115 protein-coding genes, 1 other RNA gene, 2 pseudogenes, 3 riboswitches and 1 other annotated feature (2 of these 122 running past the window's edge) are annotated in these 115343 nt (G+C 49.5%); of the genes and pseudogenes, 87 read left to right on the top strand and 31 right to left on the bottom strand.

The genetic code is table 11. From position 1 onward, the window contains the following. Both EDC32_RS12890 and EDC32_RS12885 read right to left on the bottom strand, forming a co-directional pair. Nucleotides 1–362, bottom strand: the 5' portion of a protein-coding gene (locus EDC32_RS12890; protein WP_132222753.1) for a 3'-5' exoribonuclease YhaM family protein. 616 nt of this gene lie to the left of the window's left edge; the window shows 362 of its 978 coding nt (coding positions 1–362); it begins with the start codon at nt 360–362; its stop codon lies off the left edge, out of view. A gap of 202 nt (nt 363–564) precedes the next feature. Continuing rightward, nucleotides 565–2109 carry a recombinase family protein gene (locus tag EDC32_RS12885; protein WP_132222751.1) on the bottom strand — a complete coding sequence of 515 codons (1545 nt, stop codon included), beginning with the start codon at nt 2107–2109 and terminating at the stop codon, nt 565–567. Between the two features lie 235 nt (nt 2110–2344). Here EDC32_RS12885 and EDC32_RS16415 point away from each other — a divergent pair, with 235 nt between their 5' ends. After that, nucleotides 2345–2488 carry a hypothetical protein gene (locus tag EDC32_RS16415; RefSeq protein ID WP_022736805.1) on the top strand — a complete coding sequence of 48 codons (144 nt, stop codon included), beginning with the start codon at nt 2345–2347 and terminating at the stop codon, nt 2486–2488. Nucleotides 2489–2616: 128 nt separating this feature from the next. On the opposite strand, the gene EDC32_RS12880 is transcribed toward EDC32_RS16415, so the two are convergent. Continuing rightward, nucleotides 2617–3564 (bottom strand): alpha/beta hydrolase, encoded by a 948-nt coding sequence (locus EDC32_RS12880; RefSeq protein ID WP_132222749.1) that lies wholly within the window; start codon nt 3562–3564, stop codon nt 2617–2619. 213 nt (nt 3565–3777) lie between these two features. On the opposite strand from EDC32_RS12880, the gene EDC32_RS12875 reads away from it, so the two are divergent. From EDC32_RS12875 to EDC32_RS12860, 4 genes are all read left to right on the top strand, one after another. Further along, the gene (locus tag EDC32_RS12875; protein WP_158283370.1) at nt 3778–4203 is read left to right on the top strand and encodes an RrF2 family transcriptional regulator; all 426 of its coding nucleotides are present in this window, start codon (nt 3778–3780) and stop codon (nt 4201–4203) included. A 526-nt stretch (nt 4204–4729) separates the two neighbouring features. Then, nucleotides 4730–5314 carry a hypothetical protein gene (locus tag EDC32_RS12870; RefSeq protein ID WP_132222745.1) on the top strand — a complete coding sequence of 195 codons (585 nt, stop codon included), beginning with the start codon at nt 4730–4732 and terminating at the stop codon, nt 5312–5314. Between the two features lie 15 nt (nt 5315–5329). Further along, nucleotides 5330–6208 (top strand): nucleotidyl transferase AbiEii/AbiGii toxin family protein, encoded by an 879-nt coding sequence (locus EDC32_RS12865; RefSeq protein WP_132222743.1) that lies wholly within the window; start codon nt 5330–5332, stop codon nt 6206–6208. 32 nt (nt 6209–6240) lie between these two features. Further along, on the top strand, nt 6241–6855 hold the full coding sequence (locus tag EDC32_RS12860) for a CHAT domain-containing protein (RefSeq protein WP_132222741.1): 615 nt from the start codon (nt 6241–6243) through the stop codon (nt 6853–6855). 156 nt (nt 6856–7011) lie between these two features. On the opposite strand, the pseudogene EDC32_RS12855 reads toward EDC32_RS12860, so the two are convergent. The 3 genes and pseudogenes from EDC32_RS12855 to EDC32_RS12845 form a co-directional block, all read right to left on the bottom strand. Continuing rightward, nucleotides 7012–7242 (bottom strand): annotated as a pseudogene (locus EDC32_RS12855) (manganese catalase family protein); the annotation flags it as partial. A 12-nt stretch (nt 7243–7254) separates the two neighbouring features. Further along, nucleotides 7255–7512, bottom strand: coding sequence for a spore coat protein CotJB (locus EDC32_RS12850; protein ID WP_029071875.1), 258 nt, complete (start codon nt 7510–7512; stop codon nt 7255–7257). Continuing rightward, nucleotides 7509–7766, bottom strand: a complete 258-nt coding sequence (locus EDC32_RS12845; RefSeq protein ID WP_246026944.1) for a spore coat associated protein CotJA — start codon at nt 7764–7766, stop codon at nt 7509–7511. The genes EDC32_RS12850 and EDC32_RS12845 overlap by 4 nt, the downstream gene beginning before the upstream one ends. 344 nt (nt 7767–8110) lie before the next feature. On the opposite strand from EDC32_RS12845, the gene EDC32_RS12840 reads away from it, so the two are divergent. The 9 genes from EDC32_RS12840 to EDC32_RS12800 all read left to right on the top strand — a co-directional run bounded on the left by EDC32_RS12840 (nt 8111) and on the right by EDC32_RS12800 (nt 16341). Further along, complete coding sequence (locus tag EDC32_RS12840; protein ID WP_132222737.1) at nt 8111–9052, top strand: DNA-binding transcriptional repressor DeoR; 942 nt, start codon at nt 8111–8113, stop codon at nt 9050–9052. A gap of 309 nt (nt 9053–9361) precedes the next feature. After that, the gene (deoC, locus tag EDC32_RS12835) at nt 9362–10027 is read left to right on the top strand and encodes a deoxyribose-phosphate aldolase (RefSeq protein ID WP_132222735.1); all 666 of its coding nucleotides are present in this window, start codon (nt 9362–9364) and stop codon (nt 10025–10027) included. A gap of 29 nt (nt 10028–10056) precedes the next feature. Next, on the top strand, nt 10057–10452 hold the full coding sequence (locus tag EDC32_RS12830) for a cytidine deaminase (protein WP_158283393.1): 396 nt from the start codon (nt 10057–10059) through the stop codon (nt 10450–10452). A 78-nt stretch (nt 10453–10530) separates the two neighbouring features. Then, complete coding sequence (locus tag EDC32_RS12825; protein WP_132222731.1) at nt 10531–11709, top strand: NupC/NupG family nucleoside CNT transporter; 1179 nt, start codon at nt 10531–10533, stop codon at nt 11707–11709. A gap of 185 nt (nt 11710–11894) precedes the next feature. Further along, a complete protein-coding gene (locus EDC32_RS12820) occupies nt 11895–13196 on the top strand; it encodes a pyrimidine-nucleoside phosphorylase (RefSeq protein WP_132222729.1) in 1302 nt (433 codons plus the stop codon). Nucleotides 13197–13372: 176 nt separating this feature from the next. Then, nucleotides 13373–13582 carry an alpha/beta-type small acid-soluble spore protein gene (locus EDC32_RS12815; RefSeq protein WP_132222727.1) on the top strand — a complete coding sequence of 70 codons (210 nt, stop codon included), beginning with the start codon at nt 13373–13375 and terminating at the stop codon, nt 13580–13582. Between the two features lie 137 nt (nt 13583–13719). After that, the gene (locus tag EDC32_RS12810; RefSeq protein WP_132222725.1) at nt 13720–15285 is read left to right on the top strand and encodes an acetate--CoA ligase; all 1566 of its coding nucleotides are present in this window, start codon (nt 13720–13722) and stop codon (nt 15283–15285) included. 65 nt (nt 15286–15350) lie between these two features. Further along, nucleotides 15351–15887, top strand: a complete 537-nt coding sequence (locus EDC32_RS12805) for a hypothetical protein (protein WP_132222723.1) — start codon at nt 15351–15353, stop codon at nt 15885–15887. 124 nt (nt 15888–16011) lie between these two features. Next, on the top strand, nt 16012–16341 hold the full coding sequence (locus EDC32_RS12800; protein ID WP_132222721.1) for a hypothetical protein: 330 nt from the start codon (nt 16012–16014) through the stop codon (nt 16339–16341). On the opposite strand, the gene EDC32_RS12795 is transcribed toward EDC32_RS12800, so the two are convergent. After that, the gene (locus EDC32_RS12795; protein WP_132222719.1) at nt 16342–16716 is read right to left on the bottom strand and encodes a hypothetical protein; all 375 of its coding nucleotides are present in this window, start codon (nt 16714–16716) and stop codon (nt 16342–16344) included. Nucleotides 16717–16793: 77 nt separating this feature from the next. Here EDC32_RS12795 and EDC32_RS12790 point away from each other — a divergent pair, with 77 nt between their 5' ends. The 3 genes from EDC32_RS12790 to EDC32_RS12780 all read left to right on the top strand — a co-directional run bounded on the left by EDC32_RS12790 (nt 16794) and on the right by EDC32_RS12780 (nt 20705). Continuing rightward, entirely contained in the window at nt 16794–17921 is a 1128-nt protein-coding gene (locus EDC32_RS12790) for a S8 family peptidase (protein WP_158283369.1), read from the top strand. 199 nt (nt 17922–18120) lie between these two features. Next, the gene (locus tag EDC32_RS12785) at nt 18121–20094 is read left to right on the top strand and encodes a peptidoglycan D,D-transpeptidase FtsI family protein (protein ID WP_132222715.1); all 1974 of its coding nucleotides are present in this window, start codon (nt 18121–18123) and stop codon (nt 20092–20094) included. Nucleotides 20095–20105: 11 nt separating this feature from the next. Next, nucleotides 20106–20705, top strand: coding sequence for a DUF502 domain-containing protein (locus EDC32_RS12780; RefSeq protein ID WP_022736783.1), 600 nt, complete (start codon nt 20106–20108; stop codon nt 20703–20705). A gap of 43 nt (nt 20706–20748) precedes the next feature. On the opposite strand, the gene EDC32_RS12775 is transcribed toward EDC32_RS12780, so the two are convergent. Further along, entirely contained in the window at nt 20749–21039 is a 291-nt protein-coding gene (locus EDC32_RS12775; protein WP_132222713.1) for a gamma-type small acid-soluble spore protein, read from the bottom strand. An 82-nt stretch (nt 21040–21121) separates the two neighbouring features. Between EDC32_RS12775 and asd the strand changes: the two genes are divergently transcribed. From asd to EDC32_RS12750, 5 genes are all read left to right on the top strand, one after another. Further along, nucleotides 21122–22000: an archaetidylserine decarboxylase gene (asd, locus tag EDC32_RS12770; RefSeq protein ID WP_132222711.1), complete on the top strand. Its 879-nt coding sequence runs from the start codon at nt 21122–21124 to the stop codon at nt 21998–22000. Next, the gene (locus EDC32_RS12765; protein WP_132222709.1) at nt 21982–22593 is read left to right on the top strand and encodes a rhomboid family intramembrane serine protease; all 612 of its coding nucleotides are present in this window, start codon (nt 21982–21984) and stop codon (nt 22591–22593) included. The genes asd and EDC32_RS12765 overlap by 19 nt, the downstream gene beginning before the upstream one ends. Nucleotides 22594–22663: 70 nt before the next feature. After that, on the top strand, nt 22664–23923 hold the full coding sequence (locus EDC32_RS12760; RefSeq protein WP_132222707.1) for an MFS transporter: 1260 nt from the start codon (nt 22664–22666) through the stop codon (nt 23921–23923). A 134-nt stretch (nt 23924–24057) separates the two neighbouring features. Beyond that, nucleotides 24058–24534 (top strand): gamma-glutamylcyclotransferase family protein, encoded by a 477-nt coding sequence (locus tag EDC32_RS12755; protein WP_158283368.1) that lies wholly within the window; start codon nt 24058–24060, stop codon nt 24532–24534. A 76-nt stretch (nt 24535–24610) separates the two neighbouring features. After that, nucleotides 24611–25978 carry an aldehyde dehydrogenase gene (locus tag EDC32_RS12750; protein ID WP_132222703.1) on the top strand — a complete coding sequence of 456 codons (1368 nt, stop codon included), beginning with the start codon at nt 24611–24613 and terminating at the stop codon, nt 25976–25978. A gap of 47 nt (nt 25979–26025) precedes the next feature. On the opposite strand, the gene EDC32_RS12745 is transcribed toward EDC32_RS12750, so the two are convergent. From EDC32_RS12745 to EDC32_RS12730, 4 genes are all read right to left on the bottom strand, one after another. Continuing rightward, the gene (locus EDC32_RS12745; RefSeq protein ID WP_132222701.1) at nt 26026–26862 is read right to left on the bottom strand and encodes a sulfurtransferase; all 837 of its coding nucleotides are present in this window, start codon (nt 26860–26862) and stop codon (nt 26026–26028) included. Nucleotides 26863–26980: 118 nt separating this feature from the next. Continuing rightward, nucleotides 26981–27853, bottom strand: coding sequence for a metal-dependent hydrolase (locus EDC32_RS12740; RefSeq protein WP_132222699.1), 873 nt, complete (start codon nt 27851–27853; stop codon nt 26981–26983). 163 nt (nt 27854–28016) lie between these two features. Beyond that, on the bottom strand, nt 28017–28403 hold the full coding sequence (locus EDC32_RS12735) for a DoxX family protein (RefSeq protein WP_158283367.1): 387 nt from the start codon (nt 28401–28403) through the stop codon (nt 28017–28019). Between the two features lie 168 nt (nt 28404–28571). Further along, nucleotides 28572–29615 carry an oxidoreductase gene (locus EDC32_RS12730; RefSeq protein ID WP_211341932.1) on the bottom strand — a complete coding sequence of 348 codons (1044 nt, stop codon included), beginning with the start codon at nt 29613–29615 and terminating at the stop codon, nt 28572–28574. Nucleotides 29616–30068: 453 nt separating this feature from the next. Between EDC32_RS12730 and EDC32_RS12725 the strand changes: the two genes are divergently transcribed. After that, on the top strand, nt 30069–31022 hold the full coding sequence (locus EDC32_RS12725; protein ID WP_132222693.1) for a 2-hydroxyacid dehydrogenase: 954 nt from the start codon (nt 30069–30071) through the stop codon (nt 31020–31022). A 242-nt stretch (nt 31023–31264) separates the two neighbouring features. After that, complete coding sequence (greA, locus tag EDC32_RS12720) at nt 31265–31741, top strand: transcription elongation factor GreA (protein ID WP_022736771.1); 477 nt, start codon at nt 31265–31267, stop codon at nt 31739–31741. Nucleotides 31742–32028: 287 nt separating this feature from the next. On the opposite strand, the gene EDC32_RS12715 is transcribed toward greA, so the two are convergent. Both EDC32_RS12715 and EDC32_RS16410 read right to left on the bottom strand, forming a co-directional pair. Beyond that, nucleotides 32029–32403 (bottom strand): group I truncated hemoglobin, encoded by a 375-nt coding sequence (locus EDC32_RS12715; RefSeq protein ID WP_132222691.1) that lies wholly within the window; start codon nt 32401–32403, stop codon nt 32029–32031. A 369-nt stretch (nt 32404–32772) separates the two neighbouring features. After that, nucleotides 32773–32928 carry a hypothetical protein gene (locus tag EDC32_RS16410; RefSeq protein ID WP_022736769.1) on the bottom strand — a complete coding sequence of 52 codons (156 nt, stop codon included), beginning with the start codon at nt 32926–32928 and terminating at the stop codon, nt 32773–32775. 179 nt (nt 32929–33107) lie between these two features. Between EDC32_RS16410 and EDC32_RS12710 the strand changes: the two genes are divergently transcribed. The 5 genes from EDC32_RS12710 (at nt 33108) to EDC32_RS16405 (ending at nt 38584) form a co-directional block, all read left to right on the top strand. Then, complete coding sequence (locus EDC32_RS12710) at nt 33108–33464, top strand: hypothetical protein (RefSeq protein ID WP_022736768.1); 357 nt, start codon at nt 33108–33110, stop codon at nt 33462–33464. A 166-nt stretch (nt 33465–33630) separates the two neighbouring features. Then, nucleotides 33631–35787, top strand: coding sequence for a RelA/SpoT family protein (locus EDC32_RS12705; RefSeq protein WP_132222689.1), 2157 nt, complete (start codon nt 33631–33633; stop codon nt 35785–35787). Nucleotides 35788–35799: 12 nt separating this feature from the next. After that, nucleotides 35800–36243 carry a D-aminoacyl-tRNA deacylase gene (dtd, locus tag EDC32_RS12700; protein ID WP_132222687.1) on the top strand — a complete coding sequence of 148 codons (444 nt, stop codon included), beginning with the start codon at nt 35800–35802 and terminating at the stop codon, nt 36241–36243. A 68-nt stretch (nt 36244–36311) separates the two neighbouring features. Beyond that, nucleotides 36312–38318 (top strand): transketolase, encoded by a 2007-nt coding sequence (gene tkt, locus EDC32_RS12695; protein ID WP_132222686.1) that lies wholly within the window; start codon nt 36312–36314, stop codon nt 38316–38318. A gap of 107 nt (nt 38319–38425) precedes the next feature. Further along, complete coding sequence (locus EDC32_RS16405) at nt 38426–38584, top strand: hypothetical protein (RefSeq protein WP_158283366.1); 159 nt, start codon at nt 38426–38428, stop codon at nt 38582–38584. A gap of 52 nt (nt 38585–38636) precedes the next feature. On the opposite strand, the gene EDC32_RS12690 is transcribed toward EDC32_RS16405, so the two are convergent. Then, entirely contained in the window at nt 38637–39011 is a 375-nt protein-coding gene (locus tag EDC32_RS12690) for a DUF423 domain-containing protein (protein WP_132222684.1), read from the bottom strand. Between the two features lie 474 nt (nt 39012–39485). On the opposite strand from EDC32_RS12690, the gene hisS reads away from it, so the two are divergent. The 4 genes from hisS (at nt 39486) to EDC32_RS12670 (ending at nt 43494) form a co-directional block, all read left to right on the top strand. After that, the gene (hisS, locus tag EDC32_RS12685) at nt 39486–40799 is read left to right on the top strand and encodes a histidine--tRNA ligase (RefSeq protein ID WP_132222682.1); all 1314 of its coding nucleotides are present in this window, start codon (nt 39486–39488) and stop codon (nt 40797–40799) included. Between the two features lie 13 nt (nt 40800–40812). Next, nucleotides 40813–42585 carry an aspartate--tRNA ligase gene (gene aspS, locus EDC32_RS12680; protein ID WP_132222680.1) on the top strand — a complete coding sequence of 591 codons (1773 nt, stop codon included), beginning with the start codon at nt 40813–40815 and terminating at the stop codon, nt 42583–42585. 70 nt (nt 42586–42655) lie between these two features. Further along, nucleotides 42656–42836, top strand: a non-coding RNA gene (gene ssrS / locus EDC32_RS12675) — 6S RNA. Between the two features lie 79 nt (nt 42837–42915). Then, the gene (locus EDC32_RS12670) at nt 42916–43494 is read left to right on the top strand and encodes a 5' nucleotidase, NT5C type (protein WP_132222678.1); all 579 of its coding nucleotides are present in this window, start codon (nt 42916–42918) and stop codon (nt 43492–43494) included. A gap of 110 nt (nt 43495–43604) precedes the next feature. Here EDC32_RS12670 and EDC32_RS12665 read toward each other — a convergent pair whose 3' ends face one another. Together EDC32_RS12665 and EDC32_RS12660 are read right to left on the bottom strand one after the other, a co-directional pair. Further along, nucleotides 43605–44234 (bottom strand): spore coat protein, encoded by a 630-nt coding sequence (locus EDC32_RS12665; RefSeq protein WP_375163205.1) that lies wholly within the window; start codon nt 44232–44234, stop codon nt 43605–43607. 109 nt (nt 44235–44343) lie between these two features. Beyond that, nucleotides 44344–45678: an AAA family ATPase gene (locus tag EDC32_RS12660; RefSeq protein WP_132223014.1), complete on the bottom strand. Its 1335-nt coding sequence runs from the start codon at nt 45676–45678 to the stop codon at nt 44344–44346. Nucleotides 45679–45860: 182 nt separating this feature from the next. Between EDC32_RS12660 and EDC32_RS12655 the strand changes: the two genes are divergently transcribed. The 16 genes from EDC32_RS12655 (at nt 45861) to mltG (EDC32_RS12580) (ending at nt 60299) form a co-directional block, all read left to right on the top strand. After that, nucleotides 45861–46550 carry a YczE/YyaS/YitT family protein gene (locus tag EDC32_RS12655; RefSeq protein WP_132222676.1) on the top strand — a complete coding sequence of 230 codons (690 nt, stop codon included), beginning with the start codon at nt 45861–45863 and terminating at the stop codon, nt 46548–46550. After that, the gene (cymR, locus tag EDC32_RS12650) at nt 46492–46911 is read left to right on the top strand and encodes a cysteine metabolism transcriptional regulator CymR (protein WP_022736758.1); all 420 of its coding nucleotides are present in this window, start codon (nt 46492–46494) and stop codon (nt 46909–46911) included. Before EDC32_RS12655 ends, cymR begins: the two co-directional genes overlap by 59 nt. A 10-nt stretch (nt 46912–46921) precedes the next feature. Further along, on the top strand, nt 46922–48076 hold the full coding sequence (locus EDC32_RS12645) for a cysteine desulfurase family protein (RefSeq protein ID WP_132222674.1): 1155 nt from the start codon (nt 46922–46924) through the stop codon (nt 48074–48076). 13 nt (nt 48077–48089) lie between these two features. After that, nucleotides 48090–48596 (top strand): hypothetical protein, encoded by a 507-nt coding sequence (locus tag EDC32_RS12640; RefSeq protein WP_132222672.1) that lies wholly within the window; start codon nt 48090–48092, stop codon nt 48594–48596. Nucleotides 48597–48924: 328 nt separating this feature from the next. After that, nucleotides 48925–51183 (top strand): SF1B family DNA helicase RecD2, encoded by a 2259-nt coding sequence (recD2, locus tag EDC32_RS12635; RefSeq protein WP_246026943.1) that lies wholly within the window; start codon nt 48925–48927, stop codon nt 51181–51183. Nucleotides 51184–51315: 132 nt separating this feature from the next. After that, nucleotides 51316–51816 carry a PRC-barrel domain-containing protein gene (locus tag EDC32_RS12630; RefSeq protein ID WP_158283365.1) on the top strand — a complete coding sequence of 167 codons (501 nt, stop codon included), beginning with the start codon at nt 51316–51318 and terminating at the stop codon, nt 51814–51816. Nucleotides 51817–51836: 20 nt separating this feature from the next. After that, nucleotides 51837–52037 (top strand): hypothetical protein, encoded by a 201-nt coding sequence (locus EDC32_RS12625; RefSeq protein ID WP_022736753.1) that lies wholly within the window; start codon nt 51837–51839, stop codon nt 52035–52037. 35 nt (nt 52038–52072) lie between these two features. Beyond that, nucleotides 52073–52255 (top strand): hypothetical protein, encoded by a 183-nt coding sequence (locus EDC32_RS12620; protein ID WP_022736752.1) that lies wholly within the window; start codon nt 52073–52075, stop codon nt 52253–52255. A gap of 145 nt (nt 52256–52400) precedes the next feature. Further along, nucleotides 52401–53474, top strand: a complete 1074-nt coding sequence (locus EDC32_RS12615; RefSeq protein ID WP_132222666.1) for an AI-2E family transporter — start codon at nt 52401–52403, stop codon at nt 53472–53474. Nucleotides 53475–53808: 334 nt separating this feature from the next. Beyond that, nucleotides 53809–56433: an alanine--tRNA ligase gene (gene alaS / locus EDC32_RS12610; RefSeq protein WP_132222664.1), complete on the top strand. Its 2625-nt coding sequence runs from the start codon at nt 53809–53811 to the stop codon at nt 56431–56433. Nucleotides 56434–56511: 78 nt separating this feature from the next. After that, nucleotides 56512–56763: an IreB family regulatory phosphoprotein gene (locus tag EDC32_RS12605; protein WP_022736749.1), complete on the top strand. Its 252-nt coding sequence runs from the start codon at nt 56512–56514 to the stop codon at nt 56761–56763. A 42-nt stretch (nt 56764–56805) separates the two neighbouring features. Continuing rightward, entirely contained in the window at nt 56806–57234 is a 429-nt protein-coding gene (gene ruvX / locus EDC32_RS12600) for a Holliday junction resolvase RuvX (protein WP_029071864.1), read from the top strand. Between the two features lie 2 nt (nt 57235–57236). Continuing rightward, nucleotides 57237–57554 carry a DUF1292 domain-containing protein gene (locus tag EDC32_RS12595; RefSeq protein ID WP_022736747.1) on the top strand — a complete coding sequence of 106 codons (318 nt, stop codon included), beginning with the start codon at nt 57237–57239 and terminating at the stop codon, nt 57552–57554. A gap of 16 nt (nt 57555–57570) precedes the next feature. Further along, on the top strand, nt 57571–57843 hold the full coding sequence (locus EDC32_RS12590; RefSeq protein WP_132222662.1) for a DUF1292 domain-containing protein: 273 nt from the start codon (nt 57571–57573) through the stop codon (nt 57841–57843). 111 nt (nt 57844–57954) lie between these two features. Beyond that, complete coding sequence (gene mltG, locus EDC32_RS12585; RefSeq protein WP_132222660.1) at nt 57955–59031, top strand: endolytic transglycosylase MltG; 1077 nt, start codon at nt 57955–57957, stop codon at nt 59029–59031. Between the two features lie 197 nt (nt 59032–59228). Then, nucleotides 59229–60299 carry an endolytic transglycosylase MltG gene (gene mltG / locus EDC32_RS12580; protein WP_132222658.1) on the top strand — a complete coding sequence of 357 codons (1071 nt, stop codon included), beginning with the start codon at nt 59229–59231 and terminating at the stop codon, nt 60297–60299. 70 nt (nt 60300–60369) lie between these two features. Here the strand turns inward: mltG (EDC32_RS12580) and EDC32_RS12575 are convergent, their stop codons facing one another. Together EDC32_RS12575 and EDC32_RS12570 are read right to left on the bottom strand one after the other, a co-directional pair. Further along, nucleotides 60370–60927, bottom strand: a complete 558-nt coding sequence (locus EDC32_RS12575; protein WP_132222656.1) for a hypothetical protein — start codon at nt 60925–60927, stop codon at nt 60370–60372. A 49-nt stretch (nt 60928–60976) separates the two neighbouring features. After that, nucleotides 60977–61483, bottom strand: coding sequence for a M57 family metalloprotease (locus tag EDC32_RS12570; RefSeq protein WP_132222654.1), 507 nt, complete (start codon nt 61481–61483; stop codon nt 60977–60979). A 477-nt stretch (nt 61484–61960) separates the two neighbouring features. Between EDC32_RS12570 and EDC32_RS12565 the strand changes: the two genes are divergently transcribed. The 6 genes from EDC32_RS12565 (at nt 61961) to EDC32_RS12540 (ending at nt 69990) form a co-directional block, all read left to right on the top strand. Then, nucleotides 61961–63547, top strand: a complete 1587-nt coding sequence (locus EDC32_RS12565) for a PhoX family protein (RefSeq protein ID WP_132222652.1) — start codon at nt 61961–61963, stop codon at nt 63545–63547. A gap of 80 nt (nt 63548–63627) precedes the next feature. Further along, complete coding sequence (locus tag EDC32_RS12560; protein WP_158283364.1) at nt 63628–65457, top strand: peptidoglycan D,D-transpeptidase FtsI family protein; 1830 nt, start codon at nt 63628–63630, stop codon at nt 65455–65457. 108 nt (nt 65458–65565) lie between these two features. Then, nucleotides 65566–65901, top strand: coding sequence for a hypothetical protein (locus EDC32_RS12555; protein WP_022736738.1), 336 nt, complete (start codon nt 65566–65568; stop codon nt 65899–65901). A gap of 319 nt (nt 65902–66220) precedes the next feature. Then, complete coding sequence (locus EDC32_RS12550) at nt 66221–67051, top strand: hypothetical protein (RefSeq protein ID WP_132222648.1); 831 nt, start codon at nt 66221–66223, stop codon at nt 67049–67051. 289 nt (nt 67052–67340) lie between these two features. Beyond that, entirely contained in the window at nt 67341–68162 is an 822-nt protein-coding gene (locus tag EDC32_RS12545; RefSeq protein WP_132222646.1) for a MerR family transcriptional regulator, read from the top strand. Nucleotides 68163–68229: 67 nt separating this feature from the next. Beyond that, nucleotides 68230–69990, top strand: coding sequence for a CocE/NonD family hydrolase (locus EDC32_RS12540; protein WP_132222644.1), 1761 nt, complete (start codon nt 68230–68232; stop codon nt 69988–69990). A 166-nt stretch (nt 69991–70156) separates the two neighbouring features. Here EDC32_RS12540 and EDC32_RS12535 read toward each other — a convergent pair whose 3' ends face one another. Further along, nucleotides 70157–70456, bottom strand: coding sequence for a MerR family transcriptional regulator (locus tag EDC32_RS12535; protein ID WP_054095956.1), 300 nt, complete (start codon nt 70454–70456; stop codon nt 70157–70159). A 250-nt stretch (nt 70457–70706) separates the two neighbouring features. Between EDC32_RS12535 and EDC32_RS12530 the strand changes: the two genes are divergently transcribed. The 3 genes from EDC32_RS12530 (at nt 70707) to sigK (ending at nt 72858) form a co-directional block, all read left to right on the top strand. After that, a complete protein-coding gene (locus tag EDC32_RS12530) occupies nt 70707–71054 on the top strand; it encodes an HPr family phosphocarrier protein (protein WP_158283363.1) in 348 nt (115 codons plus the stop codon). 463 nt (nt 71055–71517) lie between these two features. Next, nucleotides 71518–71817 carry a hypothetical protein gene (locus tag EDC32_RS12525; RefSeq protein WP_132222640.1) on the top strand — a complete coding sequence of 100 codons (300 nt, stop codon included), beginning with the start codon at nt 71518–71520 and terminating at the stop codon, nt 71815–71817. Nucleotides 71818–72150: 333 nt separating this feature from the next. Then, nucleotides 72151–72858 carry an RNA polymerase sporulation sigma factor SigK gene (gene sigK / locus EDC32_RS12520; RefSeq protein ID WP_022736728.1) on the top strand — a complete coding sequence of 236 codons (708 nt, stop codon included), beginning with the start codon at nt 72151–72153 and terminating at the stop codon, nt 72856–72858. Between the two features lie 214 nt (nt 72859–73072). Here the strand turns inward: sigK and EDC32_RS12515 are convergent, their stop codons facing one another. Further along, nucleotides 73073–74575: a malate:quinone oxidoreductase gene (locus EDC32_RS12515; protein WP_132222638.1), complete on the bottom strand. Its 1503-nt coding sequence runs from the start codon at nt 74573–74575 to the stop codon at nt 73073–73075. A gap of 506 nt (nt 74576–75081) precedes the next feature. On the opposite strand from EDC32_RS12515, the pseudogene EDC32_RS12510 reads away from it, so the two are divergent. The 3 genes and pseudogenes from EDC32_RS12510 to EDC32_RS12500 form a co-directional block, all read left to right on the top strand. After that, a pseudogene (locus EDC32_RS12510) lies at nt 75082–75219 on the top strand (DUF2975 domain-containing protein); the annotation flags it as partial. A gap of 9 nt (nt 75220–75228) precedes the next feature. Further along, the gene (locus EDC32_RS12505) at nt 75229–75444 is read left to right on the top strand and encodes a helix-turn-helix domain-containing protein (RefSeq protein WP_132222636.1); all 216 of its coding nucleotides are present in this window, start codon (nt 75229–75231) and stop codon (nt 75442–75444) included. A 107-nt stretch (nt 75445–75551) separates the two neighbouring features. Beyond that, the gene (locus tag EDC32_RS12500) at nt 75552–76730 is read left to right on the top strand and encodes a NupC/NupG family nucleoside CNT transporter (RefSeq protein ID WP_132222634.1); all 1179 of its coding nucleotides are present in this window, start codon (nt 75552–75554) and stop codon (nt 76728–76730) included. A 121-nt stretch (nt 76731–76851) separates the two neighbouring features. Here the strand turns inward: EDC32_RS12500 and EDC32_RS12495 are convergent, their stop codons facing one another. The 5 genes from EDC32_RS12495 to EDC32_RS12475 form a co-directional block, all read right to left on the bottom strand. After that, nucleotides 76852–78243, bottom strand: coding sequence for a peptide MFS transporter (locus tag EDC32_RS12495; protein ID WP_132222632.1), 1392 nt, complete (start codon nt 78241–78243; stop codon nt 76852–76854). Between the two features lie 669 nt (nt 78244–78912). Then, entirely contained in the window at nt 78913–79209 is a 297-nt protein-coding gene (locus tag EDC32_RS12490) for a hypothetical protein (RefSeq protein WP_132222630.1), read from the bottom strand. 89 nt (nt 79210–79298) lie between these two features. After that, nucleotides 79299–80792 carry a protein kinase domain-containing protein gene (locus EDC32_RS12485; RefSeq protein WP_158283362.1) on the bottom strand — a complete coding sequence of 498 codons (1494 nt, stop codon included), beginning with the start codon at nt 80790–80792 and terminating at the stop codon, nt 79299–79301. A 336-nt stretch (nt 80793–81128) separates the two neighbouring features. Beyond that, nucleotides 81129–82586, bottom strand: coding sequence for a hypothetical protein (locus EDC32_RS12480; protein WP_132222626.1), 1458 nt, complete (start codon nt 82584–82586; stop codon nt 81129–81131). Nucleotides 82587–82705: 119 nt separating this feature from the next. Continuing rightward, nucleotides 82706–84436 carry an aromatic amino acid hydroxylase gene (locus tag EDC32_RS12475; RefSeq protein ID WP_132222624.1) on the bottom strand — a complete coding sequence of 577 codons (1731 nt, stop codon included), beginning with the start codon at nt 84434–84436 and terminating at the stop codon, nt 82706–82708. 224 nt (nt 84437–84660) lie between these two features. Here EDC32_RS12475 and EDC32_RS12470 point away from each other — a divergent pair, with 224 nt between their 5' ends. Together EDC32_RS12470 and EDC32_RS12465 are read left to right on the top strand one after the other, a co-directional pair. Further along, entirely contained in the window at nt 84661–85488 is an 828-nt protein-coding gene (locus EDC32_RS12470) for an aldo/keto reductase (RefSeq protein WP_132222622.1), read from the top strand. Nucleotides 85489–85536: 48 nt separating this feature from the next. Then, the gene (locus tag EDC32_RS12465; RefSeq protein ID WP_132222620.1) at nt 85537–86367 is read left to right on the top strand and encodes a TatD family hydrolase; all 831 of its coding nucleotides are present in this window, start codon (nt 85537–85539) and stop codon (nt 86365–86367) included. A 56-nt stretch (nt 86368–86423) separates the two neighbouring features. On the opposite strand, the gene mtnA is transcribed toward EDC32_RS12465, so the two are convergent. The 3 genes from mtnA to EDC32_RS12450 all read right to left on the bottom strand — a co-directional run bounded on the left by mtnA (nt 86424) and on the right by EDC32_RS12450 (nt 89853). Then, entirely contained in the window at nt 86424–87470 is a 1047-nt protein-coding gene (gene mtnA / locus EDC32_RS12460) for an S-methyl-5-thioribose-1-phosphate isomerase (RefSeq protein WP_132222618.1), read from the bottom strand. After that, on the bottom strand, nt 87463–88683 hold the full coding sequence (gene mtnK, locus EDC32_RS12455) for an S-methyl-5-thioribose kinase (protein WP_132222616.1): 1221 nt from the start codon (nt 88681–88683) through the stop codon (nt 87463–87465). The genes mtnA and mtnK overlap by 8 nt, the downstream gene beginning before the upstream one ends. Before the next feature lie 69 nt (nt 88684–88752). Further along, a riboswitch (SAM riboswitch) is annotated at nt 88753–88915 on the bottom strand. A gap of 155 nt (nt 88916–89070) precedes the next feature. Then, a complete protein-coding gene (locus EDC32_RS12450; protein ID WP_132222614.1) occupies nt 89071–89853 on the bottom strand; it encodes a carbon-nitrogen family hydrolase in 783 nt (260 codons plus the stop codon). A gap of 105 nt (nt 89854–89958) precedes the next feature. Here EDC32_RS12450 and EDC32_RS12445 point away from each other — a divergent pair, with 105 nt between their 5' ends. The 5 genes from EDC32_RS12445 (at nt 89959) to EDC32_RS12425 (ending at nt 94479) form a co-directional block, all read left to right on the top strand. Next, nucleotides 89959–91146, top strand: a complete 1188-nt coding sequence (locus EDC32_RS12445; protein WP_132222612.1) for a pyridoxal phosphate-dependent aminotransferase — start codon at nt 89959–89961, stop codon at nt 91144–91146. 60 nt (nt 91147–91206) lie between these two features. Then, nucleotides 91207–91365, top strand: a riboswitch (SAM riboswitch). A 65-nt stretch (nt 91366–91430) separates the two neighbouring features. Continuing rightward, a complete protein-coding gene (locus EDC32_RS12440) occupies nt 91431–92648 on the top strand; it encodes a 2,3-diketo-5-methylthiopentyl-1-phosphate enolase (protein WP_132222610.1) in 1218 nt (405 codons plus the stop codon). After that, nucleotides 92645–93307, top strand: a complete 663-nt coding sequence (locus EDC32_RS12435; protein ID WP_132222608.1) for a 2-hydroxy-3-keto-5-methylthiopentenyl-1-phosphate phosphatase — start codon at nt 92645–92647, stop codon at nt 93305–93307. Before EDC32_RS12440 ends, EDC32_RS12435 begins: the two co-directional genes overlap by 4 nt. Beyond that, nucleotides 93304–93954 carry a methylthioribulose 1-phosphate dehydratase gene (locus EDC32_RS12430; protein WP_132222606.1) on the top strand — a complete coding sequence of 217 codons (651 nt, stop codon included), beginning with the start codon at nt 93304–93306 and terminating at the stop codon, nt 93952–93954. Before EDC32_RS12435 ends, EDC32_RS12430 begins: the two co-directional genes overlap by 4 nt. A gap of 12 nt (nt 93955–93966) precedes the next feature. Next, complete coding sequence (locus EDC32_RS12425; RefSeq protein ID WP_132222604.1) at nt 93967–94479, top strand: 1,2-dihydroxy-3-keto-5-methylthiopentene dioxygenase; 513 nt, start codon at nt 93967–93969, stop codon at nt 94477–94479. Nucleotides 94480–94527: 48 nt separating this feature from the next. Here EDC32_RS12425 and EDC32_RS12420 read toward each other — a convergent pair whose 3' ends face one another. Beyond that, nucleotides 94528–94716 carry a hypothetical protein gene (locus EDC32_RS12420; RefSeq protein WP_132222602.1) on the bottom strand — a complete coding sequence of 63 codons (189 nt, stop codon included), beginning with the start codon at nt 94714–94716 and terminating at the stop codon, nt 94528–94530. Between the two features lie 261 nt (nt 94717–94977). Here EDC32_RS12420 and EDC32_RS12415 point away from each other — a divergent pair, with 261 nt between their 5' ends. From EDC32_RS12415 to EDC32_RS12360, 12 genes are all read left to right on the top strand, one after another. After that, nucleotides 94978–96078 (top strand): M24 family metallopeptidase, encoded by a 1101-nt coding sequence (locus EDC32_RS12415; RefSeq protein WP_132222600.1) that lies wholly within the window; start codon nt 94978–94980, stop codon nt 96076–96078. Nucleotides 96079–96249: 171 nt separating this feature from the next. Next, nucleotides 96250–96699 carry a riboflavin biosynthesis intermediates N-glycosidase gene (locus tag EDC32_RS12410; protein ID WP_246026942.1) on the top strand — a complete coding sequence of 150 codons (450 nt, stop codon included), beginning with the start codon at nt 96250–96252 and terminating at the stop codon, nt 96697–96699. A 367-nt stretch (nt 96700–97066) separates the two neighbouring features. Next, nucleotides 97067–97657, top strand: a complete 591-nt coding sequence (locus EDC32_RS12405) for a DedA family protein (RefSeq protein WP_132222599.1) — start codon at nt 97067–97069, stop codon at nt 97655–97657. Nucleotides 97658–97884: 227 nt separating this feature from the next. After that, entirely contained in the window at nt 97885–98064 is a 180-nt protein-coding gene (locus EDC32_RS12400; RefSeq protein WP_022736705.1) for a hypothetical protein, read from the top strand. A gap of 292 nt (nt 98065–98356) precedes the next feature. Then, nucleotides 98357–98881, top strand: a complete 525-nt coding sequence (locus tag EDC32_RS12395) for a YqeG family HAD IIIA-type phosphatase (RefSeq protein WP_132223010.1) — start codon at nt 98357–98359, stop codon at nt 98879–98881. A 29-nt stretch (nt 98882–98910) separates the two neighbouring features. Continuing rightward, a complete protein-coding gene (gene yqeH / locus EDC32_RS12390) occupies nt 98911–100011 on the top strand; it encodes a ribosome biogenesis GTPase YqeH (RefSeq protein ID WP_211341935.1) in 1101 nt (366 codons plus the stop codon). A 53-nt stretch (nt 100012–100064) separates the two neighbouring features. Continuing rightward, nucleotides 100065–100934: a shikimate dehydrogenase gene (locus tag EDC32_RS12385; protein ID WP_132222597.1), complete on the top strand. Its 870-nt coding sequence runs from the start codon at nt 100065–100067 to the stop codon at nt 100932–100934. Between the two features lie 6 nt (nt 100935–100940). After that, nucleotides 100941–101525, top strand: coding sequence for a nicotinate-nucleotide adenylyltransferase (locus tag EDC32_RS12380; protein WP_022736701.1), 585 nt, complete (start codon nt 100941–100943; stop codon nt 101523–101525). Beyond that, nucleotides 101515–102111, top strand: coding sequence for a bis(5'-nucleosyl)-tetraphosphatase (symmetrical) YqeK (gene yqeK / locus EDC32_RS12375; RefSeq protein ID WP_132222595.1), 597 nt, complete (start codon nt 101515–101517; stop codon nt 102109–102111). The genes EDC32_RS12380 and yqeK overlap by 11 nt, the downstream gene beginning before the upstream one ends. Continuing rightward, on the top strand, nt 102108–102449 hold the full coding sequence (rsfS, locus tag EDC32_RS12370) for a ribosome silencing factor (protein WP_022736699.1): 342 nt from the start codon (nt 102108–102110) through the stop codon (nt 102447–102449). The genes yqeK and rsfS overlap by 4 nt, the downstream gene beginning before the upstream one ends. 51 nt (nt 102450–102500) lie before the next feature. After that, nucleotides 102501–102730: a binding site (T-box leader), on the top strand. Nucleotides 102731–102783: 53 nt separating this feature from the next. Next, nucleotides 102784–105252: a leucine--tRNA ligase gene (gene leuS, locus EDC32_RS12365; RefSeq protein WP_132222593.1), complete on the top strand. Its 2469-nt coding sequence runs from the start codon at nt 102784–102786 to the stop codon at nt 105250–105252. A 158-nt stretch (nt 105253–105410) separates the two neighbouring features. Beyond that, the gene (locus tag EDC32_RS12360; protein WP_132222591.1) at nt 105411–106043 is read left to right on the top strand and encodes a helix-hairpin-helix domain-containing protein; all 633 of its coding nucleotides are present in this window, start codon (nt 105411–105413) and stop codon (nt 106041–106043) included. A 47-nt stretch (nt 106044–106090) separates the two neighbouring features. On the opposite strand, the gene EDC32_RS12355 is transcribed toward EDC32_RS12360, so the two are convergent. Next, nucleotides 106091–107284, bottom strand: a complete 1194-nt coding sequence (locus EDC32_RS12355) for an ornithine--oxo-acid transaminase (protein WP_132222589.1) — start codon at nt 107282–107284, stop codon at nt 106091–106093. Between the two features lie 184 nt (nt 107285–107468). Next, a riboswitch (SAM riboswitch) is annotated at nt 107469–107581 on the top strand. 92 nt (nt 107582–107673) lie between these two features. On the opposite strand from EDC32_RS12355, the gene EDC32_RS12350 reads away from it, so the two are divergent. From EDC32_RS12350 to holA, 7 genes are all read left to right on the top strand, one after another. Beyond that, nucleotides 107674–108807 carry a PLP-dependent transferase gene (locus EDC32_RS12350; RefSeq protein WP_132222587.1) on the top strand — a complete coding sequence of 378 codons (1134 nt, stop codon included), beginning with the start codon at nt 107674–107676 and terminating at the stop codon, nt 108805–108807. Between the two features lie 81 nt (nt 108808–108888). Then, entirely contained in the window at nt 108889–110049 is a 1161-nt protein-coding gene (locus EDC32_RS12345; protein WP_132222585.1) for an aminotransferase class I/II-fold pyridoxal phosphate-dependent enzyme, read from the top strand. A gap of 179 nt (nt 110050–110228) precedes the next feature. Continuing rightward, nucleotides 110229–110786: a dCTP deaminase gene (gene dcd, locus EDC32_RS12340; RefSeq protein WP_132222583.1), complete on the top strand. Its 558-nt coding sequence runs from the start codon at nt 110229–110231 to the stop codon at nt 110784–110786. Between the two features lie 149 nt (nt 110787–110935). Further along, nucleotides 110936–113341: a DNA internalization-related competence protein ComEC/Rec2 gene (locus tag EDC32_RS12335; protein WP_158283361.1), complete on the top strand. Its 2406-nt coding sequence runs from the start codon at nt 110936–110938 to the stop codon at nt 113339–113341. 114 nt (nt 113342–113455) lie between these two features. Then, complete coding sequence (locus tag EDC32_RS12330) at nt 113456–114007, top strand: RNA polymerase sigma factor (RefSeq protein WP_022736691.1); 552 nt, start codon at nt 113456–113458, stop codon at nt 114005–114007. Continuing rightward, nucleotides 113997–114701: an anti-sigma factor family protein gene (locus EDC32_RS12325; RefSeq protein WP_132222579.1), complete on the top strand. Its 705-nt coding sequence runs from the start codon at nt 113997–113999 to the stop codon at nt 114699–114701. Before EDC32_RS12330 ends, EDC32_RS12325 begins: the two co-directional genes overlap by 11 nt. An 18-nt stretch (nt 114702–114719) precedes the next feature. Beyond that, on the top strand, nt 114720–115343 hold the 5' portion of the coding sequence (gene holA, locus EDC32_RS12320; RefSeq protein ID WP_158283360.1) for a DNA polymerase III subunit delta. 399 nt of this gene lie beyond the right edge of the window; the window shows 624 of its 1023 coding nt (coding positions 1–624); it begins with the start codon at nt 114720–114722; its stop codon lies beyond the right edge, outside the window.

Genomic DNA, 115343 nt, shown 5'->3' with positions numbered 1-115343 from the left:
ACCATACCATGCAACCGTTGCTTGAGGCGGTCGGCTGATTGTTTGGGACGCGGCAATAATTGGTCGACCCAGGTGGCTTTGTCTTCGTCCCGCCATTCAAGGTGATCGACGCGGATTTGTATTTGTTTTTGATATTCGCTGGCTTCCCCTGTGATGTGAATAACATCGCCTTGCTGAATCTCACGCTCATACATTTTGATTTTTTCCTGCCAATCCCAAATCCGCCCGGGAAAGCTTTCACCGGATTGCGCAAACATAACTAGATCTACATACTTCCGTTGTTCAGAGTTTTTATAAGTACGCACTTGCACAGCTTTCACAAAGAAGGGTTGATTGACGGAATCGCCGTGTTTAAATGTCAATGAGAATCACCTTTCTATGGTTGGTGTAGAATTCTTATGTTAATTCGGCTAAACAAACAAATGTTCCTCTTTTTTGGTGGAAAGTACAGGGGCATTAGGGTGTTAAACAAAAGAATGGGAGAAACATGAATGAAGGGATTCTTATAACTAAAAGAATCCCTTTTAACAATGAGAAGGTGATAAGGAGTGGATATGCGGTCAATTATTTTAGCCGCGGATACAACTGTAGCTCGAATTCATCATTTTTCTGATGTTTCTCTTTGAGATAAACACATTTGTCTAGAATCAGCTTGAGCAATTGATTTTGTTGGTACGTCTTCGCGGCAGGGTAGACATCCAGTACGTGTTGGATTTCGCTGACCTTAGGTTGGAGGCATGCCGATGCACTTTGCTCCTGCCTTATGTCCGCTTCGACTTGTTTTAGCGCGGCCTCTGCTGCTTGCAGACGGTTGGTAATGCTTTGTGACCGTTTTAGAAACGTGGTTTCATCATAGATGCCTCTTTCCAACAGGTCATGAAGTTTTTCTTGCTGTGTTTGTAAGTGGGAGATTTCTTGGCGCAGGTTTTTTTCGAGCAATAAGTAAGTTTCCACTTTTTGTCTCTTTTCCGCGTTCGCAATCTCCGAAGGTTCGATTGTCATTTTGCAATGGGTTAGCCATTGACGAAGCTGATTCAATATATGTTCTTCGACCAAGTCCAGGCGACTGCTTTTATTTGTACAGCCGGCTCCATTGCGATCGCAGACCAGGTATTGGTGCCGATTTTTGGTTCTCCCGCATTTCATCACCATAGCGGACCCGCACTTGCCGCAGATGATGAGTCCGGCCAAAGGGTTTTTCAAGGCTGTGCCAAGTTTCCAATGGGGATGAATTTTGTTTTTGCGAATGGCCTCAGCTCTGAAAAAGACGTCTTCAGGAATGAGCGGGGGGTGTTTGCCGTCGACAATGATGGCTTCCTCTTCGTTTCTCCGTTTTGCGGTCACGTTTTTTCCCGGTTCTTTGGATTTTTTTCGTTCAATGTGTCTCCAGCGGATTTTACCGATATAGACTGGATTGCGCAAGATTTGCAGGACAACATTATTCGTCCAATCTTTTCCGTTTGCCGAGGGTACACCCATGTCGTTTAATTTTTTGGCAATCTTGAGTGAGCCCAACCCGTCGTGGATATACCAGTCAAAGATCATCCTCACTATAGCCGCCTGTTCTTCGTTGATCGTTAAGGTATGGTCTTTGCCTACTTTTGTTTTATTGTAACCATAGGGCGCGCGAGCCCCGATGTAATTGCCATCCTTGACGGAGCGGATACGCCCTTGGTGCAGGCGCCGTTTGATGATTTTGAACTCTTTTCGGGCCATGAACGCTTCAAACTCCGAATACTCTTCATCAAATTCATCATCTAAGTTGTATGTTTTTCTTGGGGTAATAATGGCTGTTTTTGCCTGTTTAAATGTTTCCAATATGATACCTTGATCTTGCATGTTGCCCCGCCCCAGGCGGTCAATGTCCATGACCAAGACGGCATCGTAGTGACCAGATTCTACTTCTTGCAAAAGAGCCACCATCTCGGGGCGGTGTTGTATGCTTTCTCCTGAAGCGATTTCCTCCCTGACTTTGACTACATGGAGGTTTCTTTCCCGAGCCACATCGAACAGCACTTTCCGGTGTTTGGACAGTGTTTCACCTTCTCCGCGCTCCTCAGCTTCTTGGTCGGCGCGGGACTTCCTCAGATAGATGCACACCCGCTCCATCCGCTTCACTCCTTGCCTTTCTCTGGAGAATTTCCCACGACTGATGAGTTAGCTTGCCAGATCTTTCTATGCCATTTCTATTCTGCGTTTGGACACTTTATCGCTAAGATGTTATACGCTATGTGACCATTTACTTGATGGCATGGGACAAGTTGCTGAAAAATAAATTGAACTAAGCGCTTTTGCCAAGCGGAAAAGCTATTCTATCCATGTGATTGTGGGGGAGTGATGCGCGATGATTGAGAAGCAGATTGGCAAGACCAAAATCGTGATAATTCCGCCCAACATTTCAGATGAAGAGAATGAGCAACGCTGGAGTGACGTAAGAAGCTTGGTGGTTTCCATTTTGCAATCAAACCTGAAAAAAGAAGCCGGCTAGTAATAAATATGCTGGGCGGTGGAGAAGCCCAAATGGTAAAACGATAGATCCAAGATTTCGCATGCACAAAGACAGGCTACCCCATATGAGAGGTAGCCTGTTCGTATTCATCTGTTTCGCTGTTCCAATCATTCGGAAGCTGGAGCGGGATGCAATGCTCTTTTTAACGCGTTCATATATTCCATTCCGGCTCGTTTGCTAACCTCTGCTTCCGGTGCAAATACCTCAAAGCCGTGGAAACAACCTGGATATAAATGGAATTCTACATCGACACCAGCTTCAACGAGTCGGGAAACATATTCGATGGTTTCATCACGGAAGGGATCTAATTGTCCTACACAGGTATAAGTGGGTGGAAGTCCTTTGAAATTATCGGCATGGATCGGTGCGGCATAAGGAGAAACTTCGCCTGAAGCATGTTCGCCCAAATACATTTTCCAGGCGGCGATGTTGTGGTCACGGTTCCAGACAGCTTTGGGTGATGTGATTTCCCGGCTGGAAGGAGAGGTGTTGCGGTTGTCAATCATGGGATATAACGGCATTTGGAAACAAATCGCAGGGCCTCCTTTATCACGGGCCATCAGTGTAACAGCGGCAGTCAATCCGCCTCCTGCGCTCCCTCCGCCAACAGCAATGCGTTTCTTATCTATGCTCAATTCCGCTGCAGAGTCTGCCATCCATTTCAAAGCGGCATAACAATCCTCAATTGCCGCAGGATAAGGATGTTCTGGAGCGAGACGATAATCGACGGACACAACGACACAATTGACTTCCAAAACTGTAATTTCGCAGTTGATATCATCTCGATCCGGATGACCGAGAACATAACCGCCACCGTGAATGTACAATAACCCAGGCAAAGGGGTGTCTGGCCGGTTTGCTGGTTCGTATACCTTCACCATTATCTCGCCAACCGGCCCGGCGATCATGCGTGTAGTCGTAATCACATGAGGGGACTTTTCATATTCGGGAATAGGGGCGTTACACATCTTTTGGAGGTCCTCAGGTAACTTCATTTGCGGGAGAAGCGCTAAAACGGGTCTCAGTTCGGGCAAGACTCTGCTTTCAAAATCCATATGAATCATCCTCCATGGACATGGCCCTAATTTTTAAATTGTGACTACATTTGTCACAGTTGAATTATCAATTACCGGGGGAAAGTTGTCAAGACTTTTTCCTGATGTGATATAGTGAATGTAATTAGGGCTTGTCTAAGTATTGCTTTTGCCACTTGGCGTAACTGCCAGGCATGCCCTAAACGATCATCAACTGACATAGAGGTGGATAAGTTGCAGTTACTTATTCAATCTGGTGATCTGGGCCCGAGCTGGTTTCATGTGTCCCTTCGCGCGTTGGTGCTGCTATCCAAATCAGATTCGCTTATGAAAAGCCACGTCATTGCGGAAGCCTTGGGCGTGGATACTACATACATCAGGAAGATCTTGGCTTCGTTGTCCAAGGCCCAATTAGTGACGACAGTCAGCGGGCGGTACGGTGGATACGCTTTGTCCAAGAAAGCTTCAGATATCACTGTGGGAGACGTGTACCGTGCTCCTGGCAAGGGACAAACAACCCCCTATTGGTCGGTTCCGAAAACCGGTACGGAAAAAATGATTTCCATGATTCTCGCAAAAGCGGAAGAGCAATTTCAATCTGTGTTAAACAGCTATACGATTGAGGATGTCGCCCAACAAGCGCACCTGTTTGGGTCCTGATTGTGGATTATGGATATTTTTCATGTGGAAAATGCTCATACAGGATAGATGAATGATGAACGGAGGTGGAAAGCGGGCAGTGAAGCGAGAGCGACAACGAATATGATGATTGCCCGCGCCGCCTTTCAGGAAAGAAGCGGTTTTCAAATGGTTGGTTGTTTTATGGTGAGGAGAAGGTAATTTTTTGAAAGGGATATTTAACTTGAAAATTTATTAGCACTCGTTTTATTTTTCTTCTATTTATATTTTTTTGATTTTTTATAAACACATATTAACTAAGTATGCAAGCTGGCAATGTCGTTTCTTTAATCAGTATACCCAGCTTATTTTTTATTTCTCTATTTTTGGCTTTATTTGTCAGAGATCTGCTTGATCATTAGCATTTCATTGACAGTAAAAGACGGCATGGTATCAGGATTTATTTCAATATATGAAAAAGAATGCTAGAATGAAATGATAAACGAACATTCAGTGAGTTATGAGCAATATTGCTTGCTGAATGACAGAAAGTCTTGGGAGTGGGAGCATGGAATTTGAATTTCACATCACCGTGAATGATTTAACACTTGCTGAAAAAGATGCCTTTGTAGAGTTATGCAAATCGGAACAGGTGAAACCGCTGATGATTGTCCTGGATAAAGGAAATTACATCAATCAACCGATGTGTACGGGTGTGATTAAGCGCCCTGATTTCCATTTAGCGAAAAAAGAAATTGACCGCATCGCAAACGTGTTTCAAGAGCACGGGTTTACCGTCATGAGAACGAAAGTGGAAACATCTCCCAATGAAGAAACGTATTTTCACCAACCGCTGACCAAACACACCAAGCCTTATTTTGAGTGGCATGGCAAGGTGGAAGTGGAGGATGTTGCGATGGTGAAGCGTTTATGTGAGGGGTTGGGGGGGCACATTTCCCGGAACTCTTTAAATGCCAATGGCAAAGTGAGATTTATCACTGTCAGAGAATACGAAAGTAAAGAAATATTTTATGATAGAGTCAAGAAGATTCATGCTATTTTGCAAGCGAATGAGATTTCGTTATTAAAAGAGCAATATGAATTATGTATCTATGACAGTAGAGAAGAGTTAGATAGTGGATGGCTTTCATGATATGGGGGAATAGCTGTGATTAAACGAGAAGATATAAAAAAGATGGATTATGATGATAGAGAACTAGTTGTGTTAGAGGCGCTGTTGCGAAGAATTGCGTTGGTGAACGAGCCATTTGTGTTAAAAGGCAGCCTGCTGACGAGGCAATACTTGGAGGATCCAGGCATTCGATATGTAGAAGATATCGACTTTTTATATCTGGGCAAAATCAAAGATACCAACCATGCGAATGAAACATTTACCAACTGGATGATTCAAGTGACGGAAATGGATTTGAACGACGGAATCAAGTTCACCAGCTTTCGGGAGAATGCGTTTTGGAGATACATAGATTATGCCATGGCGGATGACTTTCCGACGATCAATACCGATCTCACTTATGTGTTCACCGATGAGCCGGATGAGTATCATGAGTTGTACCTGGATATCTCGTTTAATTTAGAGATGGACTTAGAGCCCGTTCCGTTGGAGTATCGTCCCGTCTTCGGTGACTCTTTTATTGTTCCGTATTCTGTGCCGCTCTCTATCCAAGTCGCTTGGAAGCTACATCAAACGATTGTGAGACCGCGGTTCAAAGATCTTTATGATTTGAAATATTTGTTATCCCATCCATCGTATGACGACCAGGCGTTGCGAGTTACCTTGCAAACGCTCGTCAACGAATGCAGTATGGATGCTTCCATCACCAAAGCAGACATCAAAAAAGTCCTAGTGGATGATTTACGCGGTTTGTACCCTTCACTATCCAAGGATTATTTCTTGAGTAAATATGCCGCGGGTGAGAACCAAGAAGATTATTTCAACGCATTTGTAGCTGAGTTGCGGAAAATCATGGATCTTGCCGGCATTAGCCAGAAGGCGTTTGATCAATTGCCAGAGCCAACATGTAAATAATGGTGGCTGAAGGCTTAAAGGAGAGCATGGTTATGTGGAACCCTGTGGATACCCGTTTTTACGCCAAAAAGCTTCCCGTGGCCATCGCCGCCATCGATGATGGTTCGGAAGCCAATTTTATACGCACATTGCTTGAACAGCTGAACATCGTCACGCTGTTGCATACGATCGGTACGCCGAACGACTTTTTGCAAGTGATCGGTCAGGAAGGAGAGGCGCCTCCGTTTTTGGTCATCAGCGCACACGGTGACCAAGGGGGATTGATTTTTGGCGAATATATCGATGAGATTGATGTGTCTAGCCTACAGAACGGGGTCATGTATCCTTCGACCATTGCTGAGGCGATTCGCCTGCCAGGTACGGTAGTGATTAATACGGCTTGTTCGGCTGGCGTGAAAGAAGCTGGCGAAGCGTTTATGAAAGGAGAAATTCAGGCGTACATTGCGGCGGATGAGGATGTGACCGGGGAAACGACCGCATTGTTCCTTATGCATTTTTTTCATAAGTTGGTAAAAGGGCGCTCGGTAGAAGAAGCGTGGGAACATGCCGCGGCCTATGATGAGGAGAGTCGTTTATACCGGTTGTATCTGCGAGATGGGATTTATAAAGTAGGGGATGACGGGAAAAAGATACGTATTGAAGGATAATAAAGCCAATGCCAACAAGTAATATCTATCGCATATAAGATATACCAAAAAAAGCCGGAGGGTAAAACCTCTGGCTTTTTTTATAACCACATATGGCAAGGCCAACAAGCGCATGCTTTGCTTTTTCGAGTGAAATCTCCATGATGCGACAATTGATTTGTAAACCATGGTGGCGATCATTTCCAAATGGGCAAGCTCCTCCGTGCCGATGTCGGTAAGGAGGCCTTTGACTTTGGCGGGTAGGGTGTACCGTTGATTCAGGTAACGCAAGGCCGCGGCGAGTTCACCGTCGGCTCCGCCGTATTGTTCGATAAGGTATTTGGCCAAGGTGGGGTTGCATTTGCCCACTCTGACCGGGTATTGTAGTTTCTTTTCATAAATCCACATTGTTTCACACCTCTAAATTTCCCAAGGCCAAGGACTTTCATCCCAGCCGCACGGGTATTGGTTGAGACTGTGACCGAAATTGGTCAGGGGGCCGTATTGCTGCTCGTAGGCGGCCGCCAGTTTGGCCCTCTCTTGCGCATACCAATTGAACTGTTGCAAGGCGTTCATGTCGCCTGGGTGGGTGTCGAGATAAAGATTAAGCTCAACTAAGACAAAATCGATTTCTTGCAACTGTTTTAGCTGTTCAAATTGTTGTTTGCGGTCCATCATTGATCACCTTTATGGCGTTTGGATTTTTTACGGTAAGGACTGTAGAAAATCGGCCACAATGTGCCCCGTTTTAAGGCTTCGTTGGGGGGGAATTGCGGCAGGTCGGGTGGCTGAAAGCCGAGAAATAGGTTGGGTGGCACAACATATGTTTTTTTGCACAGGGGCGGGCAAGGGTCAAACGGGCTGACATAGGGATACCATGTGCGCTCTTGGTTGACAAAAGGATTGGGCTGGTGCCTGTGTGAACGTTCCAAGTGGATCATCCTTTCGCGGTTGCAGAATTCGATGAAGTCTTGGTTTCACTATATGACTGGGCGGTAAGAATATGCTTGTTCAACAGAAAATATTAGGGAGACGTGATGGTTTTTTGTTCCTGGACAAAGGGATCTTCTTGAGAGTGGATGATGAGCAGATGTGGTATCCACTAGCTGTTAACGCACAGCGGCGTGGCTTCATCAATGGATGGCAATCGTGGTAAACTGTGATTGGCAAGTGACAGCAAGCTGGGGTGCGTGGCCGATTTTGTACGTATAGCCGGTGGCACCGGATTGTGGGGAACAGGACAGAGACAGATCAAGTCGCAGGAGGGGGTGAGCTGATGGATCGTGAAAAACAACGGCTAAGCATCGAGGCGGCGAGACTCTATTATTTGTCTGATTACAGCCAGCAGGAAATTGCGGCCAGACTGGGGGTCTCCCGTCCGACGGTTTCCCGGTTGCTTCAGTACGCGAAAGCCCGGGGTTATGTGCGTATCGATATTGTTGATCCGCTGGAGGATTTGGCTTCCCTGGGAAAGGACCTGAAGAAAAAGTACAAGTTGGACGAGGTGTTCATCAGCTATTCGCCGGTGAATGAGTACAAGGAGATCCAGAAGCACATCAGCCGCAAGGCGGCAGAGTATCTTCATGAAACGGTGCAAGATGGGGACATTATCGGGGTGACATGGGGAACGACGATGTACTCCGTCGCACGCAATCTGCAACCGAAGCCGGTTAAAGGAGTAGAGGTTGTCCAGCTAAAAGGGGGAGTTAGTCACTCCCACATCAATACGTATGCCGCGGAGACGGTATATCTGTTCGCTGAGGCGTTTCACACGGTGGCCCGGTATCTTCCGTTGCCCGTCATTTTTGATAGCATTGAGTTAAAGCAATTGGTGGAGAAAGACCGGCACATCCAGCGGATCATCGAGCTGGGCAGACAAGCCAACATTGCTGTGTTCACGGTTGGTACGGTCAAGGAGGATGCGCTGTTGTTCCGTCTCGATTATTTTAGTAAAGAGGAACAGGAATTGTTGCAGCAGATCGGTGCCGGAGATATCTGTTCGCGGTTTTTTGATGCAGAAGGAAAGATCTGCATTGAGGAAATGGACAACCGCACGGTGGGAGTCAATCTCTCTGATTTGCGCAAGAAAGAAAAAGCGATTTTGGTGGCTGGTGGACAAAATAAGTTTGAAGCGATTCACGCTGCCCTGATCGGTAGATACGCCAATATCTTGGTGACAGACCAGTTCACGGCCAAAGCCTTGTTGGAGCATGGATAAAAACCTATATGGGATCACAAAACCTGTCGTAGACTTACGGCAGGTTTTTTATGGTGTGTGCCATGAGTTTTTGTATACAGGTAAAGTGAACCAAATTTCATAAGGTGTTTCACATTTGTTCAAAACGTGCTATGATAGCCATGAACTTAAAAACCAGCTAATAAAATCAGACAAAAATCAATTGGAATGAGAGCGTTCCGACTAAATATGATAGCGGCTTCAAAAGAGATTCTACACATTTGCCAACGGAGCACTGTTTTTTTGCCGCCTGCGCTTAGCCGGATGCGCTCATATAAAGGAGAGATTCAGATGAATTTAGCCGGCAAGATTGACCACACCTTGTTGAAAGCGGATGCGACCCAAGCAGAAATTGCCAAATTGATCGATGAAGCTAAGAAATACCAATTTGCATCGGTCTGTGTTAATCCGACTTGGGTATCTTATGCTGCGGAACAGCTTGCGGGCACACCGGTAAAAGTGTGCACTGTCATCGGGTTTCCACTTGGAGCGACCACTTCGGAAACCAAAGCGTTTGAAGCCAAAGACGCGGTTGCCAAAGGGGCTTCTGAGGTGGACATGGTGATTAACATCGGCGCGTTGAAAGACGGGGATGACAACCGGGTGATGCAAGATATCAAAGCGGTAGTTGACGCTGTCTCGGGCAAAGCGTTGGTGAAAGTGATCATCGAGACGTGTCTTTTGACTGATGAGGAAAAAGTGCGCGCTTGTGAACTGGCAGCGAAAGCGGGCGCAGACTTCGTAAAAACGTCGACCGGATTTTCCACGGGTGGTGCGACGGTAGAAGATGTTGCGTTGATGCGCAAAACGGTTGGTGAACAGTTGGGCGTAAAAGCTTCTGGTGGTGTACGTAGCTTGGACGACATGAAGAAAATGATGGAGGCTGGCGCTACCCGGATCGGAACGAGCTCCGGTGCTAAGATTTTGGAAGGCGGTCAAGCCACTTCTTCTTATTAAACCTTCGTGCCAAGGAGGAACCGACCATGTTGAAACAGCAGCTGATCAAAGAGGCGATTGAGGCTCGCAAGCAGGCCTACACCCCATATTCACATTTTCCGGTGGGCGCCGCGGTGTTGGCTGGCGGCAAGATTTATCGGGGATGCAATATCGAAAACGCTTCTTTTGGTTTGACTAATTGCGCGGAACGCACAGCCTTGTTTAAAGCGATTTCAGATGGCGAGCGCACCATTGAAGCAATCGCCATCGTGGCTGATACTGATGGCCCGGTGTCTCCGTGCGGAGCTTGCCGGCAAGTGTTAGCCGAGTTTTGCGATAAAAACACCAAAATCTATTTAACCAACCTTCACGGCGACACCGAGGAATGGATCATATCTCAGCTGCTTCCGGGCGCTTTTCAGGCCGGAGACATGGAGAGGGATTAATCCGCTGAGCGGTTCCTTCTCTGAAGGAGTTGAAAGCGCTTCAGACTCGGTTGCCCAATCATAGGAGAGGATTTAGTCATGAAATATATTATTGCCATTTTGGGCGTGCTTGTTGTGTTTATCTTGACATATGCGGTAAGTAACAATAGAAAAGAGATCCGTTATAAGCCGCTCTTTATCATGATTGCTTTGCAGATGTTATTCGCTTTTGCCTTGTTGAACACTGGCGCCGGCGAATTCCTCATCAGAGGGTTTGCGTCGGTATTTGAGAAGTTGTTGGCCTATGCGGCTGAAGGGGTTAATTTCGTATTCGGTGGCATGGCTAATGAAGGGCAAATGCCGTTCTTCTTGTCCGTCTTGTTGCCAATCGTATTCATTTCGGCACTGATCGGGATTTTGCAGTATACTAAAATTTTGCCGTTTGTCATCAAGTATATTGGCTTGGTGTTAAGCAAAGTGAACGGAATGGGCAAACTGGAGTCATATAACGCAGTTGCTTCCGCGATTTTGGGGCAGTCTGAAGTGTTCATTTCCGTCAAAAAACAAATCGGGATGTTGCCGAAGCACCGCTTGTATACCATGTGCGCCTCGGCTATGTCCACGGTATCGATGTCGATTGTCGGCGCCTACATGCAAATCATCGATCCAAAGTATGTTGTGACAGCACTTATTCTCAACCTGTTCGGCGGTTTCATCATCGCTTCCATCCTCAATCCATATGCGGTTGCCAAGGAAGAGGATATCCTCGAAGTACAAGATGAAGAAAGACAATCGTTTTTTGAAATGCTCGGGGAATATATTATGGACGGGTTTAAGGTGGCTTTCACTGTTGCGGCGATGCTGATCGGGTTTGTGGCGATCATTGCCATGGTCAATGGGATCTTCATGGGTATTGTTGGGATTTCGTTCCAAGAACTATTGGGGTATGTGTTCGCGCCGATTGCGTTCGTGATGGGCGTGCCATGGCATGAAGCAGTGACTGCAGGGAGCATCATGGCGACGAAGCTGGTGTCCAATGAATTTGTAGCAATGCTTGACCTTAGTAAACAGACGGCGCTATCTGCGCGGACAGTCGGCATTGTGTCTGTGTTCTTGGTTTCATTTGCCAATTTCTCGTCGATTGGTATTATTGCCGGCGCTGTAAAAGGGCTACATGAAAAACAAGGAAACGTGGTTGCCCGCTTCGGCCTGAAATTGCTGTACGGAGCGACGATGGTTAGTGTTTTGTCTGCAACGGTGGCCGGGTTGTTCCTGTGATTTTTGAACTGAGGTAAGACGTCTGACTTAGTGATGGCTTATCACCTGCGGGGGTGTGTCCAGCAAACTTTGTATTGTTTGTATAGACATACCCCGGTTTCCGTGATTTGGTGACAAATCACTTGTGGCGTGGCCGGGTTGGCTTAAAGCGGTTTAAACTGTCTAAAGCGAGGAGAGAAATAAAGATGAGAATGGTCGATTTGATTGAGAAAAAACGCGATGGTGGAGAGTTGACCACCGAAGAGATCAATTTCTTTGTCCAAGGGTACACCAGAGGCGAAATACCCGATTATCAAGTTAGTGCCTTAGCTATGGCCATCTATTTCAGAGACATGACAGATCGGGAACGGGCCGATTTGACCATGGCTATGGTACGTTCGGGTGAAACCATCGATCTGTCGGCGATTGAAGGGATCAAGGTGGACAAACATTCCACCGGCGGTGTAGGCGACACAACCACGCTGGTTTTGGCTCCGCTTGTTGCCGCGCTGGACATTCCAGTGGCGAAGATGTCTGGTCGGGGACTGGGTCATACCGGTGGCACGATCGATAAGTTGGAAGCAGTGGAAGGGTTCCATGTTGAGATTAGCAAGGAACAATTCGTGGAGTTGGTGAACAAGCACAAAATCGCGGTGATCGGACAAACCGGCGATTTGACTCCGGCAGACAAGAAGTTATACGCCCTGCGCGATGTGACAGGCACGGTGAGTTCCATCCCCCTTATCGCCAGTTCGATCATGAGCAAAAAAATTGCGGCGGGTGCCGATGCCATTGTGCTTGACGTGAAGACGGGGGCCGGGGCATTTATGAAGACGGTGGAAGACGCCAAAAAATTGGCCCAAGCGATGGTGCGGATCGGTAACAATGTGGGCCGCAAGACGATGGCTGTAATCTCCGACATGAGCCAGCCACTGGGACGAGCTATCGGTAATGCGCTGGAAGTGAAGGAAGCGATTGATACATTGCGTGGGAAAGGGCCTAAGGATTTGGAAGAGCTTTGCTTAGCGCTCGGGCGGCAAATGGTATTTTTAGCCGGCAAAGCCGAATCGCTGGAAGAGGCGGAAGAGTTGATCAGAGGTGTCATACAAAACGGTAAGGCCTTGGAGAAATTTAAAGAGTTTCTTGCCAATCAAGGGGGTGACCCTTCCGTTGTGGATCATCCGGAAAAATTGCCGCAAGCGGCTTATCAAATTGAAGTGCCGGCTAAAACAGACGGCGTAGTCGCGGAGATGATTGCGGATGAGATCGGTACAGCCGCAATGTGGCTTGGAGCAGGCCGGGCAACCAAAGAATCTGAAATCGACTTGGCGGTCGGCCTGGTAATGAACAAAAAAATTGGCGATCCGGTAAAGGCCGGAGAATCCTTGGTGACCATCCATGCCAATCGGGAAAATGTGGATGATGTGATCGAGAAGCTTTATGCCAGCATCCGCATCGATAAGCAAGCGGAAGCGCCGGTATTGATTCGTGACATTGTGACGGAATAACACGCACAGCAAACGGCGACGCAAATTATATGGATGAAAGGGTTGCAGCTGACCGCAACCCTTTTTCTTATGCCTTAAGAACAAGCCTTTGCGGCAGTTTATCCATAATTTCCTAGCATGCATTCGGGGCAAACGACGCAATATAAGACCAACAAGAGATAAGGAGGTGAAAACACATGGCACAACAAGGACGCAGCCGTAGCTCCAACCAACTGCTGGTAGCTGGTGCAGCCCAAGCGATTGATCAAATGAAATTTGAGATCGCACAAGAATTTGGTGTAACTCTGGGTGCTGACACCACTTCCCGCGCAAACGGTTCGGTTGGGGGAGAAATCACCAAACGTCTGGTTTCTTTGGCTCAACAACAACTGGGTGGTAGCTTCTAATAATTGAATAACTGGTTCCCGGTAGCGACCCGCGAGGGTCGCTACTTATTATTCATTAAAAAGGATTTACCACTCATTTGAAAGAATATTTCTATAGATACCTTTTCTTTGATCTGATCTTTGGGGAGGGGAATGGGATGACAACGCGTTATAATATTGCTCAGGATATCGACCGACATGCTACTGTAACTGGAAAGGTCGCGATTCATTGGCGAAATGAGGCAGGGGAAGAAAAACAAATTACATATGCGGAATTAAAGGAAAAATCTGATTCCTTGGCCCGGGGATTGGTTGCTTTGGGGCTCGCCAAAGGGGAGCGGGTGATGATTTTGTTGCCGCGCGTGCCGGAAGCGTATATTGCCTATCTGGCTTGCTTAAAAGCGGGATTGGTGTTGTTGCCGGGGTCAGAAATGTTGCGATCCGGTGACATCGCCTACCGCATCCGACATGCTGAGGCGAAAGCGGTGATCGCTGACGCAACCTTGACGGCAGGGGTAGATGAGGCTTTGCGCGAAATTGGAAGCGCTGCCATCCGAATCGTCCGCGGCCAAGCACAGGAAGGATGGTTGGCGCTGGATGAATGTACAGGGGATGCCAGCATTGCCTTGCCGGAAACAACAGCGGATGACCCTGCGTTTATCTCATACACTTCCGGGACCACAGGGGGACCCAAAGGAGTGGTTCACCATCACAGCTGGGCAGTTGCCCACCAACAGACGGCTACACAAGCGTGGCTTGGCATTCAAAATGGGGACAAAGTGTGGGCCACGGCGGGACCAGGTTGGGCCAAATGGATTTGGAGCCCGTTTGTTTCCACTCTGGGGGCAGGTGCGACAGCATTTGTTTACCAAGGTTCGTTTCATCCGGAAACCTATCTTCGCTTGCTAGAAGAACAAAAAATCAATGTCTTGTGCTGTACGCCGACGGAATACCGGTTAATGGCCAAGTGCGAGAAGCTCTTGGAGTATCGTCTTCCGGCTCTGCGTAGCGCGGTCAGCGCCGGAGAACCGCTGAACAGGGAAGTGATCGATACTTTTCTCAACGCGTTTGGAGTGCAAGTGCGTGATGGCTATGGACAGACTGAGAACACCCTCCTGATTGCCAACTTGACTGGAATGCCGGTGAAGCTGGGCTCGATGGGCAAACCGACTCCCGGCAATCGGATTGCGGTGGTTGATGACGAGGGACAAGAAGTGAAGCAAGGGGAGGTGGGTCATATCGCTGTCCACCGCTCTTCTCCCGCTCTATTTAAAGGATATTATCAAGATCCGGAGCGTACCCAAGCGGCGTTTCGCGGGGATTGGTATCTCACCGGAGACAGAGCCAGAGTGGATGAAGAGGGATACTTTTGGTTTGAGGGGCGGGCTGATGACATAATTATCAGCTCAGGGTATACAATCGGCCCCTTTGAAGTGGAGGACGCCCTCGTCAAACATCCGGCGGTAAAAGAATGTGCGGTAGTAGCCAGCCCTGACCCCATCAGGGGAACCATTGTCAAAGCATTTGTCGTGTTAAGGGAAAGCGTCATCCCTACAGCGGAACTTATTCCCGAATTGCAAGACCATGTCAAGACGTTGACTGCTCCATATAAGTATCCGCGCGAGGTGGAATTTGTCACTTCCCTACCGAAAACGGCCAGTGGGAAGATTCGGCGAGTGGAATTGCGGGAGTTGGAAAGAAAACGAAAAGGAACGGCTTCTTGAAAAGCGTTTTTTCTCTTCGATATAATAGATGCGATGTGCACGGTTGATCAAAGGAGCTAATGTTGATGAAATCATTTACTCATGGGATGTTGTTCAACTTTCAAGAAGCGGCCAGGGAGATGTTTGCCCGGGACATCAATCGCAAAGTGAACGACTATCTGGCCGCATATCCCCAAAGTTTGTTTGGTACGATTGATTTGGATAGTGAATCGATCTATGTGTACGGCCATCTACGCCAAGCTTCGTTTGATGAGGAGGCAGACCGCTGCGAGTTTGATTATGTAGCGGTCGAGGGGGAGCAGGGAGTGGAATCCTGCTCTTACGAAGAATTACTCATCACCCACGAGGCCGGTTTTGATATTATCGAAGAGGAAGATGGGTCTCCACTTTATTACGACGTGCTGTATGTGACGTTTATGGATGACGCGACCGGGAAAGAAACAACTTATTTCATCGCCGACGAAAAACGGGTGAAGCAACCCTTGGCATATGTGGGCGAGTATTGGCGGCAAGTCTCGGAAGTGGGACGCGACATCGATTTCCAGATGTCTGGATGTAGCAAAGTCGATCTCGGCAAGGGCCCATGCGGCGGTGGAAAGTAAATGAAAAGGCAGAAGCTAACAGGCTTCTGCCTTTTTTTGTGGCCTATGGGTGTTTATCGTGCGAATGTGCAGGCGAATTTCATATTACTAAGATAAACGCTGGCGGTTGGTTAGGGGGGAGTGCGTGATGCAGCATACGCAAGCGCTGAAAGCTTTTGCCGATTGGATGAATCAATTAGTGGGAAAGCCGTTCATGGATGAGAGTCAATTGGAGCAGTTCATGTTCAAAGCGATGGAACGTTATCAGAAGCATGGAATACCCGGCTTTATTGAATATATAAGCCAAGTCGTCCATATGCCCATATCGCAAGAAGCGATGATGGGATTGATGAAACAAATGATGACACCAGAAGGCATGCGTGAGATATTGGGCCAATTGAACATGACGCCACCGGCACAGGTCAATGAGCTGATGTTGAAAAGAAAACAGAAGCAACCCCGCCGAGACCGATAATCACCAATGACGCTTTCTCTGTTTTAACACCGTCTGCACGATGTCGCGCATCGCTGGTGAGTTGAACATGTCCATCAAGCTGTTGCCAGTTTGGAGTGTTTCTTGTGCGGCTTTGGAGTCGTCTGCTTTCGTTTTCTTTTGCGCCTGAATTTTGTTTAGTTTGGCCAAAGAAGTGATGATTTCTTTTAAAGTTTCTTTGTCCTTGGCGGCAAGATGCAGGGATTGCAGTGCATGGGCAAGATCATCAAGGTGGTTGGTTGTCTTTGAGAGCCGGTTGGTCCATTTTTGGATTGTCGACCAATGGTCTATTGCATTGTCGTCGCTGAGGGACAGTCGCAGTGAATCGTCAGATTGGGGTGGTTTCGCTTTGCTCATTCGTTATCACCCGCTTTGTTTTTTGTATGTACCATATTCAAGGTTTGGGCATTGAGTGCAGATGGGAGTGTGAGATCATGAATGATTCTGATTGGAGGCTCCCTTTCCCATGCAACCAAGCGTCATGCAAGAAGCGGATACGCAAGATCTACTATTTGCGAGATGGCATCCAGTTGGAGCGTTGTTTGAATAATCTGCGCCGTTTGGGTGTGCGGCCGATCCGCTATCTGTCCCAATTGGGCATGGTTATCGGGGAATATCAAGCTCCCGTCGTCCCCACAGAGTCGGTGCCTGATGTAGCTTACACGGAGCCGGATATTCGGCTGACAATCACGGAACCATATGTAGGCACCATGCTGTCGGTCAAGGAGCAAAATTTGCCGTGGGGCGTGCAGATGATTGAAGCGCCCAAAGTTTGGCCCGTCAGCCAGGGGCGAGGAGTGAAAGTAGCGGTCATCGACACGGGGATTTCAGCGGATCATCCGGCGATAAAAGACAATTATCGGGGCGGGGTGAACATTTTGTCCCCTTATTTCGCCCCTCAGGATTACAATGGGCACGGCACCCATGTAGCGGGGATCATCGCTGGCAACGGGGCGGGCTTGGGCATCATCGGGACGGCGCCAAAAACGGAAGTATATGCGGTAAAAGCATTTAACCGCAAGGGTAGCGCCAATTTGTCCGATTTATTGAGCGCCATCAATTGGTGCATTGAAAACGGCATGCAAGTGATCAACATGAGTTTCGGCATGGAAAAATTGAGCGAATCGTTGCGGCAAGCGATTCAGATCGCCCACCGCCGGGGTATTGTGATGGTGGCGGCCACAGGGAACCGGGGCCTCCCGTCAAGCATTGATTTTCCAGCTCGTTACCCAGAGACGATCGCCGTGGCTTCTGTTTCGCGTGAAGGTGTCTTATCTCAATTTAGCAATATGGGCAAAGGCGTGGATCTCGCCGCACCGGGGGAGAGAATTCCGTCGGCGTGGTTAAACGGGGCCAAGCGGGAAATGAGTGGCACTTCCATGGCCGTGCCGCATGTATCCGGCACGATCGCCCTCTTGCTCCAACTAAACCCTTATCTGAATCCTGAGCAAATTCGGTACATTTTGTTGCAGTCGGCGCTGAAGACATCGCGGTTGGAACGGGTGAGCGTGTTGAATTCATACCAAGCGGTGGAGTTTTATCGCAGGTTTTGGAATCGTTAAAAAATGAAAGGGCGGAGCTTTCTCCTGACGGGAAGAGCTCTGCCTGCTCTTCAACCCACTTATTTGGACAAGCCTGTACACTCCGCACAAAATTGTCGCTGGTTGGATGTGGGAATCCCCTCCCTCTTTTTCCTTGTGATGTGATACACTAATAACGAGTTGGAAATGCACTATAGGTTGCAAAGGATTGAGTGGTGGCATGTTTCAAGGCAGACGCAAAACTAGCTCAGCCGGGCTGCTCTCCGGAAGGTTGCACGGATTGTGGCTCATTGTCATCCTGTTGTTCGTTGTATTGATTCTACGCCTTAGCTCGATTCAGCTGGGGGCTGGAGCTGAATACAACCAGTTGGCGGTGGAAAATAATTTTAAGCAAGTGCCGCTGGTTGCATCGCGGGGAAAGATCTATGATCGGAACGGCAACATATTGGTTGAGAACCGTTCTCTGTTCACTGCGATTTACCTCGAACCGGACAGCGATAAAAAGAAAAAACTAGCAACGGCTAAGGAATTGGCCAATGTGTTAAAGATGCCGCTGAAAGATGTGCTGGAAGCGATGGATATCGGCTTGGATGCCAAGGGGAAACCCACCATGCGAAAACAGCCGCCTTACTATCCTAAAAAACTGAAGGACCGCTTGTCCGATGAAGAGATCGTGAAGATTTCGGAAAATCCGGATCGGTTTCCGGGCGTCAACATTTTTTCCGAACCGTTGCGCCAGTATCGGAAGGATAGCATCGCCGTCCAAACGATTGGTTATGTGCGTCCATACGCCGGGGCAAAAACCTCGATGAAGAAGTACAAAGCCTTGGCAGCGCAACCGAATCAAGCGGGTTACTTGGATTGGGAACAAGTGGGGATGGACGGCATCGAATACAGTTATCAAGATGAATTACGAGGAAAAAATGGTTACCGCTTAGTGCGGGTGAACTCGCAAGGGAAATTGGTTGAGGTATTGAAAGAAGTCTCCCCTAAACCGGGCAATGACCTGATAACAACCCTTGACCAGGATATGCAGTTAGAAGCGGAGGCATTTGTAGAGCAACACCTGGCTCGCTTACGCACACAAGCGGGGAACAAACGTGCCCCATATGCCCGCAACGCCTATGCGGTGGCAATGGAAGTAAAAACGGGGAGAATCAGGTCGATGGTTAGTTATCCTGATTACGACCCCAACATCTGGAACGGAAAAGTGGGAAGCGAAGATTATCGGAACCTCAGCTTTGTTATCAATAACGGCACGATCCGAGAGGCGCCATATGATGCCCGGGGATCTGCCTCTCCTCAATCGGAAGTGAAGCGCCACCCATTTTCCGTCTTACCGTCAGGCTCCACTTTTAAACCGTTGACGGTGCTGATGGGCATGATGGAAGGAGTAATTAAACCGACCACCTATTGGCGCGATCCAGGCGCTTTTTATTACGCCAAAGCGACCCCACCAATACGTAACTCAGGTCGTCACAATTACGGCCTGCTTGATCCTGTCAAAGCGATTCAAAAATCGTCTAACACGTTTATGGCTTGGTTGGGAACCAAGTGGTATCGCAGAGACAAGTTGGAAGCCGTCGAAAAGTTTGAGCAGTTGGCCCATGCCTTTGGACTGGGTATCAAGACCGGTGTTCCCTTGCCACGCGAACAAGATGGTTTGGAAGACTACAAGATCATCGCTAAGCGAAATTCGGGTATGGGGGCCATGGCGCTGGCTTCGTTTGGGCAAGCGCAGCGGTATACGGCATTACAGTTAGCGCAGTATATGCAAACGTTGGGAAACAAAGGAACGCGCTTACGTCCGCAATTGGTTGAAAAAGTGGTGAATCCCACCACCGGGAAGACGAAAGAAATCAAACCGGAAGTGATGCAACGCACCCCGATTAAAGAGAACTACTACCAAACGGTAGTTCGCGGCATGGTACAAGTGACCAAGCCGGGGGGGACCGCGGCGGAACTGTTCAACCATTTGCCGTTTGATGTAGCGGCCAAAACGGGAACATCAGAACAGGACATCCCAGGTCGCGGACGAGTGGAAAATTCGGTGTTCGTCGCTTTCGCCCCTGCGAATGATCCGCAAATCGCCGTGGCCGTGATTGTGCCCGAAGGGGGTTATGGTGCGGTGGCGGCAGGCCCCATCGCCGACCACTTGATTACTTCTTACTATGAGAAGTTCATGAAGAAATGAGGTGGTTGTTTTTGCGGCGAAATGGTTTGATCAAACGCCTCAGCATCTATTTCCTAAATGGATTGCTTGTGTTTTTGCCGATTGCCCTCACTGTTTACCTCGTTCGTTACATTTACCAGCTTCTTAACAACTTAGGCATGAATTGGGCAGAAAAGGTGCTACCTTGGTCCTTTCCAGGGATGGGGTTGCTCTTTGTCATCGCTTTAATTTTGGTTATCGGTTTTTTGACCAAATTGTGGCTAACCAAAAAACTCTTTGATATGATTGAGGCGATATTAGATAAAATCCCCCTGGTCAGAGATTTGTACGGAACGCTCAAAGATACCATCCATTCGTTTATCGGTGAAAAGAAATCGTTTGACACCGTTGTATTTGTTCACCTGGGCGGTTCGCGCAAGCTTGGCTTTTTGACGGTGAAAGCGCCGGTATTTCGTACGGCGGACGGCAAAGAGTACGTGGGGGTTTATTTCCCGCAAAGCTATCAATTTTCAGGGGATTTACATTGGTATGAGCGGGAACAAGTGGAAGAATTGGATATGTCGGTGGATGATGCCTTGCGGCTCATCATTTCCGGCGGCGTCACACACAACCATAAATCCCATCTGCCATAATGGCGGATGGGATTTATGGGTGAAGCATGTACCACAAGCTTGATTATTGTTGGTTGTTACGCTTTTTAGCCTCAGATTGTTGGTTTTGTTGACGGACTTGTTGTACGTTGGTTTCGCTAGCGAACTCCGTGTTGAAGCCGCCTGCGGTCGCACCGGACATGCGGCCAGCTTGAGCGGATTGTTGGTTTTGTTGACGGACTTGTTGTGCATTGGTTTCGCTGGCGAACTCATTTGCAAAACCGCTGGAAGTACCTTGAGCGGATTGCTGGTTTTGTTGGCGAACTTGTTGTGCATTGGTTCTCGATTCTTGTGGAGTAAAGTTTTTGGTGTTCATTTTTTCACCTCCTTGTCGCTTATTATGGTGTCCGGTTAAGGTGAAGATATTACTGCCGAAATTTTCCTGTGAGGAGGATTATATGAAGCAAAGCATAACCAAAGCGATTTGGCGGGGGTTGCCCAAAAAAGGGCTCTCGCGCCTGATGGGAAAGGTGGCGCGGCATCCATTCAGTCGTCACCTGATACCCTTGTACATACGTCATTTTGACATTGACCTGGCTCCTGTAAAGAAACCACTTGATCAATTTGAGCATCTGCTTGACTTTTTTGTTCGCGAGCTTCATCCCGAAGCGCGCCCGATCTGCGGTGGGAAAGCCCAAGTGGTGAGCCCGGTGGACGGCACTGTGTCCGAGGGTGGGACGATCACGGAGGGTCGGTTGATCCAAGCCAAAGGGATTTCTTACTCATTGTCCCAATTGCTGGGTGGAAATGAAGCCGCGGTGAAACGCTTTGATGGCGGGCAATTTGTCACCATCTATTTAAGCCCGCGGGATTACCACCGCATTCATATGCCGATTGCCGGGAGAGTTGTTTCATCCACCTACATACCGGGTGAGTTGTATCCCGTCAATGAGATGGGCGTCCGGCTGGTGCCGGGACTATTTGCAGTGAATGAGCGGGTCATCACTTATATTGAAGGAGAGAGTGGGCTCACGGCACTCATTAAGGTGGGGGCCACCAATGTCGGTAGCATCAAAGTGACCTACGATCAAGCGATCGCTACCAATCCCAAACCGAGCCGACCTTTCGCGCACAAGGATTATGCTACTCCAGAACGCTTGGCCAAAGGAGCGGAGGTGGGGCGGTTTGAGTTCGGTTCCACTGTGATTCTTCTGTTTGAACCGGGACAAATCGAGTGGAGCATTCCTCTGGCCAAAGGAACGAGCGTGCGGATGGGACAAGAGATCGCCCGATTGGTCAGATTGGAGGAGGAAGCTTCTTGTTCAGACACACATTGATTCCGGTTCGGCGTTTTCCACAGCTATTTCCTGTTGTGACAGGTATCATCTTGGTTCAAATTGTCGTCTTCCTCATGTATGCCTTTAGTGGCAAAGGTGTTGGTCCGGCTGCTTGGGTCCAATTTGGGGCATTTGTGCAATGGCGCATTCAGGATGGGGAGTATTGGAGATTGGTCTCTTCTCTTTTTTTGCACGTCCATCTGCTTCAATTGTTGATGATGGGAGTTTCCTTGTATTTGTTTGCGCCCCAATTGGAATGGTTGTTTGGTAAGCTCTCATTTTTATTCATTTATTTGTGTGCGGGAATCGCTGGATATTGGGGTATTTATTTGACTGACGTCGACGGGGTGATTACCGGAGCCAATGAAGCGATTTACGGCCTGTTAGGCGTATATCTGTTTTTGGCGCTGCGGGGGATGATTCATCCCGTCATGGGCCGGATGGTTCTCGTTTTCGTGGTAATCAATTTAGCGTTTGGTTGGAATCTGCTGTTTGGACATATTGTTGCCCTGACTACGGGCTTTGTCTTGGCGATGATTTTCATTCAGTTCAAAAGTATGCAGTTTGATCAAGATGAGGATGATTGGCAGTAGGGGTGGAGCATTCCACCCCTTTTTCATATTCGAGGGGCAGTTGGTTAAGCTAAGACTGGTGAGCTAACCTATGCGACGAATAAACACATGGAGTAAACTGGATCGTTCAGCATGGCTATTGTTGCTGGAAAACGGCTTGTTTGCTGTAGCTACTGCTTTGTCTGGAACATTTGTCAATGTCTTTCTGTGGAAGATCAAAAAAGATTGGAGCATGATCAGCTGGTTTAATCTCATCCATTTCGTGGTGGCGGCGCTTACTTTCGTCGTGGCCGGATGGATGGTGAAAAAGGTTGACCGCGTGGTGTCGATTCGCTTGGGTGTGGCTATCTTGTCCTTGTTTTATTTGGTGGTTTGGCTGCTTGGCAAAAATGCGGCCGCTTATGTCTACTTGCTCGGTGCGCTGCTGGGGTTGGGAGCGGGGTTTTTCTGGCTGGCCTACAATGTGCTTTATTTTGAAATCACTGAGCGGGACAACCGTGATATTTTTAATGGGGCAAATGGACTGGTTACATCCATCACGGGGATCGCTGCCCCGTTTATTTCCGGTTTGTTGATTCGCAACATGGGACAGGTGCGCGGTTACCATTTCATTTTTGGACTGTCGTTATCTATTTTCCTAGCGGCGGTGGTGGTCAGCTTTCTTTTCAAGTCCCGATTGGCTCGGGGTGAATTCCAATTAGCCCGGGTGTTGCGTCTATTGGGGAAGCGTGATGCCCATTGGCGTTATGTCGGTCTGGCTATGGCCGCGCAAGGGTTGCGTGAAGGGGTGTTCTCCTTTCTCATCAGTTTGCTGGTGTATGTCACCACTAAAGATGAATTCACTGTAGGTAGTTTCTATACAGTGGGCTCCCTTGTGTCTATGCTGTCGTATTTTGTGGTCGGCAGAATGATGAAACCGAAATCACGAAATATGTTTATCTTGGTTGGGGCCTTGATGATGGGTTTGGTCATTTTGCCGTTTGCGTTTCACATGAGTGAATGGACGATGTGGGTGATGGGTGTGGGTGGCGCGCTGTTTTATCCGTTTTACCTGGCGCCTCTCACTTCTACTGTGTTTGATGTGATCGGTGAGACCGAACAATCGGCGGCTTTGCGGGTGGAGTATGTGGTTTCGCGGGAGTTGATGTTAAATGTGGGACGTGTCACAGGGATTTTGCTCTTTATTTTGTGGGTTGCCCAAATCAAGGATCCCACCGAGTTGCGGTGGTTTGTGCTGGTCATCGGTTTTACTCAATTGCTGACATGGTTGGCGATTCGCAAGGTGCCGCTGGTTGGACGGGTGAAGAAACCATTGCCCGCGAACCCGGCACATCAGGGAACGGGGCGTTAACGCCCCTTTTTTTGTGTATTTTCCCAGCTGAACGGGTAAAGAAGATGGACGGTTAAACATATGATGGTTAGAGCGCGTTCGGCCATTCGCGTTGACCGGTAGACAGTAGTCTCCGGATGAAGGGAGAGGAGAGCGTGTTATATTATTTTGCATACGGTTCATGCATGGATAAAGAGAGCTTCAAAGGGACGGTGGGCGAAGGGCGCTATCAGGTGCTTGGCTCGGCGACGCTTCCCGACCATCGGCTTGCGTTTACCATGTACAGCGAATATCGGCAGGGTGGGGTGGCAGACATTGTGCCGGCGCCAGGAGAAGAGGTAGAAGGTGTGCTTTATCGCCTCGATCAAGAAGCCTTGCCGGAATTGGATAAACGGGAAGGTGTGGATGTTGGCCATTATCGGCGCATTCGCGTGAAGGTGCGACATCGGGAAAGCTGGTTCGAAGCGGAAACATACACAGTGGTTAACAAATCTGAGGAAGAAATCCGGCCTAGCCTCGCTTATTTGCGTTTGATTCATCAAGGGGCCGTTCAGCAGCTGAGTGAATCATACCGTCTCCGTTTGGTGGAACACTGGCGTGAACGGTTTGGGGTGCATTCGACATTTAAATGAATTGCTTTTCTTGAGAAAGTGAGGCTCATTTTCTATACTGAAGCTGATAACATCTGAGTGGGGGCGTGGTGAATGGATGCGACATAAAGAGATTTTTGAGAAGCAGAAGGAGTTTTACCTGACGGGGAAAACCAAGGAAATCGCCTTTCGCTTGGAGAGCTTGCGCAAATTGCAATCAGCCATCAAACGATATGAGCCTGACATTACCACCGCATTAAAAAAGGATTTGCATCGTTCAGAGTTTGATGCATATTTGTCGGAAATCGGACCGACGCTGGATGAGATCAAATATGTTAGCAAGCGTTTGAAAACATGGGCCAAGCCGAGAAAAGTTCCGACACCGCAAGTGCTGATGGGATCGAAGAGTTATGTGTATCCTGAGCCGTATGGGCTCACCCTGATTATTTCCCCTTGGAATTATCCATTCAATCTCGCGGTGATGCCGCTGATTGGAGCGATTGCGGCAGGGAACTGCGTCACACTCAAGCCATCGGAATGGGCACCGCATACGTCCCAAGTGATCATGCAAATGATTAAGGGGATTTTCGAGGAGGAATACATTGCGGTGATTGAAGGAGATGTGGAGACGAGCAAAGCGCTGTTAGATCTGCCGTTTGATCATATCTTCTTCACCGGAAGTGCGCAGGTAGGCAAAACGATTATGGAAAAGGCGGCCCAAACATTGACTCCGGTGACGTTGGAGCTGGGGGGCAAAAGTCCGGTCATCATCGATAAAGATGCCAATATTGAGCTGGCTGCCCGCAGAATTGTATGGGGCAAATGGTTGAATGCGGGCCAGACGTGCGTCGCGCCAGATTATGTGTTGATTCATGAAGAACGCAAAGATGTGTGGTTGGCGCAGTTAAAACAAGAAATCGCGCGGTTTTACGGGAAAGATCCGCTGACGAGCGAGAATTATGGGCATATTGTGAATGAACGCCATTTTTCACGATTGGAGGCGTTCTTGGCTGATGGGGAGGTTGTCATTGGTGGCAAAACCGATGCGCAACGGCGTGTCATTGAGCCGACGGTGTTGACAGGAGTAAGCTGGGAGGCACCGGTGATGCAAGAAGAGATTTTTGGGCCGATTTTGCCGGTGTTTACTTTTACCGATCTGGATGAAGCGATTGCGGCAATTCGCAAGAAGGAAAAGCCATTAGCGTTATACTTTTTTTCGGAGAACGAGCAAAACCAAGAAAAAGTGATACGTTCCTTGCCATTTGGTGGTGGCTGCATCAATGACACCATTGTACACATCGGCAATCCACATCTGCCGTTCGGTGGTGTTGGCACGAGCGGGTTGGGTAATTACCATGGAAAGTACAGCTTTGATTGCTTCAGCCACGAAAAAGCGATTGTTAAGCAGACGACGCAGTTTGACATGCCCTTGCGATATTCTTTTACTAAGAATGCGCTCAACTGGTTGAAAAAATTTTACGGTTGATAAGATGGGAAAGGGATTCGCCCGTACAAGGCGAATCCCTTTTTTGTTTATTCATCTCCAGTGGCGACCGGATTGTCTTGGTATGAAATCCAATCACTCCAACTGCCAGCGTAAAGCTTGACCTGTTGGTAACCGGCCTCCATGAGGGCGATAACATTGGGGGTCGCTGTTACCCCAGAACCACAATAGACGATCACTTCCTGTTCTTTGGAAATGCCGGCGAAGTGTTCAGCAAGCGCTTCTCCTGATTTGAAACGGCCGTCAGCGAGCTGGGTTTCTTTGAAGAAATAGTGTTTCGCGCCTGGTATATGTCCGGCCACGGGATCGATCGGTTCCTGTTCGCCGCGGTAACGTGCGCCTTCGCGAGAGTCGATGATCACCGTGTGTGAATCGTTAAGCTTAGCCTTCACCTCTTCCATGGAGGCCAACCAGCGGTGGTTGATCTGTGGATGGAAGGTACGGGGCTGTGCTGTTGGCCGTTCGGCGGTAATCGGCAAGCCTTGTTTTTTCCATAAGGTGTAAGAGCCGTTCAACACTTTTGCCCGATGGTGCCCGAAATAATGAAGCAACCACCACAAACGTCCAGCCATGGCTCCCCCTTGATCGTCATAAGCGATGACGGTGACGTTGTCACCGATGCCGATGGCTCCCGCCTTGGCGGCGAACATATGGGGATCAGGCAGGGGATGACGTCCGCCGTGGACGGATGGGGGAGCGGACAAGTCTTGGTCAAGATCAAGATAAAAGGCGCCTGGGATATGATCACGGAGATAAGCTTCCTTTCCGGCGGTAGGTTGTCCAAGCTGGAAACGGCAATCCACGATAATCAATTGCGGATCGTTCAGGTGGTTGTATAGCCATTCAAGAGAAACGAGCTGAGTCATAAGCCGAGTCCCCCTTTTGAGAAATGTGTTAAAACGGGTATAACGCGACAATGCCTGACATCGGTGTTGGCGTCATGGTTCAGCGATTTGAAAACAGGGGTTGGATGGCCCTTTCGCTTCACCGTTTTTCGATGTATTCACTGAGGAACGATTCCCCGTCGCGGTAAAAACGCGGATCATAAATGCCCAAGCGTTTGCTGTCATTGACGATGACGACAAACGGCGACCATTCGTAGAGAACTTTTGCTTTGGGATTTTGATTGAACAAGGGGGACAAATCGGCTTCTTCATGCGATTTGAGAGAAGCCACTGGTTGGCTGGTCGACCATACGGTGGCATCCGTCAATTCTACATGGTTTCCGCTTTTGCCGATTACCCGAAAATGCCAAGGAACAAAGCTGGCTGCCAGTTCGACGCGGTCATAACGTTGCTCGGCCCGTTGTTCCACAATCAACCCTTGTGCTGTTTGGATGCTGAAATGAAGGAGCATTCCCAAAGCCACCCATTGGAAAATTCGCTGTTTGGGGATGTGTTTTTTTATATAAGAGAGCAAAAAACCGGCCAGGAAGATACCCCAAAAGACGAAGTCGACAATGGGAAGGGTTCCCAAGGTGATGCGTGCGGAGGAAAATGGCTCAAATAAGCCGGTGCCCCAGGCGTTGAAACAATCGACAAAATCATGAAGGGCGACTCCGAACAAAGACAGGTGGAAGAAGCGCCATTCTTTTTCTTTGAACATCAGCCGCACCAAAACGTAAAGAAGCAAAGCCCAAATAGGAATGAACAACAAGGAATGAGTTAGCCCGCGATGCCACATCTGTTCCATGATACGGCCCGTTTCGGTTACGCGGACAACCACGTCGATATCGGGGATTTGGTTACTGACCAATGACACAAACAACAGGGCTTTCCCTTCTTTGACGGGCATGTCCTCTTTTTTTAAGCACTGATACATCGTATAGCCAAACAGGCCGTGTGTGATTGTATCCATCGTGTCCCTCACTCTGTTTGTTGGAAGTTCATCATTTATTATAAAGGAAATAAAAAAAATCGTCATATGACGATGGAATGGAAGCAATATCAGACGAGCGCGAATTTTAAAAGGCAGTGGTTGTTTCCGGCTTGCGAATGGGATAGCCGAAAAGCCAAAAGCACTAGGGATGATGAGAGATATGGGAGATACTATATTCGCCAGGCCCAGTGAACATGAGAGAAATGGCGTTCACTATGATTAAGGCGTCAAATTCGTACCCATCGATAAAGCCTTTGGCCCCTTTCACCGTGATGATGGTGCCACACATCAGCAGAATGGTACACAATCCGGCCAACCGGATGTGAATCCCCAAATAAAACGCGATGCCGCACAAAGTTTCCATCGTGGCGATGCCATAGGCGGATAAGGTGGGGAAAGGAATGCCAATCAGCTCGAAAAATTCCATGGTTCGGCTGATGAACAAGAGTTTTTGCAGTCCGTGGGCGAAAAGGATGCTCCCTAGGCCGATGCGAAGCATCAAGGGAGCAAGTGCGTTGGGTTGTAACATGATTTTCTCCTTTCTGTCTGTCATGCACCAGTGAGTGTGACCACATTCTACCTGCCGATTGTTGAAGAATGATGAAGGGATTTTTAAAAGCTAACAAATAATGCGGCTCCGCCTTTCGGTCGAGCCGCATTTCAATGAGATATAGAAGTAAATGTTGAATGGATTGATTTATATTTTTACTACTCTTCCTTCGTGTGCGCTGGTGATTGCTGCCGAAATGACTTGCATCGTTAGTCGCGCATCTTGAGCTGAGACGGGCACTTCGGCTTGTCCCCTGATCGCTTGGGCCAATTGTTGATAATACCTTTCATATCCTCCAGTCAGAGTAGGAACGGTACCTTGCAATTCTACCCCTTGCACGGTGGTGGAGAGAGTGGCTTGGAATTCCGGAGATTCCTGGCCCCACCCTGGATCGCCGGGTTTCATCCCTTGTTTCAACATTTCTTCTTGCGGGTCCATCCCGTATTTGGTCAATGTGCCAAGGCTGCCGTGCACCTGATATCGCGGCCCAGGTGCTTTAACCAGACAGCCGGCACGCAAAATGGCACGCAACCCTTTTTCGTATCCGAGGATGAGATGGAAGCAGTCAGTTACTAGGGCTTGCGGGCGTTGCTTCAAGAGGTCAGCCCACACTGTTTGAGGTGGACCGAACAATTGGATGGCCTGATCGATCAGATGAGGCCCGAGATCGTACAACACTCCGGCGCCTGGTACATCTTGTTCGCGCCAACGAATGCGCACCTCCGGGCGATACCGGTCAAAATGCGCTTCATATGTATGAACCGTACCGAGCAAACCTTGCTCAATCACCTGCTTGACCGTGAGGAAATCACTGTCGTAGCGGCGGTTGTGGTATACGCTTAGGATGCGGTTTTGCTCGGCGGCAAGTTTGATCAATTCATCAGCTTCAGCGACATCAACCACGAAGGGCTTTTCTATTACCACGTGTTTCCCGCTCAGCAAGGCTTCTTTGGCGTAAGGGAAGTGTGTGTCGTTAGGCGTGGTGATCACGACCAACTCGATGTCGGGATGCTCCCACAACGCACGGGGGTCGGCCAGTACCTCTACTTGGGGGAGCTGACGATGCACTTTGCTGGGATCAGAAGAAACGACATGAGTCAGGTTGAGGCCAGGCACCTGTGTGATGACGGGGGCGTGAAAGGTGGACCCCGAGAAGCCAAAGCCGATTAGTCCAACTTGTATTGCTTGCAATAGTATCACTCCTTGCATCGAACATAAGTTTGACAGAGAAAGACAGTGAGGAGAAAGTTTTGCCAGTAAAGCGGCTGAGAGCCGATGTTTTATCCGTCCTTTAAAGCATGCGTATGCGACAAACACCGGTAGCGGGCAATGCGTTGGCCCGCTTTTCCCACTTGTGCGAAGATGCTCCTGGGGATTGCCTTTGATCATGGTGGCGAATTGTTGATTAACCTCTTGCCAGCACTGCCATATTTGTTATTATAGCATTACGGGTTCACCAAGCAGTGAACGCCGGGAATGCATCCCAGAATAGTTGGTTTATCATTACCAACAAGAAAAATGATTATCATTTGATGATTATATAGGTTTTTTAGCAGGATATATAGGTCATTTTGTGGAATATTATAATAATTGCCAAAATAGTTCTTGGTTGTTGAACAGGTGAGGTCGAGGAGGAACGAAGGATTGAGACCGCGAGTCGTAGTGACCAAAGACATAGGGAAAGAACCGTTGGCCCGGTTGGCTAAGCATGCTGAAGTGGTGCTGTTGCCACCGGGTTGGACGGCTGTGGAGCTGATCCATCATTTGCAAACAAGCGAGGCCTTGCTCTGTAACGTGACTGACACTATCGACGAGGCTCTGCTTCGCGCTTGTCCCCGTTTGCGAATGATCAGCAATTACGGAGTGGGATTCAATCATATCGACATCGCTTACGCCCGCGAACAACAGATCATTGTGACCAATACGCCCGGGGTGTTGACGGAAGCCACGGCTGATTTGACATGGGCGTTGCTTTTGGATGTTTCGCGGAGGGTGAGTGAAGGCGACCGATTGGTGCGCGAAGGGAAATGGACCGGTTGGGAGCCTTTGTTCATGTTGGGAAGGGAAGTGTCCGGCAAATGCCTAGGCATCATCGGCATGGGACGCATCGGGCAAGCGGTGGCACAGAGGGCCAAAGGTTTTCGAATGCCAGTCATTTATCATTCGAGACACCGCTTGCCAGAAGAACTAGAAAAGGAGCTAGGGGTTCAATATGTCGATTTGGAGCAGTGTTTGAGCGAGGCTGATTATGTTTCCATCCATTGCCCTTACACGCCCGAGACCCATCATCTGATCGGTGCGGCCGAATTGGAACGGATGAAGCCCACGGCGTTTTTGGTCAACACGGCCCGCGGCCCGATTGTGGATGAGACCGCCCTGATCAAAGCATTAAAGGCTGGGCGCATCGCTGGAGCCGCGCTGGATGTATATGAAGATGAGCCTTATGTGCCCAGGGAATTGCGGCAATTGGAACAAGTGGTGCTGGCTCCCCATCTGGGTAGTGCCACAGAAGAAACCCGCTTAGCGATGGCTGATATGGCGGTGAACAATTTGATCGCCTATTTCCAAGGCGAAACTCCACCCAATGTTGTTTGTTAACCAAAAAACTTTAAGTATTCACTTGGAGTATTGATATAAATGTGCTAATATATTGTCCAGCTTGGCTTTTTAGTGAGTATTGCTGATGCGACATCACTAAATGGATGTGAAATCGTTACCAATGAATCTTTTGATCTGCGTAAAGTGACTAGAAGTATGCATAATACTGGCTGGTTTGGCATATGCATTTGACGGGGATCTATCACATTTGCAAGCTTATGTGATTAAGGAGGAAACGTTTGATGTCTCAAAATAAAAAAGAAGTTTTATTAACTGAAGAAGGCCTAGAAAAAGTAAAACAAGAACTAGAACTCCTAAAAACGCAGAAGCGCCACGAAGTAGCGGAACGCTTGAAAGAAGCGATTGCGCAGGGAGACCTCAGCGAGAATTCGGAATACGATGCGGCGAAGGAAGAGCAAGCCTTTATCGAATCACGGATCATTACGTTAGAGAACATGATTCGCAATGCGAAAATCATCGCTTCCAATCAAAATACGGGAGTGGTGAGTGTCGGTTCCAAAGTGACGATTGAGGAAATTCCGGATGGGGACAAAGAAACATATACTATCGTGGGCAGTGCGGAATCGGATCCCTCTTCATTTAAGATTTCCAATGAATCTCCGATCGGTGCAGAACTGATTGGCAAAAAAGTGGGCGAAGTGATCAACGTATCCACTCCGGGTGGGACGATTCAATTTAAAATCATTGAGATCGAGTAAAGTGAACCCCCGTTGGCGCGGGGGTTTTTTTACGCATGTCCAGAAGCGGAGCATAAGTCTAAAGCGATTGTAAACTTCAAATGTTTTATTTTTGCGAATCCATTGTAAAAAAAGTTTGAAGCCGGATCAACGAGAAGGTGGAAGCGGCTCCCCAAGAGTGGGCAGGTTTTGACCTGCAATGGGCGGAGGGGTGCCTTGGTGCATGAGCGAAAACAGGGTGCGCAGACGATACAGATCCGTATGAGTGCAAGGCGGTGTGAGATGTCCGCCGGGGAAAACGGGTTCTCTCACTTATTGATGATATGCGGCTTTACGCTACGCAAGAAGGCTTCAATCCGCGCAATGTCTTCCAACGCGATTTGGTTTTTTCGCAATGCGCTGTTGAGGTGTTTAATGGCGATTTCATATTCCTCCGACGTGATGTTCAAACCGCTGTGTGCTTTGCGCAAGGTATTTCCTTCATAGTGTATGGGTCCGCCCAACGCGTAACTCATGAAATAGGTGACTTGGTGGCGCTTTAGCACATCCATGTTCACGCCGATGAAGTGATGGTTGACACGGTCGTCTTCAAGCATGCGATCATAAAATTCATTGATCACAATAGTGATCAATTCTTCCCCACCCAGTCTCTCGTACAAGGTGCTTCGCGTGCTTCTCAGCATGATGGGTCCCCCATTCCCAAAGTGAAATAGACTAAAAATTTAATCAAATGAATGCGGATTAAGTTCTTCTCAATTATTTATGTAAGTTCTAGAACATCATTTGAAACTTAAAAGGAAGCAATTCATTTCTTTTCCAAAAACGCCCATTTAACTGATAATTGGTTTGCCAGAGCATGGTTGATCAAAACGTGCGCAGTTATAGAACCTTAACGGGGTCTTTTCATATTTTCAAGTGCAAATAGAATGTTGCGTCAATGTTTGATAAATTTCGTATATCATCATATGATATTTTTTACATTTGCGCAATGGTATTTCTATTTCATTAGAGCGAATTAAGTCCCATGATACCCATGGGACTTAATTAAATTCTTACTCATTATCATGATTTCCTGCTTGGCTATACATTTGTTGAATGGCGTTTTGCACGTGGCGGATGCCCTCATCCAGACTGGAGTCCACCGCAAAGGAGGATTCCGCCGGTTGGGGGGAGAAATGGTGTTCCGTCTCTTGGCGCGGGTTGTGCATGGAAAGTCACCTCCTGAAGCGGATGTGGTGTTGACAATGGTTAACCTATCACCGCGCCTAATGGAATATGCGTGTCAGCCAACTGTATAATTATTGTAAATTGCCAGCAGGAAAAGGTTTGTCTTATGATGGAATGGGTATGATCATCTGAAAAACATCTGTTAAGGAGAGTATGGAAAGTGGAAGCGTTGCAAGAGGGATTTTCCGCATTTATTTCTGGATTTGCTCGCGTTTTTTTGGTATCGATTGTCATTTGGATGATTGGCTTGGTAGTGATTCTGTTTAAAGAAATGTTCCACTCGAGAGAGCTCAATTTACGCGATTACTTGCAAAAAGTGTGGAAAATGTTACTTTCGTCCTTTGAGTTTACCGCCTATGGGGCTGTGGTTGTCGGGCCCATTTTGTTCCTGCGGGCTGAAGAAGAAGAGCGGTTGACTTATGGGATGTTGACGGTGGCGGCGGTGATCCTGTCCATTATCTATTTGTATATTCGCAAACAGACAGGCGGGTTCAAGAAAGCCAAGCAAAGTGAATAGCCGCCACGTTTGCCGGTCGGTGTCAGCCGACCGGTTTTTTGCACACGTGGGAGGAGGCATTGTTTTCTGGTTTCCCGATACAGCAGTCTTTTCCAACGCTTTACTTTCCTATTGGTCTGAGTAATAATAATAGGAAAATTTCATTCTAGGTACGGAAGTGAGCGAAATGCCGGTAGAACAATTACTAAGCTTAGCCGCCACATATTTGACAGAGGATGACCTTGTGCAGCTGAGACGGGCTTATGAGTTTGCGGATGAAGCGCACAAAGGGCAATATCGTAAGTCAGGGGAACCTTATATTTTGCATCCCATCGCGGTGGCGGAAATTCTTGCCGATCTGCGCATGGATGTTCCTACGCTGATCGCCGCTTTGTTGCATGACGTGGTGGAAGACACGGGAGTGACGTTGGAAGAGATTGAAGAGCGCTTTGGGTCTGCGGTACGCCATTTGGTCGATGGTGTGACGAAACTGAAGAAACGGATGAAATTCAAATCGAACGAGGAGCATCAGGCGGAAAACCATCGCAAAATGTTTGTGGCCATGGCACAAGATGTGCGCGTAATCTTGATTAAATTGGCTGACCGCTTGCATAACATGCGGACACTCAAATATATGCCAGAACACAAGCAACGGCAGAAATCAACGGAGACATTGGAAATATTTGCTCCGTTGGCTCATCGCTTGGGGATTTCCAAAATCAAATGGGAGCTGGAAGACATCTCGCTCCGCTACTTAAAGCCCCAGCAGTATTACCGAATCGTCCATTTGATGAAGAAAAAGCGGGCGGAGCGGGAAAAATATCTCGACGAAATTATCGATACGTTGAAGACGCGCTTGGAGGAAATGGATGTCAAGGTAATGGACATCTCTGGTCGACCCAAACATATTTATAGCATTTATAAAAAAATGGTTACGCAAAATAAAGAGTTTAATGAGATATATGATCTGATGGCCGTACGGGTCATCGTCGATACCGTCCGCGACTGCTATGCCGTCCTAGGTATCATTCATACGGTGTGGAAGCCGATGCCAGGCCGTTTCAAGGATTATATCGCCATGCCCAAGACGAATATGTATCAATCCTTGCACACCACGGTTATCGGGCCGAAAGGGGAACCGATCGAGGTGCAGATCCGCACATTGGATATGCATCGAACAGCCGAGTACGGGATTGCGGCTCACTGGGCTTACAAAGAGGGGTCAGCGGTAGAGAAATCCAAGTTTGACGAGAAATTGAAATGGTTCCGTGAAATGATGGAATTGCAACAGGAAGCATCTGATGCGAAGGAATTTGTGGAAAACCTCAAGATGGATTGGTTTTCTGATTCTGTCTTCGTTTTCACCCCGAAAGGCGATGTAATCGAATTGCCGATGGGTTCGGTTCCGCTGGATTTTGCTTATCGAATTCACACGGATATCGGTAACATGTGCATCGGGGCGAAGGTAAACGGCAAGATCGTCCCCTTGGATTATCCACTAAAAACGGGCGATATCGTCGAGATTTTAACGTCAAAGCACAGCTATGGGCCAAGCCAAGATTGGCTCAGCCTAGTCAAATCTTCCCATGCCCGGAGCAAAATCCGCAATTGGTTTAAGAAACAGCGTCGCGAAGAGAGTGTGGCCAAGGGCCGGGAGATGGTTGAGGCCTTGTTGAAAAAACATGATTTCACAGTGAGTGACGTGTTGACGTCGGATCGGATCGAAGATGTCACCAAAAAGTTTAATTTCAATGAGGAAGAAGATTTGTTTGCCGCTGTGGGATACGGAGGCATTTCTACCGCCCAGGTGGTTCATCGCTTAACGGATGGGTTGAAAGAAGAGCAGCAGCCCGTTGTCCTACCGGAAGTCAAGGCGTTGCCGATTCGCAAACATAAACTGGATCAAGGGGTTCGCGTAAAGGGTGTAGACAACTTATTGATCCGTTTGTCGCGTTGTTGCAATCCAGTGCCAGGGGACGAGATTGCTGGCTATGTGACGCATGGGCGGGGTGTAACGGTTCATCGGATTGACTGTCCCAATCTCAGTACCGTCCCGGATGAGCGCCGCATCGATGTCGAGTGGGACAGTCATGCAACCAAACATTATTATCAGGTGGACATCGAAGTGTCTGGGTTTGACCGCCAGGGTTTGTTAAATGAGGTATTGCAGGCGCTGACTGATTCCAAGACGGAATTGGCGGCCATCAGTGCCCGCGGTGACCGCAGAGGCATCGCTTCGATTCATGTCCGTATCAGCATTCAAAATATCAACCACCTCAAGTCAGTGGTGGAACGGGTCAAGCGCGTGCGTGACATTTACAGCGTGAGAAGAATCATTCAGTAAGGAGGACACCTGATGAAAATCGTGTTGCAGCGCGTGCGGGAAGCCAGTGTTACCGTGGAGGGCCAGACGACGGGAGCAATCGGGCCAGGCGTGATGTTGCTCGTCGGCGTGGCTGAAGGGGACACAGAAGAAGATGTGCGCTATTTAGCGGAAAAAGTAGTTCATCTGCGCATTTTTGAAGATGAGACGGGCAAGATGAACCGCTCTCTGTTGGACGTGGGCGGGAGCATCCTGTCCGTTTCCCAATTTACTTTATACGGGGACTGCCGCAAAGGGCGGCGCCCCAATTTCATGAACGCGGCGAAACCGGAACTCGCCCGGCCGTTGTATGAACAGTTCAACGCATGCTTAGCCCAATACGGCGTCACTGTGGAAACTGGCGTGTTTGGGGCGATGATGCAGGTTTCGTTGGTTAATGACGGCCCAGTCACACTTATTTTAGAGAGTAAAGCGTGAGTGGGTTAAAGTGGGTTGTGCTATAATAACCAAGAACATGTTGATGTGAGTATAGTTAAGGGGGATACATAGTGACAAAAGTAGAACAACAAGCGATCAATACCATCCGGATGTTGTCCATCGATCAAATTGAAGCTGCGAATTCAGGGCATCCGGGGTTGCCGATGGGAGCGGCGCCCATGGCTTACACACTGTGGGCACATCATATGAGCCATAATCCGGCCAATCCGGAATGGATAAACCGTGACCGCTTTGTTCTCTCTGCAGGGCATGGATCAGCCCTGTTATATAGCATGTTGCATTTGTTTGGATATGGCTTGCCGCTGGAAGAGTTGAAGCAGTTCCGGCAATGGGGAAGCTTGACGCCAGGGCATCCGGAAGTGAAGCACACCCCGGGGGTGGAAGCGACGACTGGTCCGCTGGGACAAGGGATCGCTAACGGTGTCGGTATGGCTATGGCCGAAGCGCATCTTGCCGCTACCTTCAACCGGGATGGGTTGAACATCATCGACCATTTCACCTATGTGTTGTGCGGCGATGGCGACTTGATGGAAGGGGTGGCTGCAGAAGCCGCATCGCTGGCTGGTCATCTCAAGCTGGGCAAGCTGATCGCTTTGTACGATTCCAATGACATTTCCTTGGATGGGGAACTGGCGCATTCGTTTACCGAAAGTGTGCAAAAGCGGTTTGAGTCATACGGGTGGCAAGTATTGCGCGTCGAAGATGGCAATGATGTGGAAGCGATTGGCCGCGCAATTGTTGAAGCGCAACAAGAAACCAGCCGTCCCACATTGATTGAAGTGCGTACGGTGATCGGGTACGGAAGCCCCAATCGCGCTGGTACTTCCGAAGCACATGGAAAACCCTTGGGCCAGGAAGAAGTAGCCGAAGTCCGGAAGTCTTACAACTGGGCTTATGAAGAGCCGTTTACGGTTCCGGCGGAAGTGAGAGCGCATTTTGAAGCGATCCAATCCCGACTTGCGGAAAAGGAAGTGGCTTGGAATGACCTGATGAAGCAATATGAGACAAAGTACCCTGAATTGGCACGTGCCTTGCGTCAAGCGATGAATGGGGAACTGCCGGAAGGATGGGATGCTGAACTGCCCAAATTCCAAGTAGGCGACAAGGCGATTGCAACTCGCGCCGCTTCTGGTGCAGCGCTTCAAGCTTTGGCCAAAGGCGTGCCGTCATTGATCGGTGGATCGGCCGACTTGGCTTCGTCCAACAATACCATGATGAAAAGCGAAGGTATCTTCCATGCCGAAGATTACAGCGGCCGCAACATTTGGTTTGGTGTGCGCGAACATGCCATGGCGGCGGCGATGAATGGAATGATGCTCCACGGGGGCGTGCGGGTTTATGGCGGTACGTTCTTGGTGTTTTCTGATTACTTGCGCCCGTCTGTTCGCCTGTCTGCGCTGTCCAAGCTACCGGTTGTCTATGTGTTGACACATGACAGCATTGCAGTCGGAGAAGATGGGCCAACCCATGAACCGGTGGAACATGTGCCGTCTCTGCGTCTGATTCCGGGCTTAAAGGTAATTCGCCCTGCGGATGCCAACGAAACGGTGGCCGCTTGGCAGTATGCGCTCAACCAAAATGAATATCCGGTCGCGCTGATCCTGTCCCGGCAAAATCTGCCCATTCTGCCGGGCACAGTGGACAAAGACCAAGAGATCATCGCTAAGGGTGCATACATTGTATCCGAAGCGGATGGTGACCGCTTGGATGGTATCATCATCGCGACGGGCTCTGAGGTGAGCTTGGCTGTGGAAGCGCAAGCGAAACTGAAAGAAAAAGGTTTGCACGTGCGCGTGGTCAGCATGCCTTGCCGTGAGAACTTTGACGCACTCCCAGAAAACGAACGCGAAGCGATTCTGCCTAAAGCCGTTCGTGCGCGCTTGGCTGTGGAAGCGGCTCATCCGATGGGTTGGGACCGCTATGTTGGCGAACAAGGCGCTGTGATTGGAATCGAACAATTTGGTGCTTCTGCACCGGGCGGATTGCTCATGAAAGAGTATGGTTTCAGTGTGGAGCATGTGGTAGCAAAAATGGAAGCCATTTGCAAAAAATAATAACGGATAGAAAGTTAAACGGCCGCTGTGCAAACAGCGGCCGTTTGATTTGTCTGTGCGGGGGCAAGACTAAGATCGATCAATGAAATGGAAGAGGTGAACGAGAAATGCGGCGTTCCCCCCGCGAGATTGATATGCAATTGCAAATGGTGCTTCATGGCTGGGCTGATCGGTTACAACCGATGCCGCTGACAGACTTCCGCACTGTGGGCGGCGACAGGCACACGCAAATGAAAAAAAGCAGGCAAGCACTTTGCAGGCGATAAGGTGAAGACTATGATGGCCTAAGACTGATCGGTCAGCTTCATGAAGCGTGCATCACAGATGCTTGACTGCGGTGACGGCGACCAGAATCCAACCGGCGATAAACGCGACACCGCCAATCGGGGTTATGGCTCCCCACGTTTTGACACCAGTGAGCACCATTGCGTACAAGCTCCCAGAAAAGAATAGAATCCCGGCGACAATCAGCCATCCGCCGATATTCAGCAAGGAAGAGGGTTCGTTTATTTTGGACATCAACAGCCCAATGACCAAGAGGACTAAGGCGTGAATGATGTGGTAATGGGCTCCCGTATTCCAGTTTTGCAGCATTTTTTCGGTCACTTTGCCGGCCAGTCCATGGGCGCCGAATGCCCCGATGGCCACAGCGAGCGCCATGTTGATGCTACCGAGCATGATGAACAGTTTCATCCGTTTGGTCACTCCTCATTTCAACATAGGTTCTTCCCATACTATACCACATCCCCTGTTGTAAAAGCCGTGAGCCTACTTCATGGTGAAGGGGGGCCAGTGTTGCAAAAAAAAACTTTTTTTCATTTCTTGACAAACCGATAACACCTGTTTAAAATGAGTTAACAAATCCGCATGAATCAACTACATACTTAACTCCTATGAAGGGAAAAGTAACCGTTTGACGGGCAACCAGAGAGGAGAACCCATCGGCTGCAAGGTTCTCTATGTTACGAAGCGGCGAAAGACACCTGGAGGATCTAACCGAACGCCGCATGCTGCGGTTAGTAGACTTAGACGTCATCCTGGCGATAACAGGATTTGAAGCGGGAAACTCCGGCAGATCGGGGTTTTCAATTAGGGTGGTACCACGGGAAACGTTAAACCAATCTCTCGTCCCTGACAATGAGGTCAGTGGCGGGAGATTTTTTATTTATGAGCCAAGTTGATCGAGGGGGGTACGCGGCAGTGAAGTTTCAAACTTCAACCAAATTGCAAATTCCTCGCGGCACGGATGATATCATGCCGGGGGAAGTTGAGCAGTGGCAGTGGATAGAGCAAAAAGCGCGAGAAATTTGCAGCTTATATGATTATCATGAGATTCGGACGCCGATGTTTGAACACACCGAGTTATTCCAACGCGGCGTAGGGGAAGCGACCGACATTGTTGAGAAAGAGATGTACACGTTCACCGATCGCGGCAATCGGCAGATTTCCTTGCGTCCTGAAGGCACCGCCGGTGTGGTGCGTTCGTTTGTGGAGAAAAAAGTGTTTGGTCAGCCTCAACCGACCAAATGGTACTATATGGGGCCGATGTTCCGGTACGAAAATCCACAGGCGGGGCGGCGCCGCCAATTTCACCAGTTTGGCGTAGAAGCTTTCGGCAGCCCGGACCCGTTGTTGGATGCGGAAGTGATTGCGCTCGGGATGCATTATTTCCAAGCGCTGGGGCTGAAAGATGTGCGGGTGGAAGTGAACACACTGGGAGATGTGGAAAGCCGATTGCAATATCGGGAGAAATTGATCGCTTATTTCGAGAAGCATATCGATAAGTTGTCTGACGAGGCCAAATCACGGCTTTACAAAAATCCGCTCCGCATTTTGGATAGCAAGGATGAACGGACCAAAGAGATTGCGGCAGGGGCGCCGTCCTTGCACGATCATTTGAATGACGACAGCCGCAAACACTTTGACACGGTGTTGCGTGCGCTTGACTTGCTCGGCGTGCCCTATGTGGTCAATCACCGTCTGGTGCGCGGCTTGGATTATTACACGCACACCGCGTTTGAATACACGGTGGACATCCCAGGGGCGCAGGCAGGGAGCATCGGTGGCGGCGGCCGATACAACGGCTTGATCGAACAATTTGGCGGGCCAAGCATGCCGGGAGTCGGCTTCGGCATCGGATTGGAACGGGTGCTCTTGGCACTAGGAGTGCAACAAGTGAGAACACCGTCGAAAGCTGGGCTGGATTGTTATCTTATCACCATGGGAGAAGAAGCCAAGCTGGTCGGTATGAAAGTGTTGCAAACGATGCGCCAAGCAGGGTTACGTGCAGAGCGCGATTATCTGGACCGCAAGATGAAAGCGCAATTTAAGGCCGCTGACCGTTTACAAGCGAAGACGGTGGCCATTTTGGGCGAAGATGAATTGAAGCAAAATCAAATCAATGTAAAACAGCTCGCGACCGGGGAGCAGGTGACTATTGCACTGGATGAACTGGTCGCTTACATCAAGCAATTGCCTTAAGGGGGAGAACGTGATGGAAGGTGTCCATCGTACACATTTTGCAACAGAGTGCACAAAAGAATTAGTTGGGCAAAGAGTCACCTTAAACGGATGGGTCCATAAGCGCCGTGATCTGGGGGGATTGATTTTCTTGGACTTGCGTGACCGTTCTGGGCGGGTGCAAGTGGTGTTTAATCCGGAAATCTCCCCGGAAGCTGTTCGCATCGCTGAACAGGTGCGCTCGGAATATGTTTTGGCGATCACGGGGAAAGTGGTGGAGCGTGAACCAGGCACCGTCAACCCTAACATGAAGACGGGTGAAATCGAAATTCAAGGCGAGCAAGTGCATGTGTTTAACGCCGCAAAAACTCCGCCGTTCATGATCCAAGATGATCTGGATGTGGATGAATCGATTCGGTTGAAGTACCGTTATTTGGATTTGCGCCGTAGCAAAATGCAGAAGACGATGCTGATTCGGCACCGGGCGATGCAAATCGTGCGCCAATTCTTAGACCAGCACGGATTTGTCGAAATGGAAACACCCATGTTGACCCGTAGCACACCGGAAGGGGCGAGAGATTACTTGGTGCCGAGCCGGGTGCATGAAGGTTCGTTCTATGCATTGCCGCAATCCCCACAGTTGTTTAAGCAATTGTTTATGGTGGCGGGCATGGAGCGGTACTTCCAGTTTGCACGTTGTTTCCGCGATGAGGATTTGCGGGCTGACCGGCAACCGGAATTCACCCAGATCGACATTGAAGCCTCTTTCTTGCCGACGGAGACGTTCTTGTCGATGATGGAAGAGATGGTGGCAAAGCTGTTCCAAGAGACAATCGGTGTGGAGGTGCCTCGCCCGTTCCCGCGGTTGACGTATAAAGAGGCGATGGAACGGTATGGTTCAGACAAGCCGGATTTGCGCTTTGGGATGGAGTTGATCGACTTATCCGACATTCTGCGTGACTCTTCATTCAAAGTGTTTAGCGGAGCGATCGCTTCCGGTGGTCAGGTCAAGGCGATCACGGTGAAAGGTTGCGCTGATTGGAGCCGTAAAGAAGTGGACAACTGGGGTCAAGTCGCCCAGGCTTTCGGAGCCAAAGGGCTGGCATGGCTGGCTTTAAAAGAGGGCGGCTTGAAAGGATCGGTCGCCAAATTCCTCAGTGAGGAAGAAGTGACTGCGATCCAAAAAGCAACCGGGGCAGAGACGGGTGACATGCTGTTCTTCGTGGCCGACAACAAAAAAGTGGTTGCCGATGTACTGGGAGAATTGCGTGTTCGCTTGGCAAAAGCACTTAACCTCATCGACCCTGACCGTTATGCCTTCGCATGGGTGACCGAGTTCCCGCTGTTGGAGTACTCGGAAGAAGACAACCGCTATTATGCGATGCATCATCCATTCACCATGCCTATGGAAGAGGATGTGCCGCTGTTGGAGACTGATCCGGGACGGGTGCGCGCCAAAGCTTACGATATGGTCTTAAACGGTTTTGAAATCGGCGGCGGTAGCCAGCGGATTTACCAGCGCGACATCCAAGAGAAGATGTTTCAAGCGTTGGGACTTTCCATGGAAGACGCCAAAGAGAAATTTGGCTTCCTGCTTGAAGCGTTTGAGTATGGTGCACCGCCGCACGGTGGGATTGCCTTTGGCTTCGACCGCATTGTCATGTTGCTTGCAGGCCGCACCAACTTGCGTGAGTGCATCGCCTTCCCCAAAACGACAAGCGGCACTTGCTTGCTGACAGAAGCTCCGGCGCCGGTGGATGAACAACAGTTAAACGACTTGCACATCCAAATAGCGACACAAAAATAGGCTTTCCTGTAATTGTAACAGCTGACAGCTTGATCTTGGCGCTGTGATCTGATAACATAAAATCAACAAACGAGTCCTGCGATGTTCGTGACACCCGAAAGTTTTGAGCCAACACGTTGACAAAGGGAGCTTGAAGTCACCCGAGGGAGTGGAAGCCACCGCCGAGTGGACCCATGAACTGCGGGTTCAGGGCACCCACCTGCTGATGAGGCAGGTTCAAAACTGACGGAGCACGGCATAATGGGGCTCCTTTTTTTGCGCATATCTCGCTGGTTTTGGGGAAAATGTTATATGAAATGACTGATCTTGAGAGAAGGCAGGCGAGATGGCATGATCTTAGGTGTAGATATCGACGGCACGATTAAGGATACCCAACGCGCCGCTGTCGAAGTACATAACCGGGTCTTGAAGCGCAATGTTAAATTGGAAGATATCAGCGATTTATATCTTGATAAAGCATACGGAATTACTCCTAAGGAAGCGTCGCGCTTGTGGCGAAAGCTGGAGGTAGAGATTTATTCGCTTGGCGTTCCACTTCAGCATGCGGCTGAGGTGTTGAATGAACTGGTCAAGCAAGGGCATCGCGTTTATTTTATCACGGCCCGGCCAGGCTTTCCCAACGTCACGAAAGTGACAAAAGAGTGGTTGAAGAAACATGGGTTTCCCTACACTGGAGACAACTTAGTCATGAATTCGCAAGATAAAGCACGCAAAGCCAAAGAACTCGGTGTGGAATTGTTTTTTGAAGATGCCCCTAACCATATAGAAAATCTTGTTAAAAACAACGTACCCACGGTGATTGTCGATGCCGTGTACAACCGTAAAATGCCAAAGGAAATCAAACGAATTACCGATTGGCGGCAAGTGTATGCCCTGGTAGAAGAACATGTGAATCAGAATGAAGCATGATGAAATGAGTCCGCGTTTTGGTCAGAATGCGGACTTTCTTTGCGTAGCCAAAAATTAGCTCAAGCAAAAACAGCCTAGCGAAAATGCTAGGCTGTTTTGCGCACTTATGGTCACTGCAGGGGAAGTTGGGGAGGAGTGGCCGGGCCGAAGGATGTGGTGAGTTGTTGCATTTCTTGTTGGGAGAATTGAGGCACTTGGTAGTAGCCCCGCTTATTTTGATAAAGGAAGACTTCATACGCCATCTCAATGCAGTTAGGAATGCTGTCAGCCAATACGCGGCGCACAACTGGGTTGGTTGTTTCTGTGGCGGCCACGGCTTTATGGCTTGCTCCAGTCTTCAGCATACCCAGTATTTGCGACGAAATCCGTTGGTCGTTGATTTCGGACGGGTTGGTCATGGGCTTATGCGGTTGCCCTTGCTGCTTCATACCGTAGATTACGTTGTTGCCTTGTTTCATTTGATAGCGTGAAGTTGGTGTGGCAGGATCACGTCCCGTAGAGAAGCAGTCCACCAACGTGTTATATTCGTTCACCATGTACTGGTGTTGGCGTTGCATGATATCCGCCAACTCGGGATCTTGCACATGAGGCCGCAACATGACATAAGTGTTCATCGTGTTAACCGCATGCGACAAAATCTCATGTACGTCCAACACTTCATGCCCCGCATGGTTCATGACCGGTGGCACCGGATTCACCGTTTGGTTTTCCATTTGATTGTTCGCGTTCATCGGTTGCATGTGCATGTCAGAACTCCTCCTTCCTGAATGTGACATTAAGTAATATGTCCAAGTGAGGGGGTTCTACACATCATTGCCGATGGGAAGGAGAGGAAACCGACGAACCGTTTCATTCCGGTCGGCCGTGATCCTCCCCTTTCATCCAGCGCAGGAACGCTTGCAATTTATGCTCATATCCATGCGGGCTGGGATGGTACAGGCGTTTGCCGCGGTGCTCGTCTGGCAGGTATTGCTGAGCGACATAGCCCCGAGGATAATCATGCGGATAGCGGTAACCTTTGCCCCTGCCCTGGGCTTTAGCCCCCGCGCCATGAGCGTCGCGCAGATGCGGGGGAACATCCCCGCGATGTTCTTGTTTAACCAAGGTGTTCGCTTCATTGATTCCCCGCACGGCTGAATTGCTTTTGGGAGCCGTGGCGATGTAGATGACCGCTTGCGCCAATGGGATTTGCGCTTCGGGCAAGCCAATGAAATCAACGGCATGTGCGGCGGCGGAAGCGATTAAGAGAGCGCGGGGGTCGGCCATGCCCACGTCTTCTGCGGCGTGGATGAAGATACGCCGGGCGATAAAACGAGGATCTTCGCCAGCTTGCAACATTTTGGCCAAGTAATAGAGTGCGGCGTCGGCGTCTGATCCACGCATGCTTTTGACGAAAGCGGAAATGGTGTCATAATGCTGGTCGCCGCTTTTGTCATAGCGAATGACTTTGCGTTGGATTGACTCTTCCGCCACTTCCAACGTGATGCGGCGAATGCCTGAATCGTCAGGTGGTGTGGTGACGACCGCCAATTCCAGTGCATTTAAGGCTGTGCGGCTGTCTCCTCCTGCACAGCGAATGAGGTGAGCTTTGGCCTCCGGATCCAACTCAACTCGATACGCGCCCAGCCCGCGTTCGGAATCGGCCAGGGCGCGGTCCAACACGAGGCCCAGTTCCTCTTCGGTTAGTGGCTTTAACGTAAAGAGCCGCGAACGCGACAGCAACGCGGCGTTCACTTCGTATGAGGGATTTTCAGTGGTTGCGCCAATTAAGATGACGGTTCCGTCCTCGACATGGGGAAGCAAGGCATCCTGCTGAGAACGGTTGAAGCGATGGATTTCGTCGATGAACAACACGGTTCGTTGCTCGTACATGTTGATTCGTTGCTTCGCCTCTTCTATGATCCGGCGGATGTCGCTGACACCGGCTGTAACCGCATTGATGCGTTCAAAGTAGGCACTGGTCTGATTGGCGATCACATGGGCGAGCGTGGTTTTGCCTGTTCCGGGCGGCCCATAAAAGATGATTGATGACAGCTGATCGGCTTCAATCATCCGTCTCAGCAATTTTCCTTTGCCAATGATATGGGTTTGCCCCGCAACTTCATCCAAGCAGCGGGGACGCATGCGGGCGGCAAGCGGCTCGCTTCGCCGCGATTGCTCCCGGCTGTATTCAAATAAATCCACCGTTTTTTCCGCCTTTCTGTCCATCCTGATTCTCCTATTTATGATAGTGTGAATTCCACACATTGGCTAGAGCGGGATGGATGGATTTTTTGCATGCGGGAAAAAATCATGTCGAAACGTAATAATCCTATGATAAACTTGACAAGTGTGGCCGTAAAATAACAGCTGAAGGATCGATGAGGATGCATAAGAGAAAGCGGGCTTGGGTTTGGCATTGGATGTTTTTCTTCAGCGGATTGTGGACCATTTCTTTCGGTACGGTCTTTGCCATAAAATCAGATCTGGGTGTAGCGCCATGGGATGTGCTACATATCGGATTGGCTCGGGTTTCATCGTTATCCATCGGCACATGGGTGACCGTCTTGGGAATTGTGATTGTGGCTGTTACGTGTTGGTTGAAACGTTCAAATCCACAATGGGGAACGTTTCTTAATATGTTGCTCTTGGGGCCGTTTATTGATTTGATTATGTTTGTGAACCTGATTCCCGATGTACGTGGATGGGTGTTGCGCTTGGTTTACCTGACGGTCGGGGTGGCCTTGGTCGCCTTTGGGGTAGGGTTGTACATTGCGCCGCGCACCGGGGCGGGACCTCGCGACGGGTTGACTCTGGAGTTGGCAAAACGGACTGGCTGGTCGATTCGCGCCGTTCGTACTATAATGGAGGTAATCGTTGGAGGGACCGGCTGGCTTCTGGGTGGACCTGTACATATTGGAACACTCTTTTTTTGTTTTTTGACGGGGCCGTTAATGCAATGGTCCATTTCTTACTGTGAGCGGTTGTTGGAAAAAATAACGAAAAGGGGTGCCATTCTTGAAAATCTCAACCAAAGGAAGGTACGGACTTACCATCATGATGGATTTGGCTGCTAGGTACGGCAAAGGGCCGGTACCATTGAAAAGTGTGGCTGAGCGTCACGCTTTGTCTGAGCATTATTTGGAACAGTTGATCGCTCCGCTTCGCAATGCCGGATTGGTACGGAGTGTGCGGGGAGCTTACGGTGGTTACAAGCTGGCGAAGGCCCCAGAGGAGATTTCGGCGGGAGATATCATCCGCGTGTTGGAAGGGCCGATCAGTCCGGTCGAGTTCAATGAAGAGGAAGATCCTGCCCGTCGTGACCTGTGGAAGCGGATTCGTGATGCGATCGCTAAAGAATTGGATACGACGACGCTTGCTTCTTTGATCAATTTCACGCATGATGGACACAATGACAACTATATGTTTTATATTTAGCGGGTGAAACATGATGGCAATTTATTTGGATCATGCCGCAACGACACCGATCCATCCACTGGTGAAAGAAGCCATGCTCCCCTATTTGGAGGAGGCGTTCGGCAATCCGTCCAGCATGCATCAATATGGCCGCGACGTGCGTGTGGCCATCGATCAAGCACGCGACCAAGTGGCGCGCGCGTTGGGAGCGGATGCTGGGCAGCTGGTGTTCACTAGCGGTGGGACTGAAGCGGACAATATGGCTTTGCTTGGCGTGGCTGCGGCATATGCGGAGACAGGAAAAAAACATCTCATTACCACTCAAATCGAGCATCATGCGGTGCTGGATGCCTGCCGGTATTTGGAGCGGATTGGCTTTGAAGTTACTTATCTGCCGGTCGATCACACCGGTATGATTGATCCCGAGCAACTGCGGCGAGTGATTCGCGACGACACGGCGTTGATTTCGATTATGATGGCCAACAATGAGATCGGTACGGTGCAACCCATTGAACAAATCGGAGAATTGGCGCGCGAGCGGAGTGTGCTGTTCCACACGGATGCGGTGCAGGCTTTCGGTTCCCTTGAGATCGATGTGAAGCACCTGCCGGTGGATTTAATATCAGTATCAGGTCATAAGATTAACGGGCCGAAAGGGATTGGAGCGCTTTATCTGGGGAAGAATGTGAAGTTTATCCCGAGGACGTTCGGGGGCTCCCAAGAACGACGCCGTCGACCCGGCACAGAGAACGTGATGGGGATCATCGGCTTCGCCAAAGCGGTTGAGCTGTCGCAAGCCTCCCGGGAACAACATATGGCAGACATGCGCGTCTTGCGCCAAGCGTTTGTGGACGAGTTAAACAGACAACCGATTGAGTTTGTCGTCAACGGCCATCCCGCAAAGAGTTTGCCCCATATTTTGAATGTCAGCTTCCCGGGAACCGATTCTGAAACCTTGCTCATGAATTTCGACCTGGCGGGAATCGCATGCGCAAGCGGCTCTGCTTGCACGTCTGGTACGCTGGAAGTATCCCATGTACTTCAAAGCATGCATTTATCTGAAGAAAGAACCCGGTCAGCCATTCGCTTCAGTTTTGGGCGCGGCAACACCGTTGATGAAGTGAAACGCGCCGCTGAAATGGTAGCCAGCATTGTTCACAGATTACAACGACATGAAGAGATTTGAGGGGAGAGGGACTGTGAATTTCAAAGAGCTAGATCAAATGGTGGGCTGGGAACAGGAAGTGGATAACATCGATTGGAAGTCGATGTTGGAGGATATCGATCGTGCCCTAATGGACAACTTGGCCGCGGAACTGGGCTTTCGCACCTATGAACAACTGGAACACGCATCAGAGCGGATTGTCCAAGATTATTACATCGTATACCTCTCCGACGGAAGATACGCATGGTGGAATCCGTTGAAGTATGCTACGGAAGATCCGCTATACTTTGCCGACAAAGAGGAAGTTGAACAATACATCACGGGTTTGCTGAGACTGGATAATGAACAGCGTGCCCAATTGCGGAACGGACTGGCCCGCATTCCTCAGATGCATCGTTGCATCGTGTGCGAATATGAATTCAATCCCAAAGATCCCGAGCGGCGTAAGTGGGACAGCTCAGAAGAACGGAATGAATTCTGCTCTGCGGAATGTGCGATGGAACATGTGATGACAGAAATGAAAGAAGACTTCACCGGATGACGTGACCTCTAGCAACTAGAGGTCGTTTTTGTAAGTCCTTCTTACCGAGCGTTTTTTGCGAGGTTAGAAGGACTACACTCCGCCGAGCGGAGTAACCGCTACACTTCTTACCGAGCGTTTTTTGCGAGGTTAGAAGGACTACACTCCGCGGGCGGAGTAACCGCAACACTTCTTACCGAGCGTTTTTTGCGAGGTTAGAAGGACTACACTCCGCTGAAGCGGAGTACCGCTACACTTCTTACCGAGCGTTTTTTGCGAGGTTAGAAGGAGGACGCTTTCGCATGGGGGCGATGATGAGGCGCATGATGAGAATAAGGTGTGCATGGAAATGAAGCAAGCGGAATTGGAATTGTATAAAGACAATTTCATCAAAGGCTCATTCATTCAAGAGATTTTTTACAACGAGGACAATGGATACGGTGTTTTTTTGATGCGCGTCAGCGAAGCGTCCGACGATAGGGTGGATGAAGAAGTGACGGTGGTGGGCCATATGTTGCGCCCGCATGAGGATGAGGTGTACACCTGTCATGGCGAATGGCGTGAACATCCCAAGTTCGGGCGACAATATTATGCGCATCAAGTGAAGAAAGAAGTGCCGCGCTCAAAAGAGGCGATTGTGAAATATTTGGCGAGCGGCTTGTTTGAAGGCGTTGGCAAAAAAACAGCGGAGAAAATCGTTGCGCACTTGGGTTCTGACGCGTTGGACAAAATCGCTCAAAATCCCGAGGTTTTGACGGAGATCCGAGGCATCTCCCGTTCCAAAGCGCAGCGGATCGCCGAGCATCTGTATGAGCATCAGGCATTGGAACAGGCGATGGTTTATTTGTATCAGTTCGGCATCGGCGCGACCATGGCTCTAAAAATCGTCCAGGCATACAAGCACCAGACGATCCCCATCCTGAAGGAAAATCCTTATCGGTTGATAGATGATATCGATGGGATTGGTTTTCGACGCGCTGATGAGATCGCCCAAGTCCAAGGATTGGACGAATCGGCCACGGAACGGTTTCAGGCTGCCGTTTTGTATGCCATCAAAGAGGCATCCATGTCACAAGGGCATGTGTTCCTCACTTGGGAGCAGCTAAACGCGCAAGTGAATGATCTGTTGGGCGAGCGAGCCGATGAGCTGTTTCCAGAAGATGCGCGTAAGCAAGGGTTGGAAAAGCTGCTGGACGACGAACGTCTGCTGTGTGAGGAAGACAGGTATTATATGCCGTCCCTGTATTATGCAGAATACGGTTGCGCGCTTCGGGTGAAACAATTGCTGGAGCAGGAATTGGATCTTGAAATTAGCGTGGCAGATCTCTACCGAGCGATCGGGGAGATTGAAGAGGAATTGGGTGTCAGCTATGCCGACAAACAGCGCGATGCGATGATTACGGCGCTGACGTCTCCGTTTATGATCTTGACGGGAGGGCCGGGCACGGGTAAAACGACCGTCATCCAGGGAATTTGCCAACTATATGCCCGTTTGCGGGAAATTTCCATTGACCCCGCAGATTATGAAGGGACGGATACGCCATATCCCATTCGCCTTGTGGCGCCGACAGGCAGAGCGGCAAAACGGATGTCTGAAACCACGGGTCTGCCGGCCATGACTATCCATCGTTGTTTGGGTTGGAAAGGCGATTTTTTTGAACATGATGCTGAACACCCGATCAGCGGAGCACTCCTGATTGTGGATGAAACGTCCATGTTGGACATCTGGTTGGCCAACCAATTGTTGCGTGCCTTGCCGAAAGGGATGCAAGTGATTTTTGTCGGAGACCAAGACCAGTTGCCCTCAGTCGGTCCGGGGCAGGTGTTGCACCATCTCCTGCAAGTACAAGCAATCCCCCGGGTTGAATTAAATGAAATATTTCGCCAGGCAGAAGGATCGTCCATCATTCGGTTGGCTCACTCCCTCAAACGGGGAGAGGTTCCTGATGATCTGATGGAGCGGTGGGCAGATCGACGCTTCTTTCCCTGCAAGAAAGAACAAGCTTTGCCGATCATCGTGAAAACGGTGGAAAATGCCATCAAAAAGGGTTACACCTTATTTGATGTGCAAGTGCTGGCTCCCATCTATAAGGGGCCGGTAGGGGTGGATCGCATCAACCAAGAGATTCAAGCTGCTCTCAATCCCAAATCCCCTGACAAAAAAGAGGTGACTTGGGGTGAAACAGTATTCCGATTTGGTGATAAAGTGCTCCAACTGGTCAATCATCCCGAACATCCCGTTTACAACGGGGATATGGGGATTATTTCGGCCATCGATGAAGATGCCGGCGGGGACCAGCCCGTGCTATGGGTGCGGTACGATCAGCTAGAAGTCCCCTACAAACGGACGCAATTGAATCAGATCGCTTTGGCTTATGCTTGTTCGGTCCATAAATCGCAAGGGTCCGAATTCGCGATTGTGGTGTTTCCCCTGTTGCACGCATACCGTCGGATGTTGGAACGCAATTTGATTTATACCGGCATCACGCGCAGCAAGTCTTATTTGATCATGTGCGGCGAGCAAGAGGCGTTTGCGGAAGGGGTAAAGCGGCAGCGGGTCGATGGGCGAAACAGCTGTTTGAAAGAATTAATTGAAGAGGATTGGTAAACAGGGCTTCCCATGCACTGGGTGTGCGGGAAGCTTTTTTTAGTTTGCCGGGAATTCGGCTTCCAACATCTCCCCCACATGCTTCAGCCCGCCTTACCCATACTATTCATTAGGCGGAGGAGGCGATCATCCTTGCGCAAATCCCAGGAAGTGATTGGGCTATCCATCATCCACCGCTACACAGGCAAACAGTTGGGGACGGTTTCCGATGTGCTCTTTGATTCCGCCAATGTCTGGCAAGGGATTTTATTGGAGCAGGGGGGCTTATTCAAACGGCGCAAGTTCATCCCGGCCAAGCGATTGTGTTCGGTCGGGGTGGATGCTGTCGTCGTTGAGAGCGAAGCGGACATACAAGATCTTCCCAAAGAAGCGGAGTCCTGGATCGGTCTTTGTTCCGGAGAGAAAAAGCTAAAAGGGCGCACCATTATGCTAAGCAACGGTCGAGAATTGGGGATGGTAGAAAATGTCTATTTCCAAGAAGAAGTGGGAACGCTGGTAGGGTACGAAGTATCCGAAGGGCTCCTGGCCGATCTCAGACAGGGGCGCAAAGTGCTGAGATGTGCTCACCCCCTTGTGTGGGGGGATGATGTGCTGATCGCGCCATTGGACGGGATCCGTTTCAAAGAAAGTTAGCTTGAAGGAAGGGAAGAAGTATGCTTCGTTGCCCCAACTGCAATTCGCACGACCTGGGAAAAGTGGGAACCAACCAGTTGTATTGCTGGCAATGTTTTGTAGAGATGACGACAGATGATAAAGGGATTTCCTCCATCTACCAAGTGGAGGAAGACGGAAGTTTGACGTCCCTCAACGACCTGTTTTTTGAAGAGGATAGCCGAACGGTTTATTTGGATTAACTCATCTTTCAACCGTGCCAAAAGGAGGGAACCACATGAATCGCCCGATGGTGATCACCCTGATGCTGGGTAGCTTGCTGGCGATCGGAGCCAACGCTTTGATGAATGCGAGACGGCGGAAAAACAAATGGTTCCGTTATGTGTATCCCATGTTGAAGCAAATCAATGGGAACCGCATGATGAAACGGATGATGAGAAATCTCCCGCTGGCTAGGTAAACACCGCACCCTGGGCCGTATGGCGCGGCCCGGGTTTTTTCCGTTTGTGAGTGAAATGGCGGACATGTCGGAGATGCGATCATAAACTCTCTTTTTTTCTCGTATCTTAAGGGTAGCAAGTCTTGTCCGATTGGAGGGGGAGCTGTTGGAAAGGTGGAACCTCAGTAAAGCGCTACAAGTGTCCTTGCTGATATTGGTGCTACTGGGGATATTGTTCATGCTGTATCAGATCAACCCGTGGCTGCAAGTGGTGTTTCAGTTTTTGCGTGCCGTGTTGGGTCCCTTCTTTATTGCGATGGTCATCTCTTACCTCCTCCATCCGATCGTCAATTTGTTGAGCCACAAAGGCTTGTCCCGCTCATTGTCCGTTTTGTTGATTTACACGCTGTTCATCGCATCGTTGGTGATCCTCACGATGAAGACCGTGCCGATCCTTGAAGAGCAAATACAAGAACTGTCCGAGCATTTACCGCAATGGAGCCAAAAGTTCCAACAGATGATGAAAGAATATAATGATCACAGTAGTGAATTGCTTCCGTATGGGGTTAAGCAAGGAATTGAAAATTCGCTGGGCCGGTTGGAAACGAAATTGACAGAACATGTTGAGAAGATGATGAGCGGGTTGGCAGCCACATTAAACCAGCTGTTTTTGTTATTTATCACTCCTTTCTTGGCTTTCTACATGTTAAAAGATATTCACTCCATCGAACGCTCCTTTTTTTCGCTGTTTCCCAAACAGCGACGCCGTGAACTGGTTCGGTTGATAAGAGATATGGATCAAGCGTTGGGAAACTATGTACGCGGTCAGTTTCTCGTGTGCTTGGTGATCGGGGTATTGGCGTATATCGGATACCTGATCGTGGGAGTGCCGTATGCGCTGTTGTTGGCGGCGATGGTAGCCGTATTTAACATCATTCCGTATCTGGGGCCGATTTTTGGAGCGATACCCGCTGTATTCGTCGCTTTGTTCCATTCGCCGCGCATGCTCGTGGGAGTGGTGCTGGTCAACTTGGCGGTGCAGGTTCTGGAGGGAAATGTAATTTCGCCGCAGATCGTGGGCCGTAGCCTTCACCTTCATCCTCTCGCCATCATTTTCGCGCTGTTGGTGGGTGGAGAATTGGGGGGAGTGTGGGGATTGATTCTGGCTGTACCCGTTTTCGCCATGGGCAAAGTGATGTTGGAACACATCGTGGATCATTTGACGAAAGTTAGGGTTTGAAACTTTCCATGCAAGCTTGTATAATGGGAAAAGACAATGCAAAAGCGAACAAGATGGTGATGAAACCGAGCGATCCTATCCCCCGTCAGAGAGAAAAGCCCTTGGCTGAAAGGCTTTTTCGGTTCAGGTTGGTTCGCGGCCAGTTTCGGAATGCAGCTAATCCCTGCCGGCATTGACCATGCCGTTATCCAAATGAAGTGACCGTGTTACATAGTCGGCTGTTGGCCGCTTGCATAAATGCGGTAAATAGGGTGGTACCGCGGAAACCTTTCCGTCCCTTACTGACAGGGGATGGAAAGGTTTTTTCTTTGCAAAGAAAAGGAGGCATACACACATGAAAGCAAGTGAGATTCGTCGCAAATACCTGGAGTTTTTCAAACAAAAAGGGCACGCAATTGAACCCAGTGCGTCGTTGGTTCCGGTCGATGATCCCACCTTGCTGTGGATCAACAGCGGAGTGGCAACACTTAAAAAGTATTTTGATGGCCGGGTCACACCAGAAAATCCACGCATTGTCAATTCACAGAAATCCATTCGTACTAACGATATAGAGAATGTGGGTTACACTGCACGTCACCACACCTTTTTTGAGATGTTGGGCAACTTCTCCATCGGTGATTACTTTAAAGAAGAAGCGATCACCTGGGCTTGGGAATTCCTGACTTCGCCCCAATGGATGGGTCTGGACCCCGATCGCCTATCGGTGACTGTCCATCCGGAAGATGAGGAAGCGTACCGTTATTGGCATGAGAAGATCGGCATCCCCAAAGAGCGCATTGTCAAGCTGGAAGGCAACTTCTGGGATATTGGCGAAGGGCCAAGCGGACCCAATACGGAGATCTTTTATGACCGCGGTGCGCACATCGGCGATCCCAACGATCCTGAGATGTATCCCGGCGGTGAAAATGAACGCTATCTGGAAATCTGGAACTTGGTGTTTTCTCAGTACAACCACAACCCAGATGGCACATATACCCCCTTGCCGAAAAAGAACATCGATACCGGGATGGGATTGGAACGGATGGCTTCAGTGATGCAAGATGTGCCGACCAATTATGACACCGATCTGTTCCTGCCGATCATCGAAGAAACCTGTCGCATCACCGGAGCGACTTACCGGCAGAACGAAGAGACCGACATCGCGTTGAAGGTGATTGCCGACCATATCCGCACCATTGTGTTTGCTGTGGGCGATGGCGTTTTGCCGTCCAATGAAGGACGTGGGTATGTCCTGCGTCGCTTGTTGCGCCGCGCCGTCAGATACGGACGGAAGCTTGGCATGGAACGCCCATTCCTGCACGAGCTGACTTCGGTGGTGGCGGAAATCATGCGCGACTACTATCCAGAGCCAAGTGAGAAGAAAGCATTCATCGAACGGGTTATCAAAAGCGAAGAAGAGCGTTTCTTGGAAACCTTGAGCGAAGGTTTGCATATCTTGGAAAACGTAGTGGCTGAGGCGAAACGTGAAGGGCGCACCGTGATTGGCGGAGTTGACGCGTTCAAACTGTATGATACCTATGGGTTCCCCGTCGACCTGACCGAAGATTTCGCGAGGGAGCATGGGTTGGAAGTGGATCGTGCTGGCTTTGACCGGGAAATGGAATCGCAACGGGAGCGTGCCCGTGCTGCTCGTCAAGAAGTGGACAGCATGCAAGTGCAAGGGGGCGCTTTGAGTGAGCTTGAAGTCGCTTCGCAATTTGTGGGTTACACCGAACGTGTGCGGCAAACCCGAGTGAGTGCGATCATCATCGACGATCAGCTGTCCGAGTCGATTCAAGCGGGCCAAAAAGGACTCATCATTCTAGATGAGACGCCCTTCTATGCAGAAAGCGGTGGCCAAGTAGCCGATACGGGCTGGATTGCGTCTGCTGGCGGCAAGCTTCGGGTTGAAGAAGTGAAAAAAGGTCCGCGTGGCGAACATGTGCACACCGTTGTAGCTGAGGAAGGAACCGTGCGGCAAGGGGACGAGGTTCGCGCTGCTATCGATGAAACCTTGCGTCAGGACATTGTCAGAAACCACACCGCTACGCATTTGTTGCACAAAGCACTCAAAGAAGTACTGGGTGAGCATGTGAACCAAGCCGGTTCCTTGGTGGCGCCGGATCGGCTTCGCTTCGACTTCTCGCATATCGGCGCGATGACGGATGATGAAGTTCGTGAAGTGGAACGACGTGTAAACGAACAAATTTGGGTGAATACTAAGGTCAACATTATGCAAAAATCTCTGTCTGAAGCGAAAGCGATGGGTGCAATGGCCTTGTTTGGCGAGAAATACGGTGAAGTTGTGCGCGTCGTTCAAGTTGGCGACTACAGCTTGGAACTCTGCGGAGGCACCCACGTTGAGAGCACAGGGGAGATCGGTCTATTCAAAATTCTGAGCGAAAGTGGCATCGGTTCAGGAACACGACGCATTGAAGCGGTGACGGGCCGCCGGGCTTACGCTTATTTGGAAGAACAGATGGCGCTGTTGGGCAAAGCGGCAGCCTTGCTCAAAACCAAGCCGGCTGATGTGGCGGAACGCATTGAGCAATTGCAAGAACGAAATAAAGAATTGGCACGGGAAAACGAGTCGCTCCAAGCGAAGCTCAACCAAGCGGCAGTCGGCGAACTCATCAACCGGGTGCATGAAGTGAAAGGCGTGCCAGTACTGTGGGCGCAAGTCGATGCCAACAGCATGGATCAATTGCGTTCGATGGTGGACGATCTGCGTCAAAAGATGGGGCAGGGCGTCATTGTGCTCGGTTCCAATGCCGATGGCAAAGTGCAGATTGTCGCTTCCGTATCGCAAGATTATGTGAAAGCTGGCTTACACGCAGGCAAATTGGTAAAAGAAGTGGCTACCCTTTGCGGTGGTGGCGGTGGTGGCCGCCCCGATATGGCGCAAGCAGGAGGAAAACAGCCTGAGCGGTTGCCGGATGCGCTGAATCGGGTTGATGAATTCGTTGAAGCGCAAATATAGAATTTGACAGGAGAATGTCCGGGCTAGGGAGAAGAAAGTAAACGCTGGTCATCCAAACAGAGAGGTGTGAAATCATCCATGGATGAAACAATGAAGTTTAATTTTCGGGGTGATCAAGACCTTGACCCTAAGGATGTCTTGTTTCAAGTGTATGGGGCGCTACAGGAAAAAGGGTATAACCCGGTCAACCAAATCGTTGGCTATCTCATTTCCGGAGACCCGGCATACATTCCCCGCCACAAGAACGCCCGGACATTGATCCGCCGGCTTGAACGCGATGAAATCATCGAGGAATTGGTCAAATTCTACATCGAACAAAACAGTCAATAATAGCGAGGAAACCAACATATGGGGTTTGAGGAGTTCTCTTCATTGGATATAGATGCCCCTCGCATCCTCGGCTTGGATGTGGGGGAGCGGAGAATCGGTGTCGCGGTGAGTGATTCCTTGGGTTGGACGGCTCAGGGAGTCACCGTGATCGACCGCAAAGCGGGTGATTGGTGGCAGGCACTGGATCGCTTGGTTCAGGAATACCGCGTTAAAGAGATCGTGGTGGGACTGCCCCGCAACATGAATGGGACACTCGGTCCGCGCGGGGAAGCGTGCCAAGCGCTGGCCGAGCAAATCCGTACCCGTTATTCCCTGCCCGTCCACTTGTGGGATGAGCGCTTATCCACCGCCGCGGCGGAGCGGACGCTGATTGACGCAGACATGTCCCGGAAGAAACGAAAACAAGTGGTTGACCAGTTGGCGGCTACTTGGATCTTGCAAGGATATATTGATGCAAACAGGAGGATTTAAACATGGCAGAACAACAAGAATTTCTTATGATTCCCAACGAAGACGGCACTGAAGAAAAGTTTGAGATCCTGTATACATTTGAAAGTGATGAAACGGGCAAAAAATACATGTTCGTCGCGCCGGCGGATGAGTTGGAAAACGAACGGAACAACGAAGACGAAGAAGGCGTGGAAGTGCTTGCTTTCCGTTATACCGAAGAAGGCGACGATATCACGCTGGAGATGATTGAAGAAGACAACGAGCAGGAATGGGATCTCGTGGAGGAAATGTTTAACACCCTATTTTCCGGCATCGAACTAGAAGACGAAGAACATCAGTAAGCGAGGTTTTGGCACGATGGATGGACTGGGAGCGCGCGAGGTTCAGATCTTGCGGCAACAATTGGCCGACAGGCCGATGATTCATCAAGAAACCCCATATCATTTGGTGAATGAAGTGGACGTGGGGGGGCAACATTACGCCCTGTTACGCAAAGAGGGCGACCCTGCGGATGATGCTTATCTTTTTCGTGTCAACCAAGGAAGGTTGGAAGAAATTGAAGATGACAATGAATGGGAGAATATTGCCGAAGCTGTAGATGAAATGTTATATTTTCATGAATTTCAGTAAAAACGGGGAAATTTCCCCGTTTTTTTTTAAGCCATGTGTGATACCCTATAAAAGAGTTTTTTGACAAAAGAAGATCCTATTTTCACTGAAGTAGAAGGGGTACAAAGACATATGACATGGTTTTGGCGCATCTTCTTTACCTTTGTTCTCCTTGCCGGGTGGGGGGTATTAGGTTACTTCTATGTTGATTTTACGCTGGGATCACCAAAACGAACCAAACCAGTGGAAGTTGAAATCCCAAGCGAGTCCACCTTGCAAGAGATTGGAGAGATTCTTGAACAGAAGCGATTGTTGCGAGAGTCAACTTTTTTCCGTTATTATGCGAAATGGAAGAATAAGACCAATTTGCGTGCGGGAACGTTTGAAATCCTGCCGAATGAAACATTGGACCAAATATTGGTGAAGATTGCCGAAGGAAAAGAAAACAAAGTCAAAATCGTCGTCCCTCCAGGCTGGACGGTATATGAAATTGCTGATCGCTTGGAAGCTAAAGGCTTTGATAAAAAGGCGTTTTTGGAAGCGTTAAATAATAAGAAACCTCGGTATGCCTTTGAACATAAAATCGCCAAAAGCCCGGATCGCAAATATAAGCTGGAAGGTTATTTATATCCAGATACATATTATTTTAAGCCAAGTGAAAAACCCGAAGAGATCATTAACACGATGCTGGGACAATTTAATACCTATTATGAGAAACTCAATCTCGAACAGAAACTGCAAAACAATCCGCGTCTCAAGAACATGACGCTTGATAAGGTGGTCACTGTAGCATCGCTCATTCAGCGCGAGGGGCAAGACAAACAAGAATTGCCACGCATCGCCGGCGTTATTTATAACCGGTTGGATATTCGGATGCCGTTGCAAGTGGACGCATCGATTGTTTTCATGTACAGGGAGCAGGGGAAAAAAGTTACCCGGGTGTATCAAAATATGTACAAAGGCGTCAATCATCCATATAATACGTACATCAATTACGGCTTGCCCCCCGGACCAATCTCCAATACTACGGCGGAGGCGTTGGCAGCAGCTGTAAATCCGGAGAAACATAAATACCTGTACTACGTGACAAGGGAAGATGGGACAAAACGCCACTTCTTTGCCACAAACTTCCAACAGCATCAACAGTATAATGCAATTAGTAAAAGAAATAGAGAAAAAGGCCAAGCTATGCCGACAATCGGAGAGTAAATGGCCAGACCAAAATCACCTTCTCCCTCGGAAGGTGATTTTTACATTGGAGCAGATGGTCGAGATAAGGAGGGGGATCACGGCTACAAGTTCATTGGATGACTTTTCTTTGTGTGGATGTGGGGTCAGTTATGTTAATATGAAATAAAGTTTCGCAAAGACGATTGACTCTATATTAATAAAAGGAGTACTAGATAATGAAATGGTTTTTACGTATTTTCTTTACCTTGGTGCTCTTGGCGGGATGGGTTGGATTAGGCTTGCTCTATGTGGATTTCACATTAGGATCGCCTAAGCGGACAGAACCAGTACAATTAAAAATTCCGCCGCAAACCTCCTTGGAGGGCATTGGCCGGATTTTGGAAGAAAAAGGCTTGATTCGGAAATCCACCTTTTTCCGATATTATGTTATATGGAAAAACAAAACCAATCTGCGCGCGGGCAACTATGAAATCGCCCCAGGAGAAACACTGGATCAAATGCTGACCCGGTTTGCTGAGGGAAAGGAAAATACCGTTCGCATAGATGTTATTCCTGGTTTTACTGCTTATGACATAGCGGATCGCTTAACAAAAAATGGATTGGATGGACAGGGCTTTCTCAATGCGCTAAACAACAAGCCACCCAAGTTCGCCTTTGAAAAATCGATCCCTAAGCATCCGCAGCGCCCTTATAAGCTGGAGGGGTATCTGTATCCGGATACGTATTATTTTCCCAAAAAGGAAAAACCGGAAAATATCGTTAATGCAATGTTAGAGCGCTTCAACGAGCAATTGGTTGCATTAGATATCGAGAGAGAATTGAGGGAAAAGTCTCCGCTTTCTGGCAAAAGGATGACATTGGATCAATTGGTGACGGTCGCTTCCCTTATCCAACGCGAAGGCCAAGTGGCGAGTGAAAAGCCGATTATCGCTGGTGTGATTTACAACCGGTTGAATAAGAACAAAAAATTGCAAGTGGATGCGACCATCGTGTTTATGTACCGGATGAAAGGGCAAAAAATCAAGACGGTGCTGGAGCGGATGTATTATGAGAAGCATCCCTACAGTACGTATGCGATCACAGGATTGCCGCCAGGCCCGATTTCCACACCGACCAAGGTGGAATTGGAAGCGGCATTGCATCCGCAGAAACACCGGTATTTATTTTATGTGACCAGAGACGATGGTTCCAACCTGCATTATTTCGCAGAGACGGATCAAGGCCATCGGGCCAATCTCCAGAAGCGAGAGCGCAACCGCAAAAGCGCCCAAGCGAACAGCCAATAGGCGCATTGGCGCATGAGCTGATGCATGCTAATAAAAAGAAAGGTGCCGAATGAGATCGGCACCTTTCTTTTTATTGATCTTGGATGTCTTTGATCAGGGCTTGCTTTGTTTCCAGCTTTGCGATGGCCGGGGCGACTTTATGGGCGGGGGAGATGGTGTTGCCATCGACGGCGAATTTCCCTTGGTATGCGCCGATGATTACATAAGCATCTTGATTGGTGACGGAGCCTTGATATTTTTGCAAGAACAGGACATAAGACTGGTTCTTGTCCATAATCTTATTCCCTTCAATGGTTAAGTAGTTTTTACCGTCGAATCCGCCCGTTTCCAAAATGCGAATCGTTTTTTTGTCCGCATGGCCTTTGATTGTATTGTTGATATGAAAGTCCGTAACTGTAAAAAGCATGTTTTGATAGCGGATGCCTTGCTGTTTGGTCGATGCCGTACCTTCAACAATCAATTGGGCTTCTTGCTTCATTTCATCTACGCTGCTGTATTGCTTGTCCAAGGAGACGCCAACTTCCACCTCTTTTGGAGCGACGAAGGAAAAGTATATTCCACCCACCAGCAAAAGCCCGAGAGCGGTCATCATCAGGGTGTAAGCATTGCGCTTGATGCGTTTAACCATGGGATGGTTCCTCCTTTATGATCGGGATTGGGTTTGGGATGAAAGGGGATCAATAAATCGCATTTACCCCGTTAATATCGTCTTGTGTGGGGGAGTAAACGGTTCTTCCATCATTGTCATACATGACGGAACCTCCAGGCCCCAAGCGGTTTTCATGGCTCAGGCCCAAGGCGTGCCCCAATTCGTGGGTAATTACCCCTTTGCGTTTTTGGGAGGAATAACTATCTGTATAGTATGTGTTAATGGAGATATCCATGCGGTAAACCGTGCTTCCCGAGCTGGAGCCGACTGAGCATAATCCACTCCAAGACACGTTGCCGTAGTTGCCTGCTGTAGTGGTGATGCCGGGATTGGAACTGTAGGATAAATTGACATCGGTCCAGTTGCTCCATTCTGTTTTGCCGTTGTTGCACTGTGTGGTGTAATCGCCGTACATGTCGCACTCGTACGTGATATTGGGACTTGCCCATTTGTAACCCCATAGTACATAAGCGAATGTGGGAGACCAAGCACCTAAGACCAGTAAAAACGCGAAAATAGCCAACCCTTTTTTCATGTTGTGAACCTCCTGTGGCCAATAGGTTGATTGTGTTAATAATTTAATAATTAGATATCGAATTAAAATTACCTTTATTAAAATGAAAAATTATTATAATAGTATAATTATTACAATGAAATTTAATTATCTATCAAAATTGATTGTTAGCGTGTGTCCGTTGCATAGGATCGTGGTTCGCGGGCGCGTTTTCCCACTCATCTCAACGGTAAAAGGACTTCCTCGCCGCTTTGATCCCCCAGCAAGATTTGCGAGACACGTCCAGGATGCAATGTATCGGTTTTTGATATTTCTCAAGAGAGAGATGATGTTTCACCGATGATCGCACGCGTTTTTGATAGAACTAAATATCGAAATGGTATAAATATCCGATTCAAAACGGGATCTTTATCGTTCGTTTACGTGTTATTAACATCTTTCCATTAATTTAGAACATGATAGATGATTGACATTTCCGGATGGAGAGTGAGTGTCAGCATGGCAGAAAATCATATTACGCGACGCGAATTCATGAAGTTTGTTGGTGTGGGGACGGCAGCATTGGTCGGAGTGACCACCGGATTGGAACAAGTCGCGGAAGCAGCGGAGAAGGGTGCGACTGATACGTTTAAAAAGATGGCTTACCGTCCCCCATTTCGCCCCATTTCCCCATCGAATCAAGATAAGCTCGTTTTACCCAAGGGATTTCGGCAGGATCTCATTGCCGCTTGGGGTGACGACATCGGCAATGGTGAAAAGTTTGGCTACAACTGTGACCTGACCGTTTACTTTCCCATCAATGAATCATCAAAGCACGGATTGTTGTGGGTGAATCATGAGTATATCGGCACTGGGGCGCTCTTCATGTATGGCGCTGACACGCCGGAAGCGGAGAAACATGCGATTGAACAATACAATGTTGGTGGAAGTGTCATTGAGATCAAGCTATCTGACGGCAAGTGGCGGTTGGTGAAAGGCAGTCGGTATGCGCGCCGGATTACAGCCAACACCATGATGGAACTGACCGGTCCCGCGCGCGGGGATGCTGCGGTTGGCGGAGTCCACAAAGTGAAAGGGACATTTGCCAATTGCAGTGGAGGCCGCACGCTGTGGGGCACTGTTCTCACTTGCGAAGAAAATTTTGAAGAAGATGCAAAGCGCTGGGGCCGCAATGACACCCATTATGGCTGGGTGGTGGAGGTGGACCCGTTTGATCCGTCTTCCACTCCGCAGAAGCATACGGCATTGGGACGGTTTTCCCATGAAAACGCAGCGATGACGTTGTCAAAGGATAGTCGATTGGTTGTCTACATGGGAGATGATTCCAATGACCAGTATTTTTACAAGTATGTGAGTAAAAACAAGTATCAGCCGGCCCGGGGTAAAGACAATCGGTCACTGCTCAGTGAAGGCACGCTCTATGTGGCCAACTTGGCTGATGGCAAATGGGTGCCTTTGGATTTAGAAGAGAGTCTTGCTTTAAAAGCCAGGTTTAAGACGCAAGGGGAAGTATTGGTGCATGCACGGGATGCGGCCAAGCTGGTGGGAGCGACCCCGCTTGACCGGCCGGAAGATGTGGAAGTAAATCCACGTGACGGCAGTGTGTACCTCGCGTTGACTAACAACACCAATCATGGCAACTTCCATGGGCAAATCCTTCGTCTGATTGAAGATGGGGATGATGCCGCCGCGAAACGCTTCGTCTTTGAGATATTTGCCGTGGGGGGACGGCAAAGCGGGTTTTCTTGCCCCGACAATTTGCTGTTTGACAAACAAGGTAACCTATGGGTGTGCACGGATATTTCATCTGGCAAGATGAACAAGGACAATACCTATGAATCGTTTAAAAACAACGGCCTTTTCTTTATCGCGACCCAAGGGCGACAAGCGGGAGAAGCTTTCCAATTCGCGTCCGGCCCCCGGGAAGCGGAAATGACTGGACCCGATTTCACCCCGGATCAGCGCACGTTGTTTATCGCCGTTCAGCATCCAGGTGAAGAGACCAAAGACCCAAAAAATCCAACTAGCCATTGGCCGTATGGAGATATTCCCCGTCCGGCTGTTGTAGCGATTCGTGGATTCTGAGACAAGCCGGTTAGGACTTATGCGTATACCCCGCTCATTTCCTGTCCAAGATGGAGAGAGAAGAGCGGGGTGTTCATGTTATGAGGAAGTGGCGTACTTGGCTTATCAGCTTCGGTATGATCGCCGCGTTTGGTTTGATTGTGTGGCGGCTTTATTATATCCAAATTGAGGCGACGCGCTCATTTTCCATGCGTGATCAGCAGGTGGATCTCATTCGTCTAGCGGAAGAGCGTCAACGGGAGGAGATGCTACTGAATAGCGGTCGTGGCGCGATCTTGGATCGCCATGGGGAGCGGTTGGCCGGAGGGGACGATTATCACCTCCTTGTGTTTCCGCAAACACGTCACCTGATGAAAGCGAAGCGGCAACAGTTTGCCCAATTGGCCTCGTTGATCCATATGCCACTAACCCAACTGGAGAGTCAATTGATGCAAATCCGGTTTCCGGGGCTGTTGTCCGGGCCAGCGGGGGAAGAGATTGTGTTGTCGCAGGCCGATAAGGAACAGATTCACCGCTTGCAATTGCCCGGCGTGATGGTGGTGCGTTCCGATTACCGGATGTCCATCAATCATCCGGCGCAACAGGTGTTGGGACGATTGGTTCAAAATCCGGGCTTAATGAAATCGTGGTATCCAGAGCAGGTGGCGAGTGGCAAGTGGACCCCCGATTCTCACTTAGGTGTGACTGGCATTGAGGCTGCGTTTGAACCTTTCTTGCATGGCAATGTTGAAGAGCGGTTGGCTTACACGACCATGGGTAGTGGACTGCCGTTAATCGGCGGGGGGATGAAACGAATAACGAGCAGAGCAGGAAACGATGAACATCCTTACACAGTGGTTACCACGTTGGACAAAAAGCTGCAATTGCGGGTCGAACAGATTTTGCGCCAGGAAAATGTGCAAGATGGCGCCGTTGTGGTGCAAGATGTTGCCAGCGGGGATGTGTTGGCGATGGCCAGCCGACCCGCTGTTCGTAAAGGTGTGCATGAGAACCAACCTTGGGATAACCGGGCGTTGCTGGAGACTGTACCTGGGTCCATTTTTAAGACGGTCGTCGCGGTGGCTGCATTGGAACAAGGGATTGTGAAGCCGGATACTGTTTTCCAATGCGACGGAGAATTGGAACAAGCTAGGTTAACTGACGACAAACATGGAGGACATGGTCGTCAAACGTTTGCAGAGGCTTATGCCAACTCCTGCAATGTAGTGATGGGGATGGTGGCCCAGAAGTTGGGGGCCGAGCATCTTGAAGCATATGCCAAAAGGCTAGGGTTGGCGCAAGAAGTACTTTGGTCAGGCAAAGTGTTCCATGATGAGCATTTCACCCAATTGCCCCAAGAACAGAAGGGCATGGTTTTTGCCAAGACAACGCCGAAGAACGATCCTGGAGTCATGGCGCAAACAGGTATCGGGCAGCGGGACGTACGGGTGACCCCGCTTCAGGCCGTCAATATGGTGACAGCCCTGTTTCACCAGGGAAAGCCTTTCAAACCGAGAGTGGTTAAGGAAATTCGCGATGGAACGGGGCGGGTGGTATATCAGTTTAAACCACAAGTATTGCCTGGGGCCAAGACGTTAAAGCCGGAGACGATTCAGGCGATGAAACAAATGATGCGGTTGGTGGTGGTGAAGGGGACTGCCAAATCGGTAGCCGGTACGACATGGTCACTGGCCGCAAAAACAGGGACAGCGCAAATCGGATTGGATAAAAGACGCTATAACAAGTGGATGATCGGCTTCGGCCCCTTCGAGAGGCCACAAGTGGCAATCTCCATTGTGTTGAGAAATATCTCGGATTCTGAAGATCCACGGGCCAAGCGTGTATTTAGAGCAGTGATGGAAGAGATCGCTAAACAGAAACCTACCGATGAAAAAGAGCATGTAGCAAAGAAGCAATCTGCCAAGAAATAGAAGATTATATGAATATAAAAGCAACCAGCGTGTGTTCTGGTTGTTTTGTTATGTCGTTATGATTATCATATAGGTAGGTTAAAAGGATAAGTCAAAGGAGTAGACACAATGAAGATCACCGTGAATCTGACAAAGGCTGAACTAGATTTGATTGAAGAGGCGCTCTTGCAATATCAAAATCTTTTGCTGAAATCGAAAGATCAGGATGAGATGGTATCGGATGAGCTAAAATTAGTTCAACGCGTATTGGAAGAATTTGGGATGGAAGGTTTGGAAAGTGAAGAGATGGATCAGGCGCAAGCACAACCTCAATCGCAAAAAGCGCTACCCATCCCACCTGCCAACAATCAATACCCAACCCAACCCAATCAGTTTCCAGGCCCGAATCAATATCATGGCCCAGGGACGTTTGTCACGCCAAACCAATACCCATTTTCCCGATAAGGTTAGCTACTTCAACGGGAAGGTGGGGAATGTTTCGTTCTGTGGAAGGATGAAACGGCTAGCTATGACAGGATAAAGGAGTTGCACTCACCAGAGGCAACTCCTTTTTATGTTTGTGACTCTAAGTGAAAGTTCAAATATGTGAAAAGAAAAAACTGCTATGTTAATGTATAATCTTTTTATATAAAAGTGTGTTGATTACCCATTGAATGGAAAAGGTGATTGGAATTGGGTGGCCGAATATATATGAAATAGCGCCTTACCAGTTTTCCAGAGGCCGGACTCACCACACGAAGACATGATGCTTCGGGAGGCGTTTATGCAAGTCATACGAACGGGTGTGTTAGCCCTCGCACTGGTCATAGTACTATCAGCGTGTACCATGTCTTGGCAAGATGTGAAAACCGGATGGGGAAAAATAGACCCTACTTTGCGCGAGCCGACATTGGCGGAAATATTGGAATTGACCCAGACGACACTCAAAAAAGAAGCGGGTTGGACTTACCAGGTCAAACGTCAGGAGAAGTTGACCAGGAATCAACAGCAAACGGCGTCACAGTATGAAGCCAAGATCAATGTGACCAGTGACCCTTATGCGATGAGAAGTCAGGGCACGATCACATCCACTGGAAAAAGCGAATCCGAACAATTAGTGATGATTGGAGATAAAGGATATCTAAAGACCGGGAATGCACCGTGGAAAACGGGCACGCGTGCGGAAATGCGGACAAGTGTTGAAGACCCGACACAAGCACTCATTGAATTGGCGGCAGCTGTCAAACAAAAAAGCGCCACATTTCGCATGGTTGAAACCAATGGATTTTTCCGTGTCACTGCGGAGTTACCTCCCGGACGGGCGGCGGGGATATTAGGAAACAATGACCGGGCCGAATTGGAGCCTTCCTTGGCGCAGCTACGGGGATGGGGCATCCGGGTGGATCCAGCAAATATACGTTTGAAATCTTATAAGAGAGAAGTACATATTGATTCGAAAACCCACGTGTTGCATGCTGTGTTGACCCAGTTCTCATTTGAGATTCCAACCCCGACCGGGACGGCGACGTATCAACAAACGCAAACGGCAGAAGTGGGTGGTGTGTTTAAGGAGAAAATCACTCTACCGATTGAGTTGAGGCCAAAAGCGAAGTGAGGTGCGGTTGTCGTTCATGTGGAGGGCCAATTGGCCGGAAAGGTTCCTTGTGTGAGGAACCTTTTTTTATTTTACCGTCATCATCTCGGTATCGTTATCCAGCGATCTTACCGATGCGATGGGCTTCGTGGTCAGGGAATCATAAAGGATTCCCTATGGATTCTTCGTGGATTCCCCTTAATTGGGTGGCAGTAGCAAACGGGCGATTGTGGTCGGCTTGCAATTTTTTTACTTGACTTTCCACTTATATGGAAGGTTTATACTTCTAGTACAGAAAGGAGCTATTCCCATGTTTAAGATCAGCGAGTTCTCAAAGTTAAGCCAAGTGCCCGCTAAAACATTACGTTTTTATGATCAAATTGAACTTTTAAAACCGGCCTACACGGATCAACAGAGCGGTTACCGTTACTACAAGAGCGAACAGTTGCTCGATCTGCATCGGATTCTGGCGTTTAAGGAGCTTGGCTTTACCCTTGAACAAATCAAACAGCTCTTGAAAGACAACGTATCTACAGTTGAAATGCGAGGAATGCTTCGTCTTAAGCAAGCAGAACTTCACTCGCTGATTCAGTCGGAAATGGAGCGTTTAAGGCGGATTGAGGTGAGACTTGAACAAATTGAACGGCAAAGTGACGGTCTTTCTCCGTATGAGGTTGTGGTGAAGAAGGTGGAGCCCTTATTGGTTGCGACGCTGAAAGAGACCACTAGCAGAGCAAGTATTCCCGAACTGTTTGAAGAAATTGATGAATATCTAAAGTGGAATAACTTACCACTCCCTGTCACCCATATGGTGATGTGGCATGGTTGTCCGGAATGTGAAAGCAACATCGATTTAAAAATCGCTTGCCCCATTCCGCGCAAGCTTCAAGATACCGCACGTTTTCGTACAGTGGAATTGCCGGGATTGACTGTTGCGGCGGTGACTCATATCAGCCGACCGGATGTGGATACGCCAGTGAGCATCGATCTGGGATCATGGATTGAGGAGAACGGCTATCAGATCAGCCCGGAAATGCCAAGCAGAGAAGTATATTTATCAACTGAAGAGGGTGACAAGCTGCGGTATGTAACTGAGAGTCAGATGCCCATTTTGAGAGCCGGGTGTATGTAATAAACCAGTATGCCAATATTTTAGTCAGTCAAGCATCAATGACAAAGCAAAAAAAGGAGCATGTAATATGACTGATTATCAGATGATTTCGGAATTTGATGTGCCCGTTAAGATGAGAGACGGGATTGTGTTGCGTGCAAATATTTATCGGCCTAATCAGGAAGGAAAATGGCCTGTTCTACTCCATCGCCATCCGTATAATAAAGATAACCCTCCTGTTTCTTTTGGGTTATACGATATTTCTCGTGCCGTTCGTCAGGGATATGTGGTCATCGTTCAAGATACAAGGGGAAGATTTGCTTCTGAGGGAGAGTGGGAGCTTTTTTCGACCAGTCAACAAGAAGCTTCTGATACCGTTGAGACCATCCGCTGGGCAAGCACGCTTCCTTATAGCAATGGTAAAATTGGTTCGTTTGGTGAATCTTATTCCGCATTTGTACAGTGGGCAGGCATGCTGCATCATCCACATGAACTCAAAGCAGCAGCGCCTTCTTTTTCTTGGAGCGACCCCTATGATGGATTCATCTACCGTGGAGGAGCGTTGGAACTTGGGTTTTTGTCCTATTGGCAATTAGGAATGTATTTGGACACGCTCTCAAGAATATATGCCGATGAGCAAGAACGATCCATTGCTTTGGCGCAGTTAATTTCAGACATTGATCAACTAAAAAAGGAGATCAACGCACTGCCATTGAAACATTTTGCGCCTTTTGCCCGAAATAAGGTAGCTCCAGGCATTCTTCAACATTTTGAGCGAGGCATGGCTCAAGAAGATGTAGAAGCATTATCGTTGAAGGGGAAATATGACAAATTTATGGTTCCTACACTAAACGTGGCTGGTTGGTACGATATCTTCTTGCAAGGAACCATTGAAAACTTTTTGCACATGCGTAACCAAGGCGATAGTCCAGAAGCGCGGCAGAGCAAACTAGTCATCGGGCCATGGGTGCATTTGGATCACAGTCATCAAGCCGGTGAAGTGAACTTTGGATTGGCTGCCAACGCTGCCGTTGTGGATTTGGTTGGGCTCCAGTTGCGATGGTTTGATCATTTCTTAAAAGGAAAGGATACCGGTATCCTCAATGAGGCACCTGTCAAGTTATTTGTGATGGGCGAAAATGTTTGGCGTGATGAATATGAGTGGCCGCTTGCTCGGACTATTTATACTCCGTATTACTTGCACAGCCAAGGACATGCCAATACGCTTCTGGGTGATGGCGTACTTAGTACAATCGCACCCGATCAAGAGGCGGCCGATCATTATACGTATGATCCCTTGAATCCGGTCATCACGAAAGGCGGTGCGATCATGATGCCTCCTGACATTTCTAGCGGTGCAATGGATCAGCGAGAGATCGAATCACGCGATGACGTATTGGTTTATACCACTCCCGTATTAGAAGAAGACATAGAAGTAACAGGGCCAGTGAAAGTGAAACTGTGGGCAAGCTCAAGTGCCTTAGACACCGACTTTGTTGCACGATTAGTTGATGTTCATCCCGATGGGTATGCCCAAAATCTGACTGATGGCATTATTCGTGCCCGTTATCGCAATGTTGCTAAAGGAGAGGCTCCTAGCTTAATCGAGCCTGGAAAAGTTTACTTATATGAAATCGATTTATGGGCAACCAGCAATCTCTTCAAAAAAGGACATCGCATTCGCTTGGATATAACGAGCAGCAATTTCCCGCGTTGGGACCGGAATCCTAACACTGGCAGAAATCCGGGTGAAGATCAGGCTGCAGATGTTGTGATCGCTCGGCAAACCATTTATCATGATGCAGAACATCCTTCTTCCATTATTCTGCCGATCATACCAAGAAAATAGATAAGGTCTGTCTTTCCTCAGACATCTTTATTATTCAAACCAGATATCAATCATTTAATTATTGAATATTTGCTTATTTGTGTTTGTAAATCCTCAAAGAAGCAGCTGGAGCATGGCATCCGGCTGCTTCTTTTAGATCGCGTCTGCTGGTAAGTTAAGTTGCACTTCATTTTCGCATGCCGAATGCGGCGTTGATTTGGCCCCGGATCATTTGATTTCTCAGCTGACGGTGCTTCCGCTGGTTTTCCATTCGTTTGATTTCCACTGTTTGCAGTCCGTCTTCTATGTGGTTGGCAATATCCATCAACTTCTCAATATCCGAAAAGGAAAACTTTCGCGTCCCGCCTTTTGTCCGCTCAGGAAAGATTAATTGTCGTTCTTCATAATAGCGGATTTGTCTGACGGACAGCCCGGTCATCTCGCTAACCGTTCCGATATTGATGACTTTGCGATCTTTGTAAGACATAAGCCGCTCACCTCATATTCACTTTAACATAAAACCAGTCAGCTTCAGGTTATTTTTGTTAGATTATCTCACATAAATAAATGTTGAAATGCGTTTTGTGTAACATAATATGACATGATTATAGAGTGAATTGAAACCATTATGACATAATGAAGTGACAGGAAAAAACGTGCGGTTAGAGAATCTTTCAACAATTGGAAATGAATGTTAGATGACAGCGGGATGTAGGAACAGAGAGGAGGCGGCCGACATGACGGAATATGTGACAGCTTGTCAAATCCCGTCAAAAATCAGCTTACTGGAAGTGATCCGCTTTGTGGAAAAAGCAGATCAATATGATTGCTATATAGTCATTGAAGCGAATCAAATTTCTATCAATGCCAAAAGCTTACTCAGCATGTGCGTGTTGGTGTCGGGAATTATTAAAGGTCCTGTCACTATTCGAACTTCTGGCGTGGATGCAAAAAAAGCGCTGGTGGCAATGAAGAGGTTGTTTTCGCTTCCCCGTGGCAGCGAGCAAATCGGCGCCGCGGCTGGTGTCGATTTGCCCCGTACCGAGATAAGCGCAAAACGGTTTTCGGCATCGTCGGATCAATAGAATGAGTGTGGTGTACACTTTTTTCAGGAGTGCAGTGCTCTTGGAAATGAGCGTGTAGTATCGTCGATTGCTGACTTTGAATTATTGTTATTGAGTAAAATATCGATACGGTTGGTTTATGGTTTATCGCGACGTAGCCAATGGAGTCCGTTCTAATGACCTGCTGATTATGGCATGTCATTGATGAACAGATTGATTGCTTATGCAAGCTGGGTGTGATGATTTGTGGCAAATTCGATCAGAAGATACCAAACAGGGCTGGATGGCTATAGCCTCAGCCGATCTGTGACCTAACATATAGACGCGTATTGATTTACGAAAGTTAGGTTTCGTAAACTAAAAAGAAAAACCCAGTGTTTATAAGGGGTTTGAGGCGGTTTGATTTGATTGTTTTTGACGGCAGGCATTGGCATTTTCTGTTTATTTCTCATTACATCAAGTTATCTTAAATATGGAGAAAGAGGTGAAAACGTTTGATGAATTGGCTCAAGAATTAAAACCCGCTGATCCCGATGTTTCCGCTGCTTGGAGAATTGTTTTAATTGGATTGGATACAGAGATATTAACGGTAAGGGAGTTAAAAGAGGTTTATGAATGTATGAAAGAAAATGTCGGCCGTGGCTTTGATGAATTTGATTTTGATCCACATTTTCCTGATGGTGAGATTCGGGTTTCCTTATTAGATGAAGAAGTATTTTGTTCAAAGGAGTTGTTTATTGAGCATTTGGGAAAAGTGCTTCACAGTTATAACGAATCTGGTTAGAGTATAAGCGAAAGGTTAGGTCAAATTTCTTTTAAGTGGTTAACAAATAGCCCCACTCTTTTCACTCATCGGCGGTGGAAAAACAGGATTTTCGATGAGGAGGGAGTGGGGCTTTTTTATCGTTTGATTCGTTTGTAGGTATCTAACTATGTGTAGAAGGTATTCATTCGCCGTTCCATTGTTTTTACTAATTAAGGGAGTGCTATCCTGTGGAGATAGGACAATAACCGTTAAACATATACATAACAGTGGTGAATGGAACAGGAACCCAAAAGCCCAATTTGTCATAAGGTAGTATGGTCTGCGCTTACGATCGGGTGGAGGTGGAGTGGATTGTTTGGACTTTTCACAGCCGTGGCGATGGTGATCAAAGAAATGATCGCCTTTGTTTCGTATATTAAAAACAATGCCTTTCCGCAGCCCTTATCAGAAAAAGAAGAAGCAGAATGCTTGCAGCGCTTGGCCCAAGGAGATCAGGAGGCAAGAAACAAGCTGATTGAACACAATCTGCGTTTGGTGGCGCATATTGTGAAAAAGTTTGAAAACACCGGTGAAGACAATGAAGATTTGATTTCCATCGGCACCATCGGTTTGATCAAAGCGATCGAGTCTTACCAATCAGGCAAGGGCACCAAGTTGGCCACCTATGCAGCCCGGTGTGTTGAAAATGAAATCTTGATGTTTTTGCGGTCCCTGAAGAAATCGCGCAAGGATGTGTCATTGCATGATCCAATTGGCACAGACAAGGAAGGGAATGAAATCACATTCGTTGATATTTTGGGGTCAGATAAGGATGAAGTGGTGGATTCCGTGGAGTTGAAGATTGAACGGGATAATATCTATTCGCATCTTCACATCTTAGACAAACGGGAGCAAGAAGTGATCTGCTGCCGGTTTGGCTTAAATGGCGAGGAAGAGAAAACGCAACGGGAGATAGCCAAAGCGTTGGGGATCTCGCGCTCATATGTGTCACGGATCGAAAAGCGGGCGTTGATCAAGTTGTTGCATGAGTATTATCGGTCGGGAAAGAAGCGGGAGTGAGGGGATTTGCCCAGGAAGTGTTGGAAGAACGGCATAGGTTTTATGACCCATCCACGTTGGAGCGGACCAACTAGAAAGCGCCTTACCAGAGGTAGGGCGCTTAATTTTATGCCATTTTCTTTTCTGTTTGCGAAAAAATATGCCATGAGGACTGACTAGTCAGATGGGTATTGTCTGTGATGTCCATAGGGCCATTGTTCTGGTGTCTGATGGACTAACTAAAGACCGGTATTTTTTTGCTCAGGCCAAGCGTTTGTGATGTTTCAGTGCGAATTTCTTGGAGAAGTTTTGGGTTGTCGACGAGCGATATGCCATAAGAGGGAATCATTTCTTTGATTTTGGGTTCCCATTCTTTCATTTGTTGCGGGAAGCATTTTTGCAATACCTCCAGCATGGCGTGAACGGCTGTCGAAGCGCCTGGTGAAGCGCCGAGCAGGGCGGCGATCGAACCATCGGCAGAACTTACGACTTCCGTGCCAAATTGAAGAGTGCCTTTGCCTCCAGTCTCGGTATCTTTGATTACTTGCACGCGTTGGCCGGCCACGATAATGTTCCAATCCTCACTTCTAGCGTCAGGAATGAACTCGCGCAGTTCTTGCATGCGCTGTTCGTTCGATAACAGCAATTGCTGGATCAGGTATTTCGTCAAGGCCATCTCTTTTACGCCAGCCGCCAGCATGGTTAAGATGTTGTTCGGTTTGATGGAGCCAATCAAGTCAAAATAGGAACCCGTTTTTAAAAACTTGGGTGAGAAGCCGGCAAACGGCCCAAACAACAAGGTTTTTTTGTTGTCGATATATCTTGTGTCAAGATGCGGAACCGACATGGGGGGAGCGCCAACTTTTGCTTTGCCATACACTTTTGCATGATGCTGTTCAACTACTTCTTGGTTGTTACATACCATGAACAGCCCGCTTACCGGGAACCCTCCGATCCGCTTTGACTCAGGAATACCGGTTTTCTGTAGCAGTGGCAAGCTTCCGCCCCCGCCTCCGATAAAGACAAATTTGGCGGTATGGCGTTCGACTTTGCCACTTTCCAGATTACGTACTTTGACTTCCCACAAACGGTCACCGGCGCGTTTGATATTCTTTACTTGATGCTTGTAGTGAACCTCGACGTTTTCGTTCTTTAAATGCTCAAACAACATGCGTGTCAAAGCGCCAAAGTTAACATCTGTGCCTGATTCAATTCTCGTCGCCGCGATGGGTTCCTTCGGTTGGCGGCCTTCCATGACGAGTGGAATCCATTCTTTTAGTTTTTTAGGGTCATCGGAAAATTCCATCCCTTGAAATTGATGATAGGCTGTAAGCGCTTCAAACCGTTTTTTCAAAAAGGCAACATTCTTTTCCCCTTGCACGAAGCTCATGTGAGGGATAGGCATGATAAAGTCTTTTGGATTGCAAATCAGGTTGCTTTTTACCAGATAAGACCAAAATTGCAGGGAGAGCTGAAACTGTTCATTGATTTTTATCGCTTTGCTAACATCAATCGAACCGTCAGGCTTTTCAGAGGTATAGTTGAGCTCACACAATGCAGCATGACCCGTACCCGCATTGTTCCATTCATTTGAGCTTTCCTCTCCTGCCTTTGCGAGCTTCTCAAACACTTTGATTTCCCATTCAGGTGCTAACGCTTTCAGCAATGCTCCCAGTGTCGCGCTCATGATTCCGGCACCAATCAAGATAACGTCTGTTTTTTTCGGCATGTTGCTCATTGCGATCTTCCCCTAAAAGTAGTTTCGTTCCAAGTCAGATAAATGTGAAGCAATGGACAAAGAATAAAACACGAATGAATTGAAAGAGATCAGATAATATATTCATTATACAGTAGATAACAATAGAAATGTGAAATAAGAAACTTTCTACCTTGAATAGAAAATCTGAAAACACAATAAAAAAAGGACGGTGACTCGCCCCCATCTGTGTTTTTAACTCTTGGGCTTCCTTTTCATCACATTTCCTTCATCAATCCAAGGCACTTGGTAATGTTCGTTTCAACCGTTCATCCTGTTTCCGCTTGCTTGCTGACAAGACCGGTCCAGCGCTTGAAGTGAAGGGGTTCACAACCTTTTGAACACCGATCACACTAATGGGCAGCTGCTGTTCAACCGAACGTCACGCCTGCTACTCCCAACATATCGAATTTTTCTGTATATGGCAAGGGATGTTTTTCGGATGCCTGCGAGAGAGGGAGCCATTTGTTTACCTCTTAGCATAGAAAGACGATGCTCCCGGTCTTATCCTCATCGACTTGGTTCCCATTTTTGCTTCGATGGTCATCGCCGTGTTCACTGCTGTTCTACAAAGACTTTTACACGAAGCTGTTGAGATCAAATCGGAAAATGACTTAATCATCTGAGGTAATAAAGTGGCAATAATCATCAACATTGATGTCATGCTGGCTGAAAGAAAAATGAGTGTCATGGAACTGTCCGAGAGGGTAGGCATCGCGATGGCCAATCTGTCTATATTGAAAATTGGAAAGGCAAAAGCGATTCGATTATCAACGTTGGATGCGATTTGTAAGACTTTGGACTGCCAACCTGGGGATATTTTAGAGTACAAAAGTAATGCATCTGATTAAGAGAGGTGATCCGATTTGGATCACCTTCTTTTTTAGAATCTTAGAAGGTTTCTTTGGTGAAAATAACCCCGACGATAAAAAGGCGTCAAGTTATGGAGGAATGAACCGTGTCGATTCTGTTTTCGTTGACGGGGTTGTTGTTGGTGTATGTACTGGGAAGGTTGATCAGTTTTAACCGCAGGGGGATTAAATACAGGCCCATTCTCACTATGTTGGTTGTGCAAGTGGTTCTTGCCTTTATCTTGTTAAACACCAAAATTGGGATTTCTTTGATATCCGCCATCTCCCGAGGATTTGAACGCTTGATGAGCATCGGGGTGAGTGGGGTGGATTTTGTGTTTGGTGGATTGGAAAACAAAGGCATATCCACTTTCTTTTTGGATGTGCTGCTCCCCATCGTGTTCATCTCTGTGTTGATCGGTATTTTGAGTTATTACCGTATCCTTCCTTTTATCATTAAATATGTTGGGCTAGGATTAAACAAAATCAATGGCATGGGCAAACTGGAAAATTATATCGCCGTGTCATCCGCGATCTTGGGGCAGTCGGAGGTTTTTTTGACGACCAAGAACCAGATCGGTTCCGTCTCCGAGCGGCGGTTGTACACGCTGTGCACTTCTGCGATGAGTGCGGTCAGCATCGCGATTGTTGGCGCCTATATGACGATGATTGAGCCTCGGTTCGTGGTGACGGCCATTGTGATTAATATTTTCTCGGCATTGATTGTTGCAAACATCATCAACCCGTATGACTTGGAGAATGAAGAAGATTTGGCCATTGAGCATGAACGAGAGTCAAATCTGTTTGAGAATATCAGTGAAAGCGTCATGGACGGGTTTAAAGTGGCTATTATCGTCGCTGCTATGCTAATTGGGTACATCGGGTTGATCCAGTTAATCAATGCCCTGTTTTTAACCGTGTTCACCATTTCATTTCAAACCGTGTTGGGATACATTTTCGCTCCGATCGCCATGTTGATGGGAGTGCCGTGGTCGGAGGCAATCCAAGCGGGAAGCATCATGGCTACTAAACTGGTTACAAATGAATTTGTGGCTATGCTTGACTTCAAGAAGATTGCAGGGCAGGTCTCCCCGCGCACGGCGGGCATCGTATCCGTTTTCTTAGTTAGCTTTGCCAACTTCAGCTCGATCGGCATTATTACAGGTGCGGTCAAAGCACTTCATGAGAAGCAGGGGGATGTCGTTGCGAAATTCGGTTTGAAATTGTTGTATGGTTCTACACTGGCGTCAATCTTATCGGCAACGATCGCCGGATTGTTCATCTGAATGGAAGGTTGAAAAGGAGCGCGTTGGCGACTCTTTTTTTATATAAAAAAATCATCCCCGCAAAGCAGGGATGATGAGGGCATGTCTGGCCTGTTCATCAGACACGCCCTGGTGCGATGGATTAAGCCATCATGCGGGTCAGCTTTTTGGATACCAACATGAGAACAAGGCCGAAGAAGATTGCCAGCCCGCCGATTACGCTGAAGATTTCCAAATAACCGAGCGTTGCGGTGAGTGCCGCTACTTGGCCCGCGACGATATTGGCGATACCGGTGCTAGCCAGCCATACACCCATCAGCAAAGATGCCAATTTGACAGGGGCGATGCGGCTGACCATCGACAAGCCAATCGGCGATAGGAACAGTTCGCCCAAGGTGTGGAACAAATAAGTCATCACGATAAACAGCAGGTTTGCTTTGACTACGATGTTGGTCTCATCGCTACCGGTTTGCAATACAGCGATAGCCAAGATGATAAATCCGGTACCCAACAGGATCATGCCCAAGCCCATTTTGATCGGTACGGGCAAATCGCCGCGTTTGGATCGTGCCAGCTTGATCCAGAGCATCGAAACCAGCGGCGCCAACAAGATAATGAACAAGGGGTTCACTGATTGGAACCAAGATACGGGGATGGTCCAACCAAACACTTCTCTGTCCACGAATTTTTCCGTATACAAGGACAGGGACGTGCCGGCTTGTTCAAACCCGGCCCAGAAAAATACAACAAAACAGGTAATGATGATGATGGCCCAAGTTCGATTCTTTTCTTGTTTGGTCAGCGGTGCGTTGCTCACTTGCTTCTTGTCCACGGTTGCCGCTTTCACATTTGGCTTTTTGCCCAAGTCGCCAAGGTAACGGTTGCCTAGCATGTTAAAGATGATTTGTCCGATAATCATACCGATGGCAGCAGCCAGGAACCCATATTTGAAGCCGAATACTTCGACGCCGTTCACGGTTGTTTTGAAGAAGTCTTCAGCCAAAAATCCGCAAACGAGCGGAGCGAAAAATGCCCCTAAGTTAATCCCCATGTAGAAGATCGTAAAGGCGGCATCACGGCGCTCATCTTTGTCATCATACAATTCCCCAACCAAGGTGGAGATGTTTGGCTTGAAGAAGCCGTTTCCGATTATGAGCAAGCCCAAGCCCAGAAACAGGGCGGCTTTTGTTTGCGATACGAACAAAGCCAGGTTACCCAACGCCATCGTAACCCCGCCGATGGTGATGGCCAAGCGTTTGCCGATGAAACGGTCGGTCAGCCAGCCGCCGATGAGCGGAGTGAAGTACACCGCACCGGTGAAGAATCCGTAGATGCTAGCGGCGACTGCTTCACTAAATCCCAGCCCACCGCTGATAAATGTTTTTGTCAAATAAAGGATTAATAGGCCACGCATGCCATAATAACTGAATCGCTCCCACATCTCTGTGAAAAAGAGCAGGTATAGTCCAGGTGGGTGTTTTTTACGAGCCGCTTGCGGCGAGCCAGATGAATCCAGCTTCGTAGCTGTGTTCATTAGTAGTCCTCCTTCAACTATCGATGCATGATAAGATTAGTATGATCTTTAATGTAAAAAGAATTTATCTAATCACACGAGTTAATGTGTGATAGACTCGCGAATTAAAGCAAATAATGGAAACAAAAAGTCTAAAAAAAACAAGGATACTTGCAGTTGTAAATGTTTGTTTCATCTCCAATCCTCAATCAATGCATCTGATCTGCGGCTCCAGGTGTTTTTATTCCGTGAATTGATTGAATTTAGGTACAAAAAAAGAAAAGATGTTTTATTTTCCAGAGATGTTTGCCACTGCGCTCGGGAAAAGGATTTTAAAAAATTTTATACAAAAACATAATCTTTTCTCATCACAGATTTTAAATGATTATCTACCGGTTAGTCAACAGAAGGATATGGAAGTATATTCACGAAGAATGGATAAATCTGCATGAAACCGCTTTTAGCCCCGATTTTTCTAAACCAAAAAAATAATCGAACCGTAAAAGAACGATTCGATTAAGGTTTGCAGATGTTCCGTTATACCATGATTATGGGAGAAGGTGCGGGCATATGTGGCGAAACAAGTTGGCCGGTAGAAGAGACGGCATCCCTTTCCCAATGAGCGATTTTATACGTGTGAAGCGAATGGGAAACAAAGGTAGAGCCGCTGGCCTATGTATCGGACACGCCCTAGTAGTTGTAGGTGATTTGGTACATCGTGAGCACGCTTTCACTGTTCATGCTACGGATATAGAATCGGTAATCACCAGCGATCATGTTGGTGAATGTGACGGCATTTGCTGTCTTGGTCAGTGTTTTGGTGATTTTTCCACCGCCGATCCTTTCCACGGTGATATCGTAGACGTAGTTGATGCAGGGCGCAACGCCTGGAATCCAAACCTTGATTGCTTTGCCGGCTTCGACCTGGCCGTTGAACACCAATGCGTCTCCTTCACTGATATTGGACCAATTTTGGATAACGTTCATCTTACCTGCCCCTTATACAGTGATGTGAAATGAAAAGTAGTCAGGGCTATTATATAATATTATTCATTTTGTGAATAGTATAGGAAATATTAACTTCTCCTGGTTACTTTCGTGTTGGGGTATCCAGCGTTTCTTACATCTTCTGCGCGGGCATTGGCCAATTCTTCATCGTCAAATTCGCCGGCCGAGACCACATAGACGGTGCCCGCATCACCGTTCTTTTCGTAATAATGGGCCGGAATTCCCTTGCTATTTAAAGATTTGACGCATTCATCGGCTTGAGCTTGCTCCGCGAACCGATCGACAATGACCACGTATGCAACTGGCGCCGGCTCTTGTGGCACTTGCGGCTTCTCTTGTCCGGGTTCTTGACCGTGCGGTCCTTCGTTTGCGGGTTCTTCTTTCACAGTGTCGTGATCAGGGTCCTGCAGGACAGGCACTGGTTCGTCGACCTCTGTTTGCTTACTTTGCTCCTTGTGGCCACTGTTTTTTTCCTTCCATGCTGTTGCTTCCGGCTTGACGTTTTGCAATGCCTGTTCGTTGGGCTCAGGAGGAGGTACTTGCCCAGTTTGCGGCTTTTGGAGCGCTTTTTCGCCGCTTACATTGAAATAGACAAAGCCTGAGATGAGGAAAAGGGGGATAATCCCCATCAGCGCAAACCGGAAAAATTTGCTCGGCTTGGTTGTTGCCACCGTCGCCGAAACGAGCGGTTGGTCTTCAGCGCTTTCTCCCCTGTTGATCGGAAGCGCCAGCGCGCGTGTCGGGGCGGTCAAGGCTTGTTGCAGGGCTTGCTTGAATTCTTCTGCTGATTGGTAACGGTCTTCCGGTTTTTTCGCCAGTGCTTTGTAGATGATATCGCATAACGCTGCCGGCAAGGCTTGGTTTTTGCCGCGTGGGTCTGGTACGGGATGTTGCAGGTGTTTTAGCGCGATGGCCACTGATTGGTCTGCATCAAAGGGGACGTCACCTGTGACCAATTCATACAGGACAATCCCCAGCGAGTACAAGTCTGAGGAGTAGTTGAGTTCTTGCCCGCAAGCCTGCTCCGGCGAGAAATAATGGACCGAGCCCATCACGGTGCCCGTTTTTGTGTATTGTGTTGCCGCACTTAGCAAACGAGAAATTCCAAAGTCGGTGATCTTGTAAGTTCCGTCGGCCGTCGCCATGATGTTGTGCGGCTTGATGTCCCGGTGGATAATCCCATGCTTGTGGGCGTGGGCCAAGCCGTCGCAAATTTGCATCACGATGGAAATCGCTTCCTTGGCAGGCAGGGGGCCTCGTTCTTCAATCAGATCGCCGAGGGTGGGTCCTTCGATCAGCTCCATGACCATGTAGTATAAGTTGTCTTCGTTGCCGATGTCGAATACATTGACGATGTTTTGGTGGGAAAACTTTCCTGCTGTCTGAGCTTCGCGAATAAATCGCTTAATTGCGGGTTCGCCTTCGTGCAACTTTTGATTCATGATTTTAATTGCTACATCGCGGTTGAGATGATGATCCTTGGCCTTGTATACGACCGCCATCCCGCCTTCGCCCAAGAGATGGAGAATTTCATACCTCCCGCCGAGCTGTTTTCCTTCCACTGCTATCACCTTTCTGGGATGAAATCGTGCCGTCCCTATTTTGTGAATGAGTTGCAAACATTCCTGGAAAAGGTATTGTAATAAATAGCAAAATAAGACCACCTTATTATACATAATAGATAAAGAAAAGATCGAATTGCGAAAGTTTATTCAACAAATAGTCAAGTAGTATTTGTTGGGGACGGGATAAGGACTATACTTGAGTCAGAAATGAATCTGATACAGAATTAGATATTTTATTTTCGCGCATATGGAAATATTTCCTGCCAACCTTTTGTGAAATTTGGAAGAGATTGAGAAGAGTGGCATTTATAAGTCAAAAGCAAACGAACCCATTCAGGTTCGTTTGCTTTTTTTCATCAGCCGTACCAAGAACCACGCGACAAAGCCCAAGGCGGTGGCGGGAATGAGGAGGAACAGGACGCAAAACCAGACAAACTCTGCGCTACCGACAGTGGGCAGGCCGGAGCCGGCAAATTTTTCAAAGATGCTCAAACCGTCAGCGATGGTTGAAACGAGGACAAAGGCGAAGGATAGTACAACCACCCAGGTGTTGAAACGCGTTTTCAAGTCTTCTTCACGCTCTTTTTCTTGTTTGGCTGCCTCCTCTTGCAATTGGCTTCGCTTTTGTTCCTTCAATTGAACCATCTGCGACAGAGAATCCAGTTCAAAATGCAGTTCTCCCAGCAACTGGTCAATGTGTAGATTGGTCTGAAAAAGGTTGTACACGGCCGTGTGGTGGGAGGTATTAGACACCTGCTTGAAGACCGACCGCAATTTGAACAAGATGATTTTCTCTTTCAACTCGGTGATGAGCCGGGCATCTTGCAGATACTGTTCCATCCGTTGGTGTAGCGACAAGTTGTGATCGGTTGTGCTGGTACCACTGAGCAGCGATTCGGAAGCCAGCATGGAGAAGTGCAATAAGGCGTAACGTTGGTGCAGGCTCAGCAGATAGAGATAAAAGTAAGTAGATTTCACATGGGGCAGGTAATTCATCTTGAAATATTTTTCGTTCTGAGGGTGGTTGCCGATAAAGGCCAGATTGGCGCAACCCTCCAAGGAGATGCCCCAGTAGCTGTTGGCGTACAATTGCAAAACTTCGGGATTGCCATGAGGGTGCTCATCCTGCTTGTTCGGGCTGTAACTGTCGGTATAGGTGCGACGCATCCAAAACAGAAGCGGCCCAACTTCCTCTTCTAACAATGGTTCATCCAACAGATAGGATTGAAAGACCAGTGCTTGAAACGGGGCATTCAAGTGGCTTGCTTCAAAGAAGGTGGTTACTTTCAGGGGAGCGAGCAGTTGTTGGGTCAGCTCGCGCAGATGGAGTTCCACTTGTTCCCCCTTCAGCAGATAGACGAGGCGCATTTTGCTGTTGTACAACTTTTTCAATTGATGGTTGGCTTCGATCAGCCGGTGGATGTCAGTCTGTTTGGGGTAATGGATGTCCAAAGTCAAAAAACCGACATTGCTCTCGAAGAGGGTGCATTCCACCTGGTTAATGGTGAGTTTGATGTCCGGCATGAATCCATTGGCAAAAGTCAAATAATGATTTGTTCCGGGCGGCAGGCCATGCGTTTGGCGCCCCTCTTTCGTGAGGTGATAGCGCTTGCCGATCACAAACGGGTATGATTCGGTTGATACCAATTTTTCAATATGAGTGAACAGACGATTCATATGTAAGTCTTTCGGCTCCCACCATTTACTTTGCTCCAGGGCCAACGTTGCTTCGGTGGCTTCATAAGCAAAAGGAACAATCAGGCGGGAGAGTTGTTTTATTACATGTGCCATAATCCATTGCCACTCCCATCCGTTGTCATGCTTTTTCTCCTAGCTAACCACAAATACGGGACGGGGGCAATCTAAAAAAGAACCCGCCCAAATGACTTGTGGCGGGTTAAAAAAGAGGGTTATCGCTTCGACACTACCGGGCAATCGATCAAAGTGATGCCATTTTGAATCAGCGAATCCAGGGCGGGATTGGCTTCCCGCAAGGTGTCCAGTTGTTCCCGCAAGCGGGTGACCCAAGGTTTGATCTGGTGCTCGGAGACGATCTCCAATATCTCCAGACGCAACAACCAATCTTTGGGATAATGGTGATCCAGCATCTCCATGATATTGCTTAAGGAATGGATGTCCCGCTGTCCTTCGCGGACTTCGCGAACGGCTTGATAGAGGTGATCCAATGTGGACAAGGCGGGGGCAGGATCGTCTTCTCCTTCGATGGCGGCGCTCACTTCATCGGCAAAATAGGTTTCTGGATCAGCCGCGCCAGCGTATACGGACGTGATGTGGCTACCGATGGCTAAATCGTAAGTTCCCCAATCGGGATGGAACAAGAGGTGGTCACCGCGCATGACGGAACATTGCTCAAATGACAGCAGAATCAGACGGCCGTTGCGGAAGATGGCGTCTTTTAGGATGCCTTTGAGCTTAATGCCACTGGTGTAATGAAGCTCCAGCTCAGTGCCGGGCGACCACCCGTCGTTGGCCCAGCGGTCAGAAGTCATCTCTTCCAACGGACAGGGCAGATCGCGCACATGGCCAATCGGTGCACCGAAGCCGTCGCAGTGCGTCGCTTTTCCATGGCCGGGCAAGGTGCACCCCTCAAAGGAAAGGGCGGTTGGTCCGGCAGTGCGCAAGTAGATCGCTTCTCCTTGTTCGTCATAGATCAATTCAGTAAAGACGCCGCTTACCTGCAGGCCTGAATTAAATTCGGCGGTGGCCAGATGGGCGGAACGCACTGCTTTTTGCAAGCTGGCGGTGCCTCCAACCCGAAAGGCCATCCGATCAGCGAAGCGCTCAACGGCTTCACTAAGTTCATCGAAATCCCGACAGACAAACAGTTGCGGTTGTGGTTTGGTGACATCGTAATCGGTTTGAATACATGCTTCCAAAGAAAAAGGAAGCTTGGTCACTTCCGGGGAGAGGCAGGACCGGCCTTCGCCGATGGAGGATAACAGTCCGGCGCCGTAGATTTTGGGATTATTTAAGTCGCCTATCAAGCCGTATTCCACCGTCCACCAGTACAGGCGGCCGATTTGGGTCGCTTCGGAAACCTCTGTCGCCGCGGCGATTCTCTCTTGCAACGCCTGTTCCGCGTCAGCGATGATGTCAGGGGTGGAACGGGGATCTTCCATCACGATCGTCAAGTGCCGCGTCGCTTCAAACACCTCATGTTCTTCTCGGTTCGCCAATGCCTTGGCGCCGATTTGTCCGAACCGTTTGACATAGTCGGCATATTTTTCGTCGGACAGGATCGGCGCATGGCCCGCCGATTCGTGAATGATATCGGGAGCCGGCGTGTACTGTATGTGTTCCAGCGTGCGGATCTCTGTGGCAATCGGCAACAGGCCACGAGCTTGAAAATCAAAAAAGGCCACACCAGGAATTAAGCCGTTGATGGGAACGGCTCCCCAGCCAAACGGTTTCAAACAGGCATTCATTTTCTCGACGCTGGGGATTTGTTCTATATCAATGCCGGTTTTTTGCAAGCCACTCACATATGCTTGGTGGGCGGTATGCTGAAAAAAGTGGCGGTTTTGTCTCATCACGTATCGCCAAACAGCCTGGTTGACTGGAGTGTAACGTTGGTACTGCTGCTTGGCGACATAAGGTTGTAAATGAGCGGGTATGTTCATAATCTTTCCTCTCCCAAAATACTTTAGCGCTAAAAAGCGTATAAGCTAAAAAGCGTTAAAGTAATTATAGGAGAGAAAAAGGGGACTGTCAATGCAAGGATGAATAAAAAGCATGAATAAATAGAATGTGTTTTTGGGAACTTTCTTTTTTCCAGTACCTTATGTTTAAATGGTAATAGAGGGGTTCTCCCTTCGCAGAGGAATCTGAAACGGGGGTTTTGCTGATGAAACATTTATCTGATGCGACCGTATTACATAATGGAGTGAAAATGCCTTGGTTCGGCCTAGGCGTATGGAAAGCAAAAGAGGGAGAAGAAGTGGAAAATGCGGTTAAGTCCGCAATCGCAGCGGGTTACCGTAGCATCGATACCGCCGCGGTGTACCAAAATGAAGCGGGTGTCGGTGCGGCGATCAAAGCGGCAGGAGTTCCCCGTGAAGAGTTGTTTATCACTACCAAGGTGTGGAATGCCGACCAAGGGTATGAGTCCACGCTACAAGCGTTTGAAGCAAGCCGAACCAAGTTGGGACTGGATTATGTTGACTTGTATTTGATTCATTGGCCGGTAAAAGGAAAGTACAAAGAGACATGGAAAGCGTTGGAGAAATTGTACAAGGACGGGAAAGTACGGGCGATTGGAGTGAGCAACTTCCAAGTTCACCATCTGGAAGATTTGATGGCTGATTGCGAAGTGAAGCCGATGGTAAACCAAGTTGAGTTTCATCCGTACTTGGTGCAAACGGAGTTGCGGGCTTTCTGCAAACAGGCAGGCATCCAGTTGGAGGCGTGGAGTCCGTTGATGCAAGGGGAGGTGTTCCGTGTCCCGCTTCTGCAAGAATTGGCGGAGAAATACGGCAAAACCCCCGCTCAAATCGTGTTGCGTTGGGATTTGCAACATGGCGTGGTCACCATTCCGAAATCGGTTAACCCCGAACGGATTAAAGCGAATGCCGATGTGTTTGACTTTGAATTGAGTGCGGAGGACATGGCGCACATCGATGCCTTGGACAAACACCATCGCTTCGGTCCCGACCCAGACAACTTCGATTTTTAAGTGCATGGCAAAACATCCCTTGGTTTCCCGCCAAGGGGTGTTTTCACAATGTGGTCTAGGTACCGGGAACAACTGACAGAGACGAGACAACCCAAAGGAGCCAAACCAATGTTGTTTGACGCCCATATCCACCTTGAAAAATATGATGACGATGAAATAGCTACCATGTGCGCCGATCCCTCCCTTGTGGGGATGATCGCCGTGTCCATGGATCATGCTTCCTCGCGCCGAACCTTGGCTTTGAAAAAGCGATGTCCAGAAAAAGTGTATGCTGCATGCGGTTTCCACCCTGAGCAACCTATGACGGAGCAGGAAGCTTTCATGGCTTGGATTGAAGAGAAACAGCAGGAGATCGACGCCATTGGGGAAATCGGCCTGCCTTATTATCTGCGGCGAGAACGACTTGCCCAAGGGATGGACTGGAATGAGGATACATATCTGTCGGCGCTGGACCAATGGCTTCGCTTGGCTGAACGTTTGCACAAGCCAGTTGTTTTGCACGGGGTGAGGGAAGATGTGCGGACGATTTTGTCTTACCTTGACCGCTATTCGCTTCCCAACGTGCAGTTTCACTGGCTGAAGACCGACGTAAACACATTGTGCCAACTGGCGGAGAGGGGAATCTACGTTTCTTTCACACCGGATCTATTGTATAAGGAAGAAACGCGGAAAATCGCGACTGCCTACCCACGCCACCTCATATTGCTTGAAACGGATGGGCCTTGGCCGCATGACGGGCCTTGGGCGGGAATGCGCACCCATCCTCGCATGCTGGAACGGGTATTGGACGAACTGGCCATCCTCCGCGGTGAGGAGAGCGAACCGTTGCGCCGGGCGCTCATTGAGAATGCGCGTAGGTTCATCGGGTCAAAGGGATGAATTCACCATACCGCCGACAAAAACGTAAATCCCCCCAAGGGTGCCGGGGGGATTGGTTATTTTAAAGCAGGTTCAGATTGTTTTAACTTGGCCAAAGCTTCCTGATAGTTGTCGCGCACGATCCCTTTTTCTGTGATGATGGCGCTGATATAGCGGTGCGGTGTTACATCAAAAGCCGGATTGAACACGTTGGTGCCGCTGGGAGCGACCGGATGGCCGTGAAAATGGGTGATCTCTTCCGGTGCGCGTTCCTCAATCGGGATGGCGTCCCCTGTTGCCGTCTCGAGGTCGATCGTGGACAAGGGAGCGGCGACATAAAACGGGACACCGAATTCTTTGGCCAGAATCGCCAACCCCAGTGTGCCGATTTTGTTGGCAGTATCCCCGTTGGCCGCCACTCGGTCGCAACCGACGATGACAGCGGAGATCGGTTTGGTGGCCAGCGTGTGGGCGGCCATGCTGTCGCTGATCAGGGTGACATCTACTCCCGCTTGTTGCAATTCCCACGCGGTCAGGCGGCTGCCTTGCAACAAGGGACGCGTTTCACAGGCATAAGCCGACAAGTGGATATCGCGTTCTTTAGCCAGATAAAGTGGGGCCAGGGCCGTGCCGTAACGGGCAGTGGCAATCGCCCCTGCATTGCAGATGGTGAGAATGGTATCCCCATCGTTCATAAGCGACAAAGCGTGTTCGCCGATGCGTCTGCACACATCCTCGTCCTCTTTTTGAATGGCGAGCGCTTCATTTTCTATCAGTTGCCGGGCTTCGGCCACGTCGGTAGCCGTTGCCGCTCTGGCGACGACCCGATCCAGCGCCCAGAACAGATTGACTGCCGTGGGGCGGGATGAAGCCAGATAATCGCGCTCCCGCCGCAACGATGCCAAGAAATCAGTCAAATTGGTTGTTGAGGTACGATTGGCCCATACAGCGAGAGCGAAAGCGGCGGCCATGCCGATGGCCGGTGCCCCCCGCACCTTCAACGCCTTGATGCATTCCCATACCTCCGCGGTCGTCGTGCAATGAACATACACAGTATCATGGGGAAGGCGTTGCTGATCCAATATCCGTACATGATCACCGTGATACGCAATCGATCTAAGCATGGGCAACCCCCCTGATCGACTCGGACAAGTGCGTGATCCGCGTCAGTTGCCGGCGCTGCTTGATCAATACGCTTCCCAAGGTGAGCGCTTTGTCTTTCAGGCGCAATTGTGTTTCCTCGTCGGAGATGGAGTCAAGATCAGCCACATGGGCCAACCCGATGGTGCGGCGGATCACTTCACAACCCGCAAAGCCGATGGTATCTTCCAACAAGCGCTCGAAGAAATCGTCTTCTACGCCGGCCACCCGCATATAGACATCTTGCCCTTTGGTCTGCCAGAGGTGGGTGAATTGCTCCTTGAACCGTGTCCAAGTTTCTTCGATCACTTCCAGCAGATACTCTTGGAACGTTCGCCGTTGTTGCGGGTCCGGGCTGTGGTGGAAGTGGGAGAGATAATTGAGCGCGAGATTGGCGAAGAATTGCCCGATGTCAAAAGCGATGGGGCCATAATAGGCGAATTCGGGATCGATCACCTTGGTCGAATCAGTGGTGACGAAGATGCTGCCGGTGTGCAAATCCCCATGCACCAGTGCTTCAGCTCGGGTTAGGAAAGCATGTTTCAACTTCGCGGTTTCCCGTTTCAGTTCCAGATCGCTCCACAGCAATTCGACAGAAGATTGCAATGCTTTTGGGAAATCGTTGGTTTCGTGATTGAAGAAAGGATCGGTGAACACCAAGTCTTCGGTGATTTTGCACAATTCCGGATTGATAAACGCCCGCACCTGTTCCTTTTTGTCCAAGGGACTAAGGAAGAAATCGCTGGTGTGAAACAGCGTTTGCGCCAGGAAAGTAGCGATGTGCTCGGCTAGCTTGGGGTAGACCTGCCCTTGTATCAAGCCTTTGCGGAGGATCACATGATCGGAGAGGTCCTCCATGACTGTGCAAGCCAAGCGCTCGTCGGTATGGTGCACTTTGGGGACAAGCGCCGGCACGTACTCTGCCGCTCTGCGCAGCGCCTCGCTCTCAATCCGGGCACGGTCTAAGGTCAGCGGCCAGCTTTCGCCGACGACTTTGGCGTAGGGCAAGGCTTGCTTGACGATCAAAGACTTGCCTGTAGCTGGTTCTACCACATGAAAGACGTAGTTTAAGTTCCCATCACCGATTTCTTTGATCTCCAATTGATTCACATCAGCAAAATGGTTTAACGGCGCAACGACTTGAACCACTGTTTCCGTTGTCAAGGGATGGTATCCTGCATTGGCGTGCCCGCCCATTGGAAGTCCTCCTTTGGGCATATAAAAAGAGCCTCTTCCTATCAGAGGCTCGGATCATTCGTTCCAAGCCTCTTATCTCGCAAAACGGGATGTTTTGCTGGAATTAGCACCGTGCCTTGCGTGGTTTTCACCACGGCTCCCTCCTGTTGACGGGCGCCCCATCTCACGATGGTATTACGGTCGGTTGCTGGGCTTCATCGGGCCATTTCCCTCCACCTGCTCTGGATAAGAGACTGCTTCCATATGCCGTTGTCTTTAGATTGATAAGGGAATGATACACCCTCACGCAGATCATTGTCAATCATATTCATTCATTTCGGATGAGATTAGTTTCATTTGGTGATTCTTTATATTTTTTTCTGAAGGGCATTCCGTAGCCAAGGTGTTTTAATATAATTCTGGGCGTCGGTCACTGAAAATGGGGATGCGCCTACGGATTTGTGGAACCTGCGCAAGATCGATCTCCGCCACCAAGGTTTCTTCCTCAGGGCCTGCTTCGGCCACGATCTCTCCCCAGGGGTCGATGATGAGCGAATGGCCGGCGAAGGCATTGTCAGGATCATTCCCCACACGATTGCACGCGATGACGTAGCATTGATTTTCGATTGCCCGGGTGATGAGCAGATGGCGCCAATGGGCGAGCCGTGGCATCGGCCATTCAGCGACGACGAACAGCACCTGTGCTCCAGCAACGACATGTTTTCTGATCCATTCGGGAAAGCGAATGTCATAACAGATGACCCCGGCGCAAGGAATGCCATCCAGCGCGAAGGAACCCATTTGTTCGCCGGGCTGTAGGTATTTCTCTTCGTTCATCAGGCGAAAGAGGTGCACTTTGCGGTATTCACCCACTTGTTCACCGCGGCGGTCAAAGGCGATGAGTGTGTTCCAGGTGCCGTCTTCTTGTCGTTCGGCGACTGAACCGGCAATGATGTGCACGCCGTGTTGCCGAGCGAGCTTGGACATGAACGCTTTTGTCTTCATAGCCATCGGATCGGCGATCTCATCCAAACGGGTTAAATCATAACCGGTGGTCCACAATTCCGGCAAGATGATCACATCCGGTTTGTCGGCGGCCGCGGCGGCGATTTTTTGTTCAGCCATGGCCATGTTTCGTTCCGGTTGCCCGAAGGCGATATCCATTTGAATCACAGCACATTTCCATTTCATAGGAGATGCATCCTCCCAAAAAAGACTTTGACAGATTCCCCACAACGATATAACATAACTGATTAGAATTTCAAGAACATTTCCCAGAGAGTGGATGTGAGAATCTTGAGCAAATTTCAGCGTGCGGAAGCGTTGGATCGCTTGCCGGAGCAATTTTTTGCCCGCTTGGTTGGTCAAGTTGGCCGTTTGCAGGCGCAAGGGCATGACGTGATTAATCTGGGTCAAGGTAATCCTGATTTGCCGACTCCCGCGCATATCGTGGATGCGTTAAAGCAGGCTGCCGATAATCCGCAACATCACAAATATCCGCCGTTTCGAGGCCACGCGTTCCTCAAGGAGGCGGTCGCACAATTTTACTTACGGGAGTACGGGGTGAAGCTAAATCCTGAAACGGAAGTGGCAGTGCTGTTTGGCGGAAAAGCAGGGTTGGTGGAAATCTCGCAATGTTATCTCAACCCCGGCGATGTCGCATTGGTGCCCGATCCGGGCTATCCCGATTATTGGTCGGGGATTGCCATGGCTGGCGCTGAGATGGCGCTGATGCCGTTGTTGGCTGAAAATCGGTTTTTGCCTGATTTTGCTGCCATTGATGAGAAAGTTTGGGACAAGGCCAAGCTGATGTTTCTCAATTATCCCAACAACCCGACAGGCGCCGTAGCCAATGCTGAATTTTTCGCCGAAGTGGTGAGCCGGGCCGAGCGGCACGATGTGCTGGTCGTTCATGATTTCGCGTACGCCGCGATCGGTTTTGACGGATTGAAGCCGATGAGTTTTTTAGAGACACCGGGTGCCAAAGAGGTAGGCATTGAGATTTATACGATGAGCAAAACCTACAACATGGCCGGTTGGCGCATTGGATTTGCGGTGGGGAATGAGCAAGTGATTGAGAGCATTCAGTTGCTACAAGACCATTTTTATGTCAGCTTGTTCGGCGCGATTCAGCAGGCAGCGGCGACTGCACTGACGGGTTCGCAGGATTGTGTGCGCGAATTGGTAAGCACATACGAAAGACGCCGCGATGCTTTTATCGACCGGTTGCACGAGCACGGATGGCAGGTGGAAAAACCAGCCGGCTCCTTCTTCTGTTGGCTTCCGGTGCCGGAGGGGCATACCTCGCTCTCGTTTGCTAACTTGCTGTTGGAACGCGCCCATGTTGCCGTCGCTCCCGGATTGGGCTTCGGACAGGCGGGGGATGGTTATGTGCGGGTGGGCATGCTGGACAGCGAGAAGCGTTTGATTGAGGCTGCTGACCGGATGGCGGCGTGCTGCCCTGCGAAAAACGGATTGACATAAGCGCATGGGTATGTGATAATGACGGGGAAAATTGAAAATTGAAACGGAATTATGTTATTTCTCTCATCAAGAGCCGGCGGAGGGACGAGCCCGATGAAGCCCAGCAACCGACCGTAATGCCATCGCGAGATGGGGCGCCCGATAAGATCAGGGAGCCGTGGTCCATAACCACGAAGGCACGGTGCTAATTCTTGCAGCGAATCAGCTGAGAGATGGGAGGAAGTGGAGTCTGTGGATCATCCCTTCCTCGCGAAGGGTTTTTTTATTTGTGAGGAGTGAGTGGTATGGGTCATGTGGTGGCGACATATCTTGTGCACGAGCAAAAAGCAGACTTGCACAAAAAAGCGGAGAGCATCGCACTGGGGCTTACAGTCGGTTCGTGGACCAACCTGCCGACAATTGAACAAGCTCAATTGGAGCGACATAAGGGAGAAGTGGTGGAAGTGGCCCCGCTCCCGACTGACGGTGAGGGCACAAAAGGGCTGATTTCAATCAAATATCCTGCGGCCAATTTCTCCTTAGATTTGCCAGCGATCTTGACCACGGTATTTGGCAAGCTTTCGCTTGACGGCGAGATCAAATTGGTGGACCTCACCTTCTCCCCGGAGGTGGCAAGCGCTTTTCCAGGACCGCGATATGGCATTGACGGCATTCGGCAAACGCTCGGCGTGACGGGCAGGCCGTTGGTGATGAGCATCTTCAAGGCCATGTTGGGCCGGGATCTGTCCTATTTCCAACAGCAGTTGCGCGAGCAAGCCCTGGGAGGCATCGACTTAGTCAAAGATGATGAGATATTGTTCGACAACCCCCTGACCCCTTTTAAAGAGCGGATTCGCGCGGCCAAGGAAGTGCTTGGTGCCACCGAGTCGGAAACAGGTCACAAGACTTTGTACGCGGTGAATCTGACCGGACGCACATCAGAATTGAAGGAAAAAGCGAAGCGGGCGGTTGCACGGGGGGCTGATGCCCTGTTGTTTAACGTGTTTGCCTATGGGCTGGATGTGCTCATCGAACTGGCGGAAGACGAGGAAATCACCGTGCCGATCATGGCTCATCCCGCCGTTTCCGGCGCGTTTACCTCTTCATCCCGTTACGGTCTGGACCGGGCGCTTTTGTTGGGCAAGCTCTTGCGTATGGCCGGGGCCGACTTGGTCTTGTTTCCATCCCCTTACGGAAGTGTTGCGATCCCTCAGCAGGATGCGTTGGCGATTAAAGAGCATTTGTTGGCGGAATCGGATATCCACCGCCGGGCGTTTCCAGTTCCTTCTGCCGGGATTCATCCGGGATTGGTACCTGCGCTGGTGCGTGACTTCGGCATAGATTGTGTCATCAACGCGGGAGGGGGCGTACATGGTCACCCTGACGGAGCAGTGGGCGGCGGCCGCGCGTTTCGGCAAGCGATTGAAGTGGTGTTGGCTGGTGGAGAACTGAGTGACGTAGACGATGCCCGGCCGGAGCTGGCCAAGGCGCTATCTTTGTGGGGAGGAGCGGGGCGGTCATGAGCAAGCAGCCGATCTTGTTTTGCGATTTCGATGGTACAATAACAGAGACAGACAATATCATCGCCATTATGAAAAAGTTTAATCCGCCCGGTTGGGAGGCGATCAAGGAGGATGTGTTGGCCCAGCGCCGGTCGATCCGTTCAGGCGTGGGGGAAATGTTTGCCATGTTGCCCTCCTCCTTAAAAGAGGACATTGTGCAGTTCGTGCTGGAACATGCCCGCCTGCGCAGTGGATTCCCCGAGTTTGTTCGTTTTGCCCAAGACCATGGCATTCCGCTGTACATTGTCAGCGGAGGCATTGATTTCTTTGTCCATCCCATGCTGGAAGGGCTTGTAGATCAGGCCAACATTTATTGCAACGGCAGTGACTTCAGTGGGGAGACGATCCGCATCTTGTGGCCCCACGCCTGTGATGAAAGTTGCCAAAATGATTGCGGCTTGTGCAAACCGGCCATTTTGAAACAGTATCCCAAAGAACGGTACCATCGCATCGTCATCGGCGATTCCATCACTGATCTGGCCGCGGCCAAACAGGCAGATGAGGTGTTTGCACGCGATTTCCTAGTAAAGAAATGTGAAGAGTTGGCTATCGCCCACACACCCTTTAACACGTTTTACGATATTATCTCATCCCTTGAGCAAAAGGGGGTTGTCGCATGAGTGTAGTAGCCCGAAAATGGCAAGAATTGGCTGAAATCAAAGATGAGTTGGCCAGTCGGGACTGGTTTCCCGGAACCAGCGGTAATCTGTCGATCAAGGTGAACGACAATCCTCTGCTATTTCTAGTCAGTGCCAGTGGCAAGGACAAACGTAAACGGACGATGGAAGATTTCCTGCTCGTCGATGGCGAGGGAAAGGCGGTGGAAGACACCGGATTAAAGGCGTCCGCGGAAACCTGCATTCATCTGGAGGTGTACCGCAACACGACCGCGGGGTGTTGTTTGCATGTGCATACGGTGGATAACAATGTCGTGTCTGAACTGTATGCAGAGCAAGGGTTTGTCACTTTTCGCAATCAGGAACTGATCAAGGCGTTTGGCATCTGGGAAGAGGATGGCGAGATCACCGTACCGATTGTGGAGAATTTTGCCGATCTGCCCACGTTGGCCAAAGAAGTGGCCGGGGTGATCGAAACCAGCACCAAAGCGGTGTTGATTCGCAACCATGGTGTCACCGTGTGGGGCAAAGACGGGTTTGAAGCGAAGAAACATTTGGAAGCATTGGAATTTCTGTTTTCTTACCATTTAAAAATGTTGATGTTGCAACCGCGGTGGACGGCTTCCCCCGCGACTGCGGCTCACGCATAGGAGGAATGGATCATGGCAGAATTGCGTTTTCATGACAACGATCAGAGAGTGAGCCACCCCGATGAGGTGAGCACATATTTGAACAGCCAAGGCATCATTTATGAAAAGTGGGACATTACGAAGTTGCCCGCGCGGCTCAGTGATAAATACAATTTGGACGAAGAAGAGAAAGCGGAGATTATCCAAACGTTCCGAAAGGAGATCGATGATTTGTCGGCACGGCGTGGCTATGTGACTGAGGATGTGATTTCTTTGTCCGAGGCCACCCCCAACTTGGATCAGTTGTTGGAAAACTTCAAAGCTGAACATCACCACACCGATGATGAAGTGCGGTTTATTGTGAGCGGCCACGGCATTTTTGCGATTAAGGGGCAGGATGGCCGATATTTCGATGTAGAGCTGGAGCCAGGTGATCTGATTTCGGTGCCGGAAAACACCCGCCATTATTTCACGTTGATGGCAGACCGGAAAGTGGTGGCGGTACGCATCTTTAAAACCAAAGAAGGTTGGACACCGATCTATTAACCAAAAAGCAGCTTCCCTCATAGGAGAGAAGCTGCTTTTTTCGTAGATTCACCATTGAAACGAAGATTCCCCGTCTTGGTGATCCAAGTCGAGCGGATGGCTGAATGTGTCTGGTTCGTCATTCAGCTTTTTCAAACAAGATTGGCAAACCAAGACGTTTTTACCTTTCTTCGTCAAACGCGCTTCGTATTTGGCGGCCACTTTTCCGCAGCTTTCACACAGATACGTTTTCTTCATCAGTGATCCCCCCGTAAATACTCATGAGTTTACATGCCATGCAAATGGGAGTGAGCCCGAACAGTCAGCTGGGAAAGCATCCGAGTATAATAAGAATTATTTTCCCGGAACATTTTATGCTTAAACCAGATTATATCGATCATATTTGAAAAATTTTTATGCGTGTGTAAATGATCCGTTTCGTTATAATAAAAGTTAGTGATATTTTATGACTACATAAATTCATTGGCAGTTCGGCCATGGTATAGGAGTGTTTTGATGATGGAACGTAAATGGGAAAACATCTCGCAATGGTTGAAACAGGAGGGGGTAGAGATGGCATTTGTCCATTCCACTCCAAATGTTTTCTATCTCACCCGCTTCTTGTGCGATCCCCATGAACGGTTGATGGGCGTCTTTCTGTTCCCGGAAGCGGACCCGTTCCTCGTTTGCCCAAACATGGAGCAAGCACGGGCAAGGGCGGCTGGCTGGACTGAACAGATCATCGGTTACGATGATGCAGAAGATCCATGGTTGATGATTGGCGAGGCGTTGCGCAAGCGGGGAATTGAGCGCAATGCCACCATTGCGGTCGAAAAAGAGTCGTTGCCCTACGCTCGTGCAGAAGCGCTACTCAACGTTGTGCCAGGGGCGTCTTTCACGGCAGTGGACGCACAGATCAACCAAATGCGTCTGGTGAAAAGCGCGGATGAGCTCGTTATTTTGAGACAGGCAGCTTTGATTGCCGATGAGGCAGTGCAAGTGGGCTTGGATGCACTGGAGCTGGGCCGCACTGAGTTGGAAGTCGTGGCTGAGATCGAATTGGCCATGAAGAAAAAAGGAATCCGGGAAATGTCCTTCCCCACCACCATTCTGTTTGGAGCCAACTCCGCTTTGCCCCACGGCACACCTGGCGACCGGCCGCTGAAAAAGGGAGATTTTGTCCTGTTTGACTTGGGCGTCGTGTTGGATGGTTATTGCTCTGACATTACGCGCACGTTTGTATATCAGGAAGCCAGCGAGGAACAACGCGCCATCTATGACGCCGTGCTGACTGCGCAAGAGGCGGCGATCAATGCATGTCGCCCTGGTGTGCGGATGGGTGATGTGGACTTGGCAGCTCGCAACCTCATCAGTGAACGCGGTTACGGCGAGTATTTTAACCACCGCCTTGGCCATGGTCTGGGAATTGGCGTGCATGAATTTCCTTCGATTCATGAACGGAACGACGACCCGTTGTTGACCGGCATGGTGTTTACCATTGAGCCGGGCATTTATGTTCCGGAAGTGGGCGGTGTCCGGATTGAAGATGATGTTCACATCACGGCGGATGGAGTAGAGTTGTTGACCCGGTTCCCGAAAATGTTCCAAATCATCGATTGACGATAGGTAAACCATATCACGAATTGCCAGCGGCGCACTACCATGTTGTCAGATGATGTGACAAGCGCGTTGCAAATGGCGTCAGGAGGAGGCAAGCTTGGCAGAGCAGGATGCTCCGTTCGCCTCCTCTTTTTGATTTGCAAAACACTAGTTGTAAGGGGGGGCGCGGCTGTGGCGATCTCATTTTATCGCGTGAACGATCCATATGGTTGTTTCTCCAATTTTTCCCCACATCCGATTGTGCTGGATGGGAAAGAATGGCCAACTACCGAGCACTATTTTCAGGCGCAAAAGTTTGTGACGACGGCGCCAGATTATGCAGAGAAGATCCGGTTGGCGCCGTCACCTATGAAGGCGGCACAATGGGGGCGTTCCCGAAAAGCGCCTTTACGGTCAGATTGGGAGTCGGTGAAAGACGATGTGATGCGGCGTGCGGTTTATGCCAAGTTTAAAAGCCATCCGGAAATTCGTGATGTGTTGTTGGCGACGGGTGAAGAGAAGATCGTGGAGTTGACGACCACGGATATGTATTGGGGCGTCGGCAGTGATGGGACGGGAAAAAATCGATTGGGCATCATTTTGATGGAGGTGCGTGAGCGTCTGCGTCAAGAGTTGACGTAGTCTACATGGCCAACGACAACGGCTTATTCGCTGTTGCTGGTCGAAACGTTTCAAGGGTTGTTCACTATCACCTGCTCTTATGACCTGCTAAAATAAAATGGTGAGATCATGAAATGGGTTGTGCGGTGATAAACAATCATGCGCGTTGGTAACACACATGATTGTGAAAGAATAGACAGAACGGAAGATGTGGGGATGATTCCAGAAGTGTGCGGGACACGCCAATTGTTGGGAGATGCACCGGGAGGTACCCGATGTGATATACTGATTCTAGATTCCCTAAAAATGAAATTTTGTGCGATCATGAATATAAATGCGCGTGTAAACGTTTTGTAGGCAGGCTAACAAGACAGCAGGGAGTGGACTTATGCTACAAATTGCTTTGGATTTTTTGGCTAAATGTGGAATGTGGGGGCTATTTGTGGCCACGGCGATTGAAGCGTCGTCGTTGCCCTTTCCAGGAGCTCTTTTCGTTCTGATCTACGGTTACCTGATGGATGTTAGCCCATGGACCCTCGTCCTGATCTCCGCTATCAATAGTGTTGTATACGTTGCGTTCAGTTTAATTCCTTTTTATCTTGGCACCCGGATTGAGAAGTTTTCCAAAAAGAAATTTGACCAGAAAAAGATTGAAAAAGCGCAAATGTGGTTCAAAAAATACGGGGAATGGAGCATCACCCTGTCCCGCCCAACCGGGTTTGGTAACTATATTTCTTATATTTCGGGCATGAGCCGCATTTCACTGTGGCGCTTTATCGTGTTTAGTTATCTGGGGGTTTTTCCATGGAACACCGTTTTGCTGTTTGTCGGGCGAAAGGGGAATTTGGACACGGTTCAGCATTTTCTTGATCTCATGGAGAAATTTGGTTACATTTTGGCAGGCGTGGTCGCTTTGGCGTTTGGCGTCTGGTATCTTATCAAAAGAAATAAACAGAGTACGCAATGTGAAAAAGGCTAAATTGTCAAAGGAGCCAGCGTGTAAAACCAGCGAACATGTTGTTTGCTGGTTTTTTAGTTGGCAGGACGGCATTTGTCTTGTCAATGATCTGGATGCAACTGGGACGAAGACAAGCGTTTTGTTTCTGATTTATGTGAATGCTTGATGAGAATGGGAAGAACCGCTTGCATCCTGTATTCATAACCAGCAAAATAAGAGGGAGACAATGGAGTTGGAGGAATGGATACATGGCAACATACCGATTGGAACGAGTTGGAGAAATGCTTGAAGATAAAGGATACAATGTGATAGAGACGGAAGCGGAAGAAGTGATCGCTTGGTTCCAGTACTTGTCTGACGCGGACTTGTTTCTGGCGGTTCTCGCCGAAAAAGAGCGGATGGAAGCGGAGGAGGGACAATCTTCGTAACAGTGAACCTGATGAATCACCACTGCGTCGACATGTGTGGATGCTTCTGGGATGTGTCTGGCAAATCAAGTTGGCAGGGAATAAGCAGCGGAACCCCCTTTTCTTGAGCAGCGCCTCACCACGTGGGAAGCGGATGAGAAAATGGTTTTCGAGCTGCTGGCCTATTCATCAGACACGTCTTAATCAGATCGGCGATGTCCGGTCTTTTTGTTTTTTGCAACCCTTGGTTGCGCTGTGATATATTTATTGCCGACAAGTCTCAAGGTGGACGGTGTGAGATGTGCTAAAATTCATGGTACCTGATCTGTTTGCACAGTCGATATACGTCATTGATTATGAGGAATTAAAACGGAGAGGTGTCAGGGGAATCATTGTCGACTTGGACAACACATTGGTCGAATCGACGCGACCTGACGCCACCCCGCGGTTAGTCACCTGGCTAGATGAGTTGCGATCTATGGGTTTTAAGGTGATGATTGTGTCCAACAACAATCGGACACGTGTGGCCCATTTCGCTGATCCGTTGGGGCTTCCGTACATCCATGCGGCGAAAAAGCCTTTGTTGTCCGCTTTCCGAAAGGCGCTGGAGCGGATGGGAACCAAACGGGAGGAGACGGTGGTGATCGGGGACCAGTTGTTAACCGATGTGTTCGGCGGCAACCGCATGGGTTTGTATACCATCCTCGTTGCGCCGGTTTCAAACATCGATGGGTTCTTCACGAGAATTAATCGTCGTATGGAGCGCTTCGTGTTTAGCTTGCTAAAGCGGAAAGGCCATGTGCAGTGGGAGCGTTCCAATAAAGGTGAATCAACGTAGAAAGCAAGGTGGAAAGACGATTGAACGACATGCATGAGATTCGTTGCGAAGGATGTGGCGTCGCTATTCAGAGCGAAGACCCCAAACGGGTCGGTTATGCCCCGGCACAGGCGCTCAATCGGGAGTCGGTGTTGTGCCAGCGGTGTTTCCGCATCCGGCATTATGGGCAGATTGAAGCGGTGGAACAAGATCCTGATGCATATTATCGGTTGTTGGATGCGATTGCATCGACGGATAGCTTGGTGGTGTTGGTGGTCGATTTGTTTGACTTTGCCGGGAGTTGGATTCCGGGACTGCATCGCCGCATTGGGAATAATCCGTTATTGCTGGTTGCTAACAAGGTGGACTTGTTTCCCCCTTCGACCAAATGGGGACGTTTGCGGGAATGGGTGTACCAGTCTGCACGAGACATGGGGGTTCATCCTGTAGAAGTCGTCATGTGCAGTGCTGCCAAGGGTATGAAAATGCGCGATGCTGCTCAAGCGATTGAGTATCATCGCCGTGGGCGGGATGTGTACATAGTCGGTACAACCAACGTAGGAAAATCTACGTTCATCAATGGCCTGATCAAAGAGGTTACCGAAGAGGGTGAGGATGTGATTACCACCTCACCTTACCCCGGCACGACATTGGACGCCATTCGCATTCCGCTGGATGATGGGAAAGAAATAATCGACACGCCGGGGATCGTCCGCAAAGACCGCGTGAGCGAGTGGGTCGAGCCCAAAGAGCTGAAGTTGGTCGTGCCTCAATCGACGCTCAAACCAAAAGTTTATCAGCTGAACGAGGAGCAGACGCTGTTCTTTGGGGGATTTGCCCGGTTTGACTTTGTGCGCGGGCCAAAGCAACCGTTTGTCTGTTATTTATCCAACCGGCTGTACGTTCATCGGACAAAATTGGCACAAGCCGATGACATTTGGCGGAAGCATCGCGGTGGCTTGCTGACGCCGCCCCGCAATTCGGAGGCGTTGCCCGGATGGAAGAAACATACGATCCATTTAAACGGCCGCCAAAAGCAGGATATCGTAATTTCCGGACTGGGTTGGGTCGCGTGCGGCAAGGAAAAAGCTACGCTGGAAGTGTGGGCGCCGGAAGGAATTCAGGTGACGACACGTCCGGCATTGATCTGACGCGGGCTGTCGGGCAAGCATAAAGAGATCGCATCTCTCAAGGGGGAAGAGGAATGGGGTTCATTGACAGCCATACAGGGTTGCTCGGTTTACTCGGTGATCCGGTGAGTCATTCCAAATCGCCGGTTATGATGAATGCGGCATTGGCCGAACTGAATGCTCCTTATGTGTACTTGGCGTTTCGGGTTTCCCCATCTGCGCTGGAGGAGGCAGTGAGGGGATTGCGGGCGCTGGATGTGAAGGGATGGAATGTTACCATTCCGCACAAAGTGGCGATCATGGAACATTTGGACGGATTGGATGATACGGCGCGGGAGATTGGTGCGGTTAATACCGTGGTAAAACGGGAAGGCAAGTGGATCGGTTATAACACCGACGGAGCTGGCTATCTTCGCTCCTTGCAGGAACAGATCTCGTTTGAACCGGCCGAGCAACGGGTGGTTCTCTTGGGAGCGGGCGGAGCGGCACGGGCTGTCGGTTATGCACTGGCGGCGGCTGGCGTTTCTTCGATTACCGTTGCCAATCGAACAGTGGCTAAGGCGGAGGAGTTGGCGCACCACTTGTCCCGCTATACCCAGACAAAAGCCGTAGCCGTAAATGATAGCCGGAAAGAGATTGAAGCTGCCACGTTGATCGTTAACACCACGTCGGTGGGGATGGTGCCGCGGACGGAGGAGATGCCGATTCCGGGTGAATGGCTCAATGCCCATCATTTGGTGAGCGATCTTGTCTACCATCCGCGCATGACGGCCCTGTTGCAAGCGGCCAAGGCCAAAGGCGCAATCATCCATACCGGTGAAGGCATGCTCTTGCATCAAGCAGCCTTGGCGTTGGAGTTGTGGCTCGGGAAAAAGGCGCCAGTCGAAGTTATGCGCAAGGTGTTGGAAGCCTCCTTGGCGGGAAAAAGGGAACAGAAAGAGTGAATCATCATGAGAGTAGGGATATTTGGCGGGACCTTTGACCCAATTCATCTGGGTCATCTCATCTTGGCGGAACAGGCGCGCGAGGTTGCCGCATTGGATCAGGTTTGGTTTATCCCCGCGGCGGAACCGCCGCACAAATTGGACAAACGGATCTCGGCCAGTAACCACAGGGTCAACATGGTTCGTTTGGCGATCCAACACCATCCTTGCTTTCAACTGTCTACAATGGAACTGGAGCGGAAAGGTCCTTCCTATACGCATGACACGGTGCGGATGTTGTCGGAAGCACATCCAGATGCCCAGTTTTACCTCTTGGTCGGGGCGGACATGGTGAAAGATTTGCCCAATTGGTATAAAATAAAGGAAATCCTGCAATCTGTCCAAGTCATTGGTTTGGGAAGGCCGGGCGTGGAGGTGGAAAGCTTGCCGGTTTACGTGAAAAATCGCCTTCATTGGATACCGGACCCGACGCTGACGAACATTTCCTCCACCATGATCCGCCAGCGTCTCAGTCAAGGGAAATCAGCGCGTTACCTTGTTCCGGATGCCGTTTACCAGTATATGAAGGAGCATGGGTTGTATGGATCTTGAGATTTTATTGCAAGCTACAAAAGAACAGATGCCGATCTCACGGTGGGAACACACCCTCAGGGTGAAAGATACCGCTCTGCAGCTGGCAGACCGGCTGGGCATGAACCCTCATCCCGTAACCGTCGCAAGCATTCTGCATGATTATTGTAAGTTCTGGCCCGACACCGTGCTGGCCGAACGGATTCGGCAATCGGATTTGCCGAAGGATCTGCTCCAATACAACAAAGAATTGTGGCATGGTCCTGTCGCTGCCATCGTAGCCCGCGATCAATTTGGCATAACCGATCCCGATGTGCTTCATGCAATCCAGTACCACACGTCGGGGCGCGAGGGCATGTCCCAGCTCGAAAAAGTGATTTGGCTAGCCGACTATATTGAACCGGCGCGCCAATTTCCGGGATTGGACGAAGTGCGATTGCTGGCGGAAACAAACTTGGATCAAGCATTGCTAAAAGCGCTGGAAAACACGATCCAATTCTTGATTCAGAGGAAGCAAAAAGTGTACCCACCAACGCTGTTGGCCCGCAACTGGTTGTTGGACCAAGTGGCGCAAATGCAAACGGAATCAAGGGAGGAATTTTTTTGAACGTAGTGGAAATCGCACAATTGGCGGCCACCGCTGCCGAGGAGAAAAAAGCTCAAGATGTGACGGTTCTTGACATTCGCGGGATATCGGGATTTGCCGATTATTTCGTCATCTGCCACGGGAATTCCCAAACGCAGGTACAAGCGATTGTGACCGGCATCAAAGAGAAGATCGTCGAACTCAACCTACCACTCAAAGGAATCGAAGGATATCAGGATGCTCGCTGGGTTCTTATTGACCTCGGGGATGTGGTTGTGCATGTTTTCCACAAAGATGAGCGTGAATTTTACGGTTTGGAACGACTGTGGGGCGACGCTCAGCAAGTGAAAGTGCAATAAAGCGTTGACACTGATTTTCCCCTTTGCATATAATGATGAAAAACATATGATTTCACAGCTATGATAAGGAGTAGTACTCCGCTTGGCTCAGCACAGAGAGTTGACGGTTGGTGCAAGTCAATCTGAGGCAGTGGACGAACTCGCCTTATCGCCCTGGAGGGGAACGAACTTTTAGTACCCTTCAGCGATTCATCCCCGTTACCGGATTTTGAGTGAGTACTTGATTGGTGCTAATTAGGGTGGTACCGCGGGAATTGGTTATTCAACCTCTCGTCCCTAGCTGAGACTAGGGGCGGGAGGTTTTTAACTTTTTTAGGACAGGAGCGTACAGGTCATGAGAGAGTATACGCCAAAAGAAATTGAGCGCAAATGGCAACAGGCGTGGCAGGAAGCGCGCCTGCATCAAACGGATGAAGATGAGAGCAAACCCAAGTATTACGCATTGGAGCAATTTCCTTACCCTTCCGGTGAAGGATTGCATATGGGGCATATGCGGGTTTATTCCATCGGTGATGTGGTGGCCCGGTTCCGGCGCATGAACGGCTACCGCGTCTTGCATCCGATGGGGGCGGACGCGTTCGGCTTGCCTGCGGAAAATGCGGCGATCAATCGCGGCATCAATCCCAGAGAGTGGACCTTGTCCAACATGGAGCGCATTCGCAAAGAGCAAGCGCTGATCGGTGCTTCCTATGACTGGGACCGTTATATTGGTACTTGTTTGCCTGAGTATTATAAGTTTACCCAATGGCTGTTTTTGCTGTTCTATGAGCGGGGATTGGCTTACCGCAAGAAGGCCTTCGTCAATTGGTGCCCCGACTGCAACACGGTATTGGCCAATGAACAGGTGGAAGACGGCAAATGCTGGCGTTGTGATTCAGAAGTGACCAAAAAAGAGTTGGAACAATGGTTCTTACGCATCACTGACTATGCGGAACGTCTGCTGGAAGGGTTGGACCGCCTGCCGGACTGGCCTGACAAGGTGCGGGCGATGCAGCGCAATTGGATCGGCAAGAGTGAGGGAGCGCATGTCACATTTACGGTGCCCGAATGTGACGATGAGTCGGTGACCGTCTTCACCACCCGGCCTGACACCCTGTTTGGGGTGACTTACATGGTGGTGGCGCCTGAACATCCCTTGGTGCCTCGTTTGGTGAAAGGCAAAGAAACGGAAGCAGATGTGCTCGCTTTCATCGAACAGATGAAAAAACAATCTGAGATCGAGCGAACTTCCACCGAGGCAGAAAAAGTGGGCTTGTTTACTGGTGCATACGCCAAGCATCCGCTTACGGGAGAAAAAGTACCGATCTGGGTGGCCAATTATGTCCTGATGGATTACGGCACGGGCGCCGTGATGGGAGTGCCTGCGCATGATGAGCGCGATTTCCAATTTGCGTCCAAATACGGATTGCCCATCAAAGTGGTGATTCAACCAGCGGCAGGGGAACCGTTGCCAGAGCCGTTGACGGAAGCGTATACCGAAGACGGGGTACTGACCGGTTCAGGAGACTTTGACGGGATGCCTAACCGCCAAGCGGTGAAGGAGATCGCCAAGTTCCTGGAAGAGCGGAAGCAAGGCGGTTGGACGACGACATACCGTTTGCGTGATTGGCTCATCTCCCGTCAACGGTATTGGGGCACGCCCATTCCGATGATTTACTGTGACTCGTGCGGAGCGGTGCCGGTGCCCAAAGAGCAATTGCCGGTTATGTTGCCGGAAGATGTGGTGTTTGATGGAAAGCGCAACCCGCTGACCACTTCGGACACTTTTGTGCAGACAACGTGTCCGCGTTGCGGCAACAAAGCGCGCCGTGAAACAGATACGATGGATACGTTTATCGATTCTTCCTGGTATTTCATGCGTTACACGGACGCGCAAAATGAAGATGAGCCATTTACGCCGGAAAACGCGGCCAAATGGTTGCCGGTGGATGAGTACATCGGTGGTATTGAACATGCGGTATTGCACTTGCTCTACTCCCGCTTCTTCACCAAGGTTCTCTACGATGCGGGCTTGGTGCCAGTGGACGAACCGTTCAAAAGCTTGTTGACACAAGGCATGGTGTTGAAAGACGGATTCAAAATGTCTAAATCTAAAGGCAATGTGGTGAGCCCGCTGGAAATCATCGAGAAATACGGTGCGGACACGGCTCGGCTCTTCATCCTGTTCGCGGCTCCGCCTGATCGCGATTTGGAATGGAGCGATTCCGGTGTGGAAGGCAGCTATCGGTTCATCAACCGCGTGTGGCGGCTGATCGCCCAGCATGAAGCGCTGTTTGCGCAAGATATCCCTGTGCAGGGCGAACCGCAAAGCGGCGAAGCAAAAGAACTGCGCCGCCTGATGCATCAAACCATCAAAAAAGTGACTAGCGAGATCGGGGAGCGTAGCCATTTCAATACTGCGATCAGTGCGATCATGGAATTGGTCAATGGGCTGTATGCCTATCCCGAGCATGCTGACCGCGCAGTGCTGAAGGAAGCGCTGGAAACACTGGTGGTCTTGCTGGCTCCGTTCGTACCGCACGTGACAGAAGAACTGTGGCAGTCGATGGGGAAAGAAGGCAGCGTGCACCGCGTAAACTGGCCCACCTACGATGAACGGGCCTTGGTGTTGGACGAGGTGGAAATCGCTGTGCAGATCAATGGCAAGGTGCGGGACAAGTTAGTCGTTGCAACCGATGCCAGCCGAGAGGAAGTAGAAAAGCAGGCGTTGGAAACCGAGCGCATCCAAGCGTTGATCGAGGGAAAAACGGTACGCAAAGTGATTGTGGTGCCTGGTAAACTGGTAAATATCGTAGCAAATTAAGGCGGATGTAGCCAAATAAGAGGCTCCGTTCCCGGTATAAGGGGGCGGAGTCTTTTGTCGTTCTGGCAGCACACAGTGGGGTATCAGCCCTATTGTGCAAATGGAGAGAAACAGGTATAGTGTGGGTAATTGGAAAAAAATGTCGGAGCGTGAAGGCGATGGTTTACTGGGGTTGGACACCGAGGGAGAAGGGCTTGGCGATTGCGTTGGCGGGGGTTGTGTTGACGGTGGGGGCAGTCTGGCTGTTTGGACAGGAAGAGCGTCCTGACAGGCAGGAATGGATGGAATACCCTGTTCAGGGCAATCCGCCCGTGACCGAAAGACCTGCGGCAAACATGAGCAAGCAAGTGAGTAAGAATGTGATCATCATCGATGTGAAAGGAGCAGTGCATAAGCCAGGCATTTATCATTTTAGTACGGAGGCGAGAGTGTATGAGGCGCTGGAGCGCGCTGGTGGGGCGCGAGACGAGGCTGATTTGGGACGGGTAAATTTAGCTGAGCCGCTCCGGGATGGGATGGTGTTATACATTCCTAAACAAGGGGAGCAGGGGACACCGTTTATGGAAATGGCGAAGGCAGACTCCGCAGATGCCAGCGGGAAGATCAATGTGAACACCGCGACGGTAGAAGAGTTGGACAAGCTAAACGGAATCGGTCCCAGCAAAGCGGAAGCTATCGTCCGCTACCGCGAAGAACACGGGCCGTTTCAATCGGTGGAAGACATCGCGCAGGTGCCCGGCATCGGCGCGAAGACAGTGGAGAAATTTCGCGAACAGATCACAGTGCATTAAAGGAAAAAGCGATCCAGACAAACTGGATCGCTTAATAAGTAACGCGCTTATTTGGACATGATTTTGCGCACTTTTTCCAGCGAGAGATCCAACTCTTCTTTCGTGATGGTGAGCGGAGGCGCAAAACGGATGGTGTTGTCGTGGGTTTCTTTGCAGAGCAACCCTTCTTTCATCAGTGCTTCACAGTATGGACGTGCTTTCTCATACAGTTCCATACCGATGAAGAGGCCCTTACCGCGTACTTCTTTGATAATCGGGTTTTCGATTTTCTTCAATTCGGTGATGAAGTATTCACCCAACTCACGAGAACGGGTGGTGAGATCATCTTCCACCAGAACATCGAGGGCGGCGATGGACACAGCACAAGCGAGTGGGTTGCCGCCGAAAGTGGAGCCGTGCGAACCCGGATCGAAGACGCCCAAGATTTCTCTGTCAGCAGCGACTGCGGAAATCGGCATAACTCCGCCGCCCAATGCTTTACCCATAATGTACATGTCCGGCTTCACGCCTTCCCAATCGCAGGCGAAGAGCTGGCCTGTCCGCCCGAAACCGGTTTGTACTTCATCGGCGATGAAGAGGACATTGTGTTCTTTACAGATTTCCAAGGCTTGGCGCAGGAAGCCCTCCGGTGGAACGATGACTCCCGCTTCCCCTTGGATCGGCTCCAACATGAAGGCAGCCGTGTTTGGGGTGATAGCCGCTTTAAGCGCTTCCAAATCGCCATAAGGGATCACTTTAAAGCCGGGTGTGAGCGGACCGAATCCACGTTGGTATTCTTCGTTGGAAGACAGCGAAACAGCGGTGATGGTGCGGCCATGGAAGTTATCTTCACAAACGATGATTTCTGCTTGGTTGTCGGCTACTTTTTTCACATCGTAAGCCCAGCGCCGAGCTGCTTTGATAGCCGTCTCAACAGCTTCCGCACCCGTGTTCATGGGCAGAACCATTTCTTTGCCGGTCAGCTCAGCGACTTTCTCATAAAAGGTGCCCAATTGGTCGTTATGGAAGGCGCGGGAAGTAAGCGTCACTTTGTCTGCTTGATCCTTCAACGCTTGGATGAGTCGCGGATGACGGTGACCATGGTTGAGCGCAGAGTAAGCACTTAACATATCCATGTAACGATTGCCATCGGCGTCTTCCACCCACACGCCTTCTGCTTTGGAGATGACGATTGGCAGGGGATGGTAGTTTTTCGCTCCGTATTTATCCGTGAGTTCAATCACTGCTTGGTTTTTGGACATGGATGATGAACCTCCCTTGTAATTTACCCAATTAACATCATTTTAGGTAATAAAGTGCGCGAAATCAATGAAATGTATACTATTTCACTGTTGCGCATAAATAACAGACTTGACGGATAAAAAAGGAGTGGGTATAATCACCTTATCATTAAATATGCAAACGTAATAAACATTCATATTGTTTCTCTTATCAAGAGCGGCGGAGGGACTGGCCCGATGAAGCCCGGCAACCTCGGTGAGATGGTATCACCGGAAGGTGCCAAATCCTGCAGAACAAAAAGTTCTGAGAGATAAGAGGAGACGGTCCGTCCGCGCGCGCAAACCTCTTCTCTTGTCGAGAAGGGGTTTTTTGTTTGCCAAATTTCCGCATCAAAGGAGAGGACACACCGATGAGAATGGAAACAGCGTTGGCGCAAATCGGGAACAAACAGGAACGGAATACAGGAGCAGTGAACTATCCGGTCTACTTTTCGACGGCATATGAGCATGTTGACGGAGTGAGCACTGGATATGATTATTCACGGGCTTCCAATCCGACGCGAGACGTGCTAGAGGAAAGTATCGCCCGATTGGAAGAGGGGGACGGCGGATTTGCGTGCAGTTCGGGAATGGCAGCGATCCACACGTTGATGGGTTTGTTTAGCCAGGGGGATCACTTGATCGTTTCGTTGGATCTGTACGGTGGAACGTACCGGCTGTTTGAGAAGGTGATGACACGGTACGGTTGTTCCTTTTCTTATGTGGATATGCGGAACTTGGCGGATATTGAGCGGTTCATTCAGCCTAATACCAAAGCGATCTTCATCGAGTCGCCCACCAATCCGTTGATGTGTGTGACAGATGTTGCCGCGGTCTGCCGGCTGGCTAAGGAACGAGGACTGATCACCATCGTGGACAATACGTTTATGACGCCTTTTTTACATCGACCCCTTACGTTGGGAGCGGATATCGTTATTCACAGCGCCACCAAATACCTGGGTGGGCACAATGACGTGTTGGCCGGGTTGATCGTGACCAAGGGTGAGGAACTGACGGAACGGGTCGCCTTTTTGCAGAAAGCGATTGGCGCGGTGTTATCTCCATTGGATTGTTGGTTGTTGATCAGAGGGATGAAAACCTTGGCGCTCCGCATGAGGCAACATGAGGCCAACGCCCAAGCGATTGCTGCTTATTTAGAGCGCCATCCGGCCGTTGACGCAGTATATTACCCCGCGCTGGACTCTCGAAGCAAAACCTTGCTCACTGAGCAGGCGGACGGGTTCGGCGGGATGCTGTCATTCCGCTTGAAGCGCAAAGAGTGGGTGCATCCGGTTCTCAACAATTTGAAGATTATTACTTTTGCGGAAAGCCTGGGGGGCGTGGAAAGCTTGATTACCTATCCGGCCACGCAAACCCATGCCGACATTCCGGTGGAAATCAGGGAGCAAACAGGTGTCTGTGACCGCTTGTTGCGCTTGTCAGTGGGGATTGAACATCAAGAGGACTTGATTGCCGATTTGGCACAAGCCTTACCGCAAGAGTAAGCACGAAATCCGGTTCCGCTGCGGGAGCTTTTACACACCGCCAAACGAGTGCGGTAAGTTAAAGAAAGGGATGAGGATGAGATGAGGTTTGACACAAAGTTGTTGCACAATGGGAATGAGATCTGTTCAGTTACGGGTGCGTCGAGCATTCCGATCTACCAAGCTTCCACGTTTCACCAATTTTCAATCGACCAACCAGGAGAATTTGATTATGCCCGTTCGGGAAATCCGACCCGCCAGGCGTTGGAAGCGACGATCGCCCATCTGGAAGGCGGGTGTAGGGGATTTGCGTTTGCTTCCGGGATGGCGGCGATTTCCACCGTGTTTCTCCTCTTCTCACGCGGAGATCATCTGGTGGTTTCTCAGGATGTATATGGTGGCACCTATCGCGTGTTGACCAACGTATTTGAGCGGATGGGAATTGAGACGAGTTTCGTGGACACGACGGATTTGGAACAGGTGATGCAAGCGATCAAGCCTAACACCAGAGCGCTGTATATTGAGACGCCGTCCAACCCGCTGTTGAAAGTGACCGATCTTCGGGGAGTCGTCAACATCGCCCAAGCGCATGGTCTCCTCACGATTGTGGACAATACCTTCCTCACCCCGTATTATCAGCGTCCATTGGAATTGGGGGCCGATATTGTCATCCACAGCGCGACCAAATTCATCGGGGGCCACAGCGATGTGATCGCTGGATTGGTTGCAGTCAAAGACCGAGAATTGGCGGAGTCATTAGCGCAACTGCAAAACGCATTTGGCGCAGTGCTAGGCGCTCACGATGCTTGGCTGGTGATGAGAGGGATCAAAACGTTGAAGGCGAGAATGGAACTGTCGACAAGAAGTGCGGAAAAAGTGGCCTTGTGGCTGCAACAGCATCCCGATGTGGAGCGGGTGTATTATACCGGCCTGCCGTCGCATGAAGGCCACTTTGTACAGGACGCGCAAGCCAGTGGGCACGGGGCTGTCCTCTCCTTTGATCTTGGCGATGGAGATAAGGTGCGCCAATTTTTACAACGCGTCAAATTGCCGATCGTGGCGGTCAGCCTAGGTGCGGTAGAATCGATTTTGTCTTATCCGGCGCTGATGTCCCATGCCTCCATGCCACCGGAAGTCCGGTTAAAACATGGGATTACGGATGGACTGTTGCGGTTGTCGGTCGGTCTGGAAAGCGCCGACGATCTGATTGAAGACCTGGCACAAGCGATGTCTTTTAGCGTGTCGGTAACCGTGGGGAGATAGCACACGCAGGAACTAAATATTCACGCGTGACAAGTCGCTTCTGGGGAAAGGTTCACTGTTTTTACCCACACATGCCCTCGACCGCAGTCTAATGCCTCCTAACACAGGGGGCGCTTTTCTTTTCGCCTAATTTATGTACAATAATAAAGAACGATCCAGCAGAGAAGGAGTTATCCAAAATGACAATCAAATCGGATAAATGGATACGGATGATGGCGAGAGAACGGAAGATGATCGAACCATTTATCGATCGCAATGTGGGAAAGGGGGAGGCCGTCAGCTTCGGCTTGTCCAGTTACGGATATGACCTCAGGGTGGCGAATGAGTACAAGATTTTCCACAATGCGTTAAATTCGGTGATTGATCCCAAAGAAATCAGTTCCGATTCCTTCGTGGACTTTCAAGGAGAGGTATGTATTATTCCGCCGAACTCGTTTGCTTTGGCCCGGTCGGTGGAGTATTTCCGCATTCCCGAAAACGTGCTGGCAATTTGCGTTGGCAAATCCACCTACGCGCGTTGCGGCATTATCACCAACGTCACCCCGTTGGAACCGGGCTGGGAGGGATATGTGACATTGGAGATCTCCAACACGACTCCCCTGCCGGCGAAAATATATTCCAATGAAGGATTGTGCCAAATCCTGTTCTTGGAAAGCGATGAAGCGTGCGAAGTTTCTTATGGGCATAAACAAGGAAAATACCAAGGCCAAACGGGTATTACGTTGCCGAAAGTGTAAAGCTTCAGATCGTGCGAAGGAAAAAGCCGCATTGCCGGCAAGAGAACACTCATGTGCGACATGGGTGTTTTTTTGTTGAAATCTGTTGGAAAAAGAAGGGAATGAGCGTGGCGCGGGAAGAAAGAACTGGGCGAAAAGGAGGTGGGAGAATGAAACGGCCTTTGGTGGTGTTAAGTTTGGCGTGGGTGCTCGGCTACTTCGTACATGGATGGTGTCGACTCCCCGCCACAGTCTACCTGCTCGCCGCGCCGGTCGCACTGCTGGGTGGCGGATGGGCGTATTACCAATGGCGGAAAGGGGTTTTTATCACCTTGCTATTGGTAGGCGTGTGCGTGGCAGGAGGGCGGATCGCATGGGTGGAGGGGCATGCGGTGTCGGCACTTTCGCCACTGATCGGGGCATCCGCCGAGTCCTCCCGATCCATGCCGGTGGTAGGCAAAGTCACTTCCCTGCCTGAACGTGATGGAGATCGCCTCCTGTTTGTGCTCGATGTGGAGCGGTTGTGCGTAGGTGGGAAGTGGCGACATTTGCCGCAACGGGAGCCAGTGCACGTCACGCTAGCTTTGTCCCATCCCAGCCAGTGGCAACGAGCCGCGCAGATTAAACCCCAGCAGACGCTAGCGATGTCACTCACTTTTCAACGTCCGCCTCTGCCGCGCAATCCGGGGGCCTTTGATTACAGAGAATATTTGGCACGGCGCGGCATTTACTGGTTGGCTGAAGGAAAGTCGCTGTCCGAATTCCGTTTGTTGGCCGTTGCCAGATACCACCCTCTGTATTGGATGGGCGAAGTGCGGAACTGGGCAAGTGAAACCGTGAAACGGATGTATCCGGAGCAGACAAGCGGTGTGATGCGGGGCATTTTGCTGGGCGAGAGAAAAGCGATTTCCGAACGGATTGAACAAGATTACGCTACCCTTGGCATCATTCATGTGCTCTCCATTTCCGGTTTGCATGTCAGTGTGTTGCTCGCAGTCGGATATCGGGGATTAAAGCGGCTTGGCATGACCCGGGAAAAGGCGGCGGGAACAGTCATGGCTCTGCTTCCGTTATACGTTATCCTGACCGGTATGGGCGCCCCTGTGATCCGGGCGGCTTTGACAGCAGGAATGGTTTTGCTCGCTACCCTTTTGCGTCGCCAGCAAGATGTGCTATCTTTCTTGGCCCTTTCATTTTTGCTCCAATGTGGCTGGAATCCGCATGTATTGGAAGAAGCAGGTTTTCAATTGACCTATGCCATCACCGCCGCATTGGTCATTGGGACGGGGAGTCTGGGTGATGCCCTTCCTCTTCCATGGGCTTGGGCGCGACAAGCATTAGCGGGAATGCTGATTGCTCAAGGGGTTTCGTTGCCGTTTGCACTGGTTCATTTTCATGAATATTCGCTTTTGTCTGGCGTCGCCAATCTATTGTTTGTGCCCATTGTCAGCTTAGTGGTGACGCCCTTGGGGATGGTTTCGGTGTTGTTGGCGGCAGTTTGGGAAACGGGCGCCCGTGCGTTGGCCGAGATGGTTACGCTTTGCCTGTATATCGTGGATGGGGGCGTTGGCATGCTGGCGCAGTTGACCCCATTGCATCGCTTGTGGCAAACCCCGCCGGGTTGGTGGCTGATGGCATACGCATTGGCGAGTTGGTATCTTTTTGCTGCATGGTGTGGGGCATTTCGCAATTATAGCGGCGCGCATCGCGTCTATGGGTGGATTTGCTGGATCGGCTTGTTCTTTATCGCCGCAAGCATAAAAATAGGGAGCGATGCGACGCGCATCACATTTCTGGATGTGGGTCAAGGAGATTGTGCGGTGGTTGAAGCGAAATCAGGTCAGGTGATTGTAATTGACGGCGGCGGGCGCGATGTGCGGGATAGGGAGGCTTCCTTTGATGCCGGCAGGAGAGTAGTGGTTCCTTTTCTTAAATTCCGAGGCATCAACCAGATTGATACATTGGTGATGACCCACGGCGACTTAGATCACATCGGCGGGGTGAAGGCCATTGTGGAGCGCATACCGGTCAAGCGGGTGGTGCGCAATCCCTCCCCCATCCAATCTCCCATGGAGCGCGAAGTGATGACAGCGATCCGTCGCAGGGGCATTCCTGTGCAGGTACCGCGTTTGCAGCGATGGGAAAGGCTTGGGGAAGGCGTGAATTGGCAATTTTACCATCCGGGAATCAGCACACGTCATGAAAGAAATGAAGATTCGCTTGTTTTTCTGTTGACGGTAGAAGGGGTGCGGTTTCTTTTCACCGGAGATGCGGGAAGTCCGACAGAAGACCAGTTGCTGCGCCAAGTGAGCCTGCCCGATATTCATCTGTTGAAAGTGGCTCACCATGGCAGTCGATCAGGTACGCAATCCAAGTGGTTGGAAGCGCTTAAGCCGGAGCATGCAGTCATTTCTGCCGGTAGGCGAAACCGCTACGGGCATCCCGCTCCAGAAGTGATCCGCCGCTTGCAGAAAGAACGGATACATATTTGGCGGACAGACCTTCAAGGAGCGATCCAAGTGGAGGTGCAAACGGGTCGGCTACGGATTGCTCCCTTTTTACAAAATGACGGATAGCGCGTTGGAATAACAAAAAGGCAAACTTTTTTCAAAAGGGATCTGGCAAATTTATGGTACACTGGTTGCAACATCGATCTGAACGAGAAAGTCTAAATGGTAGGAGGGGTTTTGTTGCTCGACTCTGATTTGATCCGGCGCGCGCAACAGGGAGACAGGCAAGCTGTCGTCCAAGTGTTGAAGCAATTGGAAGTCGCAATGTACCGCACAGCGTATTATTTGTTAAACAATGAGCAAGATGCTCTGGATGCAACACAGGAAGCCTTGTTAAAGGTGTATAAGCATTTGCCGACATACAAAGGGGATGCCATGATCCACACTTGGGCGCAACGGATTGTGACCAATGTCTGTATGGATATGTTTCGTAAAAGGAAGAAGGTGGTGTTAATGCGGGAAGATTTTTGGCGTGAAGATGTTAAGGCCGTCCGCGAAGTGGAAGGCGGCGCAATGATGACTGATCTGAAGCAGGCTATTTCCCGCCTGCCGGAAACGCAACAAACGGCGGTCGTGTTGCGGTATATTCAGGAGTACAATTACCAAGAGATCGCTGAAGCGATGGGGATGCCGATCAATACGGTCAAATCGCACTTGTTTCGGGCACGCAAGCAGTTGAAACAATGGCTGGCGGCTTATAAGGAAGGAGGGGCCACCACCCATGGATCGTGAAAAATGGATTGAATGGATGCAACGCGACCTTGATGGTGATTTGACGCAAGTGGAAAAGGAGATGTTGGAGAAGCATCTGGCCCGCTCGCCTGAAGATGCACGCATTTATGAAGGGTTTCGCTCCTTGTCCGATGAGCTGTCCCGATTGCCGCAAGTGATGCCGCCGACTAGTATAGTTGATTCGCTCTTGGCGGAAATGGAGGACAAACCGTCCGAGTCCCGTCCGAATCCATCCGGCTGGATGGCGCGCTGGCGTCCGTCTCGACGAGTGGCTGTCGGCATGGCGGCTCTGTTTGTCGTGGGATTTGTGAGCGGTGTGTGGGTGAATGGGTGGTTGATGAGCGATCCGCCGAAACAAACGATGACTTCGCGAGGCGACGGCAGTCCCTTCGATCGAAAAAATGCTAGCAAAGTTTCGCCTGATGTACTTATCACCATGAGCAGTGAAAAAGACGGACAGTCCCATATTGCGTTTTCTCCGGATCGTGAATATCAAGCGATCTGGACCGACAACCACCTTTTGGTCAAAACCAAGGATTCGAAAACCACCTATTCGCAAAAGCTGTTCGTCGGCGGGAAAAAGCCGCGCATGCAATGGATTTCCGCCCGACGCGTCAAAGTCTCTTATCAGGATGAAAAAGGGGCTTCCAAACAGCTCACTATTGATGTCGAGCGGGGCGAAAAGGTAAACTAGGGTGAAGAGGTGAAGTCAGTGAACCAGGAGCTTTTACGGGAGCTGAAGCAGAACAAGATTCACCCAGTTTACTTTCTTTACGGCACCGAGCGCTTTTTAATTGAAGAAGCGCTGTCGGGGTTGCGTGCGCATGTGATGCCCGAGAAAGATGAGTTTGGTAATGCGGTTACATTGGATTTGGAAGAAACGCCGATTCAGATGTTGGTTCAGGAGGCGGAGACGCTTCCTTTTTTTGGTGAACGCCGCTTTATCGTGGGCAAAAACGCGCAGTTTTTAACCGCCAGCAAAGGAAAAAGTGGTGTCTCCCATGATTCGGACGCACTGATCCATTATTTAAAAAATCCGTTGGAAACCAGCGTGGTGGTGCTCACCCTGCACGGTGACCATTTGGACAAGCGTAAGAAGGTAGTGAAGGAATTGTTGGCCGGCGCGCGTACGGCGCAATTTGACTCGCTCAAAGGCAAAGAGGCTGCGGAATGGGTTGTGCGCCAGTTGCGCGAGCGACAGGTGCGGATCGACGCCGATGCGCTGAAAGAACTGCTTGTCTTGGTGGGAAATGATTTGCACCTCTTGCATCAAGAATGCGAGAAATTGGCCACGTTTGTGGGTGAGAACGGAGTCGTCACCCCAAAGATCGTATCG

It is taken from the genome of Laceyella sacchari (assembly GCF_004343255.1).
Lineage (GTDB): Bacteria > Bacillota > Bacilli > Thermoactinomycetales > Thermoactinomycetaceae > Laceyella > Laceyella sacchari.
This window is presented reverse-complemented; position numbering and strand designations above follow the sequence as displayed.

Excerpts from the sequence above, each read along its gene's own strand:
- EDC32_RS12395 (WP_132223010.1), top strand. The coding sequence starts at position 98,357 with ATGGTACCTGATCTGTTTGCACAGTCGATATACGTCATTGATTATGAG.
- EDC32_RS12850 (WP_029071875.1), bottom strand. The coding sequence starts at position 7,512 with ATGATGGACCGCAAACAACAATTTGAACAGCTAAAACAGTTGCAAGAA.
- EDC32_RS12795 (WP_132222719.1), bottom strand. The coding sequence starts at position 16,716 with ATGAGCAAAGCGAAACCACCCCAATCTGACGATTCACTGCGACTGTCC.
- EDC32_RS12470 (WP_132222622.1), top strand. The coding sequence starts at position 84,661 with ATGAAACATTTATCTGATGCGACCGTATTACATAATGGAGTGAAAATG.
- dtd (WP_132222687.1), top strand. The coding sequence starts at position 35,800 with ATGAAAATCGTGTTGCAGCGCGTGCGGGAAGCCAGTGTTACCGTGGAG.
- EDC32_RS12825 (WP_132222731.1), top strand. The coding sequence starts at position 10,531 with ATGAAATATATTATTGCCATTTTGGGCGTGCTTGTTGTGTTTATCTTG.
- EDC32_RS12430 (WP_132222606.1), top strand. The coding sequence starts at position 93,304 with ATGAGTGTAGTAGCCCGAAAATGGCAAGAATTGGCTGAAATCAAAGAT.
- EDC32_RS12785 (WP_132222715.1), top strand. The coding sequence starts at position 18,121 with ATGTTTCAAGGCAGACGCAAAACTAGCTCAGCCGGGCTGCTCTCCGGA.
- EDC32_RS12325 (WP_132222579.1), top strand. The coding sequence starts at position 113,997 with ATGGATCGTGAAAAATGGATTGAATGGATGCAACGCGACCTTGATGGT.
- EDC32_RS12750 (WP_132222703.1), top strand. The coding sequence starts at position 24,611 with ATGCGACATAAAGAGATTTTTGAGAAGCAGAAGGAGTTTTACCTGACG.
- deoC (WP_132222735.1), top strand. The coding sequence starts at position 9,362 with ATGAATTTAGCCGGCAAGATTGACCACACCTTGTTGAAAGCGGATGCG.
- aspS (WP_132222680.1), top strand. The coding sequence starts at position 40,813 with ATGGAAGGTGTCCATCGTACACATTTTGCAACAGAGTGCACAAAAGAA.
- EDC32_RS12575 (WP_132222656.1), bottom strand. The coding sequence starts at position 60,927 with ATGGTTAAACGCATCAAGCGCAATGCTTACACCCTGATGATGACCGCT.
- EDC32_RS12450 (WP_132222614.1), bottom strand. The coding sequence starts at position 89,853 with ATGAAATGGAAATGTGCTGTGATTCAAATGGATATCGCCTTCGGGCAA.
- EDC32_RS12440 (WP_132222610.1), top strand. The coding sequence starts at position 91,431 with ATGGGTCATGTGGTGGCGACATATCTTGTGCACGAGCAAAAAGCAGAC.
- EDC32_RS12595 (WP_022736747.1), top strand. The coding sequence starts at position 57,237 with ATGGCAGAACAACAAGAATTTCTTATGATTCCCAACGAAGACGGCACT.
- alaS (WP_132222664.1), top strand. The coding sequence starts at position 53,809 with ATGAAAGCAAGTGAGATTCGTCGCAAATACCTGGAGTTTTTCAAACAA.
- EDC32_RS12840 (WP_132222737.1), top strand. The coding sequence starts at position 8,111 with ATGGATCGTGAAAAACAACGGCTAAGCATCGAGGCGGCGAGACTCTAT.
- yqeK (WP_132222595.1), top strand. The coding sequence starts at position 101,515 with ATGGATCTTGAGATTTTATTGCAAGCTACAAAAGAACAGATGCCGATC.
- EDC32_RS12885 (WP_132222751.1), bottom strand. The coding sequence starts at position 2,109 with ATGGAGCGGGTGTGCATCTATCTGAGGAAGTCCCGCGCCGACCAAGAA.
- EDC32_RS12535 (WP_054095956.1), bottom strand. The coding sequence starts at position 70,456 with ATGTCTTACAAAGATCGCAAAGTCATCAATATCGGAACGGTTAGCGAG.
- yqeH (WP_211341935.1), top strand. The coding sequence starts at position 98,911 with ATGCATGAGATTCGTTGCGAAGGATGTGGCGTCGCTATTCAGAGCGAA.
- leuS (WP_132222593.1), top strand. The coding sequence starts at position 102,784 with ATGAGAGAGTATACGCCAAAAGAAATTGAGCGCAAATGGCAACAGGCG.
- EDC32_RS12555 (WP_022736738.1), top strand. The coding sequence starts at position 65,566 with ATGAAGATCACCGTGAATCTGACAAAGGCTGAACTAGATTTGATTGAA.
- EDC32_RS12405 (WP_132222599.1), top strand. The coding sequence starts at position 97,067 with ATGCTACAAATTGCTTTGGATTTTTTGGCTAAATGTGGAATGTGGGGG.
- EDC32_RS12810 (WP_132222725.1), top strand. The coding sequence starts at position 13,720 with ATGACAACGCGTTATAATATTGCTCAGGATATCGACCGACATGCTACT.
- EDC32_RS12335 (WP_158283361.1), top strand. The coding sequence starts at position 110,936 with ATGAAACGGCCTTTGGTGGTGTTAAGTTTGGCGTGGGTGCTCGGCTAC.
- EDC32_RS12775 (WP_132222713.1), bottom strand. The coding sequence starts at position 21,039 with ATGAACACCAAAAACTTTACTCCACAAGAATCGAGAACCAATGCACAA.
- EDC32_RS12715 (WP_132222691.1), bottom strand. The coding sequence starts at position 32,403 with ATGCTGAGAAGCACGCGAAGCACCTTGTACGAGAGACTGGGTGGGGAA.
- EDC32_RS12655 (WP_132222676.1), top strand. The coding sequence starts at position 45,861 with ATGCATAAGAGAAAGCGGGCTTGGGTTTGGCATTGGATGTTTTTCTTC.
- EDC32_RS12820 (WP_132222729.1), top strand. The coding sequence starts at position 11,895 with ATGAGAATGGTCGATTTGATTGAGAAAAAACGCGATGGTGGAGAGTTG.
- EDC32_RS12545 (WP_132222646.1), top strand. The coding sequence starts at position 67,341 with ATGTTTAAGATCAGCGAGTTCTCAAAGTTAAGCCAAGTGCCCGCTAAA.
- EDC32_RS12590 (WP_132222662.1), top strand. The coding sequence starts at position 57,571 with ATGGATGGACTGGGAGCGCGCGAGGTTCAGATCTTGCGGCAACAATTG.
- EDC32_RS12705 (WP_132222689.1), top strand. The coding sequence starts at position 33,631 with ATGCCGGTAGAACAATTACTAAGCTTAGCCGCCACATATTTGACAGAG.
- EDC32_RS12735 (WP_158283367.1), bottom strand. The coding sequence starts at position 28,403 with ATGTTACAACCCAACGCACTTGCTCCCTTGATGCTTCGCATCGGCCTA.
- EDC32_RS12670 (WP_132222678.1), top strand. The coding sequence starts at position 42,916 with ATGATCTTAGGTGTAGATATCGACGGCACGATTAAGGATACCCAACGC.
- EDC32_RS12475 (WP_132222624.1), bottom strand. The coding sequence starts at position 84,436 with ATGAACATACCCGCTCATTTACAACCTTATGTCGCCAAGCAGCAGTAC.
- EDC32_RS12645 (WP_132222674.1), top strand. The coding sequence starts at position 46,922 with ATGATGGCAATTTATTTGGATCATGCCGCAACGACACCGATCCATCCA.
- EDC32_RS12415 (WP_132222600.1), top strand. The coding sequence starts at position 94,978 with ATGGAACGTAAATGGGAAAACATCTCGCAATGGTTGAAACAGGAGGGG.
- mtnK (WP_132222616.1), bottom strand. The coding sequence starts at position 88,683 with ATGGGCGGGCACGCCAATGCAGGATACCATCCCTTGACAACGGAAACA.
- EDC32_RS12620 (WP_022736752.1), top strand. The coding sequence starts at position 52,073 with ATGAATCGCCCGATGGTGATCACCCTGATGCTGGGTAGCTTGCTGGCG.
- EDC32_RS12355 (WP_132222589.1), bottom strand. The coding sequence starts at position 107,284 with ATGTCCAAAAACCAAGCAGTGATTGAACTCACGGATAAATACGGAGCG.
- EDC32_RS12495 (WP_132222632.1), bottom strand. The coding sequence starts at position 78,243 with ATGAACACAGCTACGAAGCTGGATTCATCTGGCTCGCCGCAAGCGGCT.
- EDC32_RS12360 (WP_132222591.1), top strand. The coding sequence starts at position 105,411 with ATGGTTTACTGGGGTTGGACACCGAGGGAGAAGGGCTTGGCGATTGCG.
- EDC32_RS12530 (WP_158283363.1), top strand. The coding sequence starts at position 70,707 with ATGACGGAATATGTGACAGCTTGTCAAATCCCGTCAAAAATCAGCTTA.
- asd (WP_132222711.1), top strand. The coding sequence starts at position 21,122 with ATGAAGCAAAGCATAACCAAAGCGATTTGGCGGGGGTTGCCCAAAAAA.
- mtnA (WP_132222618.1), bottom strand. The coding sequence starts at position 87,470 with ATGCTTAGATCGATTGCGTATCACGGTGATCATGTACGGATATTGGAT.
- mltG (WP_132222658.1), top strand. The coding sequence starts at position 59,229 with ATGAAATGGTTTTTACGTATTTTCTTTACCTTGGTGCTCTTGGCGGGA.
- EDC32_RS12465 (WP_132222620.1), top strand. The coding sequence starts at position 85,537 with ATGTGGTCTAGGTACCGGGAACAACTGACAGAGACGAGACAACCCAAA.
- EDC32_RS12540 (WP_132222644.1), top strand. The coding sequence starts at position 68,230 with ATGACTGATTATCAGATGATTTCGGAATTTGATGTGCCCGTTAAGATG.
- EDC32_RS12740 (WP_132222699.1), bottom strand. The coding sequence starts at position 27,853 with ATGGATACAATCACACACGGCCTGTTTGGCTATACGATGTATCAGTGC.
- EDC32_RS12805 (WP_132222723.1), top strand. The coding sequence starts at position 15,351 with ATGAAATCATTTACTCATGGGATGTTGTTCAACTTTCAAGAAGCGGCC.
- EDC32_RS12480 (WP_132222626.1), bottom strand. The coding sequence starts at position 82,586 with ATGGCACATGTAATAAAACAACTCTCCCGCCTGATTGTTCCTTTTGCT.
- EDC32_RS12790 (WP_158283369.1), top strand. The coding sequence starts at position 16,794 with ATGAATGATTCTGATTGGAGGCTCCCTTTCCCATGCAACCAAGCGTCA.
- EDC32_RS12400 (WP_022736705.1), top strand. The coding sequence starts at position 97,885 with ATGGCAACATACCGATTGGAACGAGTTGGAGAAATGCTTGAAGATAAA.
- dcd (WP_132222583.1), top strand. The coding sequence starts at position 110,229 with ATGACAATCAAATCGGATAAATGGATACGGATGATGGCGAGAGAACGG.
- EDC32_RS12425 (WP_132222604.1), top strand. The coding sequence starts at position 93,967 with ATGGCAGAATTGCGTTTTCATGACAACGATCAGAGAGTGAGCCACCCC.
- EDC32_RS12435 (WP_132222608.1), top strand. The coding sequence starts at position 92,645 with ATGAGCAAGCAGCCGATCTTGTTTTGCGATTTCGATGGTACAATAACA.
- EDC32_RS12380 (WP_022736701.1), top strand. The coding sequence starts at position 100,941 with ATGAGAGTAGGGATATTTGGCGGGACCTTTGACCCAATTCATCTGGGT.
- EDC32_RS16405 (WP_158283366.1), top strand. The coding sequence starts at position 38,426 with ATGCGGCGTTCCCCCCGCGAGATTGATATGCAATTGCAAATGGTGCTT.
- recD2 (WP_246026943.1), top strand. The coding sequence starts at position 48,925 with ATGAAGCAAGCGGAATTGGAATTGTATAAAGACAATTTCATCAAAGGC.
- EDC32_RS12385 (WP_132222597.1), top strand. The coding sequence starts at position 100,065 with ATGGGGTTCATTGACAGCCATACAGGGTTGCTCGGTTTACTCGGTGAT.
- EDC32_RS12565 (WP_132222652.1), top strand. The coding sequence starts at position 61,961 with ATGGCAGAAAATCATATTACGCGACGCGAATTCATGAAGTTTGTTGGT.
- greA (WP_022736771.1), top strand. The coding sequence starts at position 31,265 with ATGTCTCAAAATAAAAAAGAAGTTTTATTAACTGAAGAAGGCCTAGAA.
- EDC32_RS12860 (WP_132222741.1), top strand. The coding sequence starts at position 6,241 with ATGTGGAACCCTGTGGATACCCGTTTTTACGCCAAAAAGCTTCCCGTG.
- EDC32_RS12625 (WP_022736753.1), top strand. The coding sequence starts at position 51,837 with ATGCTTCGTTGCCCCAACTGCAATTCGCACGACCTGGGAAAAGTGGGA.
- EDC32_RS12350 (WP_132222587.1), top strand. The coding sequence starts at position 107,674 with ATGAGAATGGAAACAGCGTTGGCGCAAATCGGGAACAAACAGGAACGG.
- EDC32_RS12665 (WP_375163205.1), bottom strand. The coding sequence starts at position 44,234 with ATGCAACCGATGAACGCGAACAATCAAATGGAAAACCAAACGGTGAAT.
- EDC32_RS12605 (WP_022736749.1), top strand. The coding sequence starts at position 56,512 with ATGGATGAAACAATGAAGTTTAATTTTCGGGGTGATCAAGACCTTGAC.
- EDC32_RS12880 (WP_132222749.1), bottom strand. The coding sequence starts at position 3,564 with ATGGATTTTGAAAGCAGAGTCTTGCCCGAACTGAGACCCGTTTTAGCG.
- EDC32_RS12515 (WP_132222638.1), bottom strand. The coding sequence starts at position 74,575 with ATGAGCAACATGCCGAAAAAAACAGACGTTATCTTGATTGGTGCCGGA.
- EDC32_RS16415 (WP_022736805.1), top strand. The coding sequence starts at position 2,345 with ATGATTGAGAAGCAGATTGGCAAGACCAAAATCGTGATAATTCCGCCC.
- EDC32_RS12815 (WP_132222727.1), top strand. The coding sequence starts at position 13,373 with ATGGCACAACAAGGACGCAGCCGTAGCTCCAACCAACTGCTGGTAGCT.
- EDC32_RS12560 (WP_158283364.1), top strand. The coding sequence starts at position 63,628 with ATGAGGAAGTGGCGTACTTGGCTTATCAGCTTCGGTATGATCGCCGCG.
- EDC32_RS12420 (WP_132222602.1), bottom strand. The coding sequence starts at position 94,716 with ATGAAGAAAACGTATCTGTGTGAAAGCTGCGGAAAAGTGGCCGCCAAA.
- EDC32_RS12570 (WP_132222654.1), bottom strand. The coding sequence starts at position 61,483 with ATGAAAAAAGGGTTGGCTATTTTCGCGTTTTTACTGGTCTTAGGTGCT.
- hisS (WP_132222682.1), top strand. The coding sequence starts at position 39,486 with ATGAGCCAAGTTGATCGAGGGGGGTACGCGGCAGTGAAGTTTCAAACT.
- EDC32_RS12745 (WP_132222701.1), bottom strand. The coding sequence starts at position 26,862 with ATGACTCAGCTCGTTTCTCTTGAATGGCTATACAACCACCTGAACGAT.
- mltG (WP_132222660.1), top strand. The coding sequence starts at position 57,955 with ATGACATGGTTTTGGCGCATCTTCTTTACCTTTGTTCTCCTTGCCGGG.
- EDC32_RS12690 (WP_132222684.1), bottom strand. The coding sequence starts at position 39,011 with ATGAAACTGTTCATCATGCTCGGTAGCATCAACATGGCGCTCGCTGTG.
- EDC32_RS12870 (WP_132222745.1), top strand. The coding sequence starts at position 4,730 with ATGGAATTTGAATTTCACATCACCGTGAATGATTTAACACTTGCTGAA.
- EDC32_RS12760 (WP_132222707.1), top strand. The coding sequence starts at position 22,664 with ATGCGACGAATAAACACATGGAGTAAACTGGATCGTTCAGCATGGCTA.
- EDC32_RS12550 (WP_132222648.1), top strand. The coding sequence starts at position 66,221 with ATGCAAGTCATACGAACGGGTGTGTTAGCCCTCGCACTGGTCATAGTA.
- EDC32_RS12345 (WP_132222585.1), top strand. The coding sequence starts at position 108,889 with ATGAGGTTTGACACAAAGTTGTTGCACAATGGGAATGAGATCTGTTCA.
- EDC32_RS16410 (WP_022736769.1), bottom strand. The coding sequence starts at position 32,928 with ATGCACAACCCGCGCCAAGAGACGGAACACCATTTCTCCCCCCAACCG.
- EDC32_RS12490 (WP_132222630.1), bottom strand. The coding sequence starts at position 79,209 with ATGAACGTTATCCAAAATTGGTCCAATATCAGTGAAGGAGACGCATTG.